Source organism: Pseudarthrobacter sp. TE9888 (assembly GCF_056279345.1).
This window is the reverse complement of the sequence record NZ_JBWBRD010000002.1, coordinates 1,068,722-1,184,064: the sequence shown is the minus strand read 5'-3', so window position 1 is coordinate 1,184,064 and position 115,343 is coordinate 1,068,722. Positions and strand designations below refer to the sequence as shown.

The 115,343-nt window shown below is 65.2% G+C and carries 85 protein-coding genes, 1 tRNA gene, 6 rRNA genes and 1 pseudogene (2 of these 93 running past the window's edge); 45 read left to right on the top strand and 48 right to left on the bottom strand.

Annotation, left to right across the window (positions count from 1 at the left end; genetic code table 11):
- Positions 1–206 carry the 5' end (the start) of a ferredoxin reductase family protein gene (locus tag ACZ9J7_RS06060; protein WP_476207880.1) on the bottom strand. The gene continues 1,261 nt to the left of window position 1, outside the view, so only the first 206 of its 1,467 coding nucleotides appear in the window; its start codon is at positions 204–206; the stop codon falls past the left edge of the window.
- Positions 207–520: 314 nt separating this feature from the next.
- Here ACZ9J7_RS06060 and rpmB point away from each other — a divergent pair, with 314 nt between their 5' ends.
- The 6 genes from rpmB to rrf (ACZ9J7_RS06030) all read left to right on the top strand — a co-directional run bounded on the left by rpmB (position 521) and on the right by rrf (ACZ9J7_RS06030) (position 7,308).
- Positions 521–757, top strand: a complete 237-nt coding sequence (gene rpmB / locus ACZ9J7_RS06055; protein ID WP_018763944.1) for a 50S ribosomal protein L28 — start codon at positions 521–523, stop codon at positions 755–757.
- Entirely contained in the window at positions 757–924 is a 168-nt protein-coding gene (rpmG, locus tag ACZ9J7_RS06050; RefSeq protein ID WP_013602737.1) for a 50S ribosomal protein L33, read from the top strand. The genes rpmB and rpmG overlap by 1 nt, the downstream gene beginning before the upstream one ends.
- 2 nt (positions 925–926) lie before the next feature.
- Positions 927–1,232, top strand: a complete 306-nt coding sequence (rpsN, locus tag ACZ9J7_RS06045) for a 30S ribosomal protein S14 (protein ID WP_141159002.1) — start codon at positions 927–929, stop codon at positions 1,230–1,232.
- A gap of 655 nt (positions 1,233–1,887) precedes the next feature.
- A 16S ribosomal RNA gene (locus ACZ9J7_RS06040) occupies positions 1,888–3,411 on the top strand.
- 480 nt (positions 3,412–3,891) lie between these two features.
- Positions 3,892–7,021 (top strand): 23S ribosomal RNA (locus ACZ9J7_RS06035).
- Between the two features lie 170 nt (positions 7,022–7,191).
- Positions 7,192–7,308 (top strand): 5S ribosomal RNA (gene rrf, locus ACZ9J7_RS06030).
- The 16S, 23S and 5S rRNA genes sit together here, the layout of an rRNA operon.
- 406 nt (positions 7,309–7,714) lie before the next feature.
- Here rrf (ACZ9J7_RS06030) and ACZ9J7_RS06025 read toward each other — a convergent pair.
- Together ACZ9J7_RS06025 and ACZ9J7_RS06020 are read right to left on the bottom strand one after the other, a co-directional pair.
- Complete coding sequence (locus tag ACZ9J7_RS06025) at positions 7,715–8,395, bottom strand: SDR family NAD(P)-dependent oxidoreductase (RefSeq protein WP_476207866.1); 681 nt, start codon at positions 8,393–8,395, stop codon at positions 7,715–7,717.
- A gap of 18 nt (positions 8,396–8,413) precedes the next feature.
- Positions 8,414–8,596 carry a hypothetical protein gene (locus ACZ9J7_RS06020; protein WP_476207865.1) on the bottom strand — a complete coding sequence of 61 codons (183 nt, stop codon included), beginning with the start codon at positions 8,594–8,596 and terminating at the stop codon, positions 8,414–8,416.
- 78 nt (positions 8,597–8,674) lie between these two features.
- Between ACZ9J7_RS06020 and ACZ9J7_RS06015 the strand changes: the two genes are divergently transcribed.
- Positions 8,675–8,896: a winged helix-turn-helix transcriptional regulator gene (locus ACZ9J7_RS06015; protein ID WP_476207864.1), complete on the top strand. Its 222-nt coding sequence runs from the start codon at positions 8,675–8,677 to the stop codon at positions 8,894–8,896.
- An 11-nt stretch (positions 8,897–8,907) separates the two neighbouring features.
- Here the strand turns inward: ACZ9J7_RS06015 and ACZ9J7_RS06010 are convergent, their stop codons facing one another.
- Positions 8,908–9,051: a hypothetical protein gene (locus ACZ9J7_RS06010; RefSeq protein ID WP_476207862.1), complete on the bottom strand. Its 144-nt coding sequence runs from the start codon at positions 9,049–9,051 to the stop codon at positions 8,908–8,910.
- On the bottom strand, positions 9,048–9,731 hold the full coding sequence (locus ACZ9J7_RS06005; RefSeq protein WP_476207860.1) for a DsbA family oxidoreductase: 684 nt from the start codon (positions 9,729–9,731) through the stop codon (positions 9,048–9,050). Before ACZ9J7_RS06005 ends, ACZ9J7_RS06010 begins: the two co-directional genes overlap by 4 nt.
- Before the next feature lie 1,120 nt (positions 9,732–10,851).
- Here ACZ9J7_RS06005 and ACZ9J7_RS06000 point away from each other — a divergent pair.
- The 7 genes and pseudogenes from ACZ9J7_RS06000 to ACZ9J7_RS05970 all read left to right on the top strand — a co-directional run bounded on the left by ACZ9J7_RS06000 (position 10,852) and on the right by ACZ9J7_RS05970 (position 22,247).
- Positions 10,852–12,375, top strand: a 16S ribosomal RNA gene (locus ACZ9J7_RS06000).
- A gap of 480 nt (positions 12,376–12,855) precedes the next feature.
- Positions 12,856–15,984 (top strand): 23S ribosomal RNA (locus ACZ9J7_RS05995).
- A gap of 170 nt (positions 15,985–16,154) precedes the next feature.
- Positions 16,155–16,271, top strand: a 5S ribosomal RNA gene (gene rrf, locus ACZ9J7_RS05990).
- A 349-nt stretch (positions 16,272–16,620) separates the two neighbouring features.
- The gene (locus ACZ9J7_RS05985; protein ID WP_011693739.1) at positions 16,621–16,905 is read left to right on the top strand and encodes an HU family DNA-binding protein; all 285 of its coding nucleotides are present in this window, start codon (positions 16,621–16,623) and stop codon (positions 16,903–16,905) included.
- Positions 16,906–17,020: 115 nt separating this feature from the next.
- Positions 17,021–19,185 (top strand): annotated as a pseudogene (locus tag ACZ9J7_RS05980) (bifunctional copper resistance protein CopD/cytochrome c oxidase assembly protein).
- Positions 19,185–21,209: an NHL domain-containing thioredoxin family protein gene (locus tag ACZ9J7_RS05975; RefSeq protein ID WP_476207855.1), complete on the top strand. Its 2,025-nt coding sequence runs from the start codon at positions 19,185–19,187 to the stop codon at positions 21,207–21,209. Before ACZ9J7_RS05980 ends, ACZ9J7_RS05975 begins: the two are co-directional and overlap by 1 nt.
- A 480-nt stretch (positions 21,210–21,689) precedes the next feature.
- On the top strand, positions 21,690–22,247 hold the full coding sequence (locus tag ACZ9J7_RS05970) for an endonuclease domain-containing protein (RefSeq protein ID WP_476207854.1): 558 nt from the start codon (positions 21,690–21,692) through the stop codon (positions 22,245–22,247).
- A 67-nt stretch (positions 22,248–22,314) separates the two neighbouring features.
- Here the strand turns inward: ACZ9J7_RS05970 and ACZ9J7_RS05965 are convergent, their stop codons facing one another.
- From ACZ9J7_RS05965 to ACZ9J7_RS05950, 4 genes are all read right to left on the bottom strand, one after another.
- The gene (locus ACZ9J7_RS05965) at positions 22,315–23,307 is read right to left on the bottom strand and encodes a hypothetical protein (protein WP_476207852.1); all 993 of its coding nucleotides are present in this window, start codon (positions 23,305–23,307) and stop codon (positions 22,315–22,317) included.
- A gap of 153 nt (positions 23,308–23,460) precedes the next feature.
- On the bottom strand, positions 23,461–25,218 hold the full coding sequence (locus tag ACZ9J7_RS05960) for a helicase HerA-like domain-containing protein (protein WP_476207850.1): 1,758 nt from the start codon (positions 25,216–25,218) through the stop codon (positions 23,461–23,463).
- Positions 25,219–25,266: 48 nt separating this feature from the next.
- Entirely contained in the window at positions 25,267–25,818 is a 552-nt protein-coding gene (locus tag ACZ9J7_RS05955; RefSeq protein ID WP_476207849.1) for a GNAT family N-acetyltransferase, read from the bottom strand.
- A 20-nt stretch (positions 25,819–25,838) separates the two neighbouring features.
- Positions 25,839–27,791: an FAD/NAD(P)-binding protein gene (locus ACZ9J7_RS05950; RefSeq protein ID WP_476207847.1), complete on the bottom strand. Its 1,953-nt coding sequence runs from the start codon at positions 27,789–27,791 to the stop codon at positions 25,839–25,841.
- A gap of 280 nt (positions 27,792–28,071) precedes the next feature.
- Here ACZ9J7_RS05950 and ACZ9J7_RS05945 point away from each other — a divergent pair, with 280 nt between their 5' ends.
- The 5 genes from ACZ9J7_RS05945 to ACZ9J7_RS05925 are packed head-to-tail and all read left to right on the top strand — an operon-like array spanning position 28,072 to position 33,434.
- Entirely contained in the window at positions 28,072–29,100 is a 1,029-nt protein-coding gene (locus ACZ9J7_RS05945) for an amino acid ABC transporter permease (protein WP_476207846.1), read from the top strand.
- The gene (locus ACZ9J7_RS05940; protein WP_476207844.1) at positions 29,100–29,909 is read left to right on the top strand and encodes an amino acid ABC transporter ATP-binding protein; all 810 of its coding nucleotides are present in this window, start codon (positions 29,100–29,102) and stop codon (positions 29,907–29,909) included. Before ACZ9J7_RS05945 ends, ACZ9J7_RS05940 begins: the two co-directional genes overlap by 1 nt.
- Before the next feature lie 9 nt (positions 29,910–29,918).
- Positions 29,919–30,974: a transporter substrate-binding domain-containing protein gene (locus tag ACZ9J7_RS05935; protein WP_476207842.1), complete on the top strand. Its 1,056-nt coding sequence runs from the start codon at positions 29,919–29,921 to the stop codon at positions 30,972–30,974.
- Entirely contained in the window at positions 30,971–32,035 is a 1,065-nt protein-coding gene (locus tag ACZ9J7_RS05930; RefSeq protein WP_476207840.1) for an LLM class flavin-dependent oxidoreductase, read from the top strand. Before ACZ9J7_RS05935 ends, ACZ9J7_RS05930 begins: the two co-directional genes overlap by 4 nt.
- Before the next feature lie 10 nt (positions 32,036–32,045).
- A complete protein-coding gene (locus tag ACZ9J7_RS05925) occupies positions 32,046–33,434 on the top strand; it encodes an NtaA/DmoA family FMN-dependent monooxygenase (RefSeq protein ID WP_476207839.1) in 1,389 nt (462 codons plus the stop codon).
- A 414-nt stretch (positions 33,435–33,848) separates the two neighbouring features.
- Here ACZ9J7_RS05925 and dctA read toward each other — a convergent pair whose 3' ends face one another.
- Together dctA and ACZ9J7_RS05915 are read right to left on the bottom strand one after the other, a co-directional pair.
- On the bottom strand, positions 33,849–35,159 hold the full coding sequence (dctA, locus tag ACZ9J7_RS05920) for a C4-dicarboxylate transporter DctA (RefSeq protein ID WP_476207837.1): 1,311 nt from the start codon (positions 35,157–35,159) through the stop codon (positions 33,849–33,851).
- Positions 35,160–35,215: 56 nt separating this feature from the next.
- The gene (locus ACZ9J7_RS05915) at positions 35,216–36,352 is read right to left on the bottom strand and encodes a PrpF domain-containing protein (RefSeq protein ID WP_476207835.1); all 1,137 of its coding nucleotides are present in this window, start codon (positions 36,350–36,352) and stop codon (positions 35,216–35,218) included.
- Positions 36,353–36,480: 128 nt separating this feature from the next.
- Between ACZ9J7_RS05915 and ACZ9J7_RS05910 the strand changes: the two genes are divergently transcribed.
- Positions 36,481–37,386 carry a LysR family transcriptional regulator gene (locus tag ACZ9J7_RS05910; RefSeq protein WP_476207833.1) on the top strand — a complete coding sequence of 302 codons (906 nt, stop codon included), beginning with the start codon at positions 36,481–36,483 and terminating at the stop codon, positions 37,384–37,386.
- A gap of 44 nt (positions 37,387–37,430) precedes the next feature.
- Here ACZ9J7_RS05910 and ACZ9J7_RS05905 read toward each other — a convergent pair whose 3' ends face one another.
- From ACZ9J7_RS05905 to ACZ9J7_RS05885, 5 genes are all read right to left on the bottom strand, one after another.
- Positions 37,431–38,390 (bottom strand): serine hydrolase domain-containing protein, encoded by a 960-nt coding sequence (locus ACZ9J7_RS05905; RefSeq protein ID WP_476207831.1) that lies wholly within the window; start codon positions 38,388–38,390, stop codon positions 37,431–37,433.
- Positions 38,391–38,465: 75 nt separating this feature from the next.
- Positions 38,466–39,584 carry an ABC transporter substrate-binding protein gene (locus tag ACZ9J7_RS05900; RefSeq protein WP_476207829.1) on the bottom strand — a complete coding sequence of 373 codons (1,119 nt, stop codon included), beginning with the start codon at positions 39,582–39,584 and terminating at the stop codon, positions 38,466–38,468.
- A gap of 33 nt (positions 39,585–39,617) precedes the next feature.
- Positions 39,618–41,402 carry an ABC transporter permease gene (locus ACZ9J7_RS05895; protein WP_476207827.1) on the bottom strand — a complete coding sequence of 595 codons (1,785 nt, stop codon included), beginning with the start codon at positions 41,400–41,402 and terminating at the stop codon, positions 39,618–39,620.
- Entirely contained in the window at positions 41,399–42,496 is a 1,098-nt protein-coding gene (locus ACZ9J7_RS05890; protein ID WP_476207826.1) for an ABC transporter ATP-binding protein, read from the bottom strand. Before ACZ9J7_RS05890 ends, ACZ9J7_RS05895 begins: the two co-directional genes overlap by 4 nt.
- A 39-nt stretch (positions 42,497–42,535) precedes the next feature.
- Positions 42,536–43,627, bottom strand: coding sequence for a PrpF domain-containing protein (locus ACZ9J7_RS05885; RefSeq protein WP_476207824.1), 1,092 nt, complete (start codon positions 43,625–43,627; stop codon positions 42,536–42,538).
- A 319-nt stretch (positions 43,628–43,946) separates the two neighbouring features.
- Between ACZ9J7_RS05885 and ACZ9J7_RS05880 the strand changes: the two genes are divergently transcribed.
- From ACZ9J7_RS05880 to ACZ9J7_RS05860, 5 genes are all read left to right on the top strand, one after another.
- The gene (locus ACZ9J7_RS05880) at positions 43,947–44,615 is read left to right on the top strand and encodes a GntR family transcriptional regulator (protein ID WP_224023586.1); all 669 of its coding nucleotides are present in this window, start codon (positions 43,947–43,949) and stop codon (positions 44,613–44,615) included.
- A 122-nt stretch (positions 44,616–44,737) separates the two neighbouring features.
- Positions 44,738–46,198 carry an FAD-dependent tricarballylate dehydrogenase TcuA gene (gene tcuA / locus ACZ9J7_RS05875; RefSeq protein ID WP_476207821.1) on the top strand — a complete coding sequence of 487 codons (1,461 nt, stop codon included), beginning with the start codon at positions 44,738–44,740 and terminating at the stop codon, positions 46,196–46,198.
- A 40-nt stretch (positions 46,199–46,238) separates the two neighbouring features.
- Positions 46,239–46,874: a GntR family transcriptional regulator gene (locus tag ACZ9J7_RS05870; protein ID WP_476207820.1), complete on the top strand. Its 636-nt coding sequence runs from the start codon at positions 46,239–46,241 to the stop codon at positions 46,872–46,874.
- A gap of 332 nt (positions 46,875–47,206) precedes the next feature.
- Complete coding sequence (locus ACZ9J7_RS05865) at positions 47,207–48,121, top strand: intradiol ring-cleavage dioxygenase (protein WP_476207818.1); 915 nt, start codon at positions 47,207–47,209, stop codon at positions 48,119–48,121.
- A 95-nt stretch (positions 48,122–48,216) separates the two neighbouring features.
- Positions 48,217–48,648 carry a hypothetical protein gene (locus ACZ9J7_RS05860; RefSeq protein ID WP_476207816.1) on the top strand — a complete coding sequence of 144 codons (432 nt, stop codon included), beginning with the start codon at positions 48,217–48,219 and terminating at the stop codon, positions 48,646–48,648.
- A gap of 1 nt (position 48,649) precedes the next feature.
- Here the strand turns inward: ACZ9J7_RS05860 and ACZ9J7_RS05855 are convergent, their stop codons facing one another.
- On the bottom strand, positions 48,650–49,624 hold the full coding sequence (locus ACZ9J7_RS05855) for an alpha/beta fold hydrolase (RefSeq protein WP_476207814.1): 975 nt from the start codon (positions 49,622–49,624) through the stop codon (positions 48,650–48,652).
- Positions 49,625–49,798: 174 nt separating this feature from the next.
- Between ACZ9J7_RS05855 and ACZ9J7_RS05850 the strand changes: the two genes are divergently transcribed.
- Together ACZ9J7_RS05850 and ACZ9J7_RS05845 are read left to right on the top strand one after the other, a co-directional pair.
- On the top strand, positions 49,799–50,833 hold the full coding sequence (locus ACZ9J7_RS05850) for an LLM class flavin-dependent oxidoreductase (RefSeq protein ID WP_476207813.1): 1,035 nt from the start codon (positions 49,799–49,801) through the stop codon (positions 50,831–50,833).
- 406 nt (positions 50,834–51,239) lie between these two features.
- The gene (locus ACZ9J7_RS05845; protein ID WP_476207811.1) at positions 51,240–51,683 is read left to right on the top strand and encodes a hypothetical protein; all 444 of its coding nucleotides are present in this window, start codon (positions 51,240–51,242) and stop codon (positions 51,681–51,683) included.
- Positions 51,684–51,714: 31 nt separating this feature from the next.
- Here the strand turns inward: ACZ9J7_RS05845 and ACZ9J7_RS05840 are convergent, their stop codons facing one another.
- Complete coding sequence (locus ACZ9J7_RS05840; protein ID WP_476207809.1) at positions 51,715–55,587, bottom strand: hypothetical protein; 3,873 nt, start codon at positions 55,585–55,587, stop codon at positions 51,715–51,717.
- A gap of 981 nt (positions 55,588–56,568) precedes the next feature.
- Positions 56,569–56,769 (bottom strand): AsnC family protein, encoded by a 201-nt coding sequence (locus tag ACZ9J7_RS05835; protein WP_476207808.1) that lies wholly within the window; start codon positions 56,767–56,769, stop codon positions 56,569–56,571.
- Positions 56,770–57,401: 632 nt separating this feature from the next.
- On the opposite strand from ACZ9J7_RS05835, the gene metH reads away from it, so the two are divergent.
- Positions 57,402–61,046, top strand: coding sequence for a methionine synthase (metH, locus tag ACZ9J7_RS05830; protein ID WP_476207806.1), 3,645 nt, complete (start codon positions 57,402–57,404; stop codon positions 61,044–61,046).
- Between the two features lie 138 nt (positions 61,047–61,184).
- On the opposite strand, the gene ACZ9J7_RS05825 is transcribed toward metH, so the two are convergent.
- A complete protein-coding gene (locus ACZ9J7_RS05825; protein WP_476207804.1) occupies positions 61,185–62,039 on the bottom strand; it encodes an amidohydrolase family protein in 855 nt (284 codons plus the stop codon).
- Positions 62,040–62,115: 76 nt separating this feature from the next.
- On the opposite strand from ACZ9J7_RS05825, the gene ACZ9J7_RS05820 reads away from it, so the two are divergent.
- Entirely contained in the window at positions 62,116–62,862 is a 747-nt protein-coding gene (locus ACZ9J7_RS05820) for a GntR family transcriptional regulator (RefSeq protein WP_476207803.1), read from the top strand.
- A gap of 3 nt (positions 62,863–62,865) precedes the next feature.
- A complete protein-coding gene (locus ACZ9J7_RS05815; RefSeq protein ID WP_476207801.1) occupies positions 62,866–64,137 on the top strand; it encodes an SLC13 family permease in 1,272 nt (423 codons plus the stop codon).
- 643 nt (positions 64,138–64,780) lie between these two features.
- On the opposite strand, the gene ACZ9J7_RS05810 is transcribed toward ACZ9J7_RS05815, so the two are convergent.
- The 6 genes from ACZ9J7_RS05810 to ACZ9J7_RS05785 form a co-directional block, all read right to left on the bottom strand.
- Positions 64,781–67,633, bottom strand: coding sequence for an ATP-binding cassette domain-containing protein (locus tag ACZ9J7_RS05810; RefSeq protein WP_476207800.1), 2,853 nt, complete (start codon positions 67,631–67,633; stop codon positions 64,781–64,783).
- Complete coding sequence (locus ACZ9J7_RS05805) at positions 67,630–68,199, bottom strand: hypothetical protein (protein ID WP_476207798.1); 570 nt, start codon at positions 68,197–68,199, stop codon at positions 67,630–67,632. The genes ACZ9J7_RS05810 and ACZ9J7_RS05805 overlap by 4 nt, the downstream gene beginning before the upstream one ends.
- Positions 68,200–68,349: 150 nt before the next feature.
- Positions 68,350–69,924 (bottom strand): APC family permease, encoded by a 1,575-nt coding sequence (locus ACZ9J7_RS05800; RefSeq protein WP_476211806.1) that lies wholly within the window; start codon positions 69,922–69,924, stop codon positions 68,350–68,352.
- A 150-nt stretch (positions 69,925–70,074) separates the two neighbouring features.
- The gene (locus ACZ9J7_RS05795; RefSeq protein WP_476207797.1) at positions 70,075–71,715 is read right to left on the bottom strand and encodes a GMC family oxidoreductase; all 1,641 of its coding nucleotides are present in this window, start codon (positions 71,713–71,715) and stop codon (positions 70,075–70,077) included.
- The gene (locus ACZ9J7_RS05790) at positions 71,716–73,254 is read right to left on the bottom strand and encodes an aldehyde dehydrogenase family protein (protein ID WP_476207795.1); all 1,539 of its coding nucleotides are present in this window, start codon (positions 73,252–73,254) and stop codon (positions 71,716–71,718) included. It lies immediately after the preceding gene.
- A gap of 104 nt (positions 73,255–73,358) precedes the next feature.
- Positions 73,359–73,985, bottom strand: coding sequence for a TetR/AcrR family transcriptional regulator (locus tag ACZ9J7_RS05785; protein ID WP_476207793.1), 627 nt, complete (start codon positions 73,983–73,985; stop codon positions 73,359–73,361).
- 152 nt (positions 73,986–74,137) lie between these two features.
- On the opposite strand from ACZ9J7_RS05785, the gene ACZ9J7_RS05780 reads away from it, so the two are divergent.
- Positions 74,138–74,326, top strand: a complete 189-nt coding sequence (locus ACZ9J7_RS05780; protein ID WP_476207791.1) for a hypothetical protein — start codon at positions 74,138–74,140, stop codon at positions 74,324–74,326.
- A 44-nt stretch (positions 74,327–74,370) separates the two neighbouring features.
- Here ACZ9J7_RS05780 and ACZ9J7_RS05775 read toward each other — a convergent pair whose 3' ends face one another.
- Complete coding sequence (locus ACZ9J7_RS05775; RefSeq protein ID WP_476207790.1) at positions 74,371–75,654, bottom strand: benzoate/H(+) symporter BenE family transporter; 1,284 nt, start codon at positions 75,652–75,654, stop codon at positions 74,371–74,373.
- Between the two features lie 91 nt (positions 75,655–75,745).
- Positions 75,746–76,627 (bottom strand): catechol 1,2-dioxygenase, encoded by an 882-nt coding sequence (gene catA / locus ACZ9J7_RS05770; RefSeq protein WP_476207789.1) that lies wholly within the window; start codon positions 76,625–76,627, stop codon positions 75,746–75,748.
- 326 nt (positions 76,628–76,953) lie between these two features.
- Between catA and benA the strand changes: the two genes are divergently transcribed.
- From benA to ACZ9J7_RS05745, 5 genes are all read left to right on the top strand, one after another.
- A complete protein-coding gene (gene benA / locus ACZ9J7_RS05765) occupies positions 76,954–78,339 on the top strand; it encodes a benzoate 1,2-dioxygenase large subunit (RefSeq protein ID WP_476207787.1) in 1,386 nt (461 codons plus the stop codon).
- A 35-nt stretch (positions 78,340–78,374) separates the two neighbouring features.
- Positions 78,375–78,911: a benzoate 1,2-dioxygenase small subunit gene (gene benB, locus ACZ9J7_RS05760; protein WP_476207785.1), complete on the top strand. Its 537-nt coding sequence runs from the start codon at positions 78,375–78,377 to the stop codon at positions 78,909–78,911.
- A 123-nt stretch (positions 78,912–79,034) separates the two neighbouring features.
- The gene (benC, locus tag ACZ9J7_RS05755; protein ID WP_476207784.1) at positions 79,035–80,606 is read left to right on the top strand and encodes a benzoate 1,2-dioxygenase electron transfer component BenC; all 1,572 of its coding nucleotides are present in this window, start codon (positions 79,035–79,037) and stop codon (positions 80,604–80,606) included.
- Complete coding sequence (locus tag ACZ9J7_RS05750; protein ID WP_476207782.1) at positions 80,606–81,433, top strand: 1,6-dihydroxycyclohexa-2,4-diene-1-carboxylate dehydrogenase; 828 nt, start codon at positions 80,606–80,608, stop codon at positions 81,431–81,433. The genes benC and ACZ9J7_RS05750 overlap by 1 nt, the downstream gene beginning before the upstream one ends.
- Before the next feature lie 60 nt (positions 81,434–81,493).
- Positions 81,494–84,325 (top strand): AAA family ATPase, encoded by a 2,832-nt coding sequence (locus ACZ9J7_RS05745; RefSeq protein ID WP_476207781.1) that lies wholly within the window; start codon positions 81,494–81,496, stop codon positions 84,323–84,325.
- A 5-nt stretch (positions 84,326–84,330) separates the two neighbouring features.
- On the opposite strand, the gene catC is transcribed toward ACZ9J7_RS05745, so the two are convergent.
- From catC to ACZ9J7_RS05725, 4 genes are all read right to left on the bottom strand, one after another.
- A complete protein-coding gene (gene catC / locus ACZ9J7_RS05740; RefSeq protein ID WP_275180556.1) occupies positions 84,331–84,609 on the bottom strand; it encodes a muconolactone Delta-isomerase in 279 nt (92 codons plus the stop codon).
- A 28-nt stretch (positions 84,610–84,637) separates the two neighbouring features.
- Positions 84,638–85,738 (bottom strand): mandelate racemase/muconate lactonizing enzyme family protein, encoded by a 1,101-nt coding sequence (locus ACZ9J7_RS05735; protein ID WP_476207779.1) that lies wholly within the window; start codon positions 85,736–85,738, stop codon positions 84,638–84,640.
- Positions 85,735–86,655: a LysR substrate-binding domain-containing protein gene (locus tag ACZ9J7_RS05730; protein WP_476207777.1), complete on the bottom strand. Its 921-nt coding sequence runs from the start codon at positions 86,653–86,655 to the stop codon at positions 85,735–85,737. Before ACZ9J7_RS05730 ends, ACZ9J7_RS05735 begins: the two co-directional genes overlap by 4 nt.
- A 75-nt stretch (positions 86,656–86,730) precedes the next feature.
- Positions 86,731–88,104, bottom strand: coding sequence for an MFS transporter (locus tag ACZ9J7_RS05725; RefSeq protein WP_476207775.1), 1,374 nt, complete (start codon positions 88,102–88,104; stop codon positions 86,731–86,733).
- Between the two features lie 331 nt (positions 88,105–88,435).
- On the opposite strand from ACZ9J7_RS05725, the gene ACZ9J7_RS05720 reads away from it, so the two are divergent.
- Positions 88,436–89,134 (top strand): maleylpyruvate isomerase family mycothiol-dependent enzyme, encoded by a 699-nt coding sequence (locus tag ACZ9J7_RS05720; RefSeq protein WP_476207774.1) that lies wholly within the window; start codon positions 88,436–88,438, stop codon positions 89,132–89,134.
- A 70-nt stretch (positions 89,135–89,204) separates the two neighbouring features.
- Here the strand turns inward: ACZ9J7_RS05720 and ACZ9J7_RS05715 are convergent, their stop codons facing one another.
- On the bottom strand, positions 89,205–90,182 hold the full coding sequence (locus ACZ9J7_RS05715; protein WP_476207772.1) for an ABC transporter substrate-binding protein: 978 nt from the start codon (positions 90,180–90,182) through the stop codon (positions 89,205–89,207).
- Positions 90,183–90,499: 317 nt separating this feature from the next.
- Here ACZ9J7_RS05715 and ACZ9J7_RS05710 point away from each other — a divergent pair, with 317 nt between their 5' ends.
- The gene (locus tag ACZ9J7_RS05710) at positions 90,500–92,545 is read left to right on the top strand and encodes a PxKF domain-containing protein (RefSeq protein ID WP_476207770.1); all 2,046 of its coding nucleotides are present in this window, start codon (positions 90,500–90,502) and stop codon (positions 92,543–92,545) included.
- A gap of 91 nt (positions 92,546–92,636) precedes the next feature.
- Here the strand turns inward: ACZ9J7_RS05710 and ACZ9J7_RS05705 are convergent, their stop codons facing one another.
- Together ACZ9J7_RS05705 and ACZ9J7_RS05700 are read right to left on the bottom strand one after the other, a co-directional pair.
- Entirely contained in the window at positions 92,637–93,335 is a 699-nt protein-coding gene (locus tag ACZ9J7_RS05705; RefSeq protein WP_476207768.1) for a type 1 glutamine amidotransferase domain-containing protein, read from the bottom strand.
- A 46-nt stretch (positions 93,336–93,381) separates the two neighbouring features.
- Positions 93,382–94,254: an aldo/keto reductase gene (locus ACZ9J7_RS05700; RefSeq protein WP_476207767.1), complete on the bottom strand. Its 873-nt coding sequence runs from the start codon at positions 94,252–94,254 to the stop codon at positions 93,382–93,384.
- A 139-nt stretch (positions 94,255–94,393) separates the two neighbouring features.
- Between ACZ9J7_RS05700 and ACZ9J7_RS05695 the strand changes: the two genes are divergently transcribed.
- On the top strand, positions 94,394–95,383 hold the full coding sequence (locus tag ACZ9J7_RS05695) for an LLM class flavin-dependent oxidoreductase (protein WP_476207765.1): 990 nt from the start codon (positions 94,394–94,396) through the stop codon (positions 95,381–95,383).
- Between the two features lies 1 nt (position 95,384).
- Positions 95,385–96,857, top strand: a complete 1,473-nt coding sequence (locus tag ACZ9J7_RS05690; RefSeq protein ID WP_476207763.1) for an MFS transporter — start codon at positions 95,385–95,387, stop codon at positions 96,855–96,857.
- A gap of 65 nt (positions 96,858–96,922) precedes the next feature.
- On the opposite strand, the gene ACZ9J7_RS05685 is transcribed toward ACZ9J7_RS05690, so the two are convergent.
- The 5 genes from ACZ9J7_RS05685 to ACZ9J7_RS05665 form a co-directional block, all read right to left on the bottom strand.
- Positions 96,923–98,023, bottom strand: a complete 1,101-nt coding sequence (locus ACZ9J7_RS05685) for a D-TA family PLP-dependent enzyme (RefSeq protein WP_476207761.1) — start codon at positions 98,021–98,023, stop codon at positions 96,923–96,925.
- A gap of 26 nt (positions 98,024–98,049) precedes the next feature.
- Positions 98,050–99,180 carry an FAD-dependent oxidoreductase gene (locus ACZ9J7_RS05680; RefSeq protein WP_476207759.1) on the bottom strand — a complete coding sequence of 377 codons (1,131 nt, stop codon included), beginning with the start codon at positions 99,178–99,180 and terminating at the stop codon, positions 98,050–98,052.
- A gap of 38 nt (positions 99,181–99,218) precedes the next feature.
- A complete protein-coding gene (locus tag ACZ9J7_RS05675) occupies positions 99,219–100,145 on the bottom strand; it encodes an AEC family transporter (protein ID WP_476207757.1) in 927 nt (308 codons plus the stop codon).
- A 51-nt stretch (positions 100,146–100,196) separates the two neighbouring features.
- A complete protein-coding gene (gene panD / locus ACZ9J7_RS05670; protein WP_440166843.1) occupies positions 100,197–100,622 on the bottom strand; it encodes an aspartate 1-decarboxylase in 426 nt (141 codons plus the stop codon).
- Between the two features lie 92 nt (positions 100,623–100,714).
- Positions 100,715–101,629 (bottom strand): LysR substrate-binding domain-containing protein, encoded by a 915-nt coding sequence (locus ACZ9J7_RS05665; protein ID WP_476207755.1) that lies wholly within the window; start codon positions 101,627–101,629, stop codon positions 100,715–100,717.
- Between the two features lie 155 nt (positions 101,630–101,784).
- On the opposite strand from ACZ9J7_RS05665, the gene ACZ9J7_RS05660 reads away from it, so the two are divergent.
- Together ACZ9J7_RS05660 and ACZ9J7_RS05655 are read left to right on the top strand one after the other, a co-directional pair.
- Complete coding sequence (locus ACZ9J7_RS05660) at positions 101,785–103,248, top strand: amino acid permease (RefSeq protein WP_476207754.1); 1,464 nt, start codon at positions 101,785–101,787, stop codon at positions 103,246–103,248.
- 325 nt (positions 103,249–103,573) lie between these two features.
- On the top strand, positions 103,574–107,080 hold the full coding sequence (locus ACZ9J7_RS05655; protein ID WP_476207752.1) for a bifunctional proline dehydrogenase/L-glutamate gamma-semialdehyde dehydrogenase: 3,507 nt from the start codon (positions 103,574–103,576) through the stop codon (positions 107,078–107,080).
- A 76-nt stretch (positions 107,081–107,156) separates the two neighbouring features.
- On the opposite strand, the gene ACZ9J7_RS05650 is transcribed toward ACZ9J7_RS05655, so the two are convergent.
- Both ACZ9J7_RS05650 and ACZ9J7_RS05645 read right to left on the bottom strand, forming a co-directional pair.
- Positions 107,157–107,471, bottom strand: a complete 315-nt coding sequence (locus ACZ9J7_RS05650; RefSeq protein WP_440166850.1) for a hypothetical protein — start codon at positions 107,469–107,471, stop codon at positions 107,157–107,159.
- A gap of 168 nt (positions 107,472–107,639) precedes the next feature.
- Complete coding sequence (locus ACZ9J7_RS05645) at positions 107,640–108,494, bottom strand: LysR substrate-binding domain-containing protein (RefSeq protein ID WP_476207749.1); 855 nt, start codon at positions 108,492–108,494, stop codon at positions 107,640–107,642.
- 141 nt (positions 108,495–108,635) lie between these two features.
- On the opposite strand from ACZ9J7_RS05645, the gene ACZ9J7_RS05640 reads away from it, so the two are divergent.
- Complete coding sequence (locus ACZ9J7_RS05640; RefSeq protein ID WP_476207748.1) at positions 108,636–110,015, top strand: MFS transporter; 1,380 nt, start codon at positions 108,636–108,638, stop codon at positions 110,013–110,015.
- A gap of 103 nt (positions 110,016–110,118) precedes the next feature.
- Here ACZ9J7_RS05640 and ACZ9J7_RS05635 read toward each other — a convergent pair whose 3' ends face one another.
- Positions 110,119–110,259: a hypothetical protein gene (locus ACZ9J7_RS05635; RefSeq protein ID WP_476207747.1), complete on the bottom strand. Its 141-nt coding sequence runs from the start codon at positions 110,257–110,259 to the stop codon at positions 110,119–110,121.
- Between the two features lie 96 nt (positions 110,260–110,355).
- Positions 110,356–110,426, bottom strand: a tRNA-Gly gene (locus ACZ9J7_RS05630).
- 240 nt (positions 110,427–110,666) lie between these two features.
- On the opposite strand from ACZ9J7_RS05630, the gene ACZ9J7_RS05625 reads away from it, so the two are divergent.
- A complete protein-coding gene (locus ACZ9J7_RS05625) occupies positions 110,667–111,128 on the top strand; it encodes an SRPBCC family protein (RefSeq protein WP_476207746.1) in 462 nt (153 codons plus the stop codon).
- Between the two features lie 17 nt (positions 111,129–111,145).
- Here ACZ9J7_RS05625 and ACZ9J7_RS05620 read toward each other — a convergent pair whose 3' ends face one another.
- Complete coding sequence (locus ACZ9J7_RS05620) at positions 111,146–112,855, bottom strand: CAP domain-containing protein (protein ID WP_476207745.1); 1,710 nt, start codon at positions 112,853–112,855, stop codon at positions 111,146–111,148.
- A 142-nt stretch (positions 112,856–112,997) separates the two neighbouring features.
- Here ACZ9J7_RS05620 and dcd point away from each other — a divergent pair, with 142 nt between their 5' ends.
- The gene (dcd, locus tag ACZ9J7_RS05615; RefSeq protein ID WP_018769967.1) at positions 112,998–113,573 is read left to right on the top strand and encodes a dCTP deaminase; all 576 of its coding nucleotides are present in this window, start codon (positions 112,998–113,000) and stop codon (positions 113,571–113,573) included.
- Positions 113,574–113,590: 17 nt separating this feature from the next.
- Here the strand turns inward: dcd and ACZ9J7_RS05610 are convergent, their stop codons facing one another.
- From ACZ9J7_RS05610 to ACZ9J7_RS05600, 3 genes are all read right to left on the bottom strand, one after another.
- Positions 113,591–114,772, bottom strand: coding sequence for a cation:proton antiporter (locus ACZ9J7_RS05610; protein ID WP_476207742.1), 1,182 nt, complete (start codon positions 114,770–114,772; stop codon positions 113,591–113,593).
- Positions 114,773–114,777: 5 nt separating this feature from the next.
- Positions 114,778–115,260 (bottom strand): cation:proton antiporter regulatory subunit, encoded by a 483-nt coding sequence (locus tag ACZ9J7_RS05605; protein WP_141159065.1) that lies wholly within the window; start codon positions 115,258–115,260, stop codon positions 114,778–114,780.
- Between the two features lie 63 nt (positions 115,261–115,323).
- Positions 115,324–115,343: the 3' end of an MFS transporter gene (locus ACZ9J7_RS05600; RefSeq protein WP_476207739.1), read on the bottom strand. The gene runs 1,381 nt beyond the window's last position; the window shows 20 of its 1,401 coding nt (coding positions 1,382–1,401); its start codon lies off the right edge, out of view — the gene reads right to left on this strand; its stop codon occupies positions 115,324–115,326.

The window sequence follows — 115,343 nt, the reverse complement described above, 5'->3', positions numbered from 1 at the left end:
ATGTTGTTGGCCCCGCCGTCGGCCAGCCACAAGGCGATGGCGGCGGCCACGGACGCCCACGCAATGACGGTCAGGAAGTCCGTCCGCAGCATGCGCTGGCGATACTGGCGGGCGAACCAGCCGCGGGCGGGTATCTTCGGTGGTGAGAGCTCCGGGCGGCCGGAGCTGCTTGCGGCCGGTGATGCCGGCAGGAGCTGTGTGTTCATGCATCAAACATGCTTGGGGAAGCTATGTCCCTGCTGTGAAAAGGGGCCTGCGGCTGCTGTGACATTCCATAAGCGGCGAACCCTTATACACCCGATTGGTCTTTAATTGCGTCAACTCGTAGACTTGGTAGGCGCTAAGTGCGCGGAGCGTGCGCAATTGCTCCGGTTGCCCGGTAATTTTCTCCAGGGTGGCCGGTAGTTAGGGGCTCAAGTTGCGTAACTAACCGTTGCCCGTACTTTCTGTGGGTCGCCCTTAGCAGCATGGTCCAGCAGCAGATATGCGGATCATTACTTTCAATTCTTGAGGAGAAGTCATGGCAGCACACTGCCAAGTGACCGGAGCCGAGCCGGGCTTTGGGCACAGCATTTCGCACTCGCACCGCCGCAACAAGCGTCGGTTCGATCCGAACATCCAGAAGAAGCGCTACTGGGTTCCGTCCCTGCGCCGTAACGTCACGCTGCAGGTCTCTGCACGTGGCATCAAGACCATCGACGTGCGCGGCATCGACGCAGTCGTCGCCGACATTCTGGCTCGTGGGGTGAAGCTCTAGTGGCTAAGGACAAGGACGTACGTCCGATCATCAAGCTCAAGTCGACCGCGGGCACGGGTTACACCTACGTAACCCGCAAGAACCGTCGTAACGACCCGGACCGCATGGTCCTGAAGAAGTACGACCCCAAGATCCGCCAGCACGTCGAATTCCGAGAGGAGCGCTAAACATGGCTAAGAAGTCCAAGATTGCTCGCAACGAGCAGCGCAAGGTCATCGTTGAGCGTTACGCTGCCAAGCGCCTCGAACTGAAGAAGACCCTGGTTGACCTGAACGCAACCGACGAAGCACGTGAAGCAGCCCGCCTGGGCCTGCAGAAGCTGCCCCGCAACGCGTCCCCGATCCGTCTGCGTAACCGCGACATCATCGACGGCCGCCCCCGTGGCACCTTCCAGAAGTTCGGCATCTCCCGTGTCCGTTTCCGCGACATGGCACACAAGGGCGAACTCCCGGGCATCACCAAGTCTTCCTGGTAATTCAGCACCGCTGATTCCAGCTGCTTGAGAAGGGCCGGCAACCTTAGGGTTGCCGGCCCTTCGGCGTTAACCCGCACGTGGTCGGTGATTCAGCTTGTCGAAACCTGTGCGGCAGCACACATCGGCAGAATTGCGACGCCGGGAGGTTGCGTCGGCGCCTCACCCCGCGTTTCGCCGCGGAATACCGGGGATTTCCGGCTCTGTGAGGGCCGGTTTGCGGTGGGCCGGGTGGGCGTGTATTGTTTTCTAAGTCGCCGCGGGGGAGACAGTGAAGAACTGTTCACCGGGTGGCCAAAACCCCCACTTCAAGGCCAGATTCTGGTTGCTCTTTAGGGCGCTGGAAATCGGTTGGGGCGGTCTTCTCTTCGATGTGGGTCCTGAAAGATGGATTTGCTTCGGGGTGGGGGATCGGGTAAGTTTGAAAAGTTGCTCCGGAGCGATCCTGAACGTGAGTGTTTGGGTGGTGCCGGGTGTGTCTGTTGTTTGAGAACTCAATAGTGTGCCAAGTTTGTTGATACCGATTATGTATGTAATTGGTTGATTGTGCCGAATCGTGCCGCCCCTGTGGTGTGGTTTGGTGTTTTTAGCTGGTTTCAAATTTTGTGCAGCCTTTGTCGCCGTTATTTCCGGTGGTTTTGGTTGTGTCTGTTTTACTTCAACGGAGAGTTTGATCCTGGCTCAGGATGAACGCTGGCGGCGTGCTTAACACATGCAAGTCGAACGATGATGCCCACTTGTGGGTGGATTAGTGGCGAACGGGTGAGTAACACGTGAGTAACCTGCCCTTGACTCTGGGATAAGCCTGGGAAACTGGGTCTAATACCGGATATGACCTTCCATCGCATGGTGGTTGGTGGAAAGCTTTTGTGGTTTTGGATGGACTCGCGGCCTATCAGCTTGTTGGTGGGGTAATGGCCTACCAAGGCGACGACGGGTAGCCGGCCTGAGAGGGTGACCGGCCACACTGGGACTGAGACACGGCCCAGACTCCTACGGGAGGCAGCAGTGGGGAATATTGCACAATGGGCGCAAGCCTGATGCAGCGACGCCGCGTGAGGGATGACGGCCTTCGGGTTGTAAACCTCTTTCAGTAGGGAAGAAGCCGCAAGGTGACGGTACCTGCAGAAGAAGCGCCGGCTAACTACGTGCCAGCAGCCGCGGTAATACGTAGGGCGCAAGCGTTATCCGGAATTATTGGGCGTAAAGAGCTCGTAGGCGGTTTGTCGCGTCTGCCGTGAAAGTCCGGGGCTCAACTCCGGATCTGCGGTGGGTACGGGCAGACTAGAGTGATGTAGGGGAGACTGGAATTCCTGGTGTAGCGGTGAAATGCGCAGATATCAGGAGGAACACCGATGGCGAAGGCAGGTCTCTGGGCATTAACTGACGCTGAGGAGCGAAAGCATGGGGAGCGAACAGGATTAGATACCCTGGTAGTCCATGCCGTAAACGTTGGGCACTAGGTGTGGGGGACATTCCACGTTTTCCGCGCCGTAGCTAACGCATTAAGTGCCCCGCCTGGGGAGTACGGCCGCAAGGCTAAAACTCAAAGGAATTGACGGGGGCCCGCACAAGCGGCGGAGCATGCGGATTAATTCGATGCAACGCGAAGAACCTTACCAAGGCTTGACATGAACCGGAAAGATCTGGAAACAGGTCCCCCACTTGTGGTCGGTTTACAGGTGGTGCATGGTTGTCGTCAGCTCGTGTCGTGAGATGTTGGGTTAAGTCCCGCAACGAGCGCAACCCTCGTTCTATGTTGCCAGCACGTGATGGTGGGGACTCATAGGAGACTGCCGGGGTCAACTCGGAGGAAGGTGGGGACGACGTCAAATCATCATGCCCCTTATGTCTTGGGCTTCACGCATGCTACAATGGCCGGTACAAAGGGTTGCGATACTGTGAGGTGGAGCTAATCCCAAAAAGCCGGTCTCAGTTCGGATTGGGGTCTGCAACTCGACCCCATGAAGTCGGAGTCGCTAGTAATCGCAGATCAGCAACGCTGCGGTGAATACGTTCCCGGGCCTTGTACACACCGCCCGTCAAGTCACGAAAGTTGGTAACACCCGAAGCCGGTGGCCTAACCCCTTGTGGGAGGGAGCTGTCGAAGGTGGGACTGGCGATTGGGACTAAGTCGTAACAAGGTAGCCGTACCGGAAGGTGCGGCTGGATCACCTCCTTTCTAAGGAGCACCTACAACAACCCCGCCAAGCCGCATGGTTTGTGTGGTGGTGTTGTCAGGAAGCAAGCCCGTTGCGCAGGCGATTGTCCTGCGGCGGGTGCTCATGGGTGGAATATCAACAAATAGGTGCCTGGTGGCACGGATCATTGATCAGTACGGATTCCTTCGGGGGTTCAGGAACGTTGTGTGGTCTGGTGTTCCGGGTAGTGTTTGGCACACTGTTGGGTCCTGAGGCAACAGGGCCGGGGTTTAGGTCCCGGGTTTGTTTGTTTCTGGTTTCCCTGTCATGACGGTCTGCGCGCGTTTTGTGTGTGGGGTGTGTGGTGTGGGGTTGTTGTTTGAGAACTACATAGTGGACGCGAGCATCTTGTATAAGAAGCAATTTCCAAGAATATGAACCTGGATCTGGTTCGTGTGCCTTTTGGGTGTGCGGGGCAGTTTCTGTGGTTCTCTCGAGTGTTTTTTGTTTTTGATCTTTGTGGTCAAGTTTTTAAGAGCACACGGTGGATGCCTTGGCATTAGGAGCCGAAGAAGGACGTAGGAATCTGCGATAAGCCTGGGGGAGTCGATAACCGGACTGTGATCCCAGGGTGTCCGAATGGGGAAACCCCGCCAAGCGCGCGAGTGACTTGGTGACCCGTACCTGAACACATAGGGTGCGTGGGGGGAACGCGGGGAAGTGAAACATCTCAGTACCCGCAGGAAGAGAAAACAATAGTGATTCCGTTAGTAGTGGCGAGCGAACGCGGATCAGGCTAAACCGTTCCATGTGTGATAGCCGGCGGGCGTTGCATGGTCGGGGTTGTGGGACTTTCCATACCAGTTCTGCCGGGCTGGTGGGGTGTGATGTGCGCGCATAGGTGAACGGTTTTGAAAGGCCGGCCAGAGAGGGTGTTAGTCCCGTAACCGTAATGTGTTTGTACCGCCTGTGAGAGTATCCCAAGTAGTACGGGGCCCGAGAAATCCCGTGCGAATCTGTCAGGACCACCTGATAAGCCTAAATACTCCCTAATGACCGATAGCGGACCAGTACCGTGAGGGAAAGGTGAAAAGTACCCCGGGAGGGGAGTGAAACAGTACCTGAAACCGTGTGCTTACAATCCGTCGGAGCCAGTCTGATTCTGGTGACGGCGTGCCTTTTGAAGAATGAGCCTGCGAGTTAGTGTTACGTCGCGAGGTTAACCCGTGTGGGGCAGCCGTAGCGAAAGCGAGTCTGAATAGGGCGTGTGAGTGGCGTGATCTAGACCCGAAGCGAAGTGATCTACCCATGGCCAGGTTGAAGCGACGGTAAGACGTCGTGGAGGACCGAACCCACTTCAGTTGAAAATGGAGGGGATGAGCTGTGGGTAGGGGTGAAAGGCCAATCAAACTTCGTGATAGCTGGTTCTCCCCGAAATGCATTTAGGTGCAGCGTTGCGTGTTTCTTGCTGGAGGTAGAGCTACTGGATGGCTAATGGGCCCTACAAGGTTACTGACGTCAGCCAAACTCCGAATGCCGGTAAGTGAGAGCGCAGCAGTGAGACTGTGGGGGATAAGCTTCATAGTCGAGAGGGAAACAGCCCAGACCACCAACTAAGGCCCCTAAGCGTGTGCTAAGTGGGAAAGGATGTGGAGTTGCCCAGACAACCAGGAGGTTGGCTTAGAAGCAGCCACCCTTAAAAGAGTGCGTAATAGCTCACTGGTCAAGTGATTCCGCGCCGACAATGTAGCGGGGCTCAAGTACACCGCCGAAGTTGTGGCATTCACATATGTTCCTAGCCTTCGTGGTTCAGGAGTGTGGATGGGTAGGGGAGCGTCGTGTGGGCAGTGAAGCTGCGGTGTAAACCAGTGGTGGAGCCTACACGAGTGAGAATGCAGGCATGAGTAGCGAAAGACGGGTGAGAAACCCGTCCGCCGAATGATCAAGGGTTCCAGGGTCAAGCTAATCTGCCCTGGGTAAGTCGGGACCTAAGGCGAGGCCGACAGGCGTAGTCGATGGACAACGGGTTGATATTCCCGTACCGGCGAAAAACCGTCCATGTTGAACAGGGGATACTAACCGCCCGAGACCTGCCCGACACCCCTTGTGGGTGAAGGGTTTTGGTGGAGCGCGGGACCTGATCCTGGGAGGCAAGCGTATTAACAGGTGTGACGCAGGAAGGTAGCCGAGCCGGGCGATGGTTGTCCCGGTCTAAGGATGTAGGGCGAGTGGTAGGCAAATCCGCCACTCATGGTGCCTGAGATCTGATGGGACCCCCGTTTGGGGGGATTTGGTGATCCTATGCTGCCGAGAAAAGCATCGACGCGAGGTTTTAGCCGCCCGTACCCCAAACCGACACAGGTGATCAGGTAGAGAATACTAAGGCGATCGAGAGAATTATGGTTAAGGAACTCGGCAAAATGCCCCCGTAACTTCGGGAGAAGGGGGGCCCCAACCTTGAACGGACTACGCGTCCGGGAGGGGATCGGGGCCGCAGAGACCAGGGGGAAGCGACTGTTTACTAAAAACACAGGTCCGTGCGAAGTCGCAAGACGATGTATACGGACTGACTCCTGCCCGGTGCTGGAAGGTTAAGAGGACCGGTTAGCCTCACGGCGAAGCTGAGAATTTAAGCCCCAGTAAACGGCGGTGGTAACTATAACCATCCTAAGGTAGCGAAATTCCTTGTCGGGTAAGTTCCGACCTGCACGAATGGAGTAACGACTTCCCCGCTGTCTCAACCATAAACTCGGCCGAAATTGCAGTACGAGTAAAGATGCTCGTTACGCGCAGCAGGACGGAAAGACCCCGAGACCTTTACTATAGTTTGGTATTGGTGTTCGGAGTGGCTTGTGTAGGATAGGTGGGAGACGTTGAAGCCCGGACGCCAGTTCGGGTGGAGTCATCGTTGAAATACCACTCTGGTCACTTTGGACATCTAACTTCGGCCCGTAATCCGGGTCAGGGACAGTGCCTGATGGGTAGTTTAACTGGGGCGGTTGCCTCCTAAAAAGTAACGGAGGCGCCCAAAGGTTCCCTCAGCCTGGTTGGCAATCAGGTGTCGAGTGTAAGTGCACAAGGGAGCTTGACTGTGAGAGAGACATCTCGAGCAGGGACGAAAGTCGGGACTAGTGATCCGGCGGTACATTGTGGAATGGCCGTCGCTCAACGGATAAAAGGTACCTCGGGGATAACAGGCTGATCTTGCCCAAGAGTCCATATCGACGGCATGGTTTGGCACCTCGATGTCGGCTCGTCGCATCCTGGGGCTGGAGTAGGTCCCAAGGGTTGGGCTGTTCGCCCATTAAAGCGGTACGCGAGCTGGGTTTAGAACGTCGTGAGACAGTTCGGTCCCTATCCGCTGCGCGCGCAGGAAATTTGAGAAGGGCTGTCCTTAGTACGAGAGGACCGGGACGGACGAACCTCTGGTGTGTCAGTTGTACTGCCAAGTGCACCGCTGATTAGCTACGTTCGGATGGGATAACCGCTGAAAGCATCTAAGCGGGAAGCTCGCTTCAAGATGAGATTTCCATACACATTTATGTGTGAGAGGCCCCCAGCCAGACCACTGGGTTGATAGGCCGGATGTGGAAGCGAGGACTAACGACTCGTGAAGCTGACCGGTACTAATAGGCCAACAACTTACACCACACAGAAAAACATTCTGCTTGCGTCCACTATGTGGTTCCCAACCAACAACCCCGTCAACACACGGGGCACGGCAGGAACCAACAACTAAATAACAACACCACCCCCTGCCCACCGGCAGGGACGTTGTAACCACAAGATTTCCCAACCCTGCGGGGTTCGGGTAAAAGGGTTACGGCGGTCATAGCGTGGGGGAAACGCCCGGTCCCATTCCGAACCCGGAAGCTAAGACCCACAGCGCCGATGGTACTGCACCCGGGAGGGTGTGGGAGAGTAGGTCACCGCCGGAACATCATTACATGGTCGAGGCCCCAACCACACGGTTGGGGCCTCCCACATTTAACAAACAAAACACCGCACTGCGGGCCTTCTGGCTACGCATAATGGCGGGCGGTGGCTGGGATGTGCCGGCCCCGCCGTCCTATACCCGCCCGGAATCGCATGCTTCCGGCTTTCCCTGGACGCCCCACCGCCTCCTTCACGTCCGGCTTCTGGCGATGTAGCTGGCCAGGCTGCAGAACCCGAATGCGCTACGGGCAGGTGCTCGAGTCGTCCATTGATTGCCGGCGCGCCGCACAACGTGGCGGGCCCGAGTTCGTCGAGAGGGGGCAACCCGTGTCAGGCCAGGGTCGGAGAAGAGGTCCAGCAGGTGTGGATCTCTGTGCGGCGACCCTAACCCTCTTGTAGATCGCTGGGTTACTGAGCGGCGTAAGGATGCTCGGCGCCGTCGCGGGTGTTGTAGAGGTTCCAGTAGTGCTCGGCGATCGTTTCGGCCTGGGTCTCTGGGCCGCCGGTGCCGATCCAGGCGAAGATCGGCACGTGGGCGACGTAGACGCCGGTTCCGGCGGTGGCCTGGTGCAGCTTGAGGGCGTAGGTTCGCAGGGCGCCCGACCCGATGGCGGTGGCCGCGAACTCGGCGGACCCGGCCAGCGGATCCATGGACGATCCGCCGGTGGTGTAAATGATGGTCCCCGAGCCGCGCTCGATCATGCCGGGTAGAACCTGCTTTGTCGCGGCGAGGCCGCCGTAAAGGTAGTAGTCGATCTGCGGCTGAATACTGGCATGGTCGGCCTCCAGCGGCGTCGCGTTCCGCAGCCCGGGGACGGGGTGGTGCGGGGCGGGCGAGTACTCGAGGACGTCGACCCTACCGAAGCGCTCCTTGATGCGGTCGAAAGCTGCGGCGACGGATGCAGGGTCCATGACGTCGGCGGCGAAGCCGGCGGCCTCGATCCCGGCGCCGGTCAGTTCGGCGGCGAGGGCGTCGAGCCTAGCCTGCGTCCGGGAGACGAGGGCGACGGAGAAGCCGTGGCCGCCGAAGGTCTTGGCGATGGACAGCCCGAGTCCGGATCCGGCTCCGACGATGGCGATGGTAGGCATTTTGTCCCTTTCGACTTATTACATACTGGTGGTGTGGCAGCAGACCAGGCGGACTGCATGCCGGGATTCATGGATGCTGAGGGTGGACGAGATGGCAATTGCGAGGACGATCAGCGGGCCGTGCCGGGCGTGGCCGGAGAATAGCGCGTTCATCCGCGAGGTGCTGGACCGGATCGGCGACAAGTGGACGATCCTGGTCATCAGCACGCTGGGGTCGGAGCCGCTGCGCTACTCCGACTTGCAAGCGAGCATCCGGGCATCTCGCAGCGGATGCTAACGGTGACGTTGAAGGCGCTTGAGCGCGACGGGCTGCTCACCCGAACGGCGTACGCCGAGGTGCCGCCGCGCGTCGAGTACAACCTGACTCCGCTGGGCCGGTCACTGCTGGAGGCCGTGATGACCCTCGCGGGCTGGGCGGCCGACCATCACGGGGACGTCGCCGCCAGTCGCCGCGAGCACGAGCTGACCGGTGTCGGAAGGGAGAAGTCGGCCAGGGACTAGCCCTCCCCGCTTTACCGGGGATACGTCTCATAGACGCATTCGGGTGCCTCGGGGTGGAGGCCGGAGACCTCGCAGTGATCGCTGTCCCGCTCGCAGAATTCGACCGGCCCGGCGTCGAGGACCTTCAGTGCGGGGACTGGTGCATCCGCGCTCATGCCGGCACCTCCTCGGATGCGAGGGCTTCGACCAACTGGTCAAGGGCCTGGCCGTAGGCGGTCACAGACTGAGCGCCTGATGCCGCGAGCCGGCGGCCGAAGACCGTAAACGGCACCCCCTGCGCGCCCAGCGCCGCACCCTCGGAACCATCGGCCCGGACATCGGCGGCGAACTCCTGGCTCGCGAGGACGTCACGTACGCGTTCCCCGTCGAGGCCGAGGGACTGCGCTACCTCGACCATGACATCAGCGTCGTATGGGTCGATCTCACCGGAGAAGAACCGGTCCTGGATCTGGGAGAAGAACTCCAGGCCCCTGCCAGACTGCTCGGCGAAGTGCATCACACGATGCAAGTCGAACGTGTTGGCGTTCATCCGATCGAGATTGAACTGCAGGCCATCCCGGTGGGCGATCGCCTGGATCCGTTTCTCCGCTTGCAGGACGACTGAGGGGTCTCCGCCGTGCTTGCGCATGAAGACATCTGCGATGGGCTCGGGCTCCTTCGGGGAGTCGGGGTTCAGCTCGAAGGAACGAATCTTCACCTGGAATCGGCCCGAGTCCGGCCGGACCTCAATCGCGCGCTGTAGTCGGTGCTTGCCGACATAGCACCAGGGGCACCCGAGGTCGGCCCAGACCTCGACGACGACGGGGGTCTGTTCGGCTGTGCTGTTCTGTTCCACGTTCATCACCTCACGATTGGTTCGTAACCCGATTGTGAGTGGGTTGAAGGAGGCTTACAAAAGGCACCTCAAAGTGCGTGGCGCTGAGCAGCGGCGGCCGCACGGTCATCTGCCCCGGCCGTGCCGGCCCCGCCGGTCACCCTGAGCTGACCAATCCTTTGACCGAGCACGTTTCCGTCTACACGGGCACGGAGTAACGGACAAGCAGTCCAAGGTGGTCTGGCCTTCTGGTGGACCAACCGCGCCGGCCCCGCACGTTGCGTACACCAGCCGGCTTCGACGCGGGGGGAGCTGGTGGAGTCCGCCGGGACTGGCACCCCGGTCTGATTCCTCCAGGTCCCACCGGGGCGACTCGGGCCCCGGCCACCAAGTCCCTGGAAGCGGCAACCATCAGACCAAAGCGCGGACCGGAGGGCCCGCCTCCACCTGTCATGACCATGCCATGAAGGTTATGGGCACAGCCGAGCGAGCTGCCCGGCCTTATGGAGCCATGCCGGTTTGCGGCGACGGCGGTGGAACACTCGCTCCCTCTGCAGGTGGCTGCCGACCACCTGCAAAAGATGTGAGCCACTCCATAGAAGTCTGGAATCGCCTACGAAACTGGAAAACCCTCTGCTTAGTCCCTGGAAACCGCGGTTTTCCGGGGTTTTGGGGTTGTTGGGGTGGGGCTTGGGCCGGTTTGCGGTGGGCGCGGTGGGCGTGTATTGTTTTCTAAGTCGCCGCGGGGGAGACAGTGAAGAACTGTTCACCGGGTGGCCAAAACCCCCACTTCAAGGCCAGATTCTGGTTGCTCTTTAGGGCGCTGGAAATCGGTTGGGGCGGTCTTCTCTTCGATGTGGGTCCTGAAAGATGGATTTGCTTCGGGGTGGGGGATCGGGTAAGTTTGAAAAGTTGCTCCGGAGCGATCCTGAACGTGAGTGTTTGGGTGGTGCCGGGTGTGTCTGTTGTTTGAGAACTCAATAGTGTGCCAAGTTTGTTGATACCGATTATGTATGTAATTGGTTGATTGTGCCGAATCGTGCCGCCCCTGTGGTGTGGTTTGGTGTTTTTAGCTGGTTTCAAATTTTGTGCAGCCTTTGTCGCCGTTATTTCCGGTGGTTTTGGTTGTGTCTGTTTTACTTCAACGGAGAGTTTGATCCTGGCTCAGGATGAACGCTGGCGGCGTGCTTAACACATGCAAGTCGAACGATGATGCCCACTTGTGGGTGGATTAGTGGCGAACGGGTGAGTAACACGTGAGTAACCTGCCCTTGACTCTGGGATAAGCCTGGGAAACTGGGTCTAATACCGGATATGACCTTCCATCGCATGGTGGTTGGTGGAAAGCTTTTGTGGTTTTGGATGGACTCGCGGCCTATCAGCTTGTTGGTGGGGTAATGGCCTACCAAGGCGACGACGGGTAGCCGGCCTGAGAGGGTGACCGGCCACACTGGGACTGAGACACGGCCCAGACTCCTACGGGAGGCAGCAGTGGGGAATATTGCACAATGGGCGCAAGCCTGATGCAGCGACGCCGCGTGAGGGATGACGGCCTTCGGGTTGTAAACCTCTTTCAGTAGGGAAGAAGCCGCAAGGTGACGGTACCTGCAGAAGAAGCGCCGGCTAACTACGTGCCAGCAGCCGCGGTAATACGTAGGGCGCAAGCGTTATCCGGAATTATTGGGCGTAAAGAGCTCGTAGGCGGTTTGTCGCGTCTGCCGTGAAAGTCCGGGGCTCAACTCCGGATCTGCGGTGGGTACGGGCAGACTAGAGTGATGTAGGGGAGACTGGAATTCCTGGTGTAGCGGTGAAATGCGCAGATATCAGGAGGAACACCGATGGCGAAGGCAGGTCTCTGGGCATTAACTGACGCTGAGGAGCGAAAGCATGGGGAGCGAACAGGATTAGATACCCTGGTAGTCCATGCCGTAAACGTTGGGCACTAGGTGTGGGGGACATTCCACGTTTTCCGCGCCGTAGCTAACGCATTAAGTGCCCCGCCTGGGGAGTACGGCCGCAAGGCTAAAACTCAAAGGAATTGACGGGGGCCCGCACAAGCGGCGGAGCATGCGGATTAATTCGATGCAACGCGAAGAACCTTACCAAGGCTTGACATGAACCGGAAAGATCTGGAAACAGGTCCCCCACTTGTGGTCGGTTTACAGGTGGTGCATGGTTGTCGTCAGCTCGTGTCGTGAGATGTTGGGTTAAGTCCCGCAACGAGCGCAACCCTCGTTCTATGTTGCCAGCACGTGATGGTGGGGACTCATAGGAGACTGCCGGGGTCAACTCGGAGGAAGGTGGGGACGACGTCAAATCATCATGCCCCTTATGTCTTGGGCTTCACGCATGCTACAATGGCCGGTACAAAGGGTTGCGATACTGTGAGGTGGAGCTAATCCCAAAAAGCCGGTCTCAGTTCGGATTGGGGTCTGCAACTCGACCCCATGAAGTCGGAGTCGCTAGTAATCGCAGATCAGCAACGCTGCGGTGAATACGTTCCCGGGCCTTGTACACACCGCCCGTCAAGTCACGAAAGTTGGTAACACCCGAAGCCGGTGGCCTAACCCCTTGTGGGAGGGAGCTGTCGAAGGTGGGACTGGCGATTGGGACTAAGTCGTAACAAGGTAGCCGTACCGGAAGGTGCGGCTGGATCACCTCCTTTCTAAGGAGCACCTACAACAACCCCGCCAAGCCGCATGGTTTGTGTGGTGGTGTTGTCAGGAAGCAAGCCCGTTGCGCAGGCGATTGTCCTGCGGCGGGTGCTCATGGGTGGAATATCAACAAATAGGTGCCTGGTGGCACGGACCATTGATCAGTACGGATTCCTTCGGGGGTTCAGGAACGTTGTGTGGTCTGGTGTTCCGGGTAGTGTTTGGCACACTGTTGGGTCCTGAGGCAACAGGGCCGGGGTTTAGGTCCCGGGTTTGTTTGTTTCTGGTTTCCCTGTCATGACGGTCTGCGCGCGTTTTGTGTGTGGGGTGTGTGGTGTGGGGTTGTTGTTTGAGAACTACATAGTGGACGCGAGCATCTTGTATAAGAAGCAATTTCCAAGAATATGAACCTGGATCTGGTTCGTGTGCCTTTTGGGTGTGCGGGGCAGTTTCTGTGGTTCTCTCGAGTGTTTTTTGTTTTTGATCTTTGTGGTCAAGTTTTTAAGAGCACACGGTGGATGCCTTGGCATTAGGAGCCGAAGAAGGACGTAGGAATCTGCGATAAGCCTGGGGGAGTCGATAACCGGACTGTGATCCCAGGGTGTCCGAATGGGGAAACCCCGCCAAGCGCGCGAGTGACTTGGTGACCCGTACCTGAACACATAGGGTGCGTGGGGGGAACGCGGGGAAGTGAAACATCTCAGTACCCGCAGGAAGAGAAAACAATAGTGATTCCGTTAGTAGTGGCGAGCGAACGCGGATCAGGCTAAACCGTTCCATGTGTGATAGCCGGCGGGCGTTGCATGGTCGGGGTTGTGGGACTTTCCATACCAGTTCTGCCGGGCTGGTGGGGTGTGATGTGCGCGCATAGGTGAACGGTTTTGAAAGGCCGGCCAGAGAGGGTGTTAGTCCCGTAACCGTAATGTGTTTGTACCGCCTGTGAGAGTATCCCAAGTAGTACGGGGCCCGAGAAATCCCGTGCGAATCTGTCAGGACCACCTGATAAGCCTAAATACTCCCTAATGACCGATAGCGGACCAGTACCGTGAGGGAAAGGTGAAAAGTACCCCGGGAGGGGAGTGAAACAGTACCTGAAACCGTGTGCTTACAATCCGTCGGAGCCAGTCTGATTCTGGTGACGGCGTGCCTTTTGAAGAATGAGCCTGCGAGTTAGTGTTACGTCGCGAGGTTAACCCGTGTGGGGCAGCCGTAGCGAAAGCGAGTCTGAATAGGGCGTGTGAGTGGCGTGATCTAGACCCGAAGCGAAGTGATCTACCCATGGCCAGGTTGAAGCGACGGTAAGACGTCGTGGAGGACCGAACCCACTTCAGTTGAAAATGGAGGGGATGAGCTGTGGGTAGGGGTGAAAGGCCAATCAAACTTCGTGATAGCTGGTTCTCCCCGAAATGCATTTAGGTGCAGCGTTGCGTGTTTCTTGCTGGAGGTAGAGCTACTGGATGGCTAATGGGCCCTACAAGGTTACTGACGTCAGCCAAACTCCGAATGCCGGTAAGTGAGAGCGCAGCAGTGAGACTGTGGGGGATAAGCTTCATAGTCGAGAGGGAAACAGCCCAGACCACCAACTAAGGCCCCTAAGCGTGTGCTAAGTGGGAAAGGATGTGGAGTTGCCCAGACAACCAGGAGGTTGGCTTAGAAGCAGCCACCCTTAAAAGAGTGCGTAATAGCTCACTGGTCAAGTGATTCCGCGCCGACAATGTAGCGGGGCTCAAGTACACCGCCGAAGTTGTGGCATTCACATATGTTCCTAGCCTTCGTGGTTCAGGAGTGTGGATGGGTAGGGGAGCGTCGTGTGGGCGGTGAAGCTGCGGTGTAAACCAGTGGTGGAGCCTACACGAGTGAGAATGCAGGCATGAGTAGCGAAAGACGGGTGAGAAACCCGTCCGCCGAATGATCAAGGGTTCCAGGGTCAAGCTAATCTGCCCTGGGTAAGTCGGGACCTAAGGCGAGGCCGACAGGCGTAGTCGATGGACAACGGGTTGATATTCCCGTACCGGCGAAAAACCGTCCATGTTGAACAGGGGATACTAACCGCCCGAGACCTGCCCGACACCCCTTGTGGGTGAAGGGTTTTGGTGGAGCGCGGGACCTGATCCTGGGAGGCAAGCGTATTAACAGGTGTGACGCAGGAAGGTAGCCGAGCCGGGCGATGGTTGTCCCGGTCTAAGGATGTAGGGCGAGTGGTAGGCAAATCCGCCACTCATGGTGCCTGAGATCTGATGGGACCCCCGTTTGGGGGGATTTGGTGATCCTATGCTGCCGAGAAAAGCATCGACGCGAGGTTTTAGCCGCCCGTACCCCAAACCGACACAGGTGATCAGGTAGAGAATACTAAGGCGATCGAGAGAATTATGGTTAAGGAACTCGGCAAAATGCCCCCGTAACTTCGGGAGAAGGGGGGCCCCAACCTTGAACGGACTACGCGTCCGGGAGGGGATCGGGGCCGCAGAGACCAGGGGGAAGCGACTGTTTACTAAAAACACAGGTCCGTGCGAAGTCGCAAGACGATGTATACGGACTGACTCCTGCCCGGTGCTGGAAGGTTAAGAGGACCGGTTAGCCTCACGGCGAAGCTGAGAATTTAAGCCCCAGTAAACGGCGGTGGTAACTATAACCATCCTAAGGTAGCGAAATTCCTTGTCGGGTAAGTTCCGACCTGCACGAATGGAGTAACGACTTCCCCGCTGTCTCAACCATAAACTCGGCGAAATTGCAGTACGAGTAAAGATGCTCGTTACGCGCAGCAGGACGGAAAGACCCCGAGACCTTTACTATAGTTTGGTATTGGTGTTCGGAGTGGCTTGTGTAGGATAGGTGGGAGACGTTGAAGCCCGGACGCCAGTTCGGGTGGAGTCATCGTTGAAATACCACTCTGGTCACTTTGGACATCTAACTTCGGCCCGTAATCCGGGTCAGGGACAGTGCCTGATGGGTAGTTTAACTGGGGCGGTTGCCTCCTAAAAAGTAACGGAGGCGCCCAAAGGTTCCCTCAGCCTGGTTGGCAATCAGGTGTCGAGTGTAAGTGCACAAGGGAGCTTGACTGTGAGAGAGACATCTCGAGCAGGGACGAAAGTCGGGACTAGTGATCCGGCGGTACATTGTGGAATGGCCGTCGCTCAACGGATAAAAGGTACCTCGGGGATAACAGGCTGATCTTGCCCAAGAGTCCATATCGACGGCATGGTTTGGCACCTCGATGTCGGCTCGTCGCATCCTGGGGCTGGAGTAGGTCCCAAGGGTTGGGCTGTTCGCCCATTAAAGCGGTACGCGAGCTGGGTTTAGAACGTCGTGAGACAGTTCGGTCCCTATCCGCTGCGCGCGCAGGAAATTTGAGAAGGGCTGTCCTTAGTACGAGAGGACCGGGACGGACGAACCTCTGGTGTGTCAGTTGTACTGCCAAGTGCACCGCTGATTAGCTACGTTCGGATGGGATAACCGCTGAAAGCATCTAAGCGGGAAGCTCGCTTCAAGATGAGATTTCCATACACATTTATGTGTGAGAGGCCCCCAGCCAGACCACTGGGTTGATAGGCCGGATGTGGAAGCGAGGACTAACGACTCGTGAAGCTGACCGGTACTAATAGGCCAACAACTTACACCACACAGAAAAACATTCTGCTTGCGTCCACTATGTGGTTCCCAACCAACAACCCCGTCAACACACGGGGCACGGCAGGAACCAACAACTAAATAACAACACCACCCCCTGCCCACCGGCAGGGACGTTGTAACCACAAGATTTCCCAACCCTGCGGGGTTCGGGTAAAAGGGTTACGGCGGTCATAGCGTGGGGGAAACGCCCGGTCCCATTCCGAACCCGGAAGCTAAGACCCACAGCGCCGATGGTACTGCACCCGGGAGGGTGTGGGAGAGTAGGTCACCGCCGGAACATCATTACATGGTCGAGGCCCCAACCACACGGTTGGGGCCTCCCACATTTAACAAACAAAACACCGCACTGCGGGCCTTCTGGCTACGCATAATGGCGGGCGGTGGCTGGGATGTGCCGGCCGCCGTCGTACTTAGCTGCCAGCCGAGCATGGACCGCGGTGCTGCTGGTGCCCGTGATGCGTTGACGAGGGTGAAAACGGCCGAAGAATCGGTGATTAACCTCAAAAAATGGCGGAAACACGCGGAATTTGCGGCCCGCGACCGCCCAAGCTGGTAAGTTTTCGAACAGTGGCCTGCGCGCATGCCGCGTGCAGGCTCCAGAATCAGAACCGTCCAGGAGGACATCAATGGCTAAGAACCGTAGTGAACTTGTTGCAGAGGTAGCTGGCAAGGCCGGCACCAGCCAGGCTGCCGTCAACTCCGTCCTCGACGCACTGTTCGAGGTTTTCGAGACGTCCGTCGCCGCCGGCGAAAAGATCACCATCCCGGGCTGGCTCGCTGTCGAGCGTACCGACCGTGCAGCCCGCACCGGCCGCAACCCGCAGACCGGCGAGACCATCCAGATTGCAGCAGGCCACAGCGTCAAGCTGACCGCCGGCTCCAAGCTGAAGGCTGCTGTCTCCAAGAAGTAGAGCTTATTCCCAGCCGGCGTGCAGCCGGCTGGAACAGGAGCGGCAACCCCACGGGTTGCCGCTCCTTGGCGTTTAACCCGGATTCGCCGCCCGGGCGGCCGTAGCGGACAATGGGATGGTGTCTTCTGCCGCAAAACCACGTTCCACCCCACCGCACTCCAGCCCTGGCAAGGGAGCTGCGGTCGGGGACGCCGGAACCCGGGGCATCCCGGTTCCCTGGCAACTGGCGGGCCTGGCAGCACTCTTCCTGGGCCTTGCAGCGGCGCTGATCTTCTCAGGTGCGGCAGCCGCCCGCAGCGTCGCTGATCCGGGCGCCCTGGTCCGTTGGGGTCTGCCCATCAGCAAGGCCGTCCATAACGTATCCCTGGCGACCGTCGTCGGCGGCCTGGTGTTCGCCGTCGGCATCCTGCCCAGGAACCTCAACGCACGCGGGCGGGACCGGGAAGCATCCGCGGGCAGCGGGGGACCCGAGCATCCTGCCTTCACCCGCGTGCTCGCTGTGGCGGCCGTTGCGGGCGCGGTGTGGACCTTATCCGCCATCGCGGTCCTGGTGCTCACCTACGCCGACGTGGCCGGGCAGGGGCTGTCCGGCGATCCCACCTTCACGCAGGCCCTGGTGTACTTCATGACGGACATCGATACAGGCCGGGCCTGGCTCGCCGTCACCATCATCGCCGCGATAGTGACCACGGCACTCTTCGGCGTCCGGTCCCTCGGTGGCCTGGCACTCACCCTGATCCTGGCCCTCATCGGCCTGGTCCCGACGGCCCTGATCGGTCACTCCTCCAGCTCGTCGGACCACGAGGGCGCCATCAACTCGCTCGGCCTGCACCTGCTCGGCGTCAGCACATGGGTGGGCGGCATCATCATCCTGGCTCTCCTGTCCGGAATCCTGACGGGGCCCAAAGCCGGGGCAGCCTCTGACATCACCGAACCCACGCTTAAGCGGTTCTCCACCCTGGCAGGCTTCGCCTTTGTCCTGGTCTTCGGCTCCGGGATCATCAACGCCAGCATCCGCGTCACCAGCTGGGCCGATCTCTTCGGCTCTTCCTACGGGCAGCTGATCCTGGCAAAGACCGCGGGCGCAGTGGTGCTGGGCGGCATCGGCTTCATGCACCGGCAGTGGGTCATCCCGCAGCTGGGCCGCAAGGGGGCCACCATGTCCTCACGGCGCGTGCTGTGGCAGTTGATCCTGGCGGAGCTGCTGGTCATGGGGGCCACACCTCGGGCATCGCCGTGGCCCTGGGCCGCTCAGCCCCGCCGCAGCCCACGGAGCTGGCACCCAACGCCTCACCCGCCTTCATCCTCAGCGGCTACGAGCTGCCCCCCGAACTCACCCCCCAACGTTGGCTCACTGAGTGGCGCCTGGACTGGATCTGGGTGGGCGTGGCCCTCTTCGGCCTGGTCGCCTACATCCTGGGGGTTGCCAAGATCCGCCGCCGGGGGGACTCCTGGCAGTGGTTCCGCTCGGTCAACTGGGTCATCGGCTTGGTGGTGCTGACGTACATCACGTCGGGGCCGCCGTCGGTCTACGGACGCATCCTGTTCTCCGCGCACATGATGGACCACATGGCGCTGACCATGGTGGCCCCGATCTTCCTGGTGCTCGGCGCTCCGGTAACGCTGGCCCTGCGCGCCCTGCCCGCCCGCGGCGACGGCTCACGCGGTGCCCGCGAGTGGCTGCTGGTCTTCGTGCACTCGAAGTTCTCCCAACTGGTCACCCACCCGCTGTTCGCCGCGGCCAACTTCGCCGGCTCCATCATCCTGTTCTACTACTCGGACCTGTTCGGCTTCGCCATGCGCGACCATGTGGGCCACGAACTGATGAACCTGCACTTCCTGCTGACCGGCTATATTTTCGTGCTGAGCATGATCGGCTCCGACCCGCTGCCGCGCCGCGCACCGTACCCCATGCGGCTGCTCCTGCTCCTGGCCACCATGGGCTTCCACGCCTTCTTCGGTGTGTCCATCATGGGCGGCACGGGCCTGATGGCTGCGGACTACTTCGGCAACCTGGGCCGTGCCTGGGGGCCGTCCGCCCTCGCTGACCAGCAGGCCGGCGGTGCGGTGGCCTGGGGCATTGGCGAGGTGCCGACGCTGCTGGTGGCGATCGGCGTCGCCATCATGTGGTCCAGGTCGGACCAGCGGGAGACCAAACGGGTGGACCGGGCAGCCGACAGGAATAACGACGCCGATCTGACCGCTTACAACGATATGTTTGCCAAATTGGCCGAACGCGACGCCAAGCTGGCTGAACGCAACAAGCTGGAAGGACGCTGATGAGCGAAACCGTACGCACGCATGCCCGGGTCCGGGCCTCCGAACTGGTGGGCCGCAACTGGCTGAACACCGGGGGCAAGTCCCTGGACCTCGAAGCCCTGCGCGGCAAGATCGTGCTGCTCGACTTCTGGACCTTCTGCTGCATCAACTGCCTGCACGTCCTCGATGAGCTGCGGCCGCTGGAGCAGCAGTACTCCGACGTGCTGGTCACCGTGGGCGTCCACTCGCCCAAGTTCGAGCACGAGGCGGACCCGGTGGCGCTGGCGGCCGCCGTGGAGCGGTACGAGATCCACCACCCGGTCCTGGACGATCCCGAGCTGGACACCTGGAAGGCGTACACCGCCCGTGCATGGCCCACCCTGGTGGTCATCGATCCCGAGGGCTACATCGTGGCCCACCTTTCCGGTGAAGGCCATGCGGACGGCCTCGCAGTGCTGATCCCGGAACTCATCGCCGAGCACGAGGCCAAGGGCACCCTGCACCGCGGCTCCGGCCCCTATGTGGCGCCCGAAGCGACGTCCGGCACCCTGCGCTTCCCCGGCAAGGCACTGTTCCTCCCGCCGGGCCGCGGATCCACGGCTTTGGCTGGAACGTCCGACGGCGGAACGCCCGCGGCTGCAGCGGCTTCGGTTGCTGCCGACAAGGGGTCCTGGCTGGTCACCGACACCGGCCACCACCGCCTGGTGGAACTCGGCACCGACTTCGAAACCGTCCTGGCCACCTTCGGCTCGGGCACCAAGGGCTACGCCGACGGGGCCGCCGCGGGGGACACCGCCAGCGCCCAGTTCAACGAGCCCCAGGGCCTGGTCCTGCTCCCGGAAGACGTGGCAGCCAAGGCGGGCTACGACGTCGTGATTGCCGACTCGGTCAACCACCGCCTGCGTGGACTCTCGCTCACGGACGGCAAGGCCTCCACCCTGGCCGGCAACGGCATCCAGCGGCTGCTGGAAACCGGGCCCGCACGGGTGGACGAGGACGGCGCCGGCTTCAGCGGCTCGCTGGGCACCGACCCCCTGGATGTTGCGTTGAGCTCGCCGTGGGACGTTGTATGGTCGCGCAAGCTCAATGCGGTAGTGGTGGCCATGGCCGGCACGCACCAGATCTTCAGCTTCGACCCCGTCACCGGCGCCGTGTCGATCATCGCCGGCAACGGCCTTGAAGGGCTGCTCGACGGTCCAGCGCACGAGTCCTGGTTCGCCCAGTCCTCCGGCTTGGCCGAAGATGCCGATGGCAATATCTGGGTGGCGGATTCCGAGACCTCGGCGCTCCGCAAGCTGGTCATCGCCGCCGACGCCGCCATCACGGTGGAGTCCGCCGTTGGCAAGGGCCTGTTCGACTTCGGCTTCCGCGACGGCCCCGCCGCCGAAGCACGGCTGCAGCACCCGCTCGGTGTGACCGTCCTGCCCGACGGCTCCGTGGCGATCGCGGACACCTACAACGGGGCGGTACGCCGCTACGACCCCGCCAACGGCACCGTGTCCACGCTGGCCCGCGGACTTGCCGAGCCGTCCGACGTGATCGTGGACCACACCCAGTCCGCCGGCTCCGAGCCCCTGCTGGTGGTGGTCGAAGCCAACAAACACCAGCTGGTGTACGTGCCCATCCCCAAGGAAGCGCAGCAGGTGGATGAGGGCGCCTCCCAGACCCAGCGGCCCAAGAGCCCAGTGGCCCCCGGCGCCCTGGACCTGACCGTCCGATTCACCGCACCCACCGGGCAGAAGCTCGATGACCGCTGGGGCGATCCGACGCAGCTGAAGATCTCCTCCACGCCGCCGGAACTGCTGGTGGCCGGCGGCGGCACCTCGGTGGGGCTGCTCCGCACCCTGGAGCTGTCCCCGGACGTGCCTGAGGGCGTGCTGCACATTACCGCCCGCGCCGCGGCCTGCGACGGCCCCGAGACCGAGGACGGCGAGATCCCCGACCACGCCGCCTGCCACCTCTACCAGCAGGACTGGGGCATCCCGGTGGTCCTGCAGGCCGACGGCGACACGGAACTGGTCCTGGACCTACGCGGGATGGACTGACCGGCGCAGGTCCTCCAGAACTGGCCCGGTTTTCAGGCAATTGAAGCCTGAAGACCGGGCCAGTTCTGTTCCAGCAACCCGAAAACTGGGCTGGTCTGGGTAGCTTGTTTGTCCACATGGCGCCGCGGGTGCCTGCCGCCGGCCACGCGGAGCAGACATTGTGGCGTGATGGAACCTGCAGAAATTCTTAGATCGGCTGGAGGGGTGCTGCTGCGGCGGGACGTTATCGCCGCCGGCGCAACGGACACGGACATCCGACGCGCAATCCGTGGTGGGCAGGTGGCGCGGCTGGAGCGAGGGTTGCTGGTTGTTGCGGGCGCTGGAGCTGACGTGGTGGCCGCAGGGCGAGCCCGAAGTCTCCTGACCTGCGCGTCCGCCGCCCCGCAGTACAGTCTTTGGCAGCTGCAACCCCCGCCGCGGCCCCACTACTGGCAGAGCAATGGGAGAAGGGCAGCCTGCTGTGTCAGCCACCGACTTCCGTTGACACAGCCGGTCCATCATCGGACCCTTGCCGCACTGCCCGACGTCCTGCTTCACGCGCTACTGTGCCTGCCAGAACTCGAGGCGCTGGTCATGGTGGAGTGCGCCTACAACCGTGGGGATATCGAGCTGCCCTTCCTGTTCCGCAATCTGAAGGGCAACCGGGCCGGCAAGGCGCGGAACGTGCTGTCCCAGATTGAACGGGGTGCGGACTCCCTCCTGGAAACCTTGGCGCGGGTGCTGTTCAGGGAAGCCGGCATAGCCACCGAGACCCAGGTGTGGATTGACGGCATCGGCCGGGTGGACTTCCTGCTGGAGGGTTTCCTTATCGTGGAAATCGATGGGCTCGCCTTCCACCTTGAACCCCGGCAATTCAAAAAGGACCGCCGTAGGGACAACCAGGCGGTCCGTCATGGTTTGCCGGTGCTGAGGTTCTTCTACGATGACGTGGTTTATGCGCCTGAATCTGTTCTTGCGCAGGTCCGGGAGGTGCTGGCGCGGGGCTCATTGCGTTGGCCGCCCGCAAAACAGCCCAGTTTTCGGCTGGACTGGGTCTAGGACAGTGAAGAATACGGCCGGAATGGCGTCAAAACTGGGCCAGTGTGGGGCAGCGAAGGCCGCAGGCTCAGAAGCTCAGCTGCGGGGTGACCTTGACCGTGTCACCGGAGACGTCCAGGCGGGTGGTGAAGCTGAAGTCCACCTCGGCGTCCAGCGGGTACCAGGCGCCGGTGAAGGAGTTCTGCTGGAGCGCCTCCACCTTGGCCTTGCCGTCCAGCGGGGACACCACCCACCGGCCGTCGAACGGCTCCACCGAGACGCCCGGGTACTCGGTGACGGTCCACTTGATCGTGCCGTCCTGGACCCGGTTGTTGCTGGCGTAGTAGAAGGGGCAGTCCGGCTGGAGCTTCTGTTCCTTGACGGCCTCGGCCGCACAGCCGTCCAGGAATTCCCTGACCTTGGCCGCAACATCGTTCTTCAGCTTGTCCGTGGCCTGGGTCAGCAGGTTCAGCGGCGCCACCGGGGCGTCCTTGGCCGTCACCGTGGCACGCGTAGCGGGGGCTGAGAAGTACTGCCCGTTAAGGGAAGCCTCGTACTCGCCCGGATAGAAGACAGCGAAGGAATTCCGGCCGTTGGGCATGTTCACCGGGACGCCGTTCACCACTGCCTCATTGCCGTTGACCACGGTGATATCCACAGTGGGCAGTCGCGACGGAACGAAGGCCCAGGTGTTGAAGAACAGCCACTCGGTACCGGTCTTCTGCAGCAGGAATTCCGTGTGCAGCCGGCTGCCGTCAATGGTGTATTCCATCGGGACCATGACCTGGTTCCCCGGGCGTTCCTCGGGATCGCCGATATTCACATTCGTGACGCGGGACGCGGACGTCTGCAGCCCGGGACCATCGAGCATGGCGGCGTTGCTGGGCGGCACAGCGGCCCGCAGGATCCCCAGCGCGCGCCCGCCGTCCCCGCTCTTCAGTGCGTCCAGGTATTCCCTGACGGGCTGCTGCGGGCTGGCCACGGTATTGTTCACGACATTGATGGCCACCACGGCTCCGGCGACGGCAAGCATGAGGCCCAGCAGCCATCCGGCTGCGATCCTCACCAACGCTTGACTCATCTGCACGTTCTACACAGTAACGTCAGTGCGGACGCACACTAAAGTTGTGTCCCCCCTAATCTGCCGGGCAACACCCCAATAACGCCCGACGCCGGCGCGCCGGGACAACGCGCACGGGCGCCTTGGGAAGCCTCCCGGGGCGCTGTGGCTGGGTCAGCGGCGACGCCGCCGGGACGATGTTCCGAACACGCCGCGGAGCAGTTCGCGTCCCAGCTGCGTGCCCACGGACCGCGCCATGCTCTTCAGCCCGCCGCCCAGCGCACCGCCGAGCACGCCGCCAAGGTCGCCCATGATGCCGCCGGCTTGCGGCTCCGGCTGGCGGGGCTCCGGTTGGCGCGTCCGGGGCGCTTTGGCCCGGGACTGGCGTGGCTCAGGGTCCCCGGGTACGTCGAATTGGGGCTCACTGTATTGCGGTTCCGGAGCCTGGGCGGGCCTGCTGCTGGGCCGGCCCAGGATTTCCTCCTCGATCCGGCGGGCCTCCGCGTCCACGTCGTACGCGCCGGGAGCACCCGACGTCCCGACAGGAGGGGCGGATGCTGCCGGGCCCGTGGGGGCTGCGGCCTTGCCGGTGAGCTTCTCGTAGGCGGAGGGGTTGTCCACCGTGGTCCCGTACTTACCGAGCAGGGCGGAGCCGGCCACCGTACTCCGGACCAGTGCTTCCTCGCTGGGGCCCATGACGGATTCCGGGGCGCGAAGCCGGGTGAGGGCCACCGGGGTGGGTGCACCCTTCTCGTTCATGACGGTGATGACGGCCTCGCCAATGCCCGCCGAGGTGAGGGTCTCCTCCAGGTCGTAGTCGCTGACCGGGAACGTGGAAACGGTGGCCTTGAGGGCCTTGGCGTCCTCGGGGGTGAAGGCGCGCAGGGCGTGTTGGACCCGGTTGGCCAGCTGGCCCAGGACGTCGGCGGGGACATCCTTGGGTGTCTGCGTGACGAAGAAGATGCCCACACCCTTGGACCGGATCAGCCGGACGGTGGTGGTGATGGCGTCCAGGAAGGCTTTGCTGGCGCCGTTGAAGAGCAGGTGGGCTTCGTCGAGGAAGAAGACGAGTTTGGGCTTGTCCAGGTCGCCGGCCTCGGGGAGGTCCTCGAACAGGTCTGCCAGCAGCCACATCAGGAACGTCGAGAACAGCATGGGCTTGGTCTGCAGGGTGGGCAGCTCCAGGCAGGTAACCACGCCGCGCCCGTCGGGGGCGGTGCGCAGCAGCTCGGCCGTATCGAACTCCGGCTCACCGAAGAACTTCTCCAACCCCTGCGCCTCCAGGTTCACGATCTCCCGCAGGATCACGCCCGCGGTGGCCTTGGACAGGCCGCCGAGTTCCTCCAGCTTGTCCTTGCCCTCGTCCGAGGTGAGGAACTGGATGACGGCGCGGAGGTCCTTGAGGTCGATCAGCTCCAGGCCGTTCTTGTCCGCGAAGTAGAAGACCAGTTGCAGGCTGGATTCCTGCGTGTCATTCAGCTCCATGATGCGCGAAAGCAGGACGGGACCGAAGGAGGTCACCGTGGCGCGGACCGGGACGCCGTTGCCGTCGCCGCCCAGTGCCAGGAACTCCACGGGGAACGTCTTGCCTGACCATGCCTGGCCGATGCTGTCCGTGCGGGCCCTGAGTTTGTCGCTGCCGGCGGCGGCCGTCGCCAGGCCGGAGAGGTCGCCTTTGATGTCGGCCAGGAACACCGGAACGCCCGCCGTGGACAGCTGTTCGGCCATCATGTGCAGCGTGACGGTCTTGCCGGTACCGGTAGCCCCGGCCACCAGGCCGTGCCGGTTCATCATGGCCAGCGGCAGCCGCACCGGCGCGTCCTTGTGGAGTTCACCATCGATGATGGCGGCTCCCAACTCGATGGTGGCGCCTTCCAGCGTGTACCCCTTCTGGATGGTGGCAAGCTTCTCTGCTGTGGTTTTGGTGGCCATGGCGCTAGCTTAGCGGCGGTGGCCCCGGATGCGGCGGCATCCGGCCAGTCAGTTCTCCCGGGCGTCCCTTGGGACGGTGGGCAGCTCCTTGGTGAAGGCCAGCGGCCCAATGGTTTCCGGGTCTGCCCCCAGGTCGAACTGCGCCTGGTATCCCGTGCTGAGGTAGAGGTGCTTGGCTTCCGGCTGGCGCGGCCCGGTGGTGAGATAGAGCCGGGTGTAGCCTCGGGCACCGGCGAGGGCTTCGAGCTCGGCGAGTACCAGCCGGGCTAAACCACGACGGCGGTGGGCCGAGTGCGTCCAGATCCGCTTCAGTTCCGCCGTGGTGCTGTTGTACCGGCGGAACGCGCCGCCGGCGATCGACTCACCGTCCTCCTGGACTATCAGGAGCGCGCCGTCCGGTCCCTCGAATTCGGCCGCGGGGTAGCGGGTCAGTTCCTCCGTGGCAGCGCCGCGTCCGAACAGGTCCCCGTAGCGGGTGTCATATTCGACGGCGAGCTCGTCCAGGAGCGGCCGGACCCGTGGATCGTGCATGGGCAGGCTGAGGACCGAGAGGCTGGCGGGATCAAGGGATTTGGGCTGGAGCCCGGGTTCTGCGGCCACTGGTGGTTCCTTGTCACGGGTCAGTTCTTTCCGGCGGGGGCTGGTTCGGGAGCGGCTGGTTCTGGACTCATTGTGGCGGACACCTGGGAAACGATGTCCCGGGCAACACTGAGGATGCTCCGGGCCAGGGCGTCATTTTCCCGGAAGGGCGCCGCGTTGGTGTTGGGCCTGGCAAAGGCGCCGGCACCCCAGCCGGATGTTCCGGGCCCGACGCCGAAGAGGGTGGCCTGGGCGCGGCCTTCCGCGTCCACCAGGTGGTGCCTGGAGGAGACCAGCAGCTTCCCGGTGGAGTGGATGCCGTCAGAGGTCAGCAGTTGCTGCTCGCTGCCCAGCCCGCCGTCATACAGCGAAGAAAGCACCGGGTTGAGGGAGCGGGCCACCGACGTGGACGGCAGCCGCGCCTCGATCAGCGCGGTGGCGGAAACCGAAACACCGGACTGCGGGGACGTGGCGCGGAAGGTGCCGCCGGCGTCGTCGGTGGAGACCTCCAGGCCGGGGCCCAGGAACTGCAGCAGCCCGGCCCGGTGCAGCGCGAGCATCTGGCGGAGGCGGTGCGGCGGCGGACCGGAGTCCACAAAGCTGAAGAAGCCGTGCCACCAGCCGTGGATGGCCTGCTGGGACCTGGCATTGAGGCGCTCCGCCGGAACCACGCGCCCCACCTCCATGTATATGTGCAGCAGGGCCAGGAACAGGGCCAGGGTTTCCGGATGGTCCGGGCTGTCCCCCAAAGAGAGATCGGCCTCGATATACCGGGCCACCGCGTCCTGCAGTTCCTGGTGGCCGGCAAAGTGGACACTATCGAAGGGCCGGTCCAGCCGTTCCAGGTCCAGGTGCAGGCCCCGGTCCGGCACGGCAGCCGCTACGAGGTCCACGCGCCTGCCGCTGTACCAGTCCACCTCTGCGTAACGGGCGGCAAAGACTTCCCATTCCATGGCCGCGCGCTCCGGGCTGCCGGTCAGGAGTTCCCGGTAGTAGTAGTACCCGGCTTCCTTGGCGATGAGCGGCCAGAGGTGCTGCCGGAAGTCCAGCTCGCCGTGGGCGTCCAGGAGGGCATCCACGGCAGCAGCAGTGAAGAACCGCAGCGGCCCCGGAGCCTGCCCGCGCAGGGAGGTGGAAATCTTGGAGTGGTACGGCACGCCGCGGCGCGACCCTGCCCACAGCCGTGGTTCCCGTCCGGACGGAAGGTAGCGCAGCCCGCCGTCGTGCGTTTCCTCGAACCTGCCGCCGCGCCCCTCCATGAGGAGGACCAGCAGGTCAACGAACGCCAGGCCCATCCCGGCGACAATCACGTCCTGTCCGGGGGCGATGGGGGAGTAGTCGACGTCGGTGGTGTAGCCGGGTGCCGCGTGGTAGCCGCCGTGCCGGGCGGCGAAGTCCGAGAACCCGGCGGAGACGGCGTCAGGGCGGGAGTCCGTGTGCCCCAGCGCGGTGACGACGATGTCCGCGTGCAGGGTACGGCCATTGGCCAGCTCCACCTCATGGCCGCCGTCCACAGCGGTAATGCCGAGGGCGGTGGTCCGGTGGACCGTCACGCTGCGGCCCAGCGATCTGGCAGCCCGGCGGAAGAACCACTCAAGGTACTGGCTCTGCAGCTGGCGGGTGGGGAAGGTGGTGCCGGTCAGCGCGCGGAGTTGGTCCCACAGCTGCTGCGGGAAGTCCGGCACGTCGATGATGGTGGCATCCAGGACGCCGGCGGCCCATTCGGCCAGGCCCGGCCCCGGTGCCGCCGGGCCGGCGCAGTCTACGGACGCGTCCGTGAACATGGTGATGTCCGCCGCCATGGAGTTCAGCAGGAGGCCGGGGTCCTGGTCGTACCGCCAGATGCGGCCCGAGCCCGGGACGTGCGGTTCCACCACATGGATTTGCAGTGGGCCCGCGAAGACCTCCGGCCGGTTGGCCGCGATCCGTTCCAGCACACCGGCCGTGCGCGGTCCGCCGCCAATGAAGACGATGGCCGGGATGGTGGCTGGCATGGGTGCTCCTGACGGCGGGGGGCTGGATTGAGTGCCCATGCTAGGCAGCCGTGACGACGCCGGTCGAGCGCCTGGTCACGGCCGTTAACTCCGCGTCACAGCGCGTTACGGGACGCAAAAAACCGACTCATGACGCCGTACGAAGCCCCGTGAACTATTGCAACCTGGCGCCTTGCTGGCCAGTTCCGGCCGGTCCTAGATTTGCAGCCAGCAAGGGGCCGCACGGTCCCACCCGGGGCAACAGCCCAGCCGGATCCCACGACGAGAAGCGAGGTGGCACATGAGTTCAGCAGCAACGACGGTGGCGCAGTCACGACAGCCGCAGCCGGTACCGCCGGCGGAAACGCCACCGAACACCGGACGGCCGGGAGACGGGGCGGCCGCCCGGCCGGCCCCGGACTACTCGTCCTACCGGGTGGTGGCAGCAAAGCATCCGTGGCGCTGGGTGGGCACTGCCGTCGTCGCGCTCGGCGTCCTGGCGGTGGCCTGGTCCCTGGCCACCAACCCGCGCTGGGAGTGGGGCGTGGTGGCGCAGTGGTTCACCGCCCAGTCGGTGGTCAACGGCCTGGTGGAAACGCTCAAGCTGACCGCCATCTCCGGCGTCCTCGGGTTCGTGCTCGGCCTCATCCTGGCCCTTATGAGGCTCTCCGCGTCACCGCTGCTGGTCTCGGTGTCCTGGACGTTCTCCTGGATCTTCCGGTCCACGCCGCTGCTGGTCCAGATGCTCCTCTGGTACAACCTGGGCTACCTCTACGAGAAGATCAGCCTGGGCATCCCGTTCACCGATGTCCGCTTCTTCGAGGTCCAGACCACCACACTGATCAGCCAGTTCGCGGCAGCAGTGCTGGGGCTGACCCTGAACCAGGCGGCGTACTCGGCGGAGATCATCCGCGGCGGCATTCTCTCCGTGGACCAGGGCCAGCTGGAAGCCGCGACCGCCCTGGGCATCCCCGCGTGGCGCCGCTCCACCCGGATCGTTTTGCCGCAGGCCATGCGCGCCATCCTGCCCACCGCGTTCAACGAGATCATTGGCCTGGTCAAGGGCACTTCGATCGTCTACGTCCTGGCCTACTCCGAACTGTTCTACACGGTGCAGGTCATCTACAACCGCACGCAGCAGGTCCTGCCGCTGCTGCTGGTGGCCACCCTCTGGTACATCGTGATCACCTCCGTGCTGAGCGTCTTCCAGTACTACATCGAACGGCACTACTCCAAGGGCGCGGTGCGGAACCTGCCGCTGACGCCCCTGCAGAAGGCCCGCACATTCTTCGCCACCCACGCGGCAGCCCCCACCCGGAGGAACTCCTGATGACTGACACCCTTACCGCCCCCGCCGCCACGCGCGGCCTAGTGGAGATCACCGGCGTCCGCAAATCCTTCGGCGCCACCGAAGTCCTCAAAGGCGTCAGCCTCACGGTGGAACCCGGGGGAGTGGCCGTGATCGTGGGCCCCTCCGGATCCGGCAAGTCCACCCTGTTGCGCACCATCAACCACCTGGAAAAGGTGGACGGCGGCCACATCACCATCGACGGGCAGTTGGTGGGCTACGAGGTTCGCGGCGACCGGCTGCACGAGCTCCGCGAAAAGGACATCCTGAAACAGCGCACCGAAATCGGCATGGTGTTCCAGAACTTCAACCTGTTCCCGCACCTCACCGCGCTGGAGAACGTGGCGGAAGCGCCGGTGGTAGCGCAGGGCCGCTCCAAAGCGGAAGCCCGCCGCCGCGGCCTGGAACTGCTGGACCGGGTGGGCCTCAAGGACCGGGCTGACGCCTACCCGCGCCAGCTCTCCGGCGGCCAGCAGCAGCGCGTGGCCATTGCCCGCGCCCTGGCCCTGAACCCCAAGATCCTGCTGTTCGACGAGCCCACCTCCGCCCTTGACCCGGAGCTGGTCAACGAGGTCCTGGACGTCATCCGCGAGCTCGCCACGTCCGGCACCACGCTGATCATCGTCACCCACGAGATGGGCTTCGCCCGCGACGTGGCGGACACCGTGGTGTTCATGGACCAGGGCCAGATCGTGGAACAGGGCAGCCCGCAGGACATCTTCAGCAACCCCCAGGAACCGCGCACCCGGAGCTTCTTCTCCAAGGTGCTCGAACCGGCCTTCAACATCTAAGGAACTCCCATGGCTTTCCCCACCCGCGGCCGCCGCCGCGCACCCGCGGCGCGTCCCGCCGTCGTCCTCCTTGGCACCGCACTCCTTGGCGCAGCCGCGCTCGCCGGCTGCGGGGACCCCGGCGCCTCCGCCGCCGGCAACCCCAGCGGAGGGGCGCAGGCGACGGCGGCCCGCAACGGCGTCGTCTACAACACCTCGCCGGACCAGCAGCGGATCCGGGCGGACAAAGACCCCGCGCTCGCCGCCAAGGTCCCGGAACTGATCGGCAAGGACGGCAAGCTCACCGTCGCCACCACCGCCGGGTCCATCCCGCTGTCCTTCCACGCCACGGACGACAAGACCCCCATCGGCTCCGAGCTGGACATCGCCCAGCTGGTGGCCGACAAACTCGGCCTGGAACTCGACGTCCAGGTCACCTCCTGGGAGAACTGGCCGCTGAAGACCCAGTCCGGCGACTTCGAGGCCGTGTTCTCCAACGTGGGCGTGAACAAGGACCGGGTGAAGCTGTTCGACTTCGCCAGCTACCGGGCCGCGTACATGGGGTTCGAAGCGAAGAAGTCCGCCACCTACGACATCAAGGGCGCAGACGACATTTCCGGCCTGAAGATTTCCGTGGGCTCCGGCACCAACCAGGAGAAGATCCTGCTGGCCTGGAACAAGGAACTGGAGGCGAAGGGCAAGGCGCCGGCCACGCTGCAGTATTACTCGTCCGACGCCGATACCATCCTGGCGCTGTCCTCCGGCCGGACGGACCTGAACATCGCGCCGTACCCGTCCACCGTGTACCGGGAGAACACCCGTGACGACCTGAAAGTGGTGGGCAAGGTCAATGCCGGCTGGCCGGCCGAGACCCTGGTGGCCGCCACCACGCTGCGCGGCAACGGGCTGGCTCCGGTGATCACCGAGGCCCTGAACGAGGTCATTCGGGACGGCTCCTACGGGAAGGTCCTGGAACGCTGGGGCCTGTCAGAGGAAGCCCTGCCGGAATCCAAAACCATTACAGCGGAAAACTACACGGCAACACAGGCCACAGCCGCTCCGTCACAGGCAGGAAAGGCATCATGAACGCAGTAGACAACAGCCAGCTGGGCTTCCTGGCGATCGAGCTCGACGGCGCCGGCTGGGACGGTGCGGACCTCACCCGGGCCGTGCTGGCAGCCGAGTCCGCGGGCTTCCACGCCGCCACCTTCACCGACGCGCCCGCACCGGGGCGTGCCAATGCCCTGCAGCGGGCCGCGTTCGCAGGGCCCATTTCCCGGACCATCGCCTTGGTCCCCGAAATTGACACTGTATATACGGAGCCGTTCCACGTTTCCACGCAGCTGGCCAGCCTGGACTACGTCTCCGGGGGACGGGCCGGGTGGATCGTGACGGCGGCGGAATCGCCGGAGGCTGCCGCCGCCGTCGGCCGTCCTTCCGTCACTGGGGCCGCGCTGGGGCAGGAAGCCGCGGCGTCCATCGAGGTATCCCGCCGGCTCTGGGATTCCTGGGAGGACGACGCCGTGATCCGGGACGTTGCCACCGGCCGGTACATCGACGGGGACAAGCTGCATTATGTGGACTTCGAGACGCCTGCTGACTTTGCCGGCGCCGGCTACTCCGTCAAGGGGCCTTCCATCATTCCACGGCCGCTGCAGGGGCAACTGCCCGTGCTGGCCCCTGCTTCGCTGATTGGCGGGATTCCGGTGGACGCCCTGGACGCCGTGCTGGTGTCCGCCCCGACGCCGGAACTGCTCGCGGACGAGGTCCGTGATGTGCGGGCCCGCGTCGGAGCCGGTGTTGCGGTGGTTGCCGAGCTCGACGTCGTGCTGGACGCCCGCGGGCAGGCCGCGGCTGCACGCGGTGCATCATTCGACGGCGGCCGGGCAGCTTTCGCAGGTTCCGCACCCGGTCTCACCGACTTCCTGGCCGGCCTTTTAAAGGAGGCCGACGGCGTGCGGCTGCACCCGGCGTCGCTCTTTGTTGACCTGGAGGAACTTGGCCGCCTGGTATTGCCGGAACTGCGCCGCCGTGGGGCACTCCGCCTGGTGGTGCAGGACGGAACCTTCCGCGGCCTGCTGGGCCTGGACCGCCCGGCCAGCCGCTACGCAACCGCCGCCGCTGCGCCTGCCGGTGCCGGAAAGTAAGGGGAAAATCATGACACAGCACACCCGTGCTAAATCCGACGTCTTTACGCCGGACCAATTCACGCCGAGCGGCCAGATCCAGTTCGGCGTCTTCTTCCAGGGCGTCAATTCCGGCACCATCTGGAAGGCCCCGGAATCCGGGTCGCAGACGGACTTCGAATCCTTCCGCCGCATCGCCCAGACCGCCGAACGCGGGCTCTTCGCCGCGTTCTTCCTGGGCGAAGGCCTGCGCCTGCGGGAGCATCTGGGACGCCCGCACGCGCTGGACGTGGTGGGCCGCCCGGATGCGCAGACCATGCTGGCCGCCCTGGCATCCGTCACACAGAACATCGGCCTGGTGGCCACGCAGAACACTACGTACAACGATCCTGCGGACCTGGCCCACCGGCTGGCCTCGCTGGACCTGCTCTCCGGCGGCCGCGCGGCGTGGAACATCGTGACCACGGACAACGCCTGGACCGGGGCGAATTTCCGCCGCGGTGGCTACCTGGACCACGCGGACCGGTACAGGCACGCTGAGGCGTTCGTTGAAACGGCCAAGCGGATCTGGGATTCGTGGGAAACGCCGGCCGGCCCTGCCCGCCGGGTGCTCCATGAGGGCCGGCACTACACGGTGGATGTGACGCCGCGGCTCCCGCGGAGCGCCCAGTACCGGCCGGTGCTGTTCCAGGCCGGCGACTCGCCCGAAGGCCGGAACTTCGCCGCCCGGCAGGCGGACGTCATCTTCTCCGCCCACCCCAAATTCGATGATGCCGTGGCGTTCCGCAAGGACCTCGTGGAGCGGTCCCTGGCCGCCGGGCGCGGGGCCAACGCCGTCCAGATCATGCCGGCCAGCGAGTTCATCCTGGCGCCCACCTCTGCCGAGGCCGCGGAGAAGAAGGAGTGGGTGCGGAGCCTGCAGATCGGCCCGCAGCAGGCCATCGCCTACCTGGAGCAGTTCTGGGGCCGCGAACTCTCGGCCTACGATCCCGACGGGCCGCTGCCCGAGATCGATCCGGCGGTGGAGGAAACGTCCGAGACCCGCGGCAGCGGTTTCCACGGCGCCAAGGCCCGGCAGCTGGCGGACCAGTGGCGGGCCGAGGCCAAGGACAAGGGGCTGTCCATCCGGCAGTTCGTCACCTCGAAGACCGCGCGGATCGATTCCACGTTCACCGGCTCCTACACGGCGGTGGCGGACCAGCTGGCCGAGTACGCGCGGGTGGGTGCGGTGGACGGGTTCAACATTTCACCGTGGCTGGTCCCCAGCGGGCTGGACGACATCGTGAACCACCTGGTGCCGGAGCTGCAGGAACGCGGCGTGTACCCCACGGAGTACCGTGGCACCACGCTGCGTGATCACCTGGGCTTGGAGACTCCCGTGCGTTCCGCTGACGGGGCTGTTGCGGGGGTCCGCGCCTGATGCGCTGGGCTGTGCTTGCCGGCAGGGGCGGTTTTGTTGGGAAGGCTGGTTTCGCTGGAAGGGACGACGACGGCGGCAAGGCGGGTGCCGTCGTCGACCCTTCCGCGGGGGCTGGTGCTGTTGTGGCTGGCGTGTCCCATACCGTCAGCCTGCAGCTGACGGTATGGGAGCAGTGGGTTTAGGGCCCGCTGTGCGGTGCCGGACCCAGCGACTGGGCCGCTAGTCGGTTTCCGGGCTTTGGCAGTAGAAGCACGTGCCGGCGTCGCAGTCTTCCGCTGTTTCCTGTTCCGTTTGGCGCTCACTCATTCCGGGTCCTTTCCGTGGGGATTGTGAAGTAGCACCCCTTGCAAGGGTTTGCCCGGGACCCCTGCTGGGATCCCGGGCAAACACTGGGGGTGGTGGCCTGCAGGCCGGTTAGTGGGCCAGGGCCGGTTCGGCCAGCTGGATCTTTTCCGCCTCGGTGGGCACGAAGCCCGCCTGCAGCTCGGAGCGGAGCTTGGCCATGTCCAGCTCACCCTGCCACTTGGCGATGGCCACGCAGGAGACGATGTTGCAGACCGTGCTGGTCAGGGCGCGGGCCTCGCTCATGAAGCGGTCGATGCCAACGATGAGGGCCACGCCGGCCACGGGGAGGGTGGGCATGACCGTCAGGGTCGCCACCAGGGCCACGAAACCACTGCCGGTGACGCCCGCCGCGCCCTTGGAGGTCAGCAGCATCATGCCGAGCATCAGCAGGATCTGGCCCCAGCTGAGGTGGATGTCGCAGGCCTGGGCGATGAACATGGAGGCCAGGGTTAGGTAGATGGCCGTGCCGGTGAGGTTGAAGGAGTAGCCGGTGGGGACCACGAGGCCCACGACGCTGCGGTCGCAGCCGATCCGTTCGAGCTTGGACAGCAGGCGCGGCAGGACCGGTTCGCTGGAGGACGTGGCCAGGACGATCAGGAATTCATCCTTGAAGTAGCGCAGGATCTGCCACAGGCTGAAGCCGGTCATCTTGGCCAGGATGCCCAGGCCCACCGCCACGAAGACGATGCAGGCGGCGTAGAAGGCAAGGATCAGCATGCCGAGGTTGCCGATGGAGTGGGCGCCGTACTTGCCCACGGTGAAGGCCATGGCACCGAAGGCTCCCAGCGGGGCCACCTTCATGATGTAGCCGAACATGATGAAGAGCAGCTTGTTGAAGCTGTTGACCACGTCCAGTGCCAGCTTGCCCGGTGCGCCGAGCTTGCTGAAGGCGAAGCCGCACAGCAGGGCAATGACCAGCACGGGCAGGACTTCACCGTCGGCGAAGGCGCCAACGAAGGTGGTGGGGATGATGCTCAGGATGAAGTCCACGGGGTTGCTGCTGGGCAGCTGCGTGGTGTACTTCTGCGCCACCGAGGAGTCCAGGTGCGTGGGGTCGATGTGCATGCCGGCACCGGGCTGGAACAGCGTCACCGTGGCCAGGCCCAGGGCCAGGGCGAGTGCGGTCAGTGCGTAGAAGAGGCCCAGTGAACGGATCAGGGTGGGGCCCACCTTCTTGGTGTCCCGCAGGGAGGTGATGCCTCCCACGATGGTGCAGAACACGATGGGGGCGATCATGAACTTCACGAGTTTCACGAAGCCGTCGCCGATGGGCTTCAGGGACGAACCGAGGTCCGGCCACAGTGCGCCGACGACGACGCCGAGGGCGACTCCGATGAGTACCTGGACATACAGGTGTCCGAGGATGGATTTGATCTTCATTGAACAACTTCCTGCTTGGTGCGGCCCCTTAATAATGGGGCAAAGAGGTGGGGGGTTTAGGCGGACAGCTCGGCGGCGGGGGCCACGTCGATGTCTGCGGTGGCGATGTGGCGGGCTGCCCGGTGGAGGGCCACTTCGCTGACGGCGCCGGTGTCATCGGTGATGATTTCGGCGGTGATCACGCCGGCGGGCGTCCCGACCCGCAGCAAGCGGGGGGTTCCGGCGGTGGGGGGCAGGCCTGCTGCGTTGGCCACGACTGACGATGGCAGCGAGGCCGCAAGGGCCACGGCCACGGCTGATGTGAGGCCGATGGCCGGGTGGGGTGCGAGCATGGACAGCATCCGCACCCGCACGTCGTGGCTGCCGGCGGTGATGGTTGTGCCGTCCGCGGCGATGTAGTCGCCGGCGGGCGCCACTACGCCGACTTTCGGTACAGCGTTCTGGGGCGGATCCTCAGGCTTCCGCAGCCTCATGATGAGGCCGGCCGATGCCCGTGCCGCGATGAGGTCCGGCAGTTGGGCGGTCAGGTTGTCCGTCATTGAGGAAAGGTCGACGCCGGCCTGGTCGGCTGCGAGGAGCACGGCAGGGGCGCCGGCGTCCACCATCGTTGCGGCCAGGGTCCGGCCGTTGACCTGGAGCTGGTCCACCGTGTTGCCGGTAGGCAGCAGTGCGCCGGTGTTCTGGCCCCAGGGGCCGTGGAACGAGAGGCTGACGGGAACACCGGCGGCGCTGCTGCCGGGAACCCGGGCCAGGCCGGACTTGGGAATGTGGCCGCCGGGAGTGGGAACCGATCCGCTGAGCACCGCGCCGGAGGTGACGTGGCGCATGCGGACCTTGGTCATGCCGTCCCGGGCGGGAACGATGCCCGTCTGGACTGCGAACAGGGCAATCGCGGTGGCGCAGTTGCCGCAGTTGGAACCGAGCTCCACGGTGGGGTCACCGATTCCCACCTGGGCGAAAAGGTAGTCGAGGTCTGCCTCGGCACCCGGTGTTGCCCAGATGACTGCAGCCTTCGACGTGGTGGACGTTCCGCCGCCGACGCCGTCCAGCTGCCGCGCATCCGCTGCGCCGAAAGCGGCTGACAGCAGTGCGGGGATGTCCTCGCGGGTGGGGGCGTGGAGGGCCACGTCCCTGGCATCGAAGAGCCAGCACTTGCTGGTGCCGCCCCGGTACCAATGTCCTTTGAGTCCCACTGTATTTCTCCCTCGTAACTTGCAGGTGCTCTACTTCACAGCACCTTGTACTTCTACGATCCGGGATGCGAGCCTTCAGCACAATCACAAATAAATGGACGACTATCTACTTTTGCTAAACTCAGTACATGGCAATCCTCGATCTCCACCGGCTCCATGTGCTCCGCGAGGTGGGCCGTTCCGGCTCCCTGACGTCCGCTGCGGCCGCCCTTTCCTTCACCACCTCGGCGGTCTCGCAGCAGATCGCGAAACTTGAGCAGGAGATGGGTGTGGTCCTCATCGAGCGCCATCCCCGGGGCGTGGTCCTGACCGAAGCGGGGCACGCCCTGCTGCACTACGCGGACGACATCGACAGGACCGTGGAAGCTGCCCGCGCCGAAATGGGGGAGTTCGCGGGCCTTCGGCGGGGCCAGCTCCGGCTTGGAACCTTCCCCACCGGCGGAGCCTCCCTGATGCCGGACGTGGTGCTGGCGTTCCGCGCCCGCCACCCCGAGGTGGCAGTGACGGTGGTCAGCGCCCGCCGGGACGGCCTGCTGGAACGGCTGCGGCGGCGGGAAATCGAACTGACGCTGCTGTGGGACTATCCCTGGCAGCAGATCGAGGACCCCGACCTGGCCCTGGTCAGGCTGACCAACGATCCCACCGTGCTGCTGGTACCGCGGGAGCACCCCATAGCGAAACTGGGCTCGGTCCGCATTGGCTCCTTGAGCGACCAGGAATGGGTGGTGCGCGACGAGCACCCCGTGGCCGACGTCCTCAGCCGGGTATGCCGTGACGCCGGGTTTGAGCCGCGGATCGCGTTCGCTGCCAACGATTACCAGGAGACACAAGGCATGGTGGCCGCCGGCATCGGGATTGCCCTGGCGCCCCGGCTGGCCCTGACGGCCCTGCGCCCCGACGTCGTGGCGGTCCCCCTCGCCGGGTCCCCGAAGCGCCGTATCCTCCTGGCCCACCTTGAAAACCGGCGGCTCAGCCCCGCGGCGCAGCAGGCAACCAAGGTGTTCCGGTCCATCGCCAAGGGCGCGGCGTCCTGACACAGGAGGGTGCCGCCGTCGTGCGCTTACCTCCCCGTTGACGCCTACCGGGCCAGTGGGCCGGCAACCAACGCACGGGCAAGCTCCATGAATTCGGCGTGGGTCACCGGAGCCGGGGACGCCGTCGAGCCCGCCGTACGGGTGTTCCGGGCGATGGCGAAGCTGTCGCTGACGAAGCGCCGGTGCACAATGACGCTGCGGATTGCCGGCAGGACCAGCAGGAACTGGCCGTAGTTGCCCGCAGCCAGGAATGACCCCTCCCACTGCGGGCCCGGCTCCCGGGGCAGCCACCACAGGTAGCCGTAGTCGCAGGTGCCAAAACCGGTGGCCGGTGACATGTCGGCGCGCCTGACCTGGGTGGCCACGCTGTCCCTGGCCCACTCCGGGGGGACTAGCTGCCGGCCCTCCCACTGCCCGCCGGCAGCCATCAGCAGCCCGATCTTGGCCAGGTCCCGGGCGGAGAGGAAGAGGTGGTAGGCCGGGAAGGCGGACTTTTGGGCGTCCCCGAGCATGCGCTGGCGTGTGGGGTCGTAGTCGTCGAATCCCAGCGGACCGGCCAGATACTTCTCGAACGCGTCAAACACCGTCAGGCCGCCGGCCTTCTCGAAGATCGCGCCGGCGGCGTTGAAATCCCAGTTGTTGTAGACGAAGTACTGACCCGGCGCTTTGGTGCCGCGGGGAGGGAAAGCATCCTCGTCACTGCCCGGACTGGAGGGCGGATGGTAGACCCCCGACCGCGAGGTCAGGAGGTCACGGAGCCGCGCCGTCTTCTCGAGGGGCAGCAGGCCGCCGGTGTCATCGATCCCTAGCGCGCCCAGCGTGTCATCCAGGCTGACCGTGCCGGCTGCCACCTGGATGCCGAACAGGATCGAGAGCAGGCTTTTGCGCACCGAGGCGACGTAGCTGGCGCGGGTGGTGTCGCCGAGTTCGACGACGGTCCTGCCGTCCTGCAGGACCAGCAGGGACGAGGTGTTCCGGGGCAGCGGAAGTTCCGGGGCGGTCACAGGGGCTCCTGAAGGGTGGGTTAACGGCACTGGGGACCCGGCGGTGGCCGGGTCCCCAGGTATGGAACTACAGGGTTACTTGGTGTAGCCGAACACCTGGTTCCACTTGGCAAGATCGTCCTTGCCGTAGGTCACGGCGTCGGTGTTCTGCATGCGGTACACCTTGCCGGAGTCGACTGCGGGGAGGGTCACGCCCATGATGGTGGGCGGTGCCACGTCGGTGCGGACCGGGTATTCACCGATCTGCGCGAAGACCTGCTGGCCCTGCTTGGAGAGGTTGTAGTTCATGAAGACCTTGGCGGCTTCCACGTTCGTCGCGGTGCCCGTCATGCCCAGGTAGTAGTCGTAGGAGACCAGTCCTTCCTCGGGGACAATGAACTTGACCGGAGCCTTGTCCTGGACGGCCGAGATGTTGGTACCGCTGATGGTGACCGTGCCGACAGCGACTTCACCGCGGGCCAAGGCGGTGGCTTCAGCGCCCAGGGAGTCGTAGATCTTGGGCTTCTGCGCCGCGTACTTGGCGAAGTAGTCGCCGCCCATCTTGGTTTCCATGAACCTGTTCAGCGCCGCGGTGCTGCCGCCCGAACCGCCCTGGACGATGCCGATCTTGCCTTGCCACTTGCCGCCGACGGCATCCGCCCAGGACTTGGGGGCATCGGCTTCCTTCACCAGCTGGGTGTTGTAGCCCAGGGTGTAGACGGAGTTGAACATGCGGGTGAACTGGCCGCCGTCCACGGAAACGTCCTTGAGGGCGGAGGCGCCGGGAACGTCATAGGCCTTCCAGACCTTGGCGTCCTCCATGGACTTGGCGATCCGGTAGTCGGACGTGCGGATGACGTCGGCGCTGAGCTTGCCGGCACCCTGTTCGGACAGTACGCGTTCGGAGAGCTTGTTCGGGGTGAGCCGGACAACGTTGACCTTGACGCCGGTGTCCTTGGTGAAGGCGTCCACCAGGGCGCTTTCAGAGGAATCGGTGTAGCCGGAGTAGAGGGACAGGGTCTGGGTCTTGGCCTTCTCGTAGGTGGCCTTGTCCGCGATGGATTCGCCGTTGATCACCAGTCCGTTGTCGGTGTTCACCGCCGCGGTGGCCGTGACGACGCCGGCGCTCTGGGCGGCGCTTCCGCACCCGGCCAGGCTGAGGGCCAGGATCACTCCGGCGGCGGTGAGGGCGGGGCGTTTGGACGCTAACTTCATTGTGGGTGTCCCTTTCAAAGGTGGGGTGGAAGGTCAGTTCTTGGTCTTGCGTTCGCCGCCGACTTTTTGGGCGATGACGGCGAGGATTCCGATGACGAGGCAGTACAGGACGCTGACGGCCGCAGCTGCCTGGCTCTGGCCGTTGTCGAAGTTGTCGAACACGAGGATGGACAGGATCCGGGTGTTCGAGGTGAAGAGGAAGATGGAGGCGCTGAGCTCACGCATGGAGAGCATGAGGAACAGCAGGAACGAGGACATGATGCCCACCCGCATCAGGGGCAGGGTGACGTCCAGGACGGACCTGGTCCGGCCGGCGCCAAGCATCACGGCGCTGTCCTCGAGGTCCTGGTCCATCTGGAGCATTGAGGCGGAGACGCCGCGGTAGCCCTGGGGCATGAACACTGCCACGCAGGCGACGGCGAGGATCGCCAGGGTGCCATAGATGGGCAGGGGAAGCAGCAGCCAGGTCCAGAGCAGTCCGATGCCCATGACGATGGCGGGGACGGCCAGCGGAGTCATGGCCACCAGTTCGATCAGGCGCCCCACCTTGGACTTGGTGCGGTACCGGATGTAGGAGGCGATGAAGCTGAGGGTGGTGCCGGCGAAGGCTGCGATCAGGGCCACCAGGACACTGTTCTTGAGGGCGAGCTGGAAATCGTTGGATCCGAGGACGTCGCCCAGCTTGGCGAAGCTGAGGGCATTCGCTTCAAGCAGCTGCGACATCGAGGACACGAACGGGGTGGCCTGCATGGACGCGGCCAGCAGGGCAATCATGGGCAGCACCACGGAGACTGCGAAGTAGGCCAGGGCGATAATGGTGAAGGGCCAGCGCATCTTGCGCAGCGGTACCTGGCGGGGACGGTTGCCCTTGCCGGTCATGGTGGTGAATTTGCGCTTGTTGATGGTGCGCTGCTGGATGAGGGTCACGGCCATCAACGCAACGGTCAGGATCACCGCGACGCTGGCCGCCTGGTTGCTCTTGGCCGGGGTGGCGCTCATCAGGCGGTAAATGTAGGTGGGCAGCGTGTCCACGCCGGCGGGGTTGCCGATGACCTGGGCCACCGGGAAGTTTTCCATCGTCAGCGCGAAGACCAGGACGGCGGAGCCCAGGATGGCCGGCAGGGCCAGCGGCAGGGTGACGGTCCGCAGCATGGTGCGCAGGGGAGCGCCGTGGACGGTGGCTGCCTCTTCGAGGTCGGCGTTCATCATCGACAGCGAGCTGTGCAGCAGCAGGAAGGCGTACGGCGCGTAGAAGATTCCCAGCACGAACACCAGGCCCGGCAGGCTGTAGATGTTGATCGCGGCATCAATACCCAGGTCGCGGAGGAAGATGTTGATGTAGCCGGCGCTGGGCGAGCACAGCAGCGACCACGCCAGGGCGCCCACCAGGGCCGGGATGAACATCGGCGCCATGCCGATGAAGAAGATGAACTTCCGCCACGGCGCATCGGAACGTGCGCACACGAAGGCCAGGAAGGCGCCGATCAGCAGGGCGATGAGCGCCGAGCCTGCTCCGACCATGAGCGAATTGACCAGGGCCCCGAGTGCTTCCGGGGTGGCCAGCAGCGCCAGGTTGGACAGCGTCAGACCGCCCAGGGAGATGCTGCCCGGCCGGGGAACGCTGTCCGAGAACGCGGCGAGCAGGACCAGGGCCAGGGGAAGGACGATGAGGACGCCGAGGATGACCAGGACGATCAGGCCCGGCGTGTTCTTCCGGAGGCCCGAGAGGGTCCGGGCAGCGCGGTAGTCCCGGGGCGCCGGCTTCGGTGCCAGGCGCGCCTCGGCGCGGGTGGCTGCCTCGGTGGTCTTGAGGCTCATGCGAGGACCTCAGCCGGCAGGATCTGGACTTCGCGGGGGTTGACGGTGACCCACACGCGGTCCCCCACTTTGTGCTGTTCGCCGCGGCGCAGTCCGCCCAGGGCGTCCAGTTCGGGTCCGGATTCCAGTTGGATCGCGTACCGGATGTCGTTCCCCTGAAAGCCCGCCACGCGCACCGTTCCCGGCCACGAGTTGGGGTGTTCGGTGGGCATGGCGGTGATCTGCAGGTCCTCGGCCCGAATGCAGACCTTGGGGGATGTGCCGGCGTCGCTGGCCTGCTGCGCCGACTGGATGGTGAGCTCGCTGTTGGTGATGCGTGCGGTGGTGGACCCGGTGGCGGTGCCCTCCGGGGTGCAGTCCATGATGTTGGAAACACCGAGGAAGTGGGCGATCGAAGCGCTGGCTGGCGCCTCGTACATGTGCTGCGGGGCGCCCATCTGCACGATCCGGCCGCCCTGGAGCAGGGCGATCCGGTCTGCCAGGGCGAAGGCTTCGTGCTGGTCGTGGGTGACGTACACGCAGGTGAGCCCCAGCTGGAGCTGGATTTCACGCAGTTCAACCCGGAGCCGGTCACGCAGGCGGGCGTCAAGGTTGGACAGCGGTTCGTCGAGCATGAGCACGCTGGGCCGCATGACCAGGCTGCGCGCCAGGGCGACGCGCTGCATCTGGCCGCCGCTGAGCAGGCTGGCGCCGCGGTCGGCGTAGGGCTCCAGGCCCACCAGCGTGAGCGCCTCCAGGACGCGCTCATCGATTTCGTTCTTGGAAAGCTTCTTCTGCTTGAGGGAGTAGGCAACGTTCTGGGCCACCGTCATGTGCGGCCACACCGCGTAGGACTGGAAGACCATGCCGACGTTGCGCTTGTTCGGGGGCAGGTTGATGCCCTTTTCGGAGTCGAAGACCACGACGTCGTCGATGATGATCCGCCCCGAGGTGGGCTCCTCCAGGCCGGCGATGCAGCGCATGGTGCTGGTCTTGCCGCAACCGGACTGGCCCAGGAGGACCAGGGCCTCGCCGTCTTCGATGTCGAGGTTGAGGTTTTCGATGGCAGTGAAGCTTCCGTACTTCAGCTGCAGGTTTTGAATGCTGATTTTCATGGCTGATTCCTTGGCTGGGTTTGTCCGGTAGGGGGTTCTTCAGTCGCTGGGCACCAGGATGGTGCTTTCGCTGATGACGCGGGCCGAGCGTTGAAAGGAGACTTCAGCGGGATCGGCTGCATCCAATGCCAGCGCCGTCTTGCCTTTCAGTAAGTGGATAAAAAGTCCGGCCTCCGCTGCCGGAACTACGCTGCGCTGCACCACGCTGCCTGTTGTGCCCGAGGCGGCGGCGACGGCGACGGCGCTGGTGAGGCCGATGGCGGGGTGCAGCGCGGTCATTGAGATCATCCGGGCCGAGATGCCGGTTGCGCCTGCGGGCGGAGGCCCCACGACGCCAACCTTCGGAATGGAAGTGAGGTCCTGCGGAAGACCCATCCTGCGGGCAGCCGCTGCGCGCAGCTGCGGGGCAAGCCGGACCAGGGCCTCCAAGGCTTCCTCGCTGCCGGTTGCGTCCAGCCCCAGGTCGTGTGCGTCGAAGAGCGCGGCCGGGGCTCCGGCGTCGATCAGTGTCGCCCGGTACCGCTTCCCGTCGACCTCAAGCTCATCCGTGGCGCTGCCCGTCGGGAACTGTGCACCGTAGCTGGACCAGGAGGCTTTTTGGAAGATGACGTCGATGGGGACGCCGGGGTAGTGCTGGCCGTCGAGGCGCCGCCCGCCGTAGGCCGGCACCTGCGCCCCCGGTGTGGGGATCTCGCAGACCAGGCGCAGCCCGGTCACCGTGTTCAGGATGGGGACCCGGGTGACTTCCCCGGTGGGAGCGACCAGCCCGGCATGGAGCGCGTACAGGCCCAGCGCGGTTGCGCAGTTGCCGCAGTTGCTGGCCCACTCCACTGCCGGCTTGTCGATGGCCACCTGGGCGAACCGGTAGCGGACCGTTCCGTCCGGGTCGGTGCCGGCCACAGTGATCGCTTTGCTGGTGGTGGACGAGGCGCCGCCTACTCCGTCGATCTGGCGAAGGTCCGGCGAGCCGAAGGTGCGGATGAGGAGACGGTCCGTCTCCAGGGCGTCGGCCGGAAGGTCTTCGTCCCGGAATATCCAGCACTTGCTGGTGCCGCCACGGACGAGGGTGGCCGGTACCGGGGTGACCGGGAGGGTGCCGGCCTGCGGCTCTTCCCTGAATAGAAGCGTCATTGGTTCTCCTGAAATACCCCGCCCTGCCGTGTGCAGTCGCCGGGTAAATGTTCAAAGCTCGGCCAACCGGAATCCGGAAATCGGCCTGCTGTATGGCGTTGGTCACAAACGGTATACCGTTTGTATGAGTTAAGCAACAGTCCTTTGAATATGAATACCAACACGGCGCTGAGGGCGCCTGCCAGCTTTGGCGGGTGTGCGATAAATTGGCACGGTGTTCACAGCGCGCCGGAACGGTATGCAGTGCGTTAGAATTGCGGCTAAAGGTATGGCGCCGGCGCGCCCTGCCGCTTGTTTCCATGAAGACCGGAGGCCGCCCGTGGCGTCGCAACCAGAGACAAGCCCCTACCTGATGATCAGGAACGCCATCATCTCGCAGGAGCTGCCTCCCCGTGCCCAGCTCGTCGAAAGCGCCCTGGCCAAGAAGTACAACGTCTCCCGGACGCCCATTAGGGAAGCATTGCGGCGCCTTGAAACCGAGGGGCTGGTGGAGCGCTACGGTTCACGCATGCAGGTGCGGGAGTACCGCCCGGAGGAGATGCTGGACCTCTATGAGGTGCGGACTTTCCTGGAGGAGGCGGCCGCAAAAACTGCTGCTCTCCGGCATACAGACATGGACCTGATGCTGATCGACCGCGCGCACCAGGCCATGGTCACCCTTGATTTTGATGCTGCCACTCCGGCTGAACTGGCCGCCGCCAACCGCACCTTCCACGAGCGCATCTGGGCCGCCAGCCACAGCGCCGCCCTCCTTGACCTGCTCGACCGGATCCTGGTCCACTTCATCCGCTACCCCGGCACCACGCTCTCCACCAAAGAGCGCTGGGACCGCGTACTGAAGGAGCACGAGGAGCTGCTGGTGGCTATCCGCGCCCGGAACGCGGAGGAGGCCGGCCGCATCGCCAGCGCCCATATGGACGAGGCAAAGAACATCCGCATCCAGATGTACATCGACGCCCAGGAAATCAGCAGCCCGCGCCTGGGATAGCCATAAATCCGGCTTTAAACCTCTCCCGCCGGACCCGTAAAGCCTGCGCCAAGACGCTATTGCATGCGACGGCATACCTATGTATACAATCGTGTACAGCGATGGAGCTGAGGAGATTGATGATGATCAAGAGCGACGTTTTGGTAGTGGGCGGCGGCAACGCCGGATTTGCGGCAGCACTTGCAGCCGCCGAGCATGGACGCAAAGTGGTCCTGCTCGAAAAGGCACGGGAAGCCGCATCGGGCGGTAACAGCTTCTACACCGCCGGTGCCACGCGCATCTCCCACGACGGGCTCCAGGAGCTGATCGAATTCGTGGAACCTGATGAGCGGCACGCCGCCAGCGAGGTCCCCGCCTACACCGCCGCCGAATACCTTGCCGATCTGTCCAAGGTCTCCGAGGGGCGCAACGACCCCGAACTCTCCGCGGTCCTGGTCAGCGAAAGCAACCCGACCCTGCGCTGGCTTCAGGGCATGGGACTCAAATACCGCCTGATGTATGAGCGCCAGGCGTACCGGACCGAGGACGGCGGGTATCTGTTCTGGGGTGGACTGCACGTGGGCAACGTGGGTGGCGGCAAGGGGCTCATGGCCGACCACCGTGCGGCCGCGGAGCGCATGGGCGTTGAGGTCATCTACGACTGCGCAGCCACCGGCCTCATCCAGGAGGACGGCCGCGTGTGCGGCGTCCGGTACCGCACCTCCACCGAAGAAGGCGAACTCCGGGCCGAGTCGGTCATCCTCGCCGCGGGAGGTTTTGAAGCCTCACCTGAACTGCGCCGCCAACACCTGGGGGAGGGTTGGCAGAACGCGAAGGTACGCGGCACGCCGGGCAACACGGGGGAGATGATCCTTGCGGCCCTCGAGGCCGGGGCGGCCAGGGGCGGCGACTGGTCCACCTGCCACAGCGTGGCCTGGGACGCCTGGCACCCGGAGAACGAGAGCAACCTGGAGCTCACCAACCAGCTCACCCGCGGCGGGTACCCGCTGGGCATCGTGGTGAACAGCGAGGGCAAGCGGTTCGTGGACGAGGGCGCCGACTACCGCAACTACACCTACGCGAAGTACGGCCGGGACATCCTTGCCCAGCCGGGATCGGCTGCCTTCCAGATCTTCGACGGCTCCTCCCGCCCCATGCTGCGGGCGGAGGAGTACGACATGCCGGGCGTCTCGGTGGTCACCGCGCCGACCCTCGCCGAGCTGGCACAGAAGTCCGGCATCAGTCCCGAGGGCCTGGAGGAAACGGTGCAGGACTTCAATGCTTCGATCACTGAGGGTGCGCCTTTTGACCCCAACGTCAAGGACGGACGACGTGCCGAGACCCAGCCGCCGAAGAGCAACTGGGCCCGCAGCATCTCCACCGGCCCGTTCTACGCTTTCCCGGTGACCTGCGGCATCACCTTCACCTTCGGGGGCCTCAGGACGGACACCTGGGGACGCGTGCTCACCGAAGACGCGGAGCCGCTCGAAGGGCTGTATGCCTGCGGGGAAGCGCTGGGCGGACTGTTCAGCGGAAACTACCCCGGCGGCTCCGGGCTTGCGGCGGGCGCTGTCTTCGGCCGCCGCGCCGGCTCCATCGCCTAAACAACCTAGCAGCCCCACCAAGAACGGAAAAGAGGAAAAAGTGGCCAGTCCTATCCATCAGCGGCTCCGCGAGGATGTTCTCGCGAGTGTCTTTGCGCCTGACGAGCCGCTTACGGAGGCCAAGCTCACCGAGCGCTACGGGGCTTCCCGGACGCCCGTGCGGGAGGCGCTGCAGCGGCTTGAGCAGGACGGGCTGGTGGAACGGCGCGGCAAGGCGGTGGTGGTCCGCACGCATTCGGCCGAAGAAATCATCGACATCTACGAGTCGAGGATCATCCTGGAGCAGGCCGCGGCTGCCAAGGCCGCCGTCAAGGCAACTGCCCTGGACCGCCAGTTGCTCGCGGGGCTGCTGGCGCAGATGCAGCAGCTCGATCCCAGCGACGGCCGGGCGCTCGCCGAAACCAACCGCGCCTTCCACGCCCAGCTGTGGCACGCCACGCACAGCCCGTCGCTGATCGGCCTGCTGGAACGCCTGGACCAGCAGGTGCGCCGGTACACCCTCACCACACTGACCCACCCGGGACGGTGGCCGGTGGTGCTGGCGGAATACGCCAGCCTGCTGGCCGCCATCGGGGATGGCGACTCCAAACGGGCGGGGGAGATCGCCGCCCGCCACATGTCGGACGCCTTGGACATCAGGCTGAAGATGTACGCCGAAGATCCCAGGACGCTCTAGGCCGCTGACGGCCGGAGGCGTTCCTTACAAGCCCGCCGGCAGATGTTCCTGCATACTCCATCGCAACAGGAAACCCGAAAGTCGGGCGCAGGGCATCAGCCGGTGCAAAGAGGCGGGGCAGGCTCCAATGGGCCTGCCCCGCCTCGCTTTCCCGGCGCCTTATGCGCCGGGCCGCCTTCGCTGGAACGGACGACGACGGCGGCGGGCGGGTGCCGCCGTCGTACGCTCTGCGGGGGGGGCTGGCTTCCCGTGGCGAAGCGCCCGTCCGGACACACAGCAACGGCACAGCAGCAACCAGCCCAAGGCATAGCCCCGTGCGGTTTCCTTGCATCATGACCACGTCACGCACACCCCGCCAGCCCGACCTTGACCAGCCGCACCCCGACCACGACCGGGGGCTGGAGTTCGACCTGAACACCCTGGTGAGCCGCAGGTCCCTGGGACTGTTCCTCGGGGCGAGTGGTGCGGTGGCCGCGCTCGCCGCCTGCACGCCCGCCGGAACCACGGGCTCTGCCTCGCCGGCAGCAAGCACGGCGACGGCCGCCACGTCCTCCGCGTCGGCCACGGCCACGGACGCCGCCACCGCCACTCCGACGCTGACCCGGGCCATCGCTGAGTGCGGCGTGGAAATCCCGCAGGAAACCGCGGGCCCCTATCCGGGGGATGGCTCCAACGGTCCGAACGTCCTGGAAGCCTCCGGGGTGGTGCGGAAGGACATCACGTCGAGCTTCGGCACTGCCTCGGCAAAGGCGGAGGGCGTTCCGCTGACCTTCACCCTGACCCTCCTGGACAACGCCAACGGCTGCGCCCCGATGGCCGGTGCCGCGGTGTACGCGTGGCACTGCGACCGGGACGGGAAGTACTCGATGTACGACTCGAGCCTGAAGAACGAGAACTACCTGCGCGGCGTGCAGGAAGCCGACGCCAACGGGCAGGTCACGTTCACGTCGATCTTCCCGGCCGCCTACTCCGGGCGCTGGCCGCACATCCACTTCGAGGTGTTCGAGTCCATGAACAATGCCACCGCTGCCGGGCAGGTATTGGCGGTTTCCCAGATCGCGCTGCCGCAGGCTGCCTGCGACGACGTGTACGCCACCCCCGGGTACGAGCGCAGCGTCACGAACATGACCCGCACAACGCTCAAGTCGGACAACGTGTTCGGGAACGACGGCGGCATCTACCAGCTGGCAACGATGACCGGGTCAGCGGTTGCCGGCTACACGGCGGGGCTCAACGTGACGATCTAGGACGAAACGATCAACAGCCTCCCGGCTCTGGCGGTGCATAGCCGGGCGAACTATGCTCTCACGCATCACCCCCGCACGTTGTGAAGGGACTAATGATGAAACTGAGCCACATTCCCCTCCGCCTGGCCACCGGAGCCTTCATATTGAACGCCGGCTACAGCAAGCGGAACCTGGACAAGGACAGCGCAGCCCGTATGCAGGGCATGGGAGCCAAGGTGTACCCGCAGGTGGCCCGGATGGAGCCGGAAACGTTTGGAAAGCTGCTCAGCTACGCCGAGATGACCCTGGGCGCAACACTCCTGGCACCGTTCGTGCCGAGCCGCCTGGCGGGGCTGGGACTTGGCCTCTTCTCCGGATCGCTTCTGACCATGTACCGAAGAATTCCGGAGATGACCCTGGAGGACGGGATCCGGCCCAGCCAGCAAGGCACGGTACTGGCGAAGGACGTCTGGATGTTCGGGATCGCCCTCGCGCTGATTCTCGACCGGAACCGTACCAAGGGCTCCTCCGTGAGCCGGGCGGCCTGATTCATTGTGCAGCTGACGGTGCGCGGAACTCCTGTGGCTGCGTGACGCGCTGGATGAACTCGACCGTCTCGCGTTCGGTTTCGGCTCGGGTGGTGGGTTCGTTGTGCACCTCGTGCCGGACGCCGGGGAAGACGCGGGTGCGGACGTCGGCGTGGCCCGAATCAGCCAGGCGGTTGGCCACATGGTAGGCGCCTTCGCCGTAGTTGGTCACGGGGTCCTGGTCACCGGCGAGGATGAGGACGGGGAGTTCGGCGGGGAGCTGTTTGTACCAGTCGTCGGAGGTGACCTGGTCGTAGAGGTCCACGAAGCCCTGCAGGAACCGGGCGCTCAGCGGTGCGCCGAAGTTGTTGAAGGGGTCCCTGCCGTGGTCGGCGACGACGTCCGCATCCAGCGCGACCCAGGCCGTGGGGCCCGCGCCTTCGCCGAAACGGCCCAGGAAGCCGTCGAAGAGCTGGCCCACCAGTTCCTGGGGAGCGGGCTCGGCACCGCGCTCGCCGGAGGCAAGCCGCTCCAGTTCGGGCCGGTCGATCATTTTCTCGATGCCGCGCATCTGGGCGGCGATGCCGCAGAGGACCAGGCCGGACAGCTGTGTGCGCGGGTCCACGGCCATGCCGCGGGCGATCATGGAGCCCCAGCTGTGGCCGAACACCACGTAGGGAAGCGGGGGGAGCGCCTCCCTGGCCTTGGCCTGGAGGGTGACCTCGTCCGCGACCACCACGCTGGCGGCGTCCTCGCCGGCGTCGCCCCAGGTGCCCTGCTGCATTGCCGTGCGCCCGTGGCCGGAGTGGTCGCCCGCCACCACGATGAACCCGGCGTCCACCAGGGTGGAGATGAGGTGGAGGTAGCGGCGGGAGTGCTCGCCGAGCCCGTGGATCAGCTGCACGATGGCCTTGGGCTGTCCGATGGGTTCGTAGACCCAGGCCTGGATGGTGTCGCGGCCGTTGGCGGACGTGAACTCGATTTCCTGCAGTGACATGTGATCCTCCCGTGCCTGCGCCGTCGCTGGCTCGTGGTGAGCCTAACGCCTCGATGGACGCCGCCGTCAAGGTTGTCTTTGCATGCGGCGCGGGGCTGGGGGACATGTTGGTTCATGGTCTGGCCCAGCGCCTAGTCTGAACATCAGCCACGTCACCGGATCCTGGAGGAAGCCATGCCGCAGCCCGACCGTCCTTTGCGCAAGCTTGGCTTCCTCACCATTGGGCTGTTTGATCCTCTTGATCCAGCCGCCGGGCATGAATCGACTTTGCAGATCATTGAGCTGGGGGAGCGGCTGGGGTTCGACAGCGCCTGGCTGCGGCACCGGCACCTGCAGTTCGGGATCTCTTCACCCGTGGCGGTGATGGCTGCGGCAAGTCAACGGACTTCGCGGATTGAGCTGGGAACGGCGGTGACGCCGCTGGGCTGGGAAAATCCGCTGCGCCTGGCCGAGGACCTGGCCACGGTTGAATTGCTTGCTGGCGGGCGCATCAATCCCGGCGTGAGCGTGGGGGAGCCGATGCAGTACGACACCGTGAAGCACGAGCTGTATCCGGATACCGCGGAGGTGGAGGACTTCAGCTACGCCCGGGTGGAGCGGTTTGCCCGGTTGGTGGCGGGGGAGCCGGTGCGGGAGTTCTCGGGCAAGCAGGGCGTGGTGGAGGAGTTCTCCAACCGTGTGGAGCCGCACTCGCCAGGGCTGCGGGAGCGGCTGTGGTATGGGGCCGGCAGTACGAAGTCAGCGGCGTGGGCAGGTTCGAATGGGTTCAATCTGCTGTCCAGCAGCGTGATCTTCCCGGACAAGGACCAGGAACCGGACTTTGCCCTGGTCCAGCAGTCGCAGATCCGGGCGTTCCGTGAAGCAGCTGCGGCCGCGGGGCATGCTGGCGCCCGGGTTTCACAGGGGCTGGTGGTGATACCGACTGACTCCGCTTCCCCGGCGCAACGGGAGAAGTACCAGCGGTATGTGGACGAACGGACTCCGCGCACTGCTGCTCCGCAGGGGCCTCGGGGCATGATGTTCGCTCGAGATCTGATCGGCAGCAGCGAGGACATCGCCGAGCAGTTATACGCCCATGCCGGTTTCCAGGAGGTCGACGAGGTGGCCTTCGCCCTCCCCTTCAGCTTCGACCACGAGGACTACGTCCAGATTCTGACTGACATCGCGGGGAATCTGGGGCCAGCTTTGGGTTGGGCTGCGGCGGGGTAGCGGGGCAGCGGGAGCCCTAGCAAAGGCCCGAACGACGACGGGTTCCGATAGGCAGCAGCGCCTAGGCGCCATGAAGCCCGCACGAAAGAACTGTCAGATTTAGGCCTCAAACTGCTCGTGGGATCTGTGCAATAAGTGTCTTGCCGGCCCTATTCCGACGCGTAGCTAACCAGAGATCTGACGTCAGGTTGGGGCGTACTTCAGTCGGGAAAGTCATATGGAGCAGGATGCCGACGGGCCCGCGGGTCCGTGCTCGTTGGTGAACAACAATGGAGGTGCGGCCAGCCGCCGACCTGCGGGCAGTCTGCAATAAGAACATGGTGCGGGCGGAGCACCAACAAGCCCGGTTATCTTCTAGGGGCGTATTCTCAAGGGAAGTAACTGGATACTAGCAGGAGGCCACGGAATGGAACCTATAACACTGATACTCGCGGCATTAGCGGCGGGCGCCGGAGCAGGGGCAACTGAAGCGGCACAGACCGCCATCGGTGACGCATATGCTGGGCTCAAAGGCTTGATATTGAGACGCTTCGGAAAAGATACTAAGGCCGCGTCTGCCCTAGCCATGTTCGAGAGCAATCCTGATGACACCATTGCTTCCTACTTGAGCCCTCACCTCCTGGAGTATCAAATGGAGGATGACACGGAAATTCTGTCCTCAGCGGAGGGGCTACTTGCAATAGCCAAATCCTCGGCGAGCGGCGCTGCTTCAGTTGCCTTTACGGGCAGTATCAGCCAGCGTGCAGACCGGGGCGGAGTGGCTCAAATTGGGGGTAACACCGGATCCATTAGGACGAGCTACACCGAGGCGCCTCGTCCCAGCAGAAACCCCGGGCAGGATGATTCATAATTATGCTCTACAGCGCTTTCGACACTCAGCCTCATCCGATATTGGGTTGACTGCGTTCGAGATGCTTTTCCAAAACTTCGACGAGCGCAGGGACCTCGTCCGTTTCAAGTGTGCCTAATGCGGTGGCATTGGGCGTATGAGCTTGCACCCACTTTCTGCCCGCGTCTGCCGCCCGCTTCAGCTGATCCGGAGTTAGCCGCGAACTTGTAAGGAGTTGTCTTATTACGTTGGCGGCCTCGTCTCTGGCACAGTGATGATTCAAGTAGATGTCGGCTGACGTCCAGACCGATTCCGTTTGATTCGGCTGCAGGTCAGTTCTCTCCAACAACGTAGCTAGGACGAGCCATGCCTGACTCGTATGAGCATTTAGATCAAGCCACTTAATAGACAACGTTTTGGCAATCTCGGCCTGGTCGACCGTCAGGTCCGCATGGAGCAGCATGGTGCGCAGGACGTACCGAGTCTGAAGAAATTCCATGTGCCTGGACGACCATGAGGCGGAAGTGTCCATTACAAGGTCCAGCTGCTCAGGACTAAGATTAGGAGCTCCAAGAAGCACAAGAACTTTACGTTTGCTGGCATTTTTACTGTTGTCATGATTATTGACGGCATCGATCAGCGAATCTATTAGCCCGCTTCGCTGAGCATGACTCAAACCCTCGGCGGCTAGGTATCCACGAACTAGGCTAGTTGACAGAGAAAAACCGTTCTCCCTGAGGAAGCGATCCAGATGCTCGCCTCTGAGCTCCGAACGGGCGAGAAGGGCCTTCTGCACATATTGTGTTTCAACGCCTGAACCCGCACTTTTATCCAGCCAGGCGTTCGCAACGGCGCATGTTGCTTTGCTCTGCTCTTCTGTAAGATCAGTGCGTTTGAGTAGACGTTGGAGCACATGATTAGCTCCAGCAGTGAAGTTGTCGGCCAACCAGACGTGCGCGATGCTGCACATCTGTTCGTTCTGTTCCTCAGATATTTTGTCTCTCTCCAAGAGAGCCTGCAGCACGAAATTGGCTTCGGGACCGGGGTGGTGGTCTAACCAAGCGAGGGCTGCACCGCATGCTGCTTTGCTCTGTTCTTCTTTGAGGTCGGTGCGTCTGAGTAGGAATCGGAGCACGTGATTAGCTCCAGCAGTGAAGTTATTGGCCAGCCAGGCGTGCGCGACGCTGCATACGTCTTCAATTTGTTCTTCAGACAAGTTATCGAATTCCAGGAGAGCCTGCAGCACATGTTTGGCTTCGGGGCCGGGGTGGTGGTCTAACCAAGCGTGGGCTGCCGCGCATGCTGCGTCGGCTTGTTTTGCGCTCAAGGGCATGCTGGCTCTCAGTAGAGCCTGCAGCAGATAGCTCGCTTGAGGGCCAGTATTCTGGTTCAACCTGATGTGGGCTACTTCGCATGCCGCGTTCGTTTGTTCTTCGCTCAGGTCCGTGCGACTCAAAAGTGCATCAATAACGTAGCTTGTATCTGCCCCGAATCCAGACCCAGGGTGAAGAGTGCCAAGTATCCATCTGTGCGCCGATTCGCGTGCTGCTTGACTCTGCCATTCAGTCAGGTCAGTGCGAACCAAAAGCGGCTGAAGCACATAACTGGCTTCCGGGCCCGAGTTTTCGTTCAGCCAAACATGGGCGGCGGCACACGCTGCGTCGGATTGTTCCGCCGTTAAATTGGGACGACTTAGCAGCGCTTCAAGGACATGCCATGCTTCAATGCCGGTGTTGTGCGCCAACCAGTCCTGCGCCGTGACACATGCTGCTTCGGCCTGTTCTGTCACTAGGTCGGTGCGGCGTAGCAGAGGATCCAGCACATAGCTGGCTTCGGGCCCATAATTGCCAGCAATCGAAGCCAAAGCAGCTTCACATGCCCTTTGGGTCTGTTGTTGCGTCAGATTGGCACGCCTTAGCATGCTCCGCAAAACAAAGCTCGCTTCGAGGCCTTCGCGCTCCAGCGCGGCGTGAACTGCTTTGAGGGCTCCTTCCGTTTGGTCTTCACTGAGGTCGGTGCGCCCCAGCAGGGCCGGCAGTAGATAGCTGACTTGAACGTTGGAACAGGTTGCTGCATGCGCGAGAGCTAAACGGACCGCAGTATTAAGGTGACCCGATTCCAGGGTTGGCCTACCTAAAAAGGCGCTTAAAACAAAGGCGGCATCGGGATTTGCACCGTGGTGCTCAAACCAAGTAGCTGCGAAGTTAATAGTCGCCCGCGAGTGCTCCGCGCTTGAATCCTTGCGAAGCAGGAGTGCTGAAAGCAGGTGGGATGCGTATGCGCGGTTCCCGTGCAGAGCTAGCCAATGCAATGCCCGATCAATTGTTCTTGTCATACGTTCGGGACTCAAAAGAGAGGAAGCCAGTAGGCGGGATAGTACGTAATCTGCACCAGGACTGTCGGAAAGCTTTTCTGTCCATGCATAGGACAGTTCGAGGAGCGCATCTACATGCCCCTCAGGCATCTCCTCACGATCGAGAAGATGCCGCAACAGGTATTCCGTGCCGTCAGGAGGGTTAGCCGCCAACCAAGTCAAGGCCATTTCCCCGATTTGGGTACTGTAAATATCGGGAAGGCTCTGTGCTGCGATAGTTAGCAATCCTTGCGCCGCTGTGTGAGAGCCAAGCTCCCGAAGCAGGGGCTTCGTCACTAGGTCCCAGGTTGCCTCCGGACCGGACAACAGAGGCGTGGTGAGGAGTGCTGATGCGGTAACGATGCCCTCGCAGGGGTCACCGATCAAGGCACCAAGTATGTTAGGTCCACTGGTGTCAAGCCAATGCCTAATGCAATCCCGCAGAGTTGTATTTATTTCGTCGCGTGCCTCACGCTCATCGTGGATGCGCTCGAGAGTGATGAAGACGTTGGTTAGAGTCGCCGGCATCGTTGATGCAGCGTCTAAAAGGGTAGCCAAATGGACTGGATGCATTCCGTTCCCGCTTGGGAAGAGGACACTCTCCACCACGTGATCCACTACAACGTCGTGAACTGCGGCAAGCTTGTCTGCCGCGGTGTCAGCAGGCGTGAGCCAGCCCATTGTCGCGAGCATATTCACGAGGTGCTCCGCAGCCTGGTGAGAGTCTTTATCCTGCCCCACGCTAGCGAGCACTGTGGCAGCTGTCAGGGCGGCTTGTCGGGGCGTCGTGGGTGTCGTGGCTAGGACAACCGCCGTCGCGTGAACGGTTTCGTCGACGGTGGGTGGCAGTAATGCAGTCTTGGGATGAGCAAGGGGCAACAAATGGTCTTCTGTAAGGCGATCACGCAAATAATCGCTCAAGTCGTCGGAAATAAGTGTGTCGGTGGCAACTCCCGAAGTGATGTGATCCTCGACAATTGTCGCTATAAGCCTAACTAAGACGGGGCGAGTCAATCCCGTACGGCCTAGGACATACTTTAGGCCTCGCCGTTGCACAGCCGTAGGTGCTGTCTCAGCAGCCACCGCCGCACATACCTCGTAGAGATCCTGAGGATCGGGCGCCAGTTGAACGCGGTCCATTGATTTGAGACCAGGATGTTCTGTGTGGTTGTTCCACCATCCGGTGCGGACGCTTGCTATCACTGCGAGTTTGGGGCTGGGATATCTGGCTGCGGCGGCCAGATCCTGCAACAGGTCTAAGTCAAGGGTGGCGTGGTAGAGGTTGAGGTAGTCGATAACGATCAAGACCGGCTGAGACGAAGTTTCGGTCCGGTCCTTTAGATAGTCCAATGCGGGAGATACATTCGAGCCGCGCATATGGAAGACGTCCCATCCTTCGTTTGAAGCGAGGGCGGCAACCTCAAATAGGGTGCGCGTTTTTCCGATTCCCCCGTGCCCGGTCAGCAGGATACTTCCGGCTTCGAAGGGATTGGTGGCCTTAGCCCAAATGGTTTGTGGATGCCAAGGGGCATCTTCACGAGGAGCGTGATAGGGCAAGACCCAGTCGGTCAATGCGGACCTGTGGCCTCTTAGCGTAGCGATAACAGCCGCGTGAGGCCTTAAGCATGCCGGTATGCGGACTGGGGTCAGACTCACGTTCGTGACTATGTCACCCACCGATGCCCCGGCAGCAACAACTACACCGCCCCGATCGGCAGTCAAATCCACAATTTGAGGGACCACTGGTGCTGGTGATACGGAAGTAGAAGTACTGGCGCCGCCGTTGAATGCAGAAACCTGCTGTGGCCTCGAACCTGTTGTCACCGGGCGGGGCGCGGGCCGCCAAAGCCCCGGCCCCGGTTTTGGAGCAATCAACGCCGAACCACTCACCTTCGCCGCGTTGACTTGGGTCTGGTTTGATCGCTCTGTACTGGACTCACCATTATTGGGGGTCGTAGAGCGTGAAAGGGGCACATGTGACGATGATCCCTCTACGTTACCTACAGAATGCGACATAGAGCCTTTCCTTGTTCAGGCACCGGCGCCTCAATCAGCTCGCGGCACTTAGGTGAGCATCGAAAAGCAGCCCCTCTAGGACTGAGCATTTTACTGTTTGTGGCCACTGGTGGGAACAATAAGATTTTGAAGGACCCAGCCCTCCCATGAGTATTGAGCGTTGATTTGGGTGGGCAGCCGATATATGTATTGCGGGCAAGACATCACCGACCAGGGGGACTCTTAGCTGTGGATTCGAGATCCAGCCTTCAGCTTGACGAAATCAGCTACCGGTCCTGGCATGCCCGGGTCAGGGAATTCACGGCTACAGGCGCACATAAAGGATCGGAGCTCCTGTCAAGCGCTATTTGCAGTGATCATTCGAGTCTTGGAGGGTAGGCCAGAGAGCTTTGCTCGAAGGCGTTCAGGGAGCCCCTCACGCCAGAGCTATACACAACGTCGGCTATCGCTCTCCCCGCCTCTTCTTTGGTCTTTCTAATGAGGCAGGGGAGTGGCTGCCGGCTGCTTGTGGCTCCAGCCCGGGGGGAGTAGCAGCATCTACCGTTTTCCGTATTTACGGTGGACGGCTTGCTTGCTTACGCCAAGACACTGGGCGATTGCTTCCCAGGAAAGGCCGGATTGCCGGGCTTTCCTGACCAGAGATGCTTCTGCGCGCCCGACTTCCTTCTGTAGCTGGGCGACCGCCTGCAGGGCTTCAGCCGGTCCTTTCCCGTCCATGGATGCAATCAGCGTTTTCATCCGTTCCACCTCCACGCGTCAACGTTAATTGACGGCAGGGGAGTGGTCAACACTTGTTGACGTGCTGCTGCTGCTCGCCTCGGTCGGCTCGTCGTCTTTCCCGAAAGTGTGGCTGGGCTGGTCCTGAGAGCAGGTGATCACTTCGGCTGAATGCCGGGCAAATCCTTGCGCCGGCAGGCGCCCTGCGAAACACTCGAGGAACGCGGAATCAGCCTTAAGGTTCCGGCTAACAGCCCCGGACGGGACCGTTATGGCAGTGTCCAAACCCTTCGACAACAAGACCGACGCTGTTGCCGGCATCGCCGCCGTGCGCGAGTACGCCGGCATGGGACTGATCACCGACCACTGCACAACATCCACAAATGCCGCTGCGCCGGCATCCTGGAGCGACACTGGCAATCACACTGGCGAGGCCCTCCAATGCCAAAGATCGCCGCGGGGTCTCCGGCCCCCGCTGGGCCGGGGCAATCCACAAACCTTTCCTGACCGGGCGGGGAGGGGCATCTCCTCCTTCCCAGGGCCAGCTTTACCTAGATTAGTTATCGGCCTTCAAGTAACTGCGCAGCCGGCTATCCGCCGTAGCATCCGGACACACAGCGCAACGCAGGCGCCCCCGCCCGTAACCTGTTTAAATGCCTCGTTTCGCACTGGACATCGAGTCCGTCCCCCGCCCCGCCCGTTCCCAGGAACTCCTGGACGCCGTGAACCACCGGGTGGTCATCGCCGACGGCGCTATGGGCACCATGCTGCAGGGCCGGGACCTGCAGCTGGACGCGGACTTCCAGAACCTGGAGGGCTGCAACGAGATCCTCAACGACACCCGCCCGGACGTCATCGCCGACATCCACGACGCGTACTTCGCCACCGGCATCGACGCCGTGGAAACCAACACCTTCGGCGCCAACTGGTCCAACCTCTCCGACTACGGCATCGACGACCGGATCGAGGAACTCGCCCTCAAGGGCGCCAAAATCGCCCGGGAACGCGCCGAAGCGGCAGAGGAAACGGACGGCCGCATGCGCTGGGTCCTCGGCTCCATGGGCCCCGGCACCAAGCTTCCCAGCCTGGGCCACACCAGCTACGACTGGCTCAAGCAGACCTTCGCCCTGCAGGCTGAGGGCCTCATCGATGGCGGCGCGGACGCGTTCCTCATCGAAACCAGCCAGGACCTCCTGCAGACCAAGGCCGCCGTCAACGGCTGCAAGCAGGCCATCGTCGCCAAGGGCGTCCGCCTCCCCATCTTCGTGGAGGTGACGGTCGAGACCACCGGCACCATGCTCATGGGCTCCGAAATCGGCGCCGCGCTCACCGCCCTTGAACCGCTCGGCGTCGACGCCATCGGCCTGAACTGCGCCACCGGCCCGGACGAGATGAGCGAGCACCTCCGCCACCTCTCCAAGCAGTCCTCCGTCGCCATCGCCTGCATGCCCAACGCCGGCCTGCCCGTCCTCGGCGCCAACGGCGCGCACTACCCGCTCTCACCCGCCGAACTCGCCACGGCGCACGAACAGTTCGTGCGCGAATTCGGCCTGGGCCTGGTGGGCGGCTGCTGCGGTACGACGCCGGAACACATGGCCGCCGTCGTCGAACGTCTGGCGCCCTTCCGCGCCAAAGCCGTGGCCACCGAGGACAAAACAGCGCCGGCACGCATCCCCGAAGAGCGTGAAGCCGGCGTCGCCTCCCTCTACCAGCACGTGAACTTCGACCAGGAGTCCGCCTACCTGGCCATCGGTGAACGCACCAACGCCAACGGTTCCAAGGCCTTCCGCCAGGCCATGCTCGAAGAACGCTGGGACGACTGCGTGGACATCGCCCGCGAACAGATCCGCGTCGGCGCCCACCTGCTGGACGTCTGCGTGGACTACGTGGGCCGCGACGGCGTGGCAGACGTGAAGGAGATCGTCTCCCGGTTCGCGTCCGCCTCCACCCTCCCGCTCGTCATCGACTCCACCGAACCTCCCGTCCTCAAGGCCGGCCTGGAACTCATCGGCGGCCGCCCCGTGGTCAACTCGGTCAACTACGAGGACGGCGACGGCCCCAATAGCCGCTTCGCCCGCATCATGCCGCTGGTCAAGGAACACGGCACCGCCGTCATCGCCCTGACCATCAACGAGGAAGGCCAGGCCCGCACTACCGAGGGCAAGGTGGCCATCGCCTCCCGCCTGGTCGACTCCCTGGTGGGCGAATGGGGCATGCGCGTCGAGGACATCATCGTCGACTGCCTCACCTTCCCCGTCGCCACCGGCCAGGAGGAAACCCGCCGCGACGGCATCGAAACCATCGAAGCCATCCGCCAGATCACCACGAAGTACCCGGGCATCAACACCACCCTCGGCGTCTCCAACGTCTCCTTCGGCCTCAACCCGGCCGCGCGCATCGTCCTGAACTCCGTGTTCCTGCACGAAGCCGTCCAGGCCGGCCTGACCAGCGGCATCATCGACGCCGCCAAGATCGTCCCGCTCGCTTCCCTCCCGGAGGAACAGCGCAAGGTGGCCCTGGACCTGGTCTGGGACCGCCGCGAATACGACGCCGACGGCAACACCACCTACGACCCCCTGGCCCGCATGCTCGACATGTTCGCCGGCGTCGACACCGCAGCGCTGAAGGACCAGCGCGCCGCCGAACTCGCCGCCCTCCCCACGGGCGGCCGCCTGGAACGGCGCATCATCGACGGCGAAGGCAAGGGCCTCGAAGCGGACCTGGACCTGGCCCGCAGCGAGGGCATGACCCCACTGGGCATCATCAACGACCACCTGCTCGAGGGCATGAAGGTGGTGGGCGAACGCTTCGGCGCCGGCGAAATGCAGCTGCCGTTCGTGCTGCAGTCCGCCGAGGTCATGAAGAACGCCGTGGCCCTGCTGGAGCCGCACATGGAGAAGTCGGACTCCTCCGGCAAGGGCACCATGGTCATCGCCACCGTGCGCGGCGACGTGCACGACATCGGCAAGAACCTGGTGGACATCATCCTCACCAACAACGGCTACAAGGTCATCAACATCGGCATCAAGCAGGGCATCGCCGAGATCATCGCCGCGGCGGAGGAACACAACGCCGACGTGATCGGCATGTCCGGCCTGCTGGTGAAGTCCACCGTGGTGATGAAGGAAAACCTCGCGGAGCTGCAGTCCCGCGGCCTGGCCAAGAAGTGGCCGGTCATTTTGGGCGGCGCGGCCCTCACGCGCGCGTACGTGGAGCAGGACCTGGCGGAGCAGTTCGACGGCGTGGTCCGCTACGCCAAGGACGCCTTCGAGGGCCTCTCCCTCATGGAACCGCTGGTGCGCGTAGCCCGCGGCGAATCGCCGGACGACGTCGGCCTGCCGCCGTTGAAGAAGCGCATCCACAAGGGCGGGGCGCAGTTCACCATCACCGAGCCGGAAGCCATGCCCGGCCGGTCCGACGTCGCCACCGACAACCCCGTGCCCGTGCCACCCTTCTGGGGCACCCGCATTGTCCGCGGCGTCTCGCTGCACGACTACTCCGCGTTCCTCGATGAGCGCGCCACCTTCATGGGCCAGTGGGGCCTCAAGCCCGGCCGCGGCGAGGACGGCGCCTCCTACGAGGAACTCGTGGAACGCGAAGGCCGCCCGCGCCTGCGCTACTGGCTGGACCGCATCCTCGGTGAAGGCATGCTGGACGCCTCCGTGGCGTACGGCTACTTCCCCGTAGTCTCCGAGGGCGAACAGGTAGTGGTTCTGCACCACGGCGAGGATCCCGACGGCGTCCTGGGTCAGGCGGGTCTGCTCGCCCCGGACGGAGGTTCAGGCGGCCCGATCGGCACCGACCGCCTGCGGTTCGATTTCCCGCGCCAGCGCCGCGACCGGCACCTGTGCCTGGCCGACTTCGTGAAGTCCCGCGAGTCAGGGCAGATCGACGTGCTGCCCGTGCAGCTGGTCACCGCCGGCTCCAAGATCGAGGAGTTCACCTCCAAGATGTTCGCAGCCAACCAGTACCGCGACTACTACGAGCTCAACGGCCTGGTCATGCAGCTCACCGAGGCGCTCGCGGAATTTTGGCACGCCCGGATCCGCAAGGAGCTGGGCTTCGCGGCGGAGGAGCCCAAGGACACGGCAGGGTATTTCAAGCTGGACTACCGCGGTGCGCGCTTCTCGCTGGGCTACCCCGCCTGCCCGGACATGGAGGACCGCCGCAAGGTCACCGAGCTGCTGAAGCCCGAGCGCATGGGCGTCATCCTGAGCGACGAGCTCATGCTGCACCCCGAACAGTCCACCGACGCGTTCGTGTTCCACCACCCGGAGGCCAAGTACTTCAAGGTGTGAGCTGGGCCGGTCCGTGGCCTGGCCTTCCTACCAGGCAGGGTTCGAGCCCCGAAAGGCTCGTGGAAGCCAAACGGCGGGCGGCTGTTGCAGGCGTCAAGGGGTTTGTCGCCTCAGTCCACCTCGAACAGCTCGTCGCGTCTAGTTCGGGCGCTGGAGCGCCGGCGCGATCGCGGTGTTGTGGGATGGTTCGGGCCACTCCAGGAGTGCGTAGGGGTTGATGGTCATCATGCGGTTGAGCTGTTCTTCTCCTGCCAGGTTTCGGGACCATACCAGGAGTTCCTGGTAGGTGTTCTCTTCATGTCGGGTGAACGGCCAGTCGCTGCCGAACACGAGGCGGTCGGGCGAGCCTTGCTCCAGCAGCCGGGAGAACATCACCGCGGCCTGATCATAGGAGGATCTGTACGGGGCGGAGACCTTGACCCAGGTCGTAGTCTTCCCGGCCAGGTCCAGCACGGCCTCGGTGGCTTCAGGGTGTTGGCTCTGGGGCAGTCCGAGGTGATCGATGACCAGTCTTGTTGGCCATGCGGCCAGTGCGGGGGCAAGGTCGAGCCACTGCTGCCCTGAGGCTTGAATTTCCAAGTGCCAACCACGGGCTGCCATCACCGAACCCGCCGCCTTCCACGCTGTGGAGAAGAGGTCGGGGACAGGGCGCCCGACAAGGTTCAACCGCACGCCCCGCACGCCGGTTTCGTGCAGAACGCGCACCCTCTCCTGGGAAAGTTCGCGCCGGAGATCGTCAGTGGACACCACGATCACGCCGCGAAGGGTGTCCGGGGCGACGGCAAGGCCGGCCAGAAGGTAGCTGTTGTCAGAGCCGAGGAAGCTTGGCTGAACGAGCACACCGCGACCCACCCCATTGGTGGCAAGGACGTTCAGGTACTGGTCCAGCGTCGCCTCATAGTCCGGGACATACCGTGCGCCATCGGTTACGCGAAGCCGTGGATGGAAAATGTGCGCGTGAGTATCAACCAGCGGGAGGCCGTTTCCGTTCATGGTCCCACCATAACCTGAGAACAATAAACCTTTATAGGACTAGACCTATAAAGGAATCTCGTTTAGGCTGTGAGGCATGACACAACCTTCCAGCTCCCCGGCTTTGGCTCAGACCGACCAGCGACTGCCGCTTCACGCCCGGGTCAAAGATGACCTGATCCGGCGCGTTCGGGCAAACGAATGGGCCAGCACAACACCGCTGCCGCCCGAGTCTGCCTTGGCTGAGGAGTACAGCATCTCGGTGGGAACGCTGCGGCGCGTCCTTGCGGAGCTGGCCGCTGACGGGATCCTGGAACGCCACCAGGGGCGCGGTACTTATGTTCGTCGGGCTACATTCCAGCACTCCCTGTTCCGTTTCTTCCGGATGCAGGGCGGCGCCGGACACGCCCCCGGCAGCCGCATCCTCGAACGGACCACGCAGGCCGCACCCATCCACGTCGCCGCCGCCCTGAACGTCCAGGAAGATTCCCCTGTCCTGCACCTTCATCGTCTTCGTTTGTGGCAGGACACCCCTTTCCTGGTCGAAGACATTTGGCTCCCGCTGCCGCAGTTTCAGCCGATCGCTGACGTTGATCTCGAGGAGCTCGGCAGCCTGCTGTATCCGGAATACGAAAACCGGATCGGCATCATTATTGGCTCGGCAACCGAGGAACTTTCGGTCACCCAGGCGGCAGGCGGCCAGGCCGCACTTCTGAACTGCAGAGGCGGGGACCCCCTCGTCAAAATCAACCGCACCGCACGAACCCACACCGGCGACGTCGCCGAGTACCGCGAGTCCTATGGGCTGGCATCATCATTCCGATACCAAGTGGAGATCAACTAAGCCATGCAAGAACTTGTGGCCGTTTCCGGCCTCGTCCTCATCTTCGGCCTCTCAATGTGGCGCAACATCAACATGGGCGCCGTCGCCCTGGTTGTTACCTTCCTGCTCGGCGTGCTCTATTTCGGCCAGACGGCCTCCGATCTTGCATCCGGCTTCCCGGGCAGCCTCCTTATCACCCTGCTGGGCGTGACCTACCTCTTCGGCATGGCACGGGCCAACGGCACCATCGATCAGATCGTCGGAGGAGCCGTGGGAGCCGTGCGGGGACGGATCGCCCTGGTCCCATGGGTCTTCTTCATCCTCGCCGCCATTATTACCGGCTCCGGAGCGCTGTCTGCAGCCACCAACGCCATTCTTATCCCCGTGGGCCTCGCCTTCGCCCAGCGGTACAGGATTAACCCGCTGCTGGTCGGGCTGTGCATCATCAACGGCACCAACGCAGGCGGATTTTCCCCCATCGCCGTCTACTACAACATCATCAACGGAGTCTTGGCGAAAGTTGGCGTCTCCGTGGACGCCGGTCAGCTCTTCCTCTGGACCTTCATCGCCAACGTTGTCATCAACGCTGTCGCGTTCATTCTGCTGGGGGGACCTGAACTGATGCGCCGCGGACGCGAAGAAGAGACCGCGGACACCACCACCTCATACCTCGGCGGCGGCACCGCAACCATCACCAAAACCGCTACCTGGACGGGCCAGAAAATCGTCACTGTGGTGCTCATGGTCAGCATCCTTGTCGGCGCCCTGGGCTTCAAGCTCGACGTAGGATTCCTCGCCCTCGCGGCTGCCGTGGTCCTTTCGGCACTGTACCCGCAGCACTCCAAGGAAGCCCTCGGCCACATTGGCTGGAACGTCATCCTGCTGATCGGCGGAATCGTCACCTACATCAGCATGCTCGAAAACGCAGGCGTCATCAAAGGCCTCGCCAACTCCGTCGCGGGCATCGGGACGCCGCTTCTCGCCGCACTCATGATGCTCGCAGTGGCCGGCGTCGTCTCAGCCTTCGCCTCCACCAACGCCATGTTCGTCGTCCTGGTCCCCCTCGCAGCCCCGCTGCTTGTCACAGGCTCCGTCGCTGTCCTGGGCTTCGTGATCGCGCTGTGCATCGCCGCCTCTGCTGTCGATTCCAGTCCCTTCTCCACCGGCGGGGCACTTGTCATCGCCAACACAGAGGAAGAAAAACGCGAAAAGACCTTCCGCGGCATGATGATCTGGGGCATGTCAATGATCGTCGCAGCACCCCTGCTGGCCTGGCTCCTGTTCGTAGTCATCTAACCCAGGACACCCAGGGAAGGCGGGCTGAGCTCTCAGCCCGCCTTCAGCAACTCCCGAGCTCCCAACAACGACGTGAGTATGAGTCCGCTGCACCGTCAGATCAGCACACTAAAGGATGACCATGCCAGCTCGCCGAACAGAACCAGTCCCGAACTGGACGAAACTACGACTCGGCGATCAAATAGATGTTTACAAAAACGGGACATTATTAGCGTCGGGAATCGTCGACATGGTCGCCTTAGATGGCGCCGTCTTCTGGCTAACCCAAGACGGCGTCTCCGGCCGCAGCCTTTTCCTCCACGCCGACAAACTCACCGTCCTAAAACGACCTTAGAAATGCCATGATCCCGGTGCAGGGCCTCGCTTGCAACACCCCCAGACCCCAAAGACGGGATCTCCGCCCCGTTATTCAGGGCAATCAATTTCTCTGCCACGTCAATCCTCTCGTTTCCCACATCCCGTCAACCCGCTGGTTCGACTTCCCGGAAGGGCGGGATGAACAGCGGTCTGCCAGACCATCCCATCTCGGCCTCGAAACGCTTCGGATGGCCTGCGGTAGGAGGAAGCCACTTCGCATCGAGGTTCGCGAGTAGCGCGTCGAGGTTCCCGGACAGCGTGCGGGTTGGGATTCCCGTCGGTGTCCTCAGACCCCGAGGTGAAGCCGGTCCCTCGCCTGGCCGGATAGAGCTTGCGAAGGTGGCCCGCCCCCGCTTGACACCGGCTTCACCCGCCGGAGCGAGACGAGCACGGCACGCCCCACCACGGCGACGCCGATCACCGTGGTGATGGCTCGCAGGGTGTCCCAGCCCGCCGTCGACGTCAACAGCGAATACAGCAGGAAGCTGCTGAGGTTGGTGCCCAGCGGCGCGCCCGGAACGTAGGAGATGCCGGTGCCGCCGCCCACGGCGAAGGGCCAGAACCACAGGTTCAGCAGCAGCCCGAACACGTACGACGACACCACCCCGTAGGCCGCCAGCATCCACAGTTCGGCCCTCCCGCGCACCCTGCGCGGGAGCAGGCCAGCCCCGGCGCCCACCCACGCGCAGGCAAAGACCTGGAACGGCGTCCACGGCCCGATGCCGCCCCACAGCGCACTGGAGACGGCAATCGTCGCGGCACCGAGCAGCAGGCCGAAGCGGGCACCGAACGCCCGGCCCGCCAGGATCAGCAGGATGAACACCGCTTCCACGCCGCCGACGCCGGTGCTCGCCACCCGCACGGCGGAACCCACGGCAGCCAGCACTCCGAGCAGCGCCACGGTATGGGCCGAGCGGACGGATCCGTCCAGGGAAAGCACGACGGCGACCGCGGCCACGGGTGCGATGGCCAAGGCAATGTAGGGGGTGGCGGCAGCTGCGTCCTGGGGGAGTGCCGCGGCCAGCAGCGGCCAGCAGAACGCCGCCAGGGCAGCCAGATTGGCGAGGGCGAGGACAGCAAGCTCGACGCCCCGCGGCAACCGGGCCCGGTGGGGCCTCCTGGCACCCGGTACGTCTGCCGGGTCAGCGGCGGACGCCCCCGCCTGCGCGCCGGCAAGAGAGGGCACGGATGTTTGGACGCGCGGTGCAGGGACATACGGTTCCGGGACACGGGCAGGTTCCAGGGAGGGGGCCACGCCATCGCGCATCGGGAGGACCCGGGCGCCCAGGCCGTGGGCGAAGTCGAGGTCGTGCGTGGCGATCAGGACCGCGGCCCCGTCCTCTGCTGCGGTACGCAGGGCCGCCGCCACTGCGGTCCGGGCGGCGGGATCGAGTCCGCGCGTGGGTTCGTCGATGAGTAGAACATCCGGGTCATCCATGGTCTGCAGGGCGATGGCCAGGATCCTGCGCTCGCCGGCGGAGAGGTCCCGCGGATGCTGGTTGCCGATCGGCATATGGACGCCTCCCCGCAGCCGGGACAGCCGTGCCGCCGCGGTACCGGGGGCAACCGTTGTCCCGTTCTTTCGGCGTGCCAGCCGCCGTTCCGCCGACCGCAGTTCGCCCGCGACCGTATCCCTGGTGAACAGGTCGTCCGATGCGTCCGGCACCAGGGCGACCCGGCCGCCGTCGGACATTGCGCCCGTACCTTCGCGCAGGGCCAGCGCCACCAGCAGGGACGACTTCCCGGCCCCGTTCGGCCCCGCCAGCGCCACGATCTCGCCGCGGTGCAGGGCCAGGGACGCGTCGCGGACCAGCGGCGTGCCCTTCCGGCGCACCTCAAGATGGGTTGCCGCCAGCACGGGGGTGCGGGCGTGGTCCGGAGCGGCCGCCGGCCAGGATTCGGCGGGAGCGGCGGGGGCGGCGGGGGCGGGCGCGGTGCCTGGGACGAGCGCGCCGCCCTCGACGGTCCACCAGGAGTCAGCCACCGGCACCAGCGCCGCGGCCCGGTGTTCGGCGACGATGACGCACACGCCGTGTTCGCGGGCCAGGGTGCTGAGCACGGCGATGACGCGGCTGCGCGCCGTGGCGTCGACGTCGGCCAGGGGCTCGTCCACCAGCAGCAGCCGGGGCTGGTCCACGACCGCGGCGGCGATGGCCACGAGCGTTGCCTCACCTGCCGAGAGGGTGCTGACGTCCCGGTCCAGCAGCGCGGACACCCCTGCCCGATCCGCCATCTCCAGCACCCGGGCCTTCGTGGTGGAGGACGGCATGCCGCGGAGCTCGAGGGCCAGGGCGATGTCATCCCGGACCCGGGTGGTGGCAAAGGCTGCGCGCGGATTCTGCAGGACGACGCCCACCAACCCCGCGGTATCGCGCGGGGGAGCGCCGGCGCGGTCCGTCCCGGCTATCTGCACGGTGCCGGTCAGCCCGCCGCCGTCCACGTGGGAAAGGAGGCCCGCGAGGCCCCGCAGGATGGTGGACTTGCCGGAGCCCGTGGGCCCGGTGATCACCGCGACGGACCCGGCCGGCGGTGCAAACGAATCAACCCTGATGCGCGTGTCAGCGATGCGGAACTCTGCGTCGCGCACCAGGAGCGGCGCGCCGTCGTCGTGATGTCCTTGGCGGGGCGCCCGGCTGCCGAAGCCGCGCAGCTCCAGGGCCGCGGCAATGCGGCTGGCGTGCTCCAGGGTGCGTTCGAGGACGGGAACCAGGGCGCGGGGGCCGAAGCGTTCGCCCCGGAGCCGGAAGGCCAGGCGGACCGAGGCCACGGCGTCGGCCAGCGCCGGGAGGGCCGCCCACGCCACCACCAGCATGCGGGCCACGCCCTGCAGGGGACCGCCGCGGGCCAGCCGGACAAAACCGCGGGACACATCCACCCAGGCGTTGAGCAGGCCGAAGCCGAGGATCGTTGCGGCGATCGGCAGCGCTGACAGCACCGCCGCCCAGAGCCCCGGGGCCGTGATCGTGCCCAGGAACACCACGTGGGCGTACGGGGCGGGGAGCCTCAGCGGCGGAAGGTCCAGCAGGACCGGGGTACCGGTGGCCGCCCCGTTGAAAAGGGCCCGGTAGGCGACCCGTGCCGCGATGAACACAGCAGCGAGAACCGCCGCTGCGCGCAACGGCGCGGGCCGGAAGGTCATGACGCGGGGGCTGCCGGTTCGTTGTCCACCGTGTAGAGCAGTTCAAGGCTCTCTCCGGGGTTGAGCTTCAGGCTGTCCAGCCCTTCCTGCGCGTAACCCCACGCACCGGCGGCGGGCTTCACCCAGAGTGCCCAGTACGAGACAGTGTTTTTGTCATCGCACGCTTCACGGATCGTGCCACCCTTGTGCTGGATGTCGAAGTCCGCGGCGGGCACGCCGTTGACGCGGCACGCGAAGCTCGTGGGGTACTTGGCGGTGCCCTCGATCTTCACGTCGGCTTTGCTCAGCACGTCCGATGCCACGGTGGGTCCGTCCACGGACACGCAGGCCGAGGTGTCGGCGGCGGACTGCTTCAAGGCCCCGGAATCGACGACGACCTTCACGCCCGCGCAGGGGCCGGCAGAGGTTGCGGCAGCACTGGCACTCGACGATGCCGCTGCAGATGAGGCGGAGGCCGAGGAGCTTGGCTGGGTGGAGGCCGGGGTGGAACAGGCGGCGAGGGTAAGCAGGAGGCCGGCGGCGGCGAGGGAGCCCGCGGACGCGGCGCGAAGTTTAGTCAATGTCACCTGTCAAGGGTAGGGCGTAGCCGCTTCGGAGCGGATGGCCGTTCCGTTGTGTGACGCGGGCCCTCAACATGGGCAGAAAGCCGGCACGCAAAAGGGCCGACGGCGGCACTCGCATGAGTGCCGTCGTCGGCCCTTTCCGTTGTGGTGTTGCTAGCCCTCGGTTGCCATCGCCGCGTTGGCCGGCACCGCGTCCTCCGCGGGGTCGAACCTGGGGTCGTTCGACGACGGGTGGGCGGCGACTGCCGCGGCGTGCTCGGCCAGCACCCCGGTCTGGTGGCGGATCTTCAGGCGGTAGAGCAGTGCCCCGCCAATCACCACGGCGGCCACGAAGAACACGCCGCCCCACTGCAGGTACCACTCGAACGGCGGCACCGAGTTGTAGATTTCCGGGCGGGGCCAGACCAGGTTCACCGTCATCGCCGCGCCCCACAGGACGGCGAGGATGTTCACGGGAAGGCCCCACTTGCCCATGGTGAACCCGGGCTCGGACCCGTCTGCGGCCAGCGGCCACTTCTTCAGGAACCGCTTGCGCAGCAGGGGAACCGTGACCAGGAGGTAGGACAGGTAGATCAGCACGATGCTGATGCTGGACAGGATGGTGAAGATGGCCGGCTGCATGACATTGACCAGCAGCGGGATGACGGCCAGGACGCCGATGACGATCGCCGCCACCGTGGGCGTCCGGCGGACCGGGTCCACCTTGCTGAGCTGCCGGCTGAAGGGCAGGTTGTTGTCCCGTGCCATGGCGAACATCATCCGGATGGCGGCGGCGTGCACGGCCAGGGTGCAGACCACCACGGCCACCACGATGCAGGCCAGGAAGGCCTTGCCGAACGGGCCGCCCAGGACGGAGAGCACGATGTGCTGCAGGCCGCCGTCGGGGGAGCCGATCTGGGGGTCGGTGAGGTCCGGTGCGGCCAGGATGCCGAACAGCAGGATTCCGCCGCCCAGCAGGAAGGACGCCGTAACAGCCCGCAGGATGGCCTTGGGAGCGGTCTTCTTGGGGTCCTTGGTTTCCTCGCCCAGCGAGCTGGCGGTGTCGAAGCCGTACATCACGTAGCCGGAGGCCATAGCGCCAATCAGGAAGACGCCGAAGAAGCCCAGGTCCTTCCCTTCCCCGAAGCCGTTGGTCTGGAAGAAGACCTCGGGCCCGCGGACCACGTGCCAGGCCAGAGCCAGGATCAGCAGGACGGCGGCGATGAGCTCCACGAAGACGCCGATGCTGTTGATCCGGGTCATCAGCTTCACGCCGAACGCGTTGATGAGGGTGGAGATGGTGATCATGATGGTGGCCAGCACCACGCCGTTCATGGCGAAGTCGTAAGGGCCGGTACCGTCACCGACGAACTGGAAGCCCGACCACAGCTGGGGGAGGGTGATCTGCAGGGCCAGAGCCACCGAGCCCAGCGCCATGATGGAGGACAGCAGCAGCAGCCAGCCGGCCAGCCAGGACGAGGTCCCGGAGGACAGCCGCTTGGCCCAGTTGTAGACCGAGCCCGCCACGGGGTAGCGGCCGGCCAGCTCGGCGAAACAGAGGGCCACCATCAGCTGGCCGACGAACACGATGGGCCAGGACCAGGCATACGCCGGGCCGGCCATGGAAAAGCCGAAGTAGAACAGTTGGAAAACACCGGTGAGGATGGAGATGTAGCTGACACCTGCCGCGAAGCTGGCAAACTTGCCGATGCTTCGATCCAGCGTCTGGGTGTAGCCAAATTCGTCCATGCCGCTTGAATCAATACTCTTGCTGGGTTCCAATATGGACTCCTAGTTCAGAAAAGCACGATGGGAACGGCCGCCCTGGGGTGCGGCGGGATAAACGTTCTGCGAGGGGGCCGCCGCTGTTGGGAACGCGGCCCCCTTTTTTCCTGCCGCTTAGGCGAGGGACGTGGTGAGCTCCTTCTCTTCCAGGGCGCCGGCGCCGGCATAGTCAGCCTTGATGAGATCGGCACAGCGCTCGCCGATCATCATGACGGTGATGTTGGGGTTGACGGTGACGTGCTCGGGCATGACGGACGCATCGGCCACGCGGAGGCCGGTGACGCCCTTGACCCGCAGCTGGGGATCCAGCGGCGACATGTCGTCGTCGGCTGGCCCCAGGCGGACGGTGCCCACCGGGTGGTAGACGGTGTTGTGGGTCTTGCGGATGTAGTCCTGCAGTTCCTCGTCGGTCTGGGCCTCGACGCCGGGCGACAGCTCGCGGCCGGTCCATTCGGCCAGTGCGGGCTGGGCGGCGATTTCGCGGGCCTTGCGGATGCCGGCCACCATGACGCGCATGTCGTGGCCGTCGGGGTCGGTGAAGTAGCGCGGATCCACCATGGGTTTGTCACGGAAGTCGCGGCTGCGCAGCCGGACGGTGCCGCGGGAGCGGGCGTGCGTGACGTTCGGGGTGAGGCTGAAGCCGTTCTCCGTGGTGGGGTAGCCGTACCGCAGCGTGTTCATGTCGAACGGGACGGAGCCGTAGTGCATCATCAGGTCGGGGCGGTCCAGGCCGTCCTCGGTGGGGGTGAAGATGCCGATTTCCCACCACTGGGTGGAGGTCTGCACCATGGGCTGTTTGGCCTCGAACTGCACCACGCCTTCCGGGTGGTCCTGCAGGTTCTCGCCGACGCCGGGGGAGTCCACCAGCACCTCGATGCCGTGCTGGGCCAGGTGTTCCGCCGGGCCGATCCCGGAGAGCATGAGCAGCTTGGGGGAGTCGATCGCGCCGGTGGACACAATGACTTCCCGGTGCGCGGTGAGCCGGTGGGTCCGGCCGAACGCTCCGTCCACCACGTCCACGCCGGTGCAGCGCTTGTCCGCGTCAATCACCAGCTGGCGGGCGCGCAGGCCGGTCAGCAGGGTGAAGTTGGGGCGGTCCACGATGGGGTGGATATAGGACACGGAGCTGGAGGAACGGGTGCCGTCCGCGCGGCGGTTGATCTGGAAGAAGTTGGCGCCGTTGACCACGGTGGTGCCGGTGTTGAACTTCGTGCGGGGGATGCCCGCCTGTTCACAGGCGTCCAAAAGTGCGACGCCGGCAGGATCCGCCGGGGGCACGTTCATCAGGTGCACGGGGCCGGAGTCCCCGTGGTGCGGTGCGTCAGGCCCGGCGTCCTGGTTGGTTTCCAGCCGCTTGTACAGCGGCCAGGCGGCATCGGCGTTCCAGCCGGCGGCGCCGTACTTGGACTCCCACTCGTCCAGGTCCTCGCGCGGCGCCCAAAAGGCGATGCAGGAGTTGTGGCTGGAGCAGCCGCCCATCACCTTGGCGCGGGCGTGGCGCATGAAGGAGTTGCCGTTCTCCTGCGGCTCGATGGGGTAGTCCCAGTCGTAGCCGGATTCCAGCAGCTCCATCCAGCGGTCCAGCTGCAGGATCTCGGGGATATTGCGGTCGTCCGGGCCCGCCTCGACGAGGGCCACGGTCACGTCCGGGTCCTCGCTCAGCCGGGCGGCCACCGCCGCCCCCGCGGACCCGCCGCCGATGACGACGTAGTCGAACCCGCGTTCGGCCACGTCCTCGATGTTGTCGTAGTGCATCTAGTTCTCCTTGCCGTGGTCAGCAAACCAGCCGGTGACCTGCGGGCTGGTGTTCTGGTAGATGTGCTTGGCTTCCTGGTACTCGGCCAGGCCCGTGGGGCCCAGCTCGCGGCCGACGCCGGACTGGCCGAAGCCGCCCCACTCGGCCTGGGGGAGGTAGGGGTGGTAGTCGTTGATCCAGATGGTGCCGTGCCGGAGCCTGCCGGCCACGCGCTGGGCCTTGCCGGCGTCCTGCGTCCAGACGGCGCCGGCCAGGCCGTAGATGGTGTCGTTGGCGGTGGCCACGGCCTCGTCCTCGGTGCGGAAGGTTTCCACCGTGACCACCGGGCCGAACGCCTCGTCGGTGACCACGGACATGCCGCGGGAGACGCGGTCCAGGATGGTGGGCTGGTAGTAGAAGCCGGCGTCGTACTTCTCCCCGGAAGGTGCGGCGCCGCCGGTGCGGAGCCGGGCGCCTTCCTGGGTGCCGCGCTGGACGTAGGCGTGCACCTTGTCGCGGTGCGCTGCGGAGATCAGCGGGCCTGTTTCGGCCTCGTCATCGAAGGGGCCACCGATCCGGATGTTCTCTGCGCGGCGGACCAGTTCGTCCACGAAGCGTTCGGCGATGGACTCCTCCACCACCAGCCGGGCGCCGGCGGAGCAGACCTGCCCCGAGTGGACGAACGCACCGTTCAGGGCGTTGTCCACGGCGGCGTCGAAGTCCGCGTCCGCGAACACCACATTGGGGTTCTTCCCGCCGAGCTCCAGCGCCACCTTCTTGACGGTGGCGGCAGCGGAAGCGGCGATGCGCTTACCGGTTTCCAGGCCGCCGGTGAAGGAGACAAGGTCGACGTCGGGGTGTTCCGAGAGCGGGGCGCCCGCCTGTGCGCCGGCACCGGTGACGAGGTTGGCCACGCCGTCCGGCAGGCCGAGGTCCTGCAGCAGCTGCATGGCCAGGATGCTGGTGGACGGCGTCAGCTCGGAGGGCTTGAGGACGAAGGTGCAGCCGGCGGCCAGCGCGGGGGCGATCTTCCACGCCGCCTGGAGCAGGGGATAGTTCCACGGCGTGATGAGTCCGCAGACGCCCACGGGCTCGTAGACGATCCTGCTGACGACCGCGGCGTCCCCGGCGTCCACCACCCGGCCCGCCTGCTGCCCGGCGAGCCTGCCGAAGTACTCGAAGCAGGCGGCGATGTCATCCATGTCGATGCGGCTTTCCACCATCCGCTTGCCGGTGTCCAGCGATTCCGCGCGGGCAAACTTTTCCCGGCGCTCCCGCAGTCCGGCGGCGACCTTCAGGAGGAAGGCGCCGCGCTCCGGTGCCGGGACGCTGGACCAGGCGCCGGAATCGAAGGCGGCCCGGGCCGCTGCGATGGCGCGTTCGGCGTCTTCCCGGCCGGCCTCGGAGACGGTGGCCACCAGCTCCCCGTCTGCAGGGTTGCGGATTTCGCGCACCGCGCCGGACGCCGAGGGCTCCCACTTGCCGTTGATGAAGAGGGAGGAGGCGGGCTTGGTTTCAGTGCTGCTGGCGGCTTCCGGGGCCGCTGTGGCGTAAGTCATAGGAAGGACAGTAATGCACGTTGAACGACTGTTCAATACTTTTCTTGAACACTTGTTCAATGCTCATCGCGCGGCTACTGTTGCCCCTGGAGCGGGTGTTTGTTTCAGGGCTGGGGGAGGACCTGGCCGCCGCCGTTTTCGTCCGGAACCGCTGCGAAAGCGATCTGCTCCGTGCGCGCAATGCTCCGCTGGATGGAGGCCTTGTCCACGCCCAGCAGCGCGGTCAGCCACACGCCATTCTGGATGACCACGATGTCCGAGGCGCGCTCCCGGCACGCCTCCCAGGACAGCCCGGGCCTGGCGCTGGACACCAGCGCAGCGAGCCCGTCGATGTACCGGTCGAAGGCGGCGGCGTTGATCTGTGCGTAGTCCTCGTCCGCCTGGGCCAGGGCCCACAGGTGCAGCCGCAGCGACAGGTAGCGTGTGGTCAGCAGGTCGGCGCCGGCAACGCGCCGGAGCGCCCGGCGCAGCTGTTCATCGGCGGTAACCGACGGGTCCGGGGCGACCAGTAAAAGGTCATGCTCGTCCACGCGGCGCAGGGCGGCGCGGATCAGGGTGGTCTTGTCGTCGTAGTAATAGTTGACCAGGCCCAGCGCCACGCCGGCTTCCCGCGCCACGGCACGCATGCTCACGCCCGAAATCCCGTGGCGGGACAGCAGGTCCATAGCCGCTTCGAGGATGCGGGTCTGCCTGTCCACTTGTTCGCCGGAATTCACGGCACTGGTCCCCATCTGGCCAGACTATTGCCTAACACTGCACGTGCCTAACGCGGTACCGCCACGCCCTCCCGGCGACCGGATGGGCCTGCGGATGGTGTTTGAAGCGTTCGTCCGCAGGGCACGGTGGTTGTACACCGGGATTGACCTGTACAGCTTGGAGAACGATGGAAAGCGCAAGCCTGATTGCCCTCCTATTCGCCGGCGCGTTCCGCGTTGGCGAATCCGCGCAGCCCCACGCGCCGCAACTCAGCGCCACGCCCGGGCGGAAGTGGTCCGCGTGGCTGGCGTTCAGGAGCAGGGCCGCGACTTCCCTGCACCGGCTGGCCTGGGCGGTGGAGCCGGACCCGCACTGACGCAGAAGAAGCCCCCCCGGGCGCCGTAGCCTGGCCGGCCCGGTTCAGGGCTGGGCGTGGTCGGCGCGCTCCAGCAGGCGGGACACCCCGTAGCCAATCACCAGGCCCCAGAACGCTGCGTGGATGTTGAAGAGGTTCATGCCGGAAATGGTCACCACGAACGTCACCAGCGAACCCAGGGTGAAGCTGGTGGCGAAGGCGGTGACGAACGCCTGCTGGAGGGCCCGCAGCATCGCGATGCCGCCCAGTGCCAGGACGAATTCCTTGGGCGCGGCCAGCATCAGCCGGGTCAGGGTGGGGGCAAACGCTGCGAACACCAGGGCCAGCAGGCCGTAGGCCACGGCGGCCGTGTACTGGCGCTCCTTCTTCCCGGACGAGGTCAGCAGGGCGTTGGTGGGGCCCGTAACGCAGGCTGAAACGGCGCCGAACCCGGCGTTCAGGACCGAAAAGGCGCCGGAAGCTATGGCGAAGGCATTCACCGGCGGACGGTGCCCGGCGGCGCGGAGGACGGCGATGCCCTGGCCGTTTTGCACGAACAGGACGGTGAGGGCCAGCGGAACCACCAGTTCGAGCTGGGCGGCCCAGGTGAATTCGGGGGCGGTGAAGACCGGGGTGGCCAGGAGCGGTCCGCCGGGCGGCAGGTTGAACTGGCCGCTGGCCGCCACGGCGATGCCGCCTGCCACCAGGGTGCCCAGGACCGGGGGCAGGTACTTGCCAAGTCTGGGAACCGCGGTGAGGATCAGGAACGCAGCCACCATCGGGGCAGCCACGGCCGGGTTGTCGTGGGTGGAGGCGACGATGTCGGTGCCGAACTTCAGGAAGACCGCGGCCACCATGGCCATCACCAGCGGCATGGGCACCAGCGCCATGGCTTTGCGCACCACGCCGGTGGCGCCGAGGGCGAGGATCAGCACGCCGGAGGTGAAGAAGGCCCCGACGACTTCGGGGAAGGCCAGGTGCTGCAGGGATGGTCCCAGGAGCACCGTGCCGGGGATGGACCAGGCGAAGCCAAGGGGCTGCCGGTAGATCAGTGACATCAGCAGCGTGGCGGCCCCGCCGGAAAAGAGGATGCCAAAAACCCAGGACGACAGCTGGCCCTGGGTCAGGCCGCCGGCCGTTCCGACGGCCAGGGTGACGGCGATGGGCCCGGACGCCGCGAAGATGAGTCCTATGGCCCCGTTGGAGACATAGGACAGGCCCAGATCGCGAAGAATCCGGCGTGGGCCCGCAGGCCGGACCCCCGGACGTTCCAGCAGGGGTTCCGGCGCCGGTACCGGCGGGGCTGGCTCGACGGAGCTGGCGGTCGGATGGTGGCGGGGGTGGCTCATCGGGGCTCCTGGCTGGGGCGGAAAAACCGGAAGCGCTCCGAAGCATCAGCTCCGGAGCGCCTCCGTGCGGGGGTATCTCCCAGTTTGCGTGCTACTTCTTCTGGCCCTGCTTTGCCAGGACGTAGTCATAAACTACTTCCTCGCCCTTCCCGTCGGTACGGGGGCGGGGGTCCAGCATCAGTTCAGGCTTCACTGCCGAGGCGATGTCGTCGGCGTTGTGGGGATCGCCGGGGAAGTAGAGCTGCTGGGTGACCGGCTCGTAGCCCGGTGCGGACACCTTGATGTGGATGTGCGCCGGACGCCAGGCGTGCCAGCCCGCGGCACTGATCAGCTGCCCGCAGGCCCCGTCCGTGGGGATCTGGTAGGGCGCCGGACGCATCGTGTTGATCTCGAACCGGCCGTCGTCCGAGGCCTTGACGGTGGCGCGGAAAAGCCACTCGGGCAGGCCCGGGGCGTACTGGGAGTAGAAGCCGGCGGCGTCAGCGTGCCAGATCTCCACCTGGGCGCCCTGGATGGGGTTGCCGTCGGTGTCGGTGAACTGGCCGCTGAAGCGCAGCGGGGTGCCCTCTTCGCCGTCGCGCATTTCAACCGTGGCGGGCGTCTGGAGTTCCGGGGAGTTGGGAACGTAGTAGGGGCCTTCAATGGTGCCCACGGTGCCGGGACGGTCCTGGGAGTTGACGTCCTCAACGGTGTGCTCAAGCCAGACGTCGAGGAACAGCGGCCATTCACCGTCCGTGCCGACCTTGATCAGCCAGGCTTTGAGCGCGTTGTATTCCTCGTAGGTGACCTGGTGTTCCTCGACGATGTCGTTGGCGGCCTTGATCAATGCGCCGGCCAGCAGGCTCACCCGTTCCTTGGATACGTCCACCTTGGAGAGCTTGCCCGACGCTGCGAACCGCTCGGTTGCCTTGGTGCCTGCTTCGACGGCGGTGCCTTCGTTTTCCGTGCGGCTGTCCGTTGGGGTCTGGGTCATGACAATGTCCACCTTCCTCATTGAATGGGGACAGGAAGGGCTCCTGCACCCGACGCGGGCTGCGGGGCCAGTCGTTGGGCCCTGCGCCGCACCGCGTGATGTCGGTCTCAATCGTAGGCCCGCAGATAAGGACGCTACAAATATCAACTGGGCGTCTTTTGAGTCATTATCGGTACATAAAGACACCCTTGGTGGAAGCTAGGTATTTGCCTGATGTGAGGCCAATCACGAGCGGCAAGAATTGCTGGACAACGTCCGCCGCCGAAGCCTCTTCCCGAGTGGACCTCCGCCCATCCGTCCAGCAATCTCCAATGAAGGAGCACGCCATGACCGAGAACCTGATCCATGCCCGCGAGGTCCTTGCCGACGCCGTGATCGACGACCGCGAGAACGGCGTCATCCGGGCCAAGCGCGAGATCTTCACCGACCAGGAGATCTTCGAACTCGAGATGAAGCACATCTTCGAAGGCAACTGGGTGTACCTGGCCCACGAGTCGCAGATCCCCAACGTGGGCGACTACTTCACCACCTACATCGGCCGCACCCCCGTGATGATCACCCGGGACAAGGACGGGCAGCTGAACTGCCTGGTCAACGCCTGTTCGCACCGCGGCGCCATGCTGTGCCGCCGCAAGACGGACAACCGCACCACCTTCACCTGCCCGTTCCACGGCTGGACCTTCAAGAACTCCGGCGAGCTGCTGAAGGTCAAGGACTCCCGGAACGCCGGCTACCCCGAGACGTTCAACAAGGAAGGCTCGCACGACCTCACCAAGGTGGCCCGCTTCGAGTCCTACCGCGGCTTCCTGTTCGGCTCGCTGAAGGCCGACGTGCTCCCGCTCGAGCAGCACCTGGGCGATGCCACCAAGGTCATCGACTCGATCGTCGACCAGTCACCCGAAGGCCTGGAAGTGCTGCGCGGCTCCTCCACCTACACCTATGACGGCAACTGGAAGGTCCAGGCCGAGAACGGCGCGGACGGCTACCACGTCACGGCCGTGCACTGGAACTACGCGGCCACCACCGCCCGCCGCAGCGCCGGAGACTCCGCCAACAAGACCAAGGCCATGGACGCCGGCAAGTGGGGCAAGGTCAAGGGCGGCTTCTACTCCTACGACCACGGGCACCTGCTGCTGTGGCAGGAATGGACCAACCCCCAGGACCGTCCGCTCTGGGACCGCCGGGACGAGCTTGTGGCCAAGTACGGCGAGGAGATGGCGAACTTCATGATCAACATCTCCCGCAACCTCTGCCTGTACCCGAACGTGTACATCATGGACCAGTTCTCCTCGCAGATCCGCCACTTCCGGCCCATCTCCGCGGACCAGACCGAGGTGACCATCTACTGCATCGCCCCCAAGGGGGAGTCCCAGGAGAACCGTTCCAAGCGCATCCGCCAGTACGAGGACTTCTTCAACGCCACGGGCATGGCCACGCCGGACGACCTGGAAGAATTCCGCTCCTGCAACAAAACCTACTGGGCCACCAGCGCCCCGTGGAACGACATGACCCGCGGCTCCACCCACGAGATCACCGGACCGGATGAGCAGGCGCAGGCCCTGGGCATGACCCGGGTGATCGCCTCCGGCGTGCGCACCGAAGACGAAGGGCTCTACCCCATCCAGCACGGGTACTGGAAGGAAGTCATGGACCGGGCCCTGGCGGAGGAAGAGGAGCGTTCCGCCCTGGAATCCGTTCCCGTCACCGCCTGAGAGAGCCCGCCGCAACCACAGAGAGCGCAGAACCCATGACCAACCTGACCCACACCGCCCCGGCCCTGAAGAGCGCGGAGGAGATTGCAATCCTCGAAACCGTCCGGGCGTTCCTCTACCGGGAAGCCCGCCTGCTGGATGACCGCCAGTTCGATGAATGGCTGGAGTGCTACCACCCGGACTCCGAATTCTGGATGCCGGCCTGGGACGTGGACGACCAGCTGACGCAGGACCCCCAGAACGAGATCTCCCTGATCTACTACGACAACCGCGGCGGCATCGAGGACCGGGTGTTCCGGATCAAGACCGACAGGTCATCGGCCACCTCCCTCCCGGAGCCGCGCACGGGCCACAACATCACGGACGTCGAGGTGTTGTCGAACGACGGCGGCACGGTGGAGGTGCGCTTCAACTGGTTCACCCTTTACTTCCGCTACAACACCACGGACACCTACTTCGGCACCAGCTACTACACCCTGGACCTCTCCGGCCCGCAGCCGGTGATCCTGAAGAAGAAAGTGGTCCTGAAGAACGACTACATCCATCACGTGGTGGACGTCTACATGATCTGACCTGCCCGCAGCCGGCGCCCGGGACGAACGGGCGCCGCACGGCGGCTCCCACCCCTGTGCCCGACGGGCACGCCCCAACTTTTCCCGGACGCGACGACGCGCCCGCCCAGTCAGGAGGACCCCATGGGCCACAAAGTAGCCCTCAGCTTCGAAGACGGCGTTACGAAAGTCATCAAGGTCGGCGACTATGAGACCGTCATGGACGCGGCCTACAAGGCGCGCATCAACATTCCGTCGGACTGCCGCGACGGCGCCTGCGGCACCTGCAAGGCGTTCTGCGATTCCGGCTCCTTCGACCCGGGCGACTTCATCGACGACGCCATGACGGAGGAGGAACTCGAAAAGGGCTACCTGCTCACCTGCCAGGCCGTCCCGGAGTCGGACCTCGCCATCCAGATCCCGGCCACGTCTGAATCGGCGAAGACGGCGGCCGCGTCCTTCACCTCCACCATCAAGGAGCTCAACCGGCACACCGACACCACCGTGTCCTTCACCCTTGAGGTGGAGAACCGCGACGCGCTGGCCTTCCTCCCCGGGCAGTACGTCAACCTCAAGGTCCCCGGCACCGACGCCGAGCGCTCCTACTCCTTCAGCAGCGGTCCCGAGGTCCAGGACGCGTCCTTCATGGTCCGGGTGACCCCGCAGGGCGCCATGTCCGAGTACCTCCGCGACCGCGCCGCCGTGGGCGACACCATCGACTTCACCGGCCCCTACGGCTCCTTCTTCCTGCGCGAACCGAAGCGGCCCCTGCTGCTCCTGGCCGGCGGCACCGGGCTGGCCCCGCTCCTCTCCATCCTGGAAAAGCTCGCCGAAAAGCCGCCCTCCGTCCCGGTCCACCTGATCTACGGGCTCACCCGTGAGGCGGACATTGTCGGCCTGGACTGGCTGCGCGCCTACGAGGCGAAACTGCCCGGCTTCACCTGGGACTACATTGCCTCCGAGCCGGGCACCTCCGCCCCGCACACCGGCTACGTCACCCAGATCATCGAACCGAAACACCTCAACGACGGCGACGTGGACATCTACCTCTGCGGCCCGCCGCCCATGGTCAACGCAGTCTCCAAGTGGCTGGACATCGAAGGCATCAAGCCAGCCAACTTCTACTTCGAACGTTTCGCACCGAAGGAAACCACCGGGGGCGACGCCGAAACGGGTGCCCCGGCTCCGGTTGAGAAAATCCAGTCCGAAGGCGACACCATGACCCGCGGCGAGGCCGTGTCCTCGCTGGAGACCGGCCGGCTGGATTTCCGCAAGGAGGACAGCTTCGCCCAGCTGGACGCCCGCATGGGCCTGGAGCTTGCGGTCAGCGAACTGCTGCTGGGAAGGCTCAGCGGGGAGCAGTTGCGCCAGTTCCGCCGCCTGGCCGAAGCCACCACCGGTTCGGTGCAGGGAGGGAACATCACCGATCCCGACGAGTTTGCACGCACCAACGAGGAATTCCACGAGTACCTCTTCACGATCTGTGACAACCCGATGCTCCTGGAGTCCTACCGCCGACTGGACGTCCACGCCCAGATGGCCGCGGCCTTCGAAGCCGGCACGCCGATCTTCGAGCGCGTCACGCAGGACCACCTTGACGTCGTCGACGCCTTTGAACGCGGGGACAAGGCCAGGCTGCGCGAAGTCATCACGGCCCACGCCCAGGACGCCAAGGGGACCATGGTCGGGGCCATCGACGCCAAGGCTGCCCACTGATGGCTGCGCCGTACGCCGGGCAATACGTGACCCCGGGCAGGTTCGGCGGCAAGGTCGCCGTCGTCACCGGGGCCGCCCAGGGAATCGGCCAGAAGGTGGCTGAACGCATCGGCGCCGAGGGCGGCGCCGTGGTCCTGGTGGACCGCGCGGACCTGGTCCACGACGTTGCCCGCGGCATCGGGGAAGCCGCCAAGGCATCGGGTTCAGGAGGCTCGGCCACGGCCGTCACCGCGGACCTGGAGACCTTCGCCGGCGCCACCCAGGCCATCAAGGCCGCGCTCGCGGCCCACGGACGGGTGGACGTCCTGGTCAACAACGTGGGCGGCACCATCTGGGCCCGCCCCTACCAGGAGTACGACGAGGACAAGATCGAGAAGGAAATCCGCCGCTCGCTCTTCCCCACGCTCTGGACCTGCCGGGCAGTCCTGCCGGCCATGATCGAGCAGGGCTCCGGCACGATCGTGAACGTCTCCTCGGTAGCCACCCGGGGAATGCACCGGGTGCCCTACGCCGCGGCCAAGGGTGGCGTGAACGCCCTGACCCAGTCGCTGGCCATGGAGGTGGCCGGGGACGGCATCCGCGTGGTGGCCACCGCCCCGGGCGGCACGGAAGCGCCGCCGCGCAAGGTCAAGCGCGGCCCGGAAGCCGAGTCCGCCACCGAGAAGGACTGGTACCAAACCATCGTTGACCAGACGGTGGAGTCCTCGTTCATGAAGCGCTACGGCACCCTGGACGAGCAGGCGGCGCCCATCGTGTTCCTTGCCTCGGACGAGGCGTCCTACCTGACCGGCAGCATCCTCCCGGTGGCCGGCGGCGACCTGGGGTAGGGGCAGGTGCTGGACGCGCTGCACCTGGGGCGCCCGGGCCGCTCCGGTAGGATTGCGGCCATGACAGCGGGCTCCACCCAGGGCGAGATGGCGGAGGACTTCCCGCTGGCAGGCCGGGCCGCGGCGTTCGAGCAGCTGCTGGAAATCCTCCGCACCGTCCGCAAGGGCAAGGTGGGAACCGTGGTCCTCTCCGGCCCCTCCGGGTCCGGCAAAACCGCGCTCCTGGAACTCTTCCTTGACCACTGCCGCACGGCCGCCCGCGGGGTCCGCGTGCTGTCCGCCATGGGAGACGACTGGGAGGCGCAGTTTGCCCTGGCAGGCTACTCCCAGCTGATGCGGACCCTGCCGCTCCGGACGGCAAAGGATTACGACGGCGCCCCGGCCCTGCCGCCGGGGCCCGTCGCCTCCCTGACCCCCGACCAGGTGGTCAACTACGCCTCCACCCTCAGCACCCACCTCGAAGGCCTGCAGACGCACGGCAGCGTGGTGGTCGCCGTCGACGACGTCCACAGGCTCGATGAGGAGAGCCTGCGCATCCTCACCTTCGTCATGCGCAGGCTGCACGACAAGCGGGTCCTGTTCCTGCTGACCCTCAACCCTGTAGACGCGCCCCGTGTCCCCGCCGGCGTGCTCGACTTCCTCACCGGCCACCAGGTGGTCCGCATTCCGCTGGAGCCCCTCTCGCCGCAGCAGGTCCAGGACGTGGCCCGGAGCCTGTTCGGCCTGGACCTCAGTGCGACGGCGGCCCACGGCCTGGTGACGCACACCGGCGGGATAGCCCAGTCCATCGTGGAGCTGCTCCGTGATCTGCCCCCGGAAACGTGGCAGTCGTGGTTCCCTTCCCTGCCGCCCACCTCCCGGGTGCGCGCCAGGGTCCGCAGCGTCCTGGCCGCCGCGTCCCCCGCCCTGGTGGCCGCCGCGGAAGCCGCAGCAGTGCTCGGCCCCGGCGCGGGACTGGCCGAGGTGGCCAGGGTGGGCGGCCTGGAATCCGTCATGCCGGCCCTCGATGAGGGGCACCGCGCGGGGCTGCTGGGCCTGTCCGTGGACCAGTCCCGCTCCGCCGTCGCCTTCCTCGAACCCGGCACGGCGGAGGCCGTTTACGAACAGATCGTCCCCAGCCGGCGCATTGCCCTGCACTGGAAGGCCGCCGAGGTTGTCCAGTCCGAGGGCGAACAGCTGGGCCACCGCGTTGCCGCCACCCCGGCCGCAGACGAAGCCCTGGCCGCGGAACTGGAAGGGTTCGCCCGGCGGCAGGCCACGGTCGGTGCCTGGCAGGATGCCTCCACCGCGCTGTTCTCCGCCTCGCGGCTGTCCCCCGATATCCGTGCCCGGAACCTCCGGCTCCTGAAAGCCGTCGACGCCCTGGTGGGCTCCGGCAACGTGGCCCAGGCGCAGGCCTGGGCCGGGGCGGTGGATGCCCTGCCGCCGTCGCCCCTGCGTTCCTCGGTTCTGGGGTACCTGTCCACGGTGTCCGGCCAGAATGACAGCGCCCAAAGCCAGCTGGAGATGGCCTGGCGGACCAGCAATCCGCAGCACGAACCCGCCGCGGCGGCACAGGTGGCCCAGCGTTTCGTGCTCCACGGGGTGGCCTCCTGGGACGGTCCGATGATCACCGGCTGGGCCGAACGCGCCATGGCCCTGACCGAACCCGGAACTCCGGCGCACATCGAGTCGGAGGCCATCTATGGCCTGGGCCTGTATGCCCAGGGCCGGATAGCAGACGCCGAGGCCTCCTACCAGCGGGCCTCCGCCCAGGCGGCCGAGAATGCCCAGAAGCAGCGGGTGCAGATGGGCGCCGGCTGGCTGGCCCTGCGCCTGGACAACGCCGAGTCCGCGCTGGTGAATTTTGAGTCAGCCGCCCCCACCGAGTACCGCGGGGGATCGCTGCGGATTTCCCTGTGGGCCGAGGCCTGGCTGGCCCGCACCCACCTTGTGCTGGGCAACTGGGACGCGGCCGCCGCCACCATCTCCCGGGCAAGCGTGCGGCTGGAGACGTCCCGGATGCCGCTGATCCGGCCGCTGCTGTACTGGACGGCCGCCGAACTGTGGTCCATGCGGGGCGACTGGGACCGGGCACGCTACTACGTTTCACAGGCCGCGGTGCAGCCGGGAACCTACCGGGCCATGCAGGTCCCGGCCAGCCTGGCGCGCGCCCGCTTCCACGAGGCGCGGGCCGACTACGAAAGTGCCCTGGCCGCCCTGCAGCCGCTGACCGAGCTGGACCCCTGGACCGATCAGCGCGTGTCCTTCTGGCCGTGGCAGGACACCTACGTCAATGCGCTGGTCATGACCGACAAGCTCGATGCCGCCGATACGTTCCTCACCGCGTTCGAAGGAGTGCACCGCGAGCGGGAAGTCCCCTCCGACCTGGCCCGCGTGGCGTGGGCCAGGGGCCGGCTGCTGGCCGCACAGGGGGACCCGGACACGGCGAGGGAGTACTTCGAGGCGGCGCTGGGGCACCTCCGCGGGCTCAACCGGCCCTATCTGCGGGCGCGGATCAGTTTCGCGTTCGGGCAAAGCATGCGCCGGGCCGGAAAGCGCCGCCTGGCGTCATCGGTGCTGCGGGCAGCGCGGGACCTGTATGACACCCTCGGCGCGGCAACCTACGTGGAACGGTGCGACCGTGAGCTGAAGGCCACCGGCCTGGACGTGGGAAACCTGCCAGACCCGGCTGACCCGGTGCTTTCTTCGGTGGGCAGCCACCATCAACAGCTCACCGCCCAGGAACAGGCCGTGGCCGAGCTGGTGGCTGCGGGGGCAACCAACAAGGAAGCGGCCCGGGCCCTGTTCCTGGCCGAAAAGACGGTGCAGTACCACCTCACGCGGCTGTACCGGAAGATGGGAATCCGGTCACGCAGCGAACTCGCCGCCGCGTTCCGGGCCAAGGACTGACCCGGCTACTTCACGTCCGAGGGGTGCTTGGCCAGCGGAACCACGGTGATGTCCATGTACGGGAACAGCGGAAGGCCCTGCAGGATGCCGTGCAGTTCGTCGTTCGATTCGACGTCGAAGATGGAGTAGTTGGCGTACTCGCCCACCACACGCCAAATCTCGGGCCATTTGCCGGAGCGCTGCAGTTCCTGGGAGTAGGCCTTCTCTGTGGCCTTGATTGCGGCGGCTTCTTCGGCGGGCATGCCGGCTGGCAGGTTGACGTCCATGTGGACCAGATACTTCATGGTGACCTTTCGGTGGAAGGGGTGGGTGTCAGTCGGTGCGGTAGTGGGCGAGTTTGTCCTCGTCCACATCGGTGCCGGCGCCGGGGCCTTCGGGAACGTGGATCCGGCCGTCCGTGATGGCCAGCGGCCGGGCCAGCAGGTCATCGGTCATGTCGAGGTAGTTGGAGAGCTCCGCCGCGCGCTTGGCCGTGTGGGCGAAGGCTGCGCCGAACACCACGGAGGCCACGGTGCCCACCTGCGTGTCGATCTGGTTGCCGATGTAGACGTCGATGCCCATGCCCTCGGCCATGCCAACGATCTTGGCGGCTTCGGTGAAGCCGGACCGGGCGGTCTTGACGGACAGGAGGTTGGCCCCACCGGTGAGGATTTCGCGGGCAGCCTCGCCCAGGTTGGCGGCGGATTCGTCCGCGGCAATGGGGATGGGGGAGTTGGTGACCAGGCGGCGGCGGCCCATGACTTCGCGGGCGTCGTCCGGTTCCTCCAGGAACTGCAGGCCGAGGTCGGCGGTGCGGCGCAGCACCTCGGCGGCCTCGTTCGCTGTCCAGCCGCGGTTGGCGTCCATGTACAGCTCGGCGTCCTCGCCCAGCCCCTCCCGCAGCACCCTGGCGGCCTCGATGTCCAGGTTCAGCGGACGGCGGCCGGTCTTCAGCTTGAAGGTGTTGATGCCGTAGGTTTCCCGGAACTCCAGGGCCAAGGCCAGGAGCTCCTTGGCGGGTTTGAAGCCGAGCATGTGGGAGACGCGCAGCGAATCGGTGTAGCCGCCCAGCAGCTTGGTGACGGGCTGCCCCAGGGTCTTGCCGATGACGTCCCAGACGGCAATGTCCACTGCGCCCTTGGCCGTCTGGTTATGGATGGTCCGCGCCATCACGGCCTGGATCTTTTCCCGGTCAAAGGCATCGATGCCCACCAGCTGCGGGGCGAAGACATCCTGCACCACCGCGACGATGGACTTCTGCGTCTCACCGTAGGTGTACGGGCGGGGCGGAGTGTCTGCGGTCCCCACCACGCCGTCGTCGGTGTGGACGCGGACCAGGACATGGTCGGCCTCGTGCACGGAGCCGGAGGCGAAATGGAGCGGGTGGCGGTATGGGATCGAGTAGGGGATCGCCTCGATGGCTGCGATCTTCATGATGGGAGGAGCCTTTCAGCAGCGGGAGCGGGGGTGGCGGCATCAGCGGTTGCCGTCGCCACGATGTCCAGGAAGTTTTGCAGCAGTGCGGACCGGTGGCCGCGCAGCCAGGCGACGGCGAGTTCCACCGGGGGAACATTGTCGATTTCCCGGTACGCGACGCCTTCGAGCTGGAAGGCGCGCACACTGGAGGGCATGACGGCGATGCCGCCGCCCGCGGCCACGAACGCCAGCATCGTGGAGGTCTCACCCACCACTTGCGTGATCCGCGGCTGGAAACCCGCCTGGCGGCAGAGGTCCGAGGTGATGCGGTTCAGCACGGACTCCGGTGCGTAGGCGATGAAGTCCTGGTCCTGCAGTTCGTGCATGGCCACGGGACGGTCCACCGCCAGGGCGCTGAAGGAGGGAAGCGCGACGACGAGCGGCTCCTGGGTGACCACGCGGTAGTCGATTTCCTCGGAGGCGACGGGTGGACGCAGCAGCGCCGCGTCCAGGGTCCCGTTCCGCAGCCCCGCCTCCATGGACGGCGTCAGCATCTCCCCGTTCAGCGCCAGGGACAGGCCGGGAAGGACCTGCTTGGTGAGCCGCGCGATCCGCGGCATGACGCCGTAGGTTGCCGAGCCGGAGAACCCCACCCGCAGGACGCCGGTGGCACCCTTGCCCACCTGGTAGACATCCGCGCGGAGCGTCTCGACGTCGTTGACGATCTGGCGGCCGCGGTCCAGCAGGAGCTGCCCCGCCGCCGTCAGGTCCACCCGGCGGGTGGTGCGGTTGAGGAGCTGGACGCCCAACTGGTCTTCCAGCTGGCGGATCTGCTGGGACAGCGGCGGCTGCGCCATGTGCAGGCGCTTGGCCGCCCTGCCGAAGTGCCGCTCCTCCGCGACCGCGATGAAGTAGTTCAGCTGGCGGATTTCCATCCGGTGCCACCTTTCCAACGGGTCGGGGGAGGCGCGGCGCGGCCTCATTGATTCATAGAATAACCATAAAAGACCTTACTTAGATACTTTTTCGACGTAATCTTGCGGCTCTTCAACCGTGGGCAGTGCTTCCTCGAGCCGGTGCTGGCGCGGTACCAGGATGGTGACGGCACCGCCGAGCAGGGCCACCGCGCCGTAGATGTAGAAGGCTGTTGCCCCGCCGATCCCCGCCGCGGCCAGCCAGCCGCCGATGATCGGGCCCAGGACCCCGCCCAGCCGGCCGACGCTGGCACACCAGGCGACGCCGGCTGCCCGGGCATTGGTGGTGAAGTAGTTGGACTGGAAACCGTAGACCAGGACCTGGGTGCCCAGGGTTCCCACCCCCGCGGTGGCGATGAAGGTGAAGAGCAGTGGCAGCGGGAAGCTGAAGGTCATGAGTCCAAGGGAGATGGTGGCGAGGGCGAACGTTGCAGCGATGACCCGCTGGGGTCCGTTCCGGTCGGCCATCCGGGAGGCCACCAGTCCGCCCACCACGGCGCCGAGGTTCAGGGCCAGCGGGAAGAACAGGGCGTAGGTGCGGCCGTAGCCGTAGCCCTCCATGATCTTGGGAAGCCAGGTGTTGAGCCCGTAGGTCAGGAGGAGGCCGCAGAAGGACATCAGGCCCAGCAGGATGGATGCTGCGGCAAACTGGCGGGAGAAGACGGCGGCGAATCCGGACTTCCGTGGTGCGGCGCCGGCCTCCCGGATCACCTGCTCTTCGGCGAGCGGCACCCCGGTGCGCCAGGCAGCGGCCAGGGCTTCCTCTTCCCGGCCCCGGGCCAGCAGCCACCGCGGGGATTCCGGAAGCTTCCGCCAGGCAATGGGCAGGATGACCAGGAGGGGCAGGGATCCAATGATGAAGAGGCCGCGCCAGCCGATGCTGTCCAGGAAGGCGATGCCCAGGATGGAGGCCAGCACGCCACCGGCGGGGACTCCGGAGTAGACGATCGCGTTGTAGAACTGCCGCCGTCCGGCGGGTGCGAACTCGGCCATCGTGGCGCCGGCGCTGGCGATGACGACGCCCAGGCCCAGTCCGGTGGCAAACCGGAGGGCGCCGAAGGCGGTGACGTCCGTGGCCAGGGCGGTGGCAAACATGCCCAGGGAGAACCAGGCGATGCCCGCGAGCATCAGCCGGCGGCGGCCGAAGAAGTCACCGACGGCGCCGCATGCCAGCGAACCCACCAGCACGCCAATGAGGGCCCAGGATCCCAGGAGCCCGGCGGTGGCCGCATCGAAATGACCGATTTGGCCCGCGTCCGCGAGCAGTCCCGGAAGGACGGTGCCATAGACCACCAGGTCGTAACCATCAAACAGGAGGGCGGCGCAGATGACGAAGGCCACCCAGTTGGCTGTCCGGGTCTCCTTTCCCGGGTTTCCGGAGATCGTGGATGGGAGGTGCGGCAACGTCATGGCGCAGGTCCTTTCAGGGGAGCGGGTGTGGAGGCGTCGCGGGATTCGGATGGATCCGTACCGGGGCCCTCGGCAACCCAGCCTGACAGGCAATGTGACGCACGGCATATGAGGGAAATGCCCGGTTTCCCGCCGGGGGTGCATTGTGCCGTTTCCGCATATCAAAGGGACTGTATTTGCGATGGATCCAGCGGGAACAGGCCCAATGCGCCCGGCAGCAGGGGCATCCCGGCGGCGGCGGGAGGGCCGGTCTTAGTCCATACGCGGCGGGTATGAACCAGGCAGGCCGTAACCATGGCCGGGGGCATGGCGCCCCGGTTAGGCTGGCGGAATGATCAATCCAGCACGGCTGCACTCAGACCTGTCCCGCCTGGGCCGGGAGACGGACATGTTCCTTGCCACGGTCTCCTCCTTGTCCGATGAAGAACTGGCTGCCCCTTCGCTGTGTGAAGGGTGGAGCCGCGCGCACGTCATCGCGCACGTCGCATCCAGCGGACGTGCCCTGGTTGGGCTGATCGACTGGGCCACGTCCGGGGAAGAACGCCAGCTGTACGCGTCCCCTGAAGCGCGCTCGCAGGCCATTGCCGCCCTGGCTGCCCTGCCGCGGGAGGAACTCCTGGCTGAAGTGCGGGCCTCGGCCGCCGCTTTCGCCGGTGAAGCCCAGCGGTTGACAGGCGAACTTGCGGCTCCGGAAGTAAAGGTGGGTGGCCGGGAACTGTCGGCCACCTCCATCGTGGCGCTGCGGATTGCCGAGGTGGTGGTGCACCACCACGACCTGGACACCGCCTGGACCATCGAGGAGGCCGACCCCGATTCGCTGTTGAACGCCATCGAGGCCGTGGTCCGTGCCATGCGTGCCAAGGGGGCGCCGGGGATGACGCTGGTGACCGAGGAACGCGATGAATGGGTCATCGGTGACGGTGCCCTGCGGATTGAGTCGGACCGGGAGGGCCTCCTGAAATGGTTGGCACGCGGCGACGCAGATGATGTTGAGGCGGCAGGCCCGGTGCCCGCCCTGCCGGCCTGGTAGAGCCAAAGAAAAATCCCCGCCGGGCACACTCGGATGTGCACGCGGCGGGGATTCCTTCGTCGGCGGTGCCCTACGTCCTGGGCAGGCCCGCCGGGTTCAGTTCGGACTTCTGGATGGCTTCGGAGGAGAGGCCCCAGCGGTCCAGGAATTTGGTGTAGGTGCCGTCGTCAATCAGGTGGTTCAGCGCAGCCTGCGCCGCCACCGCCAGCCCGTTGCCTTTCTTGGTGGTAAACGCGATCTCGGCCTTCAGCGGCCAGCCGCCCTCCAGCGTGCCCACCTGCTTCGTCCTGCCGTCCTGCGCCGCCTTGTACGCGGCGGCTGCGTTGGGCCCAAACGTCAGGTCCGCTCGGCCTGACTGAAGGGCCAGGCTCGAGGCCGAGTCGTCGTCGTAATACTGGAACTGGACCGGCGCGAGGCCGTTCTTCCTGTTCTCCTCGTCCCAGCGCACCAGGATGGCTTCCTGGTTGGTGCCCGATCCCACGATGATCCTCTTGCCGGCCACGTCCTTGGCTTCCTTGATCTCCCCGATGCCCGAATCACTCTTGGCGTAGAAGCCGAGGAGGTCGTTGCGGTAGGTGGCGAAGTCGAACTTTTCCTTGCGCGCCTCGGTGACGGTGACGTTGGAAAGCACGGCCTCGTACTTGGACGATTCGATGCCCAGCGGCCAGTCCGCCCACGCCACGGGCAGGACCTCCACCTGCAGGCCGAGCGACTCGCCCACGGCGTAGGCGATGTCCACTTCGCTGCCGATCAGGGTCTTGTTGTCGGTGGCGAAGAGGCTGAGTGGCGCCGCCCCGCCGGTGGTCACCACGGTGAGCTTGCCGTCGGCCTTGATCGACTCCGGGACCAACGCGGCAGCGGCTGGGTCCGTGGTGACCTTGAAGCGGTCCTGCTCCGGGGACAGGTTGAAGGTCTTGCCGGCGGAGTTGGTGGCGGACGACGACGGTGCCGGCGCCGCCGAAGCGCCGGGATCGGAGCAGGCAGCCAGTCCCAGCAGTGCTGAAACGGTAAGGGCCACGACGGCGGCCGGCCTGGTGGTGATGGCCATGGTTCCTCCTTGGAACGGGGGTGGAAGATGCAACGGGGTGTGCGCGTTGCAGCCACTATCCGGCAGCTCCGGAGGCGGAACCAAAGGACGTGAAACCGGGGGATACAGGGAGTAACGACAGTTCACCGGAGGACCGCGGCGGTCATATTCACCGGCCATATCTCCGCCGGACACCCGCCCGTCACTCATCCAGCAGAAAGCGAGTACTGGGGCAAAAAAGACAAGTGGTGATTACGCGTGCCCTCCGCCCATGGCGACTCATACGGTGAAGTACGTTGCGGCCCGGGTGGGCCGCAGGCAAATGAGGGAGGCAACACATGAATCACTCGCCAGGCGGGAAAACTACTGCTGGGGGAACAGGCCTGCTCAGGCGAACCAGCACCAGGACAGCAGCGGCACTCGCTGCGGGAAGCCTGCTGCTTGCGGGCGGCGGGGTGGCGTTCGCGGACGACATCTTCAACAACCTCGACGCCAGCATTGACTCGGTGGCAGAGGTCATGCCACTCAACGAGGGCGGTGCCAGCGGCAGCACCATTCTGGCGGTAGACCCCACCAACGACGATGTCAAAAACGGCTGCAACCTGACCGGGTCAACAACGCTGACCCTTGACCTGGTGTCCAGCAATCCGGCCGTCGCCACGGTTTCACCCTCCAGGGTCACCTTCGACTCCTGTGGCGCCCAGCGGACCCTGACCGTAACCCCTGTGGGTGCTGGTTCGGCCACGGTAAGCGCCAGGCAAGTCAGCAACAACACCGATGGTACTTTCAACCTTGCACCGGCCACATTCACCGTCAACGTGGCAGCGCCAGCGCCGTCCAACACGGCACCCAGGCTCAATATCACCGGCGTCACCGCTGGCGCCTTGTACACGAAGGGCGATGTCCCGGCAGCAACCTGTAATGTCACCGACACCGAAGACGGCCCAAGCTCCTTTCCCGCTGACGTCAGTGCCCTCACGGGACCTGACGCCGCCACCGGCATCGGTTCACAGACGGCATCCTGCCGCTACACCGACAAGGGCGGCCTGACCGCGTCAAGCTCCATCACCTACAGCATCACCGACGCCTCCTCGCCCAAGATCTCCTACACGCTCTCGCCCGCCACTCCGGACGGTTTGAACAAGTGGTACAAGAGCCCCGTGGTCCTGCACTGGATCGTCACCGAGCCCGATTCGCCCAGCACCCTCAAGCTGACTGGCTGCGAGGACCAGGCCATCACCGCTGACCAGGTGGCCACTGACTACAGCTGCTCCGCCACCAGTTCCGGCGGAACCGCAGTTCCGATAACCGTGAACCTGGGGAAGGACGCCACAGCCCCCACCGTCGCGGCAAACGGCGGGACGGGAACTGAGGGGAGTAACGGCTGGTACATCTCCGACGTCGTGGCCTCCTTCACCGGCACCGACGCCACCTCCGGGCTGCTCGCCGCAACCCAGACGGTCACTACGTCAGCCGAGGCCGCCAACGTCAAGGTGGACAGCCCGGCGTTCACCGACCTCGCCGGCAACACCACCGCGGCGGGCACGGCCTCGCAGGCCTTCAAGATCGATAAGACGGCTCCGGCGGTAAGCAACGCCGGTGCCACGACGAAGACGAACGCCAACGGTTGGTACAACACGGACGTCACCGCGTCCTTCACCGCCACCGATGCCGTATCCGGCCCGGCCACGGCAACCCAGTCGGCAACCTCATCCGGGGAAGGTGACGCGGTTGAGGTCCTGAGCCCGGAATTCAGGGACAACGCCGGCAACACCACGCCGGCGGGGGCAACCTCCCAGGCCTTCAAGATCGACAAGACGGCCCCCACCGTTACCTTCGACTCGATCATCGCGGACAGCTACTTCGGTTCCACCGCTGCTGCCCCGACCTGCACGGCCACTGATGGACTGTCGGGCGTCTCGGGTAGCTGTGTGGTCGCCGGATACGGCACGGGAGTCGGCCCGCACACCCTGACGGCCACAGCCACGGACTTTGCCGGCAACAGCACCACGGTGACCCAGTCCTACACGGTCAAGGCCTGGACGCTGAAGGGCTTCTACCAGCCAGTCGACATGGGCGGTGTGCTGAACACCGTCAAGTCCGGCAGCACCGTTCCCGCCAAGTTCGAAATCTTCGCGGGTGACACGGAACTGACGGATCCGGCACTGGCCAAGTTCACCATGCAGCAGATCACCTGCTCGCTGACGTCTCCGACGGATGCGATCGAAACCACCGCAACGGGCAACACCTCGCTGCGGTACGACGCTACCGCCGGCCAGTTCGTCTACAACTGGAAGACGCCCACAGCGGCCGGCACCTGCTACCGGCTGACCATGACGGCGAATGATGGGACCTCCATCAGTGCCAACTTCAAGCTGAAGTAGCACAGGAAGCCGGCGCCCAACGGCGTGCGCCGAAAAGAGGGGACCAGTCCAACGGGCTGGTCCCCTCTTTTAGTGCGTCACGGCCGGTTGCTTACGCCAGTGCCGCGAGGACTTCCTTTGCCACGTCCTCGCTGGACTGCGGGTTCTGCCCGGTGATGAGGTTGCCGTCCCGCACCACGTTGGAGGACCAGGCCGCGCCGTTCTCGACGACGGCACCCTTCTCTTTGAGGGCGTCCTCCACCAGCCACGGCGTGTTCTCGCCGGTGCCGCCGCCCAGTTCTTCCTCGTTGGTGAACACCGTCAGGCGCCTGCCCTTGAAAGTGAACCCGCCGTCGTCGTCCGTTGCGCTCAGCAGCCCCGCGGGACCGTGGCAGAACGGTGCAATGATCTTGCCGGCCTTGTTGGCAGCGACCAGCAGCCGGCCCAGGTCGGCGTCCTTGTACAGGTCCGCCATGGGACCGTGCCCGCCGGGCATCACCACGGCGTCGTAGCCGGCAATGTCGACGTCGGCAAGGACCAGCGGGTGCGCCAGCTCGCCGTCGATCTTCGCGATGTAGTCCCGGAAGCCCTGGGCGCGTTCCTCGCCGCCGGCCGACTCGGGAGCCAGGCTTACCTGGTCCACGGTGGGTTTCCTGCCGCCGGGGGTGGCGATGTGGACCGTGTTGCCGGCGTCGGTCAGGGTCTGGTGGGACACCACCAGTTCCTCCGCCCAGTAGCCGGTGGGGTGTTCGCTGCCGTCCTTCATGGTGAGGGAATCTGCGGCCGATACGACCATCAAAATGTTTGCCATGGTGTTTCTCCTGTCTTAGCTGACGTGAGTGGCTGGAAGCCGCCTGCTACTTTCCTGCTGCTTCCAGCTCAGCGTACGTGGCGTCGTCGAGCGTGATGCCCGCGGCGGCCAGGTTCTCTTCGAGGTGCTGCACCGAGCCCGTGCCGGGGATCGGCATCATCACGGGGGAGCGGCGCAGCAGCCAGGCCAGGGCCACCTGGGAGGTGGTGGCGCCCAGGCGCTTGGCCGCCTCATCCAGCGGGCCGCCCGGCTGGGCGAGTTCGCCCGCGGAAATCGGAGCCCAGGGGATGAAGCCGATGCCGTTCTCCTCGGAGTAGCGGAGTACGTCCTCGGAGCTGCGGTCCGTCAGGTTGTAACGGTTCTGGACCGTGGACACGGTGAAGTGCTTCCCGGCCGCCTCCAGCTGCTCCACGCTGACCTGCGACAGGCCCAGGGCACGGACCTTGCCTTCGTCCTGGAGCTCCCGCAGCACGCCGAACTGCTCCTCGGCGTCCACCTTGGGATCGATCCGGTGCAGCTGCAGCAGGTCCAGGGCGTCCACCTTCAGCTTGCGCAGGCTCAGCTCGGTCTGCTGGCGCAGGTATTCCGGCCGCCCAACCGGAATCCACTTGTTGGGCCCGGTGCGGGTGAAGCCCACCTTGGTGGCGATCTTCAGCCCCTCCTTGTACGGGTGCAGGGCTTCGGCGATGATTTCCTCGCTGATGTTCGGTCCGTAGGAATCGGCGGTATCGATGAAGTCGACGCCGAGTTCGACGGCGCGGCGCACCACCGCCACGGCCGCCCGGCGGTCTGCGGGCTCGCCCCAGACACCGTCACCCACGATGCGCATGGCGCCAAAGCCAAGCCGGTGCACGGTACCCAGGTCCTTGAGCTCGATGGTTGCGGACAATTCCAGCTGGTTCGTTGAATCATGGCTCATAGGGGCGGCAACATCATCAGTGTGCTGAGTATTCCGGGAAAGACGAAATAACCCGGGCCCCGCCGTCGTTATGCCTCAAGTGCCCGCCGCGATCCGGCCGGCGATTCTTACGAAACGTTCCTGAAAGGCCGCAACTGACGTGACTCTTCCCCTTTCCATCCTTGACCTGGCAACCATCGGCAAAGGCCAGACGGCGGCGGAGAGCTTCGCGGGCAGCGTGGCCATGGCGCAGAGCGCCGAAAAGCTGGGCTACCGGCGCGTCTGGTACGCCGAGCACCACAACATGTCCTCCATCGCCTCCTCCGCCACCAGCGTGCTGATCGCGCACGTGGCCGCGCACACCGAAAGCATCCGGCTGGGCGCCGGCGGCATCATGCTGCCCAACCACTCCCCGCTGACCATCGCCGAACAGTTCGGCACCCTGGAAACCCTCCACACGAGCCGGATCGACCTGGGGCTGGGCCGGGCCCCGGGCAGCGACCAGAACACCATGCGGGCGCTGCGCCGCGACCCGATGTCCGCGGACAGCTTTCCGCAGGACGTCCTGGAACTGCAGGGCTACCTCACCGGCCCCACCCGTATCCAGGGGGTGGAGGCCACCCCCGGCAAGGGCACCAACGTCCCCCTCTACATCCTGGGCTCGTCCCTGTTCGGCGCCCGCCTGGCCGCCCAGCTTGGCCTGCCGTACGCCTTCGCCTCGCACTTCGCACCCGCCGCTTTGCAGGACGCGGTGGCCATCTACCGGCGCGAGTTCAAGCCGTCCGCCCAGCTGGACGCCCCGCACGTGATCGCCGGCGTCAACGTGATCGCCGCCGACTCCGCCTCCGAAGCGCAGGCCATGTTCCAGGCCACCAAGCGCGCCCGCGTCTCCCTGTTCTTCGGCGGCGGCCGCGAGTTCACCGACGACGAAGCGGACATGATCCTGGACTCGCCGCAGGGACAGCACATGGCACAAATGATGACGTACTCCGCCGTGGGGACGCCGGACGCCGTCATCGATTACCTGGAGGGCTTCGGCAAGCACGCCGACGCCGACGAACTCATCGTGGCGCACCAAAGCCCCGGCACCCGGGACCGGCTGCGGTCCGTCGAACTGCTGGCGGAAGCCGCCGGGCTGGTCCGGGTCTGACATGGCGAACACAGCCACCGCAAAAGACGGCGTAGGGTTTCGGTCCGAGCGCGGGCCCATCCTCATCGCCCTGATGCTGTCCACGGGCCTCGTGGCCATCGATTCCACCATCGTGGCCACGGCGGTTCCCTCGATCGTCCGGGACGTTGGCGGCTTCGCATCCTTCCCCTGGCTCTTCTCGGCCTACCTGCTGGCGCAGGCGGTGTCCGTGCCCATCTACGGCAAGCTCTCCGACATGGCAGGGCGCAAGCCCATTATCCTGATCGGGATTGGCCTGTTCCTGCTGGGCTCGGTGCTCTGCGGGGTCGCGTGGAGCATGCCCTCGCTGATCGCCTTCCGGGCCCTGCAGGGGCTCGGTGCCGGTGCGGTACTGCCGGTCGCCGTCACCATCGCCGGCGACATCTACACCCTTCAGGAGCGCGCCAAGGTCCAGGGCTACCTGGCCAGCGTCTGGGCCATATCCTCCGTGGTGGGCCCCAGCCTGGGCGGCGTCTTTTCTGCCCTCGGCATCTGGCGCGGCATCTTCCTGGTGAACGTGCCGCTCTGCCTGCTGGCCGGCTGGATGCTGATCCGCACCCTGCACGAAAACGTCGAACGGGCCACCCACAAGGTGGACTACGCCGGCGCTGTCCTCCTGGCCGGATCGCTGGGCCTGCTCATCCTCGGAGCGCTCCAGGGCGGCCAGGCGTGGGCCTGGAATTCGCCCATCGGTATCGGCGTCTTCGTTGTCGGGGCGGTGCTGCTGGTGGCCTTCCTGCTGGTGGAGCGGCGGGCGGCGGAGCCCATCCTCCCGGCGTGGGTGGTGTCCCGGCGCCTGCTGGCCACCACGGCGCTGGTGTCCTTCGGCGTGGGCGCCATGATGATCGGACTGACCTCCTACGTGCCCACCTTCCTTGAAGGCGCCCTGTCCTCCTCGCCGCTGGTGGCCGGCCTGGCGCTCGCCGCGCTGACCCTTGGCTGGCCGCTGAGTGCCTCGCAGGCCGGGAAGTTCTACCTGCGGATCGGGTTCAAGTCCACCGCCCTGATCGGTATCGCCATCGCCGTGGCGGGGCTGCTGATCCTGTCGCTGACGGCTTCAACGCCCAACGTGGCGCTGATCGCGGTCAGTTGCTTCGTCGTCGGGCTTGGCCTGGGCCTGCTGGCCACCCCCACCCTGATCTCCGCCCAGTCCAGCGTTCCCTGGCACGAGCGCGGCGTGGTGACCAGCACCAACATGTTCGCCCGCTCCATCGGCAGCGCCCTGGGCGTGGCCGTGTTTGGTGCCGTGGCCAACTCCATCTACGGCGGCAGCAGCGGTGGCGACGCCGATCCCGCCACGGTCATCAGCGCGTCCGGTGCCGTGTTCCTGGCCGCGCTCGTGGCCGGCCTGCTCACGGTGGCAGCGGTGCTGTCCATGCCCGCCGTGAAGGCCGAAGACAGCGGCAATCCCGATGCGGAGCCGGTGCCCACCCAGGCGGAAGGCAGTTCCAGCTAAGCTGCCGCCCGCGGAGATGTTCCTACAGACAAGACCTGAGGGCGAGCGTGTTTTCTTCCATAGTGCTATTTGTTTTTTCCGCGAGCGGCTACGCGCCAGCGGTCCACGACCTTGCCGCCGCTGACGACGGTGATGTCGTCAACGAGATTCACGGCCACGCATACGTGGTTCGGTATGACCCGTAACCGCTCTCCGAGAGGCGGGAGCTCTGCAGCTGCTGGCCAGACCACGGTCGCGTGATGTTCCGAGAGCGCAGTGATGCGTGCTTCGGGATAGTCGAGCAGCCGTCCAAAGCCGGTGGCCCACGCAGGCCGGTCGCCGCCCAGGATTTTGCTGCCGGAGTCCAGGACGATCCTTCGCGGTATGACGTCGTCGCCCTCATGCCGGCTTACCACTGTTGCGGCGACGGTCAGCGCGATGTCTTCAGCGGCGCATCGTTCCAGTTCCAATTGCTGGGCGTCATTGAAGACATAGACTCCCGGCCGGACCTCGGTGGCTGCGGACTCACCGGTGAGAGTGGCGGTGGGAGTTGAACCGCCGCTGCGATGCAGCATTTCAAAGCCTGCTTGCGTGAGCAGGTCCGAGGCCTGCGTGAGGGCCAACCGTTCTTCTTCGGCTGCTTTCAGGGGCATCCCGGGGGCGTAGCTGTGGCCCGGGAAGGTGAAGACGCCTCTGACCCTCAGGCCGGCGCGTGCCGCGGCGTGGGCCACGTCAACCACCGCACCTGGGGCGATTCCGCTTCGGTGATGGCCACTGTCGATTTCCAGCAGCACGTCAAAATCGCCGGCCGCGTCACCCAAGGACGCTCCCATGGCTTGGGCGGCCTCCCGTGAATCCAGTCCCACTGAGATCTTTGTGGTGGCAGCAAGCCGGCGCAGGCGTTCGGATTGACGGGGACCGACCCAGATGGGGTAAGCGATGAAGATGTCGGTCGCTCCGTGCTCTGCGAAGACTTCAGCTTCCCCGAGGGTCGCTACAGTGATGCCGACTGCACCCGCTGCCAGCTGCAGTTGCGCGATTTCGGGCACCTTGTGGGTTTTCACGTGTGGCCGGAGGCTCAAGCCTTTCGCATGGACGGCAGCGGCCATGCGGTCGATGTTCCGCTGGAGCACATCCCGGTCCACCAGGATCTCTGGAGTGTCGACTTCTTCTGGGATTGTCATCACTGGTTCTCTTTCTCTAGGCCGGGCCGCTAGCGGGACGCCCGGAAGATCGACGGCGCGGGCCGGGTCCCGGTGGCAAGGTCGGCCAGGATCCGCCCCACCACCGGGGTGAACTTGAAGCCGTGGCCGGAGAAGCCCGCACCGATCACCACGGGCCCAATGCGGTCCAGGACAAAGTCCTCGTCCGGGGTGGTGGTGTATGTACAGCTGATGGCCTCGAACGAATCGGGGTCCACACCGGGCAGCCACTGCCGTGCGTAGTCCTGCAGGGCGGCGAGCTGTTTCGGTTCGGGCAGGAAATCCCGCTGGTCCGGGTCCACCACCGGCCCCACCCCATGCCAGCCGGCCTTGATGCCTTCGCCGGGGGTCTGCATCCCGTACACCGGGGAGTACCAGCCCTGGTAATCCGGGCCCGGGTAGTGGTTGAAGCCGGGCCACACCGCGCCGGGGTCCGCCACCCGGAAATGCGCCGGCTGCTCCTGCGTCACCGTGAGCTTCGGAAGCCGCAACGCGCCGCCCGTGCCCGGAACCCTGGCCAGCAGCTTCTCCGTCCAGCCGCCGGCCGTGACCACGGCCTGGGCTGCGGTGACCACCTCCGAGCCTGCCGCCGATTCAAGCACCAGCCGCACGCCGTCGTGGAACACCTCGAAGTCCACCACCTTGGTGTGGTGCCTGATCTCGGCGCCGCGGGCTGAGGCCAGCCGCTGGAAGGCGGGCAGCGCCGCCTCCGGGTTGAGCTGGCCGCCGTCGGGCATATGCAGGACCTGCTGGTCGAACCGGATGCCGCGCCAGCGTTCGCCGGCCTCGCGGGGGGACAGGAACTCCGCGCTGATGCCGGCCTCGGTGAGGGCTGCGGCAACTTTCGGGAGGTCGCCGCCAGGACCATGGGTTACGACGCCGGTGCGCGCCAACAGCTGCGCGCCGCTGTCCTGCTCCAGCTCGTCCCACAGGGCCAGCCCCTCTGCCAGCATGGCCACGTAGTCGGGCTGGTGGTAGCCCGGGTTGAGGTTCCGGGTGGCGCCGTGGGACGCGCCGATCTTGTGCCCGGGGCCGAACTGCTCCACCAGCGTCACCTGCCGGCCGCGGCGGGACAGTGCCCATGCGGCCGCCGAGCCCATGGCCCCGCCGCCGATCACAACCGTATCCAGCACAGTATTCATCAGCCCTCCAAGCTGCAGGTATATCTGTTTGCCGGCGCTCAGGCCAGCAGCAGGGCCACACCGATCATTGCCGGCACCGCCACCACGGTGGTGATCAGCACGGTGTCCTTGGCGACGGTGAGGCCGGTCTGGTACCGGCTGGCGGCCACAAACACATTCTGCGCGGTGGGCAGCGAGGACGTCACCACCACCGCGAACAGGGCGTGCCCCTCCATCCCGAGCGCGAAGCGGGCAAAGGCATAAGCCAGGGCCGGCTGGACCGCGAGCTTGAAGCCGCTGGCCAGCAGGGTGTCCACGCGCCGCCCGGCGGAGGCCTGCAGCGGGCGGGTGCCGTTCAGGCTCATCCCGAACGCCATCAGCATGGCCGGAATAGCGGCTCCGCCGATCAGGTGGATCGGCTCCATGACCAGCGCCGGTACCTGGAACCCGGTGCCTGCCACCAGCAGCCCCAGTCCGGAGCCGACGATCATGGGGTTGCGCAGGATCATCAGGAAGAAGCCCAGGACGGTGGTCCGGTGCGTGCTGGTGCTCGAGTCCAGGATCATCAGGAACGCAGGGGTGAAGAAGGCCAGCTGGAAGATCAGCAGCGGCGCCACATAGCTTGCATCACCCAGGACATATACCGCGATGGGAATACCCAGGTTCGCCGAGTTGGCCAGGGAAGCGGACATAGCGGACATCAGCGATTCCGGAAGGTCCCGCTTCAGCCAGAACCTGGCCAGGACCAGGTAGATCCCGGCCGTGGCAATGGCTGCCACCGCGGTGACCAGCAGCGGTTCGGCGAAAACCTCCTGCAGGCGGGCCTTGCTCAGGGTTTCAAAGAGGAGTGCCGGGCTGGCGACGAAGAACGTCAAGCCGCTCAGGACGGGGCGGGCGTTATCACCCAGGATCCGCTGCCGGCCCACGAACCATCCCACCAGGATGATGCACCACACGACGAAGAATCCCGCCAGCACCCCTAGCAAGGATCAGCCGTTCGGGCGCGGCGGAGGCAGGGACCGGGACGCACGCTCCGGTTACAGGGTGGCGTTGTTGAGCGCGAAAGGGGGGCGCATCATGCCGGGGGTGAGGCCTTCGGCGGGGTCATTGCCCAGCTGGATGATCCGGTTGTCCTGGTCGACGTGGACCACCTTGGGCTCGTAGGCCCTGGCCTCTTCGGTGGTCATTTCGGCGTAGGTGATCAGGATGACGATGTCGTTCTCGTGCATCAGGTGCGCCGCTGCACCGTTGATGCCGATGACGCCGGAACCGCGCTCGCCGGCAATGGTGTAGGTTTCAAGCCGCGCGCCGTTGGTGACGTCCACGATGGACACCAGCTCGCCGGGCAGGATGTCGGCGGCCTCGAGCAGGTCGAGGTCAACGGTGACCGAGCCGACGTAGTGCAGGTCGGCGTGCGTGACGGTGGCCCGGTGGATTTTGGACTTGAACATTGTTCGATTCATAACGGCTCCAGTCTAGACCTGCGGCCCTTTACCCGCAGTGACGCACGAAACATACGGGCCGGACACGGCTGCGCGCGGACGACGGCGGCCGGTCACCCGGCGTCATCCGTTGCCACCGCCGCGGCAGCCGCAGCCAGGGTCTCCCTCGCTGCCAGGATGGCCGGGCGCTGGGTGCTGGAGCGGCGCACCGACGTGAAGATGGTGCGGTGCGGCTTGCCCGGAAGCTCGATCAGTTGGGCCGTGGTGCCGCGGCCGGTCCACACCAGGTCCGGCATCAGGGCCACGGCGTTGCCGGACTCGATCAGGCGGGCCTGGGCCTGCAGGTCGGCGGTTTCAAAGCGGACGTCCGGCTCGAATCCTGCGCTGCGGCAGGCCTGTTCTGCCCAATGGCGCGAGGCGGCGCCGCGGGGTTCCATGACCCAGGCCAGCTCTGCCGTGTCCTCCAGGGAACGAATGGCAGGGCCGCCGCCGGATGCCGGGGGAACGGCCAGGCGGATGGCGTCGGTGGTCAGCTTCACCTTGTCCAGTTCCGGGTAGCGCGGGGCGGCGTGTCCCGGGTACTGCTCGGCGATCACCAGGTCGAAGTCGCGCGCCCACGTTTCATGCAGCGCCGTCTCGGGCTCCCGCTGGATCATCTCGATCCGGACCTCGGGGTATGTCGCAGCCATCCGCGTCAGGGTGTCCGGCATCAGTGCCAGGGCGGCGGACTGGAACACCGCAATCCGCACCGTCCCCGTCACCGTGGTCAGCGACGCGGCCAGGTCCGCTTCCGCCTGTTCCATGGTTTCCAGCAGCTGGGCGGTGTGCGCCACCAGCACCTCGGCCTGCGGTGTCAGCTGCACCCGCCGCCCCGTCTTCCGGAGCAGTTCCACGCCCACTTCCTTCTCCAGCAGGGCCAGTTGCTGCGATACCGACGACGGGCTGTACTGGAGTGCCTCGGCCACCTCAGCGAGCGTCCCGCGAATGCTTAATTCCCGGAGCAGCCGCAGCCGGCGTACGTCGAGCATGGTGGATTCCTAACTGAAACTAACGAATATAGGTTAGAAGTAGCCACTTTATCTAACGCAATTGCGCACGCATACTGTTGAAACCGAGTTACCCCCGTCACAGCCAGGTTCCTTGGCGTGCCGCGGCGGGGTCGCACCCCAACCAGGAGTTCCTGATGAGCAGCAAAGATTTAAGCCAATCGATCATGCGGCGCAAGCCCATCGATGACATCGAAGAAGAGAGCAAGCACAGCGGACTTTTCAAGTCCCTCGGGCTGTGGCAGCTCACCGCCATTGGCGTTGGCGGGATTATCGGCGTCGGCATCTTCTCCCTTGCGGGACTGGTGGCCGCCGGCAGCGAAGGCAACCCTGGCGTGGGGCCGGCGGTGCTGATCTCCTTCCTGATTGCAGGCCTCGCCTCCGCGGCCGCTGCCCTCTCCTACGCGGAGTTCGCCGGGATGATCCCGCGGGCAGGCTCCGCCTACACCTACGGCTACGTGGCCCTTGGCGAGGTGATCGGCTGGTTCATCGGCTGGGACCTGCTGCTGGAATACATCGCCATCGTGGCAGTGGTGGCCATCGGCATCTCCGGCTACCTGGACGCCTTCCTGGCCGGCATCGGCATCCATCTGCCGGCCTGGATGACCTCCACCTTTGACGAAGGCAAGGGTGGCATCATCAATGTCCCCGCCATCTTGGTCTGCCTCCTGGTGACCTGGATCCTGTCCCGCGGCACCAAGGCCTTCGGCAGGTTCGAACTCGTCGCTGTGGCCATCAAGGTGGTCCTGATCCTGTTCATCATCGGGCTGGGCGTCTTCTACATCGACACCAACAACTACAACCCGTTCATGCCCAGCGGCTTCGGACCCGTTGTGGCCGGCTCCGCCACGGTGTTCTTCGCAGTGTTCGGCTACGACGCCATGAGTACCGCGGCCGAGGAAGCCAAGGACGGCAAGAAGCACATGCCCAAGGCCATCGTGCTCTCGCTCATCATCGCCATGCTCCTCTATGTTGCCGCAACCCTGGTCCTCACCGGCATGCAGAACTACAAGGACATCGACCCCAAGGCCGGGTTCGCCTCCGCCTTCACTTCGGTGGGCCTGCCCGTCATCGCCACCATCATTTCGGTGTTCGCGGTCCTCTCCATCCTTACCGTGATGCTCACCTTCCTGCTCGGCGTCACCCGCGTCTGGTTCTCCATGAGCCGTGACGGCCTGCTCCCCGGCTGGTTCGCCAAGACCGACCGGCACGGCACCCCGCAGCGTGTCACCTGGATCGGCGGCATCGCCTCCGCCTTCCTGGCCGGCGTCTTCCCCATCAAGGCAGTCGCGGACCTCACCAACATCGGCATCCTGGCCGCGTTCGTCGTCGTATGCCTGTCCGTGATCATCTTTCGTTACAAGCGGCCCGATGCTCCCCGTACGTTCCGCCTGCCCCTGATGCCCGTGATTCCGGCGTTCGGTGTCCTGGCCTCCGCCTTCCTGATGCTGCAGCTGCACTGGGAAACCTGGCTGCGGTTCGTGGTGTGGCTGATCATCGGTCTGGTCATCTACTTCGGCTACGGCCGCAAGCACTCGCTGATGAACCCCAACAGCCCACGCCACGAGGAACTCGCAGAGCTGCACCGCCCGATTTCCTGACCTCTCCCCGGACGCGCCATCACCTTCTGCCCGTTTTTCCCCAACGCCCCATCAGATAATGCGGCGTCCAGCCGAACCCTCTCCCACATTCCGTGGGGGAGGGTTCGTTGCTTTCGGCGGGAGGTGATGGGGCGTTGGCGGTTTGGGGGCGGGAGGTGATGGGGCGTTGGCGGTTTGGGGGCGGGAGGTGATGGGGCGTTGGGAGGTGGATAAAACATTGGGTTTCTTAACCTGTATTGGTTGGAAAAGATCGCTTTATCTTATGTGAGTTGAAGCTCATACTGGTGGAAAGACCTCCCAGAACACCAGAAAGATCGGGAAAACAATGACCCACGTTGCAATGGAACAGGCAGTCGCAAAGGCGGCCACTCCGCAGACTGTCGACGTCGACGTCCCCCAGGCCAAGGCCCTCGCCAATGAAGCGGTAGCCCTGGTCCGGCGCTGGCTCACCGAGGCCGCCAAGGTTCCGGTGGACCCCTCCGCCCAGCAGCTGGCCGGCGTCCTGAAGGACCCCAACGGCCTGGACTTCACCGTGGGCTTCGTGGACGGCGTGGTCCGCCCCGAGGACCTCAACGTCGCCGCCCGCAACCTCGCCAAGCTCGCGCCCAAGGTTCCGGCCTTCCTGCCTTGGTACATGCGCAGCGCCGTGGCGCTTGGCGGCACCATGGCCCCGGCAATGCCAAAGGTGGTCATCCCCATCGCCCGCAGGGTCCTCCGCGAAATGGTGGGCCACCTGATCGTGGACGCCACCGACGCCAAGCTGGGCCCCGCCATCGCCAAGATCAAGAAGGACGGCATCAAGCTCAACGTCAACCTCCTGGGCGAGGCAGTCCTCGGCGAGCACGAAGCCTCCCGCCGCCTCGAGGGAACGCACACGCTGCTGGCGCGGCCCGACGTCGACTACGTCTCCATCAAGGTCTCCTCCACTGTGGCCCCGCACTCCGCCTGGGCCTTCGACGAAGCCGTGGAACACGTCGTCGAAAAGCTCACCCCGCTCTTCCGGCGCGCCGCCTCCTACTCCGGCAGCGGACAGAAGAACAAGTTCATCAACCTGGACATGGAGGAGTACAAGGACCTGGACATGACCATCGCGGTCTTCACCCGGATCCTGGACAAGCCTGAGTTCCAGGACCTCGAGGCCGGCATCGTGCTCCAGGCCTACCTTCCGGATGCGCTGTCCGCCATGATCCGGCTGCAGGACTGGGCCGCAGAGCGCCGCGCCAACGGCGGCGCCGGCATCAAGGTCCGCGTGGTCAAGGGGGCCAACCTGCCCATGGAGCAGGTTGAAGCCTCGCTGCACGACTGGCCGCTGGCCACCTGGGGTTCAAAGCAGGACTCGGACACCAGCTACAAGAGCGTCATCAACTACGCGCTGCACCCCGAGCGGATCAGGAACATCCGGATCGGCGTGGCCGGCCACAACCTGTTCGACATTGCCTTCGCGTGGCTCCTGGCCAAGCAGCGCGGCGTTGAATCCGGCATCGAATTCGAGATGCTGCTGGGGATGGCGCAGGGCCAGGCCGAGGCCGTCAAGAAGGACGTCGGCTCCCTGCTGCTCTACACGCCGGTGGTGCACCCGTCCGAGTTCGACGTCGCCATCGCCTACCTGATCCGCCGCCTGGAAGAAGGCGCCAGCCAGGAAAACTTCATGTCGGCAGTCTTCGAGCTCAGCGAAAACGAAGGACTGTTCGAGCGCGAGAAGCAGCGTTTCCTCTCCTCGCTGGAGGCACTGGACAACACCGTTCCCCTGCCCAACCGGCGGCAGGACCGGAACCTTCCCCCGGAGGCCATGCCGCACACCGGGTTCCGGAACACCCCGGACACCGATCCCGCACTGCCGGCCAACCGCACCTGGGGCCGGGCCATCCTTGACGGCGTCCCGTCCTCCACGCTGGGCGACGCATCGGTGAAGGCTGCCTTCATCAATGACGAGGACACCCTCAACTCGGCCATTGCCAACGCCGTGGAGAAGGGCAAGGCCTGGGGCGAGCTGTCCGGCAACGAGCGCGCAGAAATCCTGCACCGCGCCGGGCAGATCCTGGAAGCCCGCCGCGCCGACCTGCTCGAGGTCATGGCCAGCGAGACCGGCAAGACCATCGACCAGGGCGACCCCGAGGTCAGCGAGGCCGTGGACTTCGCCCACTACTACGCCGAGTCCGCCCGCAAGCTGGACACGGTCGACGGCGCCACGTTCGTCCCAGCCAAGCTCACCGTTGTCACGCCGCCCTGGAACTTCCCGGTCGCCATCCCGGCAGGGTCCACCCTCGCGGCACTCGCCGCCGGCTCCGCCGTCGTCATCAAGCCCGCCAAGCAGGCCGCCCGCAGCGGCGCCGTCATGGTCGAGGCGCTGTGGGAGGCCGGCGTGCCCAAGGGCGTCCTGACCATGGTGCAGCTGGGGGAGCGGGAACTCGGCACCCAGCTCATCAGCAACCCGGCCGTGGACCGCGTCATCCTCACCGGCGGCTACGAAACCGCCGAGCTGTTCCGGTCCTTCCGCAAGGACCTGCCGCTGCTGGCCGAAACCAGCGGCAAGAACGCCATCATCGTCACCCCCAGCGCCGACCTGGACCTTGCCGCCAAGGACGTGGCCTACTCAGCGTTCGGCCACGCCGGCCAGAAGTGCTCGGCCGCTTCGCTGGCGATCCTGGTAGGTTCCGTGGCCACCTCCAAGCGGTTCCACAACCAGCTGATCGACGCCGTCACCTCCCTCAAGGTGGGCTACCCGCAGGACCCCACCAGCCAGATGGGCCCCATCATCGAACCCGCCAACGGCAAGCTCCTCAACGCCCTCACCACCCTGGGCGAGGGTGAGAACTGGGCCGTTGAACCGAAGAAGCTGGACGATACCGGCCGGCTGTGGAGCCCGGGCGTCCGCTACGGCGTCAAGCGTGGCTCCTACTTCCACCTGACCGAGTTCTTCGGCCCGGTCCTGGGCGTGATGACTGCCGACACCCTGGAAGAAGCCATCGCCATCCAGAACCAGATCGAATACGGCCTCACGGCAGGCCTGCACTCCCTCAACTCCGAGGAGCTGGGCATCTGGCTGGAGACCATCCAGGCCGGCAACCTCTACATCAACCGCGGCATCACCGGTGCCATCGTCCAGCGCCAGCCCTTTGGCGGCTGGAAGAAGTCGGCGGTCGGCGCCGGCACCAAGGCCGGTGGACCCAACTACCTGGCCGGCTTGGGTGACTGGCTCCCCGCGGAGGCCTCCGCCAAGGCTCCGGTAGCCAACGCGGCCGTCCGCCGCATCCTCAACGCCGCAGGTCCCGCCCTTGCGCCGGCGGAACTCGAGTCCGTCCAGCGCGCCCTGGCATCCGACGCCGAAGCCTGGGCTGACGAGTTCGGCACGGCCAAGGACGTCTCCGGGCTGGGCGCCGAGCGCAACATCTTCCGCTACCGCAGCCTGCCGGTCACCATCCGCCTCTCCCAAGGTGCGCCGCTGGCGCACCTGGTCCGGACCGTGGCGGCCGGCGTGCTGACTGGGTCGGCACTCACGGTGTCCACCGCCGTCGAACTTCCCGCCCAGCTGCGCTCCGTGCTCACCGCACAGGACATCGACGTGACGGTGGAGTCCGACGCCGGCTGGCTGGCTTCCGCCGGACACCTCGCCGCAGCGGGCAAGCTGTCAGGGGGACGCATCCGCCTGATCGGCGGCGGCGCTTCCGTGCTCGCCGAAGCCACCGGCGGCCGTCCCGACCTGGCCATCTACGCCCACCCCGTCACGGAGGCCGGCCGCGTGGAGCTGCTGCCCTTCCTGCATGAGCAGGCCGTCAGCATCACCGCGCACCGGTTCGGCACCCCGAACCACCTCTCGGATGCCCTGATCTAGCGCCTGCGGGCACAAAAAAGTCCGGCGGTTGGGTTTGTTCTCACAAGCCCAACCGCCGGACCTTTTTGTATGTCAGCTAGCCCAGGTACCAGCCGGGTGGGGTCCAGGTAACCGGGACGCTGTGGGCGGAAAAGTCCTCGCAGCGGGTGCAGGTGTAGGCCACCTCGCCAAGGGTGGACACTGTTCCGTCGCGCCGGTAGGTGGGCGGGATGTACGACTCGAGGTAAACGAACTCGTCCGTACGGCACTTGTCGCAGGTGGGTTTCCCCACATATCCGGAGTCCACGGAGGCGTGGCCGGTTCCAAGGGTGTTCTGGCGGGTGGACGGCCGTGCGGTGGAGTACGGGCGTGCGTGCGCAGAACCTGGGTGGATGTTCCTGGCTGTCGTCATTGGCTGCCTGTCCCAAGCGGTGGTTTCCGGCATGCGGATACGCGCTTGCTTCGGTGAACCGGCCTGCTGCTTGACCTTGGAAAACCAGCATAGGTGATGCCACTTCCCCTATCAATGGACACGGCCCCCCTAACTCCCCTAAATGCTGGAATTTGGGCCGCTGGAGAGTTAAGTTTGGCGGTTAATGGTCCGTCCCACGATCGATTGGGTGAGGGCATCAATCACCTCGGCGTTGGCCAGCGGGTTGCGGATCAGGGTGAAGTCCACGTCCCCCACCGCGGGCAGGTCGAACCGCCGGGTGATGATCTTCAGGTCTTCGGGCACCAGCGACGTAGGCATGACCGCCACCCCGATGCCCGCCCTGACCGCCGCCAGGACCCCGCTGATCTGGCGGGTGGTGCAGGTGATCCGCCAGGTCCTGCCATGGGCCTCCAACGCATCGATGGCTAATTTCCGGCTGAGGCTGGGCGCGGGATAGGCGATCAGGGGCACCGGACTGCCCGGTTCCATCACTGTCTGTTCCAGGCCCACCCAGGAAAACGAATCATGCTGGACCACCGTGCCGTCCTTGGCTCCGGCAACCCATTTGACGAAGACGAGGTCCAACTGCCCGGCGTTGAGCTTGCGGTACAGCTGGTCGCTCTGGCCCACCGTCAACTCCAGGTTGATCTGCGGATAGATCTGCCGGAACTCGCGCAGGATCCGGGGGAGTCCGGTGATCGCGAGGTCGTCAGCCGTTCCGAACCGCAGCCGCCCGCGCATCGCCGACCCCGAGAAATAGCGGGCCGCGGCGTCATGCGCTGACAGGATGCTGCGGGCAAAACCGGCCATGGCGTCGCCGTTGTCCGTAAGCCGGACGTCCCGGGTGTCCCTGGTAACCAGGCTGCGCTTGGCGGCGGCCTCGAGTTTGCGGATGTGCTGGCTGATGGTGGGCTGCGCCAGGCCCAGGCGGTCGGCAGCCTTGGTGAAGCTCAGGGTGTCGGCCACGGCCAGGAAGGACCGCAACTGTGCTGGGTCGAACATTTGTGGCTCCACTGTCCTTCCGGGCGGGCATCCATTGCGTTTCGCAATACGAGTTATAGGGACCATACCTCTCCATAATCGGCTCGGCCAGCCCTAGCGTTAAGGACATCCCAGACCGCCCGCAATTTTGAGGACACTCCTGTGGCACCGCCTCCCCCTTCGTCGGCATCCGTTTCCCAGCCAGTCATCGATGCGGCGGTTGCAGCGCCGCCGGAGAACCAAACCCAGCCGCTGCCAGTCGTCGCCGAGCGGCTGCCCTGGAAGCACACCTTCATCTCCTTGAAGGTGCCCAACTTCCGGATCTTCGCCGCCGGCCACTTCATCGCCGTGATCGCCATCTGGATGCAGCGGATCGCCCAGGACTGGCTGGTCCTGCAGCTGTCCGGGTCAGTGACGGCAGTAGGGGTGACCGTGGCACTGCAGTTTCTGCCGTCCCTGCTGCTGGGTCCGTGGGGCGGCATGATCGCGGACCGGTTCGCCAAGCGGAGGATCCTCATCCTGTGCCAGAGCGTGGCCGCCGTCCTGGCCGCGTCGTTGGCCACGCTGGCCCTGACCGGCGTCATCATGGTCTGGCACGTCTACGCCATCGCCCTGGTCCTGGGCCTGGTGACGGTCCTGGACCAGCCGGCACGCCAGGTGTTCGTCAACGAGCTGGTTGGTCCCCGGTATCTGCGGAACGCCATCAGCGTCAACTCCACCACGTTCCAGCTCGGCGGCCTGATCGGTCCAGCCATCGCCGGCCTGCTGCTGACCGCGGTGGGGGCTGGCTGGGCTTTCGCGGCAAACGCCGTGGCCTGCTGCTCAACGGTGGTGATGCTCCTGCTCCTGCGCAAGGACAAGTTGTACGTCAACGCGCCCACCCCCAAGAGCAAGGGAATGCTCCGGGAGGGCCTGCGCTATGCCCTCAGCAAGCCCACCATCTACTGGCCGTGGCTGATGGCCGGCTTCATCTCCGTTTTTGCGATGAGCCTGCCGGTGCTTCTGGCCGCCTTCGCTGACCACGTTTTCGAGGTGGGCGCCGGAGGGTACGGGCTCCTCAATGCCCTGGTGGCACTCGGCGCCCTGTCCGGCGCGGTGGTATCGACCCGCCGGAGGCAGTTGCGCCTGCGGTCAGTGGTGTTTTGCGCCGGCATGTACGGACTGATGCTCTGCCTGGCAGTCCTCGCCCCGTCCATGGTGTGGTTCGGCGCCGTCATGGTGCTGTCCGGCTTCTGGTGCCTGATGTTCCTGACCGGGTCCAACCAGCTGGTGCAGGTCAGTTCCAACATGGGGATCCGCGGCCGCGTGATGAGCCTGTACATCATGGTGCTGATCGGAGGGCAGGCGCTGGGCGGGCCCATGCTGGGGTGGATCGCGGAACACGCTGACCCGCGCGTGGCCCTGCTGGTATCCGGCGGCGTGCCCGCTCTCGCGGCCCTGACCGTAGGCGCGATCCTGGCACGGAAGGGTGGCCTGACTGTCAGGATGCATGTGAAGGACCGTTGGCCGTTGAGGATCGTCAGCAGGGAGGCAGGAGCTTAGGGAACGCCCCTGGGAGGCTCCACTGAGCGGGAGACACAAGACCCCGCCATCGGTTTCGATGGCGGGGTCTTGTGCGTGGGCCCAGCAGTTTCCTGGTGCTGGTTTACTTCTTCTTCGCCGCTTTAGTGGGTGTGGCGTCCAGGGAGCCGGCAGGGGCAGCTGCGGCCCTCTTGTCTGCGCGCTTTTCCTTGATGGACTTTCCGGACTTCTTTGATGCCGTTTGACGCGGGGACTTATCAGCCATGATTGCTCCTGTAGCGGAACCGCAAAAGGTTCCATACTGCAGACCATACACCTCGGCGGGAAGCCCTTGGGCGTGCGCTGCCGGAGGACCTGAAAGAGCGGCTGACGGGAATCGAACCCGCGTATCAAGCTTGGGAAGCTAGCGCTCTACCATTGAGCTACAGCCGCAATGCCCTCGCTCCCGCGGGGCAGAACTTAGCTTAGCGCAGATCTGCGGGCTCCCCGCCAACCCGGACCGACGGCCGCGCCGTGTCCCGCGAACCGCGGCGTCATCCAGTAACTCTTCAATAACGTCCGCGCTCCCGGCTAGGCCTCGGCGTTAGGCGGTGGCTAACCTGATCCGGGTAGCGGCCGCTTTGGGGGAGGCAGCTACTGCGGGCAGCCGACGTCAACCACAGGAATTTCTTCATGGCAATCGCAGAGCACGAGGTCCTCATAGAGCGCGACGCCATGGCCGTCTACCAGTACCTCCTTGACGCCACCAACCTTCCCGCCTGGCGTAGCGACGTCCGCAGCGTGAAGCTCGTGCAGGGCCCGGCCGAAGCCAGGGGCGCCGTCTACCGGAAGATGGTGGCCGGACGCTCCGGCCTGAGTATTCCCGCCGAGTTGGAGATCACCAATGTCCGGCCGGGCGCCGAGATTCAGTTCCACGTGATTTCCGGTCCTGCCACCCGGTGGGGCGGCTACTACCTCAGCACCGAGGAGGCCGGAACCCGGGTCCGGTTTTCCATGGAGGCCAAACGGGAGGGTCGGTTCGGGGCCCTCGGCAGGTGGCCCTTCTTTAACGGGATGCTCCAGCGCCGGGTCAGTTCCGATGTGGCCCAGCTGGACCGGCTGAAGAACGTGCTGGAGCTCCAGCCGGCCATCTGAGCCGATCCCCTTCGGCTTTACTGCGCCAGCCGCTGCCCGGTCCACGGCCCGGCAATGTTCGACGGCGACGCGAGGCTTCCGGAGCCCAGGTCCCAGTACTGCACAGTGTCATTGGCGCGGCGGAGTGCCACGCCCCTGGTGTTCATGCCGGTGGCATCACGCAGGGACCGGATTCCGGTGACGTCCGCCCAGCCGGTGGCAACCGTGGCCCGGGCCTCGGCGCGGAGGGCGGTGCTGCCCCACCCACGGTAGAGCTGCACAGTGCCGTCGGACCGCAGCCCCAGGATGTCCTGGAAGCCGTCGCCGTCGTAGTCCACCATCGCGAGCCGCGACGCATAAACACCAGTGGCCACCGTCACGCGTTCGGCAATATCGCCGGTGCCCTTGTTGCCGTAGAGGTAGAGGTTTCCAGCGCCGTCCAGGGCCAGGATCTGCGGCATCCGGTTGTTGGCGCACCAACCGCCCACGGCAAGGGTCAGGGTGTCCCATCCGCCCACGCCCAGGGTAATGGGCGACTGGAACCCGCCGCTGGGGATGCCCCGGTGAAGCGTGAGGTTGCCGTTGGCCCATTGGGTCAGGACGTCATAGGCGCCATCGCGGTCCCAGTCGGTGACGAAGACTTCCTTGGCGCCGCTAAAGCCTGCGCCGATTACCCGGGCCGCGGCATAGGTGCGGGGCCCGGTGGACGCCCGGTCCAGGAGCTGCCCGGCGGAGTCGATGGACACGAGGTCGGCAGGGCCGGTGATTGCGGCGGCGGCCAGGTTGAGGGTGGGCGGCATGTGCTTCACGGGAGCGTCGCACAGGCTTGGCGGTGACGGCGGGAAAGCATCGCCCGACGCCGAACCGCCCGGTGAATCGAGGGTGCCTGCCGGCAGTGTGGTGTACCCGAAGAAGTTCACCACACCCCAGATCTGGTAGGTGGAGTTGGTGTAGGAGATGCCGGCGCCCATCACGTTGAAGCGCGGGTCAAGGAGCATCGCGTTGTGGCCGGGTGAACCCTTCCACCATTCCACCAGCTGGGCTGCATCCCGGTCGGTGCGGATGGCGATGATTTCTCCGGCGCCGTTGTTGGGATTCAGGGCCCGGGGATCGGTCCAGAAGCTTGCCCGGTGCTCGATCACCTCACGGGTGGCGATGTTGTTGGACCACTCCTGTGACATCCCGGCCACGGTGGGGTGGTACTTCACCTTGTTCAGGCCGTTGGCCACGCGGTACTCGTTGATCTTGGTGAAGACGGTGAGGATGGCCGCTGAATTGTTGTCCGGAACCAGGGCTTCCGTGGACACACCCGGGGCGGCCGGTTCCGGGGCCGTGAGCCGGGTGGCCGGGGGTGACGCCAGATCCTGGTCCGGCGCCCAGAGCGGCGGGATGGATACGGTCTGGGGAGCGGACTCCACGGGGGATGCCACAGGTGCCGGCAGGGGCGCAGATTCGGTGGCGGCCTGGACCGCGGGTGTGGACGGGGCAGCAGGCGCGGGGGTGGGTGCCGGCGCGGGCGCGGTATCCGTCAGCGGCGAAGCCACCCGGATGTCCGGGTCCACGGCCGGGGTGAGGCGCCCGGTGGAAGCATCGCCAGCAGTGGAGGCACCGCCGCCATGCACCAGCGGAGCCGCAAGCGAAATGCTCGCCGCCCCCGCCTGGCCCAGCGGCAACGGCGAGGGTGGTGCGGTGGCTGAAGACGAGACCAGCGCCAACGCACAGAGCACGCCAAGAACAGACGGTGCCACCAATTTATTCACAACATCCCCAGCTCTGTTACGCCAGCCGGGAGACCATTCCGGCGGCTTTCATTCGCAACATTAGCCCCACGAGGCCACAGCAACAACGGGAAAGTGCAGGTGTGGATAACCGATACGGTAATTTGGGACGGTGCTGATCTCCGACCGCGACATTCGTGCCGAAATTGATTCCCAGCGGATCGTGCTGGAACCGTTCGATCCCGCGATGGTCCAGCCGTCGTCCGTGGATGTCCGGATCGACAAATTCTTCCGGTTGTTCGACAACCACAAGTACGCCCACATCGACCCCGCGCAGGAGCAGCCCGAGCTGACCCGGCTGGTGGAAGTGGAGCAGGACGAGGCGTTCATCCTGCACCCAGGGGAGTTTGTCCTGGGCTCCACATACGAGACGGTCACCCTGCCCGATGACATCGCCGCCCGCCTGGAAGGAAAGTCGTCCCTGGGCCGGCTGGGCCTGCTAACGCACTCAACCGCGGGCTTCATCGATCCCGGCTTCTCCGGCCACGTCACGCTTGAGCTGTCCAACATGGCAACGCTGCCCATCAAGCTGTGGCCGGGCATGAAGATCGGCCAGCTCTGCTTCTTCCGGCTAAGCTCTGCCGCCGAATACCCGTACGGCCAGGGCGAATACGGCAACCGCTACCAGGGCCAGCGTGGTCCCACCGCCAGCCGCAGCCACCTGAACTTCCACCGCACCAGCATCTAGCACCAACGCCGGCCGCATCAGGTCTGCGGGGCTACCGCGGGCCTTCGGACGAACGGCCTGGCCAGCGGTTCGACGTAGCGTGCGGCCAACGGGCCCACCACCGCCATCAGCAGCACGTAGGCGGTGGCCAGCGCCGCGAGCTCATGCTGGACTGCCCCGGACGCAACCGCCAGGCCTGCGATCACGATGGAGAATTCGCCGCGGGCAACGAGCGTGGCGCCGGCACGGAAGCGGCCGGGCCGGGCGATCCCTGCCCGCTTTGCCGCCCAGATCCCGGTCAGCATCTTGGTCGCCGCAGTGGCCACGGCCAGGACCAGTGCCCAGCCCAGGACCGGTGGGATGGATGAAGGGTCTGTGTTGAGCCCGAACGCCACAAAGAAGATGGCCGCAAACAGGTCCCGCAGCGGCTCGAGGATGCGGGTGGCGTTGTGTGCGGTGGACCCCGAGATGGCGATGCCCAGCATGAAGGCGCCGACTGCTGCCGAAACCTGCATGGCGGACGCCGCACCCGCCACCAGGAGTGCGGCGCCGAGGACGTTGAGCAGGAAGACTTCGGAGTTCTCGCTGTGCACCGCTTTGGAGACGTGGTGCCCGTGCCGCAGTGCCACCATGAGCACCACGCTTACCACGGCCAGGGCTATCCCAACCGTGGTGAGCCCGCCCAGGAAACCCACGCCCGCAAGCGTCGCCGTGAGGATGGGCAGGTACACGGCCATGGCCAGGTCCTCGAAGACCAGGATGGAAAGCACCACCGGGGTTTCCCGGTTGCCCAGCCGGCCCAGGTCCGTGATCACCTTGGCAGCGATGCCTGACGAGGAAATGTAGGTCACCCCGCCCATGACCATGGCCCCCACGCCGCCCCATCCCAGGAGCAGGGCAAGGCCTGCGCCGGGCAGGAAGTTCAGGACGAGGTCCAGCGCGCCGGCCTGCCACGAGCGCCGCAGGCCGGTGAAGAGCTCGGCCGCTGTATATTCCAAGCCAAGCATAAGCAGGAGGAGGATGACACCAATTTCGCCCGACAGATGTGCGAACTCGTGCATACCTTCAAGCTTGATGATGCCGCCGGCGCCGAAGGCCAGCCCGCCCAGCAGGTAGAAGGGGATGGGAGACATGCCGATCCGCCCGGCCAACCTGGCCAGGAGGCCGAGGAAGAACACGACGGCCCCCAGTTCGATGAGGGTCTGGGCCAACGGGTCCATGGAAACTAGCCGCGGCGGAGGATATCGGCCGCTGAGTCGAGGCCTTCCTGGGTGCCAACTGCCACCAGCAGGTCACCGGCGTGGAGCACGACGTCGGGTCCCGGCGAAGGCAGCACCTCACCTTCCCGCATGATGGCCACGATCGAAACGCCGCACCGCGTGCGGATGGAGGCCTTGCCCATGGGTTGGTTCTGGAAAGGGGAGTCCGCCGCAATGGAGAACTGCCGGGTGACGATGCCAGGGACGTCCTTGTGCTCTTCCGCGAGCTTCATGGCCAGGTGCATGCCGCCCAGGAGGTTGCCCAGGGTGGCGGCTTCATCGCTGGTGAGCGGAATCGAGGCCTGGCAGGTATCGGGGTCGTCCCAGGTGGAAACAATGAGTTCCGTCTGGCCTTCCCGGAGCTCCACGACGCCGATGCGGCGTCCGGAGGCGGTCATGAAATCCTTCCGGCGGCCCAGGCCGGGAAGGTTCGTTTCGTCCACGTTCATGACTCCAGCCTAGTCGGACTGGCAACACCGGGCGGCGGGCTGCGCCGGCAATGGAGGGTGGTCTCAGCTGGCCGGGACCACGG

Excerpts from the sequence above, each read along its gene's own strand:
- rpmB (WP_018763944.1), top strand. The coding sequence starts at position 521 with ATGGCAGCACACTGCCAAGTGACCGGAGCCGAGCCGGGCTTTGGGCAC.
- rpsN (WP_141159002.1), top strand. The coding sequence starts at position 927 with ATGGCTAAGAAGTCCAAGATTGCTCGCAACGAGCAGCGCAAGGTCATC.
- ACZ9J7_RS06025 (WP_476207866.1), bottom strand. The coding sequence starts at position 8,395 with ATGCCTACCATCGCCATCGTCGGAGCCGGATCCGGACTCGGGCTGTCC.
- ACZ9J7_RS06020 (WP_476207865.1), bottom strand. The coding sequence starts at position 8,596 with ATGACCAGGATCGTCCACTTGTCGCCGATCCGGTCCAGCACCTCGCGG.
- ACZ9J7_RS06010 (WP_476207862.1), bottom strand. The coding sequence starts at position 9,051 with ATGAGCGCGGATGCACCAGTCCCCGCACTGAAGGTCCTCGACGCCGGG.
- ACZ9J7_RS05985 (WP_011693739.1), top strand. The coding sequence starts at position 16,621 with ATGGCTAAGAACCGTAGTGAACTTGTTGCAGAGGTAGCTGGCAAGGCC.
- ACZ9J7_RS05975 (WP_476207855.1), top strand. The coding sequence starts at position 19,185 with ATGAGCGAAACCGTACGCACGCATGCCCGGGTCCGGGCCTCCGAACTG.
- ACZ9J7_RS05965 (WP_476207852.1), bottom strand. The coding sequence starts at position 23,307 with ATGAGTCAAGCGTTGGTGAGGATCGCAGCCGGATGGCTGCTGGGCCTC.
- ACZ9J7_RS05960 (WP_476207850.1), bottom strand. The coding sequence starts at position 25,218 with ATGGCCACCAAAACCACAGCAGAGAAGCTTGCCACCATCCAGAAGGGG.
- ACZ9J7_RS05950 (WP_476207847.1), bottom strand. The coding sequence starts at position 27,791 with ATGCCAGCCACCATCCCGGCCATCGTCTTCATTGGCGGCGGACCGCGC.
- ACZ9J7_RS05945 (WP_476207846.1), top strand. The coding sequence starts at position 28,072 with ATGAGTTCAGCAGCAACGACGGTGGCGCAGTCACGACAGCCGCAGCCG.
- ACZ9J7_RS05940 (WP_476207844.1), top strand. The coding sequence starts at position 29,100 with ATGACTGACACCCTTACCGCCCCCGCCGCCACGCGCGGCCTAGTGGAG.
- ACZ9J7_RS05935 (WP_476207842.1), top strand. The coding sequence starts at position 29,919 with ATGGCTTTCCCCACCCGCGGCCGCCGCCGCGCACCCGCGGCGCGTCCC.
- ACZ9J7_RS05930 (WP_476207840.1), top strand. The coding sequence starts at position 30,971 with ATGAACGCAGTAGACAACAGCCAGCTGGGCTTCCTGGCGATCGAGCTC.
- ACZ9J7_RS05925 (WP_476207839.1), top strand. The coding sequence starts at position 32,046 with ATGACACAGCACACCCGTGCTAAATCCGACGTCTTTACGCCGGACCAA.
- dctA (WP_476207837.1), bottom strand. The coding sequence starts at position 35,159 with ATGAAGATCAAATCCATCCTCGGACACCTGTATGTCCAGGTACTCATC.
- ACZ9J7_RS05910 (WP_476207833.1), top strand. The coding sequence starts at position 36,481 with ATGGCAATCCTCGATCTCCACCGGCTCCATGTGCTCCGCGAGGTGGGC.
- ACZ9J7_RS05900 (WP_476207829.1), bottom strand. The coding sequence starts at position 39,584 with ATGAAGTTAGCGTCCAAACGCCCCGCCCTCACCGCCGCCGGAGTGATC.
- ACZ9J7_RS05895 (WP_476207827.1), bottom strand. The coding sequence starts at position 41,402 with ATGAGCCTCAAGACCACCGAGGCAGCCACCCGCGCCGAGGCGCGCCTG.
- ACZ9J7_RS05890 (WP_476207826.1), bottom strand. The coding sequence starts at position 42,496 with ATGAAAATCAGCATTCAAAACCTGCAGCTGAAGTACGGAAGCTTCACT.
- ACZ9J7_RS05885 (WP_476207824.1), bottom strand. The coding sequence starts at position 43,627 with ATGACGCTTCTATTCAGGGAAGAGCCGCAGGCCGGCACCCTCCCGGTC.
- tcuA (WP_476207821.1), top strand. The coding sequence starts at position 44,738 with ATGATCAAGAGCGACGTTTTGGTAGTGGGCGGCGGCAACGCCGGATTT.
- ACZ9J7_RS05865 (WP_476207818.1), top strand. The coding sequence starts at position 47,207 with ATGACCACGTCACGCACACCCCGCCAGCCCGACCTTGACCAGCCGCAC.
- ACZ9J7_RS05860 (WP_476207816.1), top strand. The coding sequence starts at position 48,217 with ATGAAACTGAGCCACATTCCCCTCCGCCTGGCCACCGGAGCCTTCATA.
- ACZ9J7_RS05855 (WP_476207814.1), bottom strand. The coding sequence starts at position 49,624 with ATGTCACTGCAGGAAATCGAGTTCACGTCCGCCAACGGCCGCGACACC.
- ACZ9J7_RS05850 (WP_476207813.1), top strand. The coding sequence starts at position 49,799 with ATGCCGCAGCCCGACCGTCCTTTGCGCAAGCTTGGCTTCCTCACCATT.
- ACZ9J7_RS05845 (WP_476207811.1), top strand. The coding sequence starts at position 51,240 with ATGGAACCTATAACACTGATACTCGCGGCATTAGCGGCGGGCGCCGGA.
- ACZ9J7_RS05835 (WP_476207808.1), bottom strand. The coding sequence starts at position 56,769 with ATGAAAACGCTGATTGCATCCATGGACGGGAAAGGACCGGCTGAAGCC.
- metH (WP_476207806.1), top strand. The coding sequence starts at position 57,402 with ATGCCTCGTTTCGCACTGGACATCGAGTCCGTCCCCCGCCCCGCCCGT.
- ACZ9J7_RS05825 (WP_476207804.1), bottom strand. The coding sequence starts at position 62,039 with ATGAACGGAAACGGCCTCCCGCTGGTTGATACTCACGCGCACATTTTC.
- ACZ9J7_RS05820 (WP_476207803.1), top strand. The coding sequence starts at position 62,116 with ATGACACAACCTTCCAGCTCCCCGGCTTTGGCTCAGACCGACCAGCGA.
- ACZ9J7_RS05815 (WP_476207801.1), top strand. The coding sequence starts at position 62,866 with ATGCAAGAACTTGTGGCCGTTTCCGGCCTCGTCCTCATCTTCGGCCTC.
- ACZ9J7_RS05810 (WP_476207800.1), bottom strand. The coding sequence starts at position 67,633 with ATGACCTTCCGGCCCGCGCCGTTGCGCGCAGCGGCGGTTCTCGCTGCT.
- ACZ9J7_RS05800 (WP_476211806.1), bottom strand. The coding sequence starts at position 69,924 with ATGGACGAATTTGGCTACACCCAGACGCTGGATCGAAGCATCGGCAAG.
- ACZ9J7_RS05795 (WP_476207797.1), bottom strand. The coding sequence starts at position 71,715 with ATGCACTACGACAACATCGAGGACGTGGCCGAACGCGGGTTCGACTAC.
- ACZ9J7_RS05790 (WP_476207795.1), bottom strand. The coding sequence starts at position 73,254 with ATGACTTACGCCACAGCGGCCCCGGAAGCCGCCAGCAGCACTGAAACC.
- ACZ9J7_RS05785 (WP_476207793.1), bottom strand. The coding sequence starts at position 73,985 with ATGGGGACCAGTGCCGTGAATTCCGGCGAACAAGTGGACAGGCAGACC.
- ACZ9J7_RS05780 (WP_476207791.1), top strand. The coding sequence starts at position 74,138 with ATGGAAAGCGCAAGCCTGATTGCCCTCCTATTCGCCGGCGCGTTCCGC.
- ACZ9J7_RS05775 (WP_476207790.1), bottom strand. The coding sequence starts at position 75,654 with ATGAGCCACCCCCGCCACCATCCGACCGCCAGCTCCGTCGAGCCAGCC.
- catA (WP_476207789.1), bottom strand. The coding sequence starts at position 76,627 with ATGACCCAGACCCCAACGGACAGCCGCACGGAAAACGAAGGCACCGCC.
- benA (WP_476207787.1), top strand. The coding sequence starts at position 76,954 with ATGACCGAGAACCTGATCCATGCCCGCGAGGTCCTTGCCGACGCCGTG.
- benB (WP_476207785.1), top strand. The coding sequence starts at position 78,375 with ATGACCAACCTGACCCACACCGCCCCGGCCCTGAAGAGCGCGGAGGAG.
- benC (WP_476207784.1), top strand. The coding sequence starts at position 79,035 with ATGGGCCACAAAGTAGCCCTCAGCTTCGAAGACGGCGTTACGAAAGTC.
- ACZ9J7_RS05750 (WP_476207782.1), top strand. The coding sequence starts at position 80,606 with ATGGCTGCGCCGTACGCCGGGCAATACGTGACCCCGGGCAGGTTCGGC.
- ACZ9J7_RS05745 (WP_476207781.1), top strand. The coding sequence starts at position 81,494 with ATGACAGCGGGCTCCACCCAGGGCGAGATGGCGGAGGACTTCCCGCTG.
- catC (WP_275180556.1), bottom strand. The coding sequence starts at position 84,609 with ATGAAGTATCTGGTCCACATGGACGTCAACCTGCCAGCCGGCATGCCC.
- ACZ9J7_RS05735 (WP_476207779.1), bottom strand. The coding sequence starts at position 85,738 with ATGAAGATCGCAGCCATCGAGGCGATCCCCTACTCGATCCCATACCGC.
- ACZ9J7_RS05730 (WP_476207777.1), bottom strand. The coding sequence starts at position 86,655 with ATGGAAATCCGCCAGCTGAACTACTTCATCGCGGTCGCGGAGGAGCGG.
- ACZ9J7_RS05725 (WP_476207775.1), bottom strand. The coding sequence starts at position 88,104 with ATGACGTTGCCGCACCTCCCATCCACGATCTCCGGAAACCCGGGAAAG.
- ACZ9J7_RS05720 (WP_476207774.1), top strand. The coding sequence starts at position 88,436 with ATGATCAATCCAGCACGGCTGCACTCAGACCTGTCCCGCCTGGGCCGG.
- ACZ9J7_RS05715 (WP_476207772.1), bottom strand. The coding sequence starts at position 90,182 with ATGGCCATCACCACCAGGCCGGCCGCCGTCGTGGCCCTTACCGTTTCA.
- ACZ9J7_RS05710 (WP_476207770.1), top strand. The coding sequence starts at position 90,500 with ATGAATCACTCGCCAGGCGGGAAAACTACTGCTGGGGGAACAGGCCTG.
- ACZ9J7_RS05705 (WP_476207768.1), bottom strand. The coding sequence starts at position 93,335 with ATGGCAAACATTTTGATGGTCGTATCGGCCGCAGATTCCCTCACCATG.
- ACZ9J7_RS05700 (WP_476207767.1), bottom strand. The coding sequence starts at position 94,254 with ATGAGCCATGATTCAACGAACCAGCTGGAATTGTCCGCAACCATCGAG.
- ACZ9J7_RS05690 (WP_476207763.1), top strand. The coding sequence starts at position 95,385 with ATGGCGAACACAGCCACCGCAAAAGACGGCGTAGGGTTTCGGTCCGAG.
- ACZ9J7_RS05680 (WP_476207759.1), bottom strand. The coding sequence starts at position 99,180 with ATGAATACTGTGCTGGATACGGTTGTGATCGGCGGCGGGGCCATGGGC.
- panD (WP_440166843.1), bottom strand. The coding sequence starts at position 100,622 with ATGAATCGAACAATGTTCAAGTCCAAAATCCACCGGGCCACCGTCACG.
- ACZ9J7_RS05665 (WP_476207755.1), bottom strand. The coding sequence starts at position 101,629 with ATGCTCGACGTACGCCGGCTGCGGCTGCTCCGGGAATTAAGCATTCGC.
- ACZ9J7_RS05660 (WP_476207754.1), top strand. The coding sequence starts at position 101,785 with ATGAGCAGCAAAGATTTAAGCCAATCGATCATGCGGCGCAAGCCCATC.
- ACZ9J7_RS05655 (WP_476207752.1), top strand. The coding sequence starts at position 103,574 with ATGACCCACGTTGCAATGGAACAGGCAGTCGCAAAGGCGGCCACTCCG.
- ACZ9J7_RS05650 (WP_440166850.1), bottom strand. The coding sequence starts at position 107,471 with ATGACGACAGCCAGGAACATCCACCCAGGTTCTGCGCACGCACGCCCG.
- ACZ9J7_RS05645 (WP_476207749.1), bottom strand. The coding sequence starts at position 108,494 with ATGTTCGACCCAGCACAGTTGCGGTCCTTCCTGGCCGTGGCCGACACC.
- ACZ9J7_RS05635 (WP_476207747.1), bottom strand. The coding sequence starts at position 110,259 with ATGGCTGATAAGTCCCCGCGTCAAACGGCATCAAAGAAGTCCGGAAAG.
- ACZ9J7_RS05625 (WP_476207746.1), top strand. The coding sequence starts at position 110,667 with ATGGCAATCGCAGAGCACGAGGTCCTCATAGAGCGCGACGCCATGGCC.
- ACZ9J7_RS05610 (WP_476207742.1), bottom strand. The coding sequence starts at position 114,772 with ATGGACCCGTTGGCCCAGACCCTCATCGAACTGGGGGCCGTCGTGTTC.
- ACZ9J7_RS05605 (WP_141159065.1), bottom strand. The coding sequence starts at position 115,260 with ATGAACGTGGACGAAACGAACCTTCCCGGCCTGGGCCGCCGGAAGGAT.